At 69.3% G+C, this 113369-nt stretch carries 100 protein-coding genes, 1 rRNA gene and 2 pseudogenes (1 of these 103 running past the window's edge); 49 read left to right on the top strand and 54 right to left on the bottom strand.

The window, feature by feature from the left end; all coding sequences use genetic code 11:
- Positions 1-1103, top strand: partial view of a histidine ammonia-lyase gene (gene hutH / locus ASG62_RS03230; protein ID WP_057180273.1) — the 3' portion only. 433 nt of this gene lie to the left of the window's left edge; the window shows 1103 of its 1536 coding nt (coding positions 434-1536); its start codon lies off the left edge, out of view; its stop codon occupies positions 1101-1103.
- Between the two features lie 29 nt (positions 1104-1132).
- Here the strand turns inward: hutH and ASG62_RS03225 are convergent, their stop codons facing one another.
- Positions 1133-2041 carry a LysR family transcriptional regulator gene (locus tag ASG62_RS03225; RefSeq protein ID WP_056698102.1) on the bottom strand — a complete coding sequence of 303 codons (909 nt, stop codon included), beginning with the start codon at positions 2039-2041 and terminating at the stop codon, positions 1133-1135.
- Between the two features lie 128 nt (positions 2042-2169).
- Here ASG62_RS03225 and ASG62_RS03220 point away from each other — a divergent pair, with 128 nt between their 5' ends.
- Positions 2170-3522 carry an LLM class flavin-dependent oxidoreductase gene (locus ASG62_RS03220; RefSeq protein WP_056698099.1) on the top strand — a complete coding sequence of 451 codons (1353 nt, stop codon included), beginning with the start codon at positions 2170-2172 and terminating at the stop codon, positions 3520-3522.
- Positions 3523-3569: 47 nt separating this feature from the next.
- Entirely contained in the window at positions 3570-4109 is a 540-nt protein-coding gene (locus tag ASG62_RS03215; protein WP_056698096.1) for a flavin reductase family protein, read from the top strand.
- A 150-nt stretch (positions 4110-4259) separates the two neighbouring features.
- Here ASG62_RS03215 and ASG62_RS03210 read toward each other — a convergent pair whose 3' ends face one another.
- The 7 genes from ASG62_RS03210 to ASG62_RS03180 all read right to left on the bottom strand — a co-directional run bounded on the left by ASG62_RS03210 (position 4260) and on the right by ASG62_RS03180 (position 10652).
- On the bottom strand, positions 4260-5633 hold the full coding sequence (locus ASG62_RS03210) for an FAD-binding oxidoreductase (protein WP_056698092.1): 1374 nt from the start codon (positions 5631-5633) through the stop codon (positions 4260-4262).
- A gap of 81 nt (positions 5634-5714) precedes the next feature.
- Positions 5715-6515, bottom strand: coding sequence for a UTRA domain-containing protein (locus tag ASG62_RS03205; protein WP_056698089.1), 801 nt, complete (start codon positions 6513-6515; stop codon positions 5715-5717).
- Between the two features lie 33 nt (positions 6516-6548).
- The gene (locus ASG62_RS03200; RefSeq protein ID WP_056698086.1) at positions 6549-7355 is read right to left on the bottom strand and encodes an amino acid ABC transporter ATP-binding protein; all 807 of its coding nucleotides are present in this window, start codon (positions 7353-7355) and stop codon (positions 6549-6551) included.
- Positions 7352-8014, bottom strand: coding sequence for an amino acid ABC transporter permease (locus ASG62_RS03195; protein ID WP_056698083.1), 663 nt, complete (start codon positions 8012-8014; stop codon positions 7352-7354). The genes ASG62_RS03200 and ASG62_RS03195 overlap by 4 nt, the downstream gene beginning before the upstream one ends.
- Entirely contained in the window at positions 8011-8655 is a 645-nt protein-coding gene (locus ASG62_RS03190; protein ID WP_056698080.1) for an amino acid ABC transporter permease, read from the bottom strand. The genes ASG62_RS03195 and ASG62_RS03190 overlap by 4 nt, the downstream gene beginning before the upstream one ends.
- 99 nt (positions 8656-8754) lie before the next feature.
- Positions 8755-9585, bottom strand: a complete 831-nt coding sequence (locus tag ASG62_RS03185) for a transporter substrate-binding domain-containing protein (protein WP_056698531.1) — start codon at positions 9583-9585, stop codon at positions 8755-8757.
- Positions 9586-9728: 143 nt separating this feature from the next.
- The gene (locus ASG62_RS03180) at positions 9729-10652 is read right to left on the bottom strand and encodes a LysR family transcriptional regulator (protein ID WP_056698527.1); all 924 of its coding nucleotides are present in this window, start codon (positions 10650-10652) and stop codon (positions 9729-9731) included.
- Positions 10653-10785: 133 nt separating this feature from the next.
- Between ASG62_RS03180 and ASG62_RS03175 the strand changes: the two genes are divergently transcribed.
- Entirely contained in the window at positions 10786-12366 is a 1581-nt protein-coding gene (locus tag ASG62_RS03175) for an MFS transporter (protein ID WP_244487663.1), read from the top strand.
- Positions 12367-12432: 66 nt separating this feature from the next.
- Here the strand turns inward: ASG62_RS03175 and ASG62_RS03170 are convergent, their stop codons facing one another.
- The 10 genes from ASG62_RS03170 to ASG62_RS03125 all read right to left on the bottom strand — a co-directional run bounded on the left by ASG62_RS03170 (position 12433) and on the right by ASG62_RS03125 (position 23725).
- A complete protein-coding gene (locus ASG62_RS03170) occupies positions 12433-13608 on the bottom strand; it encodes an alpha-hydroxy acid oxidase (protein WP_056698077.1) in 1176 nt (391 codons plus the stop codon).
- Positions 13605-14336 (bottom strand): histidine utilization repressor, encoded by a 732-nt coding sequence (hutC, locus tag ASG62_RS03165; RefSeq protein WP_056698074.1) that lies wholly within the window; start codon positions 14334-14336, stop codon positions 13605-13607. Before hutC ends, ASG62_RS03170 begins: the two co-directional genes overlap by 4 nt.
- A gap of 70 nt (positions 14337-14406) precedes the next feature.
- Positions 14407-15756 (bottom strand): histidinol dehydrogenase, encoded by a 1350-nt coding sequence (hisD, locus tag ASG62_RS03160; RefSeq protein ID WP_056698071.1) that lies wholly within the window; start codon positions 15754-15756, stop codon positions 14407-14409.
- A gap of 11 nt (positions 15757-15767) precedes the next feature.
- The gene (locus ASG62_RS03155) at positions 15768-16568 is read right to left on the bottom strand and encodes an ABC transporter permease (protein ID WP_056698068.1); all 801 of its coding nucleotides are present in this window, start codon (positions 16566-16568) and stop codon (positions 15768-15770) included.
- Positions 16565-17515, bottom strand: coding sequence for an ABC transporter permease (locus ASG62_RS03150; protein WP_056698519.1), 951 nt, complete (start codon positions 17513-17515; stop codon positions 16565-16567). Before ASG62_RS03150 ends, ASG62_RS03155 begins: the two co-directional genes overlap by 4 nt.
- 220 nt (positions 17516-17735) lie before the next feature.
- Positions 17736-18848: an ABC transporter substrate-binding protein gene (locus ASG62_RS03145; protein ID WP_056698066.1), complete on the bottom strand. Its 1113-nt coding sequence runs from the start codon at positions 18846-18848 to the stop codon at positions 17736-17738.
- A gap of 29 nt (positions 18849-18877) precedes the next feature.
- Positions 18878-20053: an ABC transporter ATP-binding protein gene (locus ASG62_RS03140; protein WP_056698063.1), complete on the bottom strand. Its 1176-nt coding sequence runs from the start codon at positions 20051-20053 to the stop codon at positions 18878-18880.
- 260 nt (positions 20054-20313) lie between these two features.
- Positions 20314-21075, bottom strand: coding sequence for an SDR family NAD(P)-dependent oxidoreductase (locus ASG62_RS03135; protein ID WP_056698516.1), 762 nt, complete (start codon positions 21073-21075; stop codon positions 20314-20316).
- Between the two features lie 187 nt (positions 21076-21262).
- Entirely contained in the window at positions 21263-22960 is a 1698-nt protein-coding gene (locus ASG62_RS03130; protein ID WP_056698060.1) for a GMC family oxidoreductase, read from the bottom strand.
- Positions 22961-23020: 60 nt separating this feature from the next.
- Positions 23021-23725 carry an HAD-IA family hydrolase gene (locus ASG62_RS03125; protein ID WP_056698057.1) on the bottom strand — a complete coding sequence of 235 codons (705 nt, stop codon included), beginning with the start codon at positions 23723-23725 and terminating at the stop codon, positions 23021-23023.
- 115 nt (positions 23726-23840) lie between these two features.
- On the opposite strand from ASG62_RS03125, the gene ASG62_RS03120 reads away from it, so the two are divergent.
- Both ASG62_RS03120 and ASG62_RS03115 read left to right on the top strand, forming a co-directional pair.
- Entirely contained in the window at positions 23841-24782 is a 942-nt protein-coding gene (locus tag ASG62_RS03120; protein ID WP_056698054.1) for a LysR substrate-binding domain-containing protein, read from the top strand.
- A gap of 99 nt (positions 24783-24881) precedes the next feature.
- Positions 24882-26174, top strand: coding sequence for an NAD(P)/FAD-dependent oxidoreductase (locus ASG62_RS03115; protein WP_056698050.1), 1293 nt, complete (start codon positions 24882-24884; stop codon positions 26172-26174).
- A gap of 92 nt (positions 26175-26266) precedes the next feature.
- On the opposite strand, the gene ASG62_RS03110 is transcribed toward ASG62_RS03115, so the two are convergent.
- Positions 26267-26851, bottom strand: coding sequence for a helix-turn-helix domain-containing protein (locus ASG62_RS03110; protein ID WP_056698047.1), 585 nt, complete (start codon positions 26849-26851; stop codon positions 26267-26269).
- A gap of 196 nt (positions 26852-27047) precedes the next feature.
- Here ASG62_RS03110 and ASG62_RS03105 point away from each other — a divergent pair, with 196 nt between their 5' ends.
- From ASG62_RS03105 to ASG62_RS03080, 6 genes are all read left to right on the top strand, one after another.
- Entirely contained in the window at positions 27048-27971 is a 924-nt protein-coding gene (locus ASG62_RS03105; protein ID WP_082537423.1) for an ABC transporter permease, read from the top strand.
- A 3-nt stretch (positions 27972-27974) separates the two neighbouring features.
- Positions 27975-28781, top strand: a complete 807-nt coding sequence (locus ASG62_RS03100) for an ABC transporter permease (protein ID WP_056698042.1) — start codon at positions 27975-27977, stop codon at positions 28779-28781.
- A 43-nt stretch (positions 28782-28824) separates the two neighbouring features.
- Positions 28825-30015 (top strand): ABC transporter substrate-binding protein, encoded by a 1191-nt coding sequence (locus ASG62_RS03095; protein ID WP_056698039.1) that lies wholly within the window; start codon positions 28825-28827, stop codon positions 30013-30015.
- 67 nt (positions 30016-30082) lie between these two features.
- Complete coding sequence (locus tag ASG62_RS03090) at positions 30083-31180, top strand: ABC transporter ATP-binding protein (protein WP_056698035.1); 1098 nt, start codon at positions 30083-30085, stop codon at positions 31178-31180.
- 217 nt (positions 31181-31397) lie between these two features.
- Positions 31398-31997, top strand: a complete 600-nt coding sequence (locus ASG62_RS03085) for a YceI family protein (RefSeq protein ID WP_056698032.1) — start codon at positions 31398-31400, stop codon at positions 31995-31997.
- Between the two features lie 145 nt (positions 31998-32142).
- Complete coding sequence (locus ASG62_RS03080) at positions 32143-33372, top strand: cytochrome b/b6 domain-containing protein (protein WP_056698512.1); 1230 nt, start codon at positions 32143-32145, stop codon at positions 33370-33372.
- Between the two features lie 5 nt (positions 33373-33377).
- Here ASG62_RS03080 and ASG62_RS03075 read toward each other — a convergent pair whose 3' ends face one another.
- On the bottom strand, positions 33378-34160 hold the full coding sequence (locus ASG62_RS03075) for an SDR family NAD(P)-dependent oxidoreductase (RefSeq protein WP_056698029.1): 783 nt from the start codon (positions 34158-34160) through the stop codon (positions 33378-33380).
- 47 nt (positions 34161-34207) lie between these two features.
- On the bottom strand, positions 34208-35038 hold the full coding sequence (locus ASG62_RS03070; RefSeq protein ID WP_056698026.1) for an aldo/keto reductase: 831 nt from the start codon (positions 35036-35038) through the stop codon (positions 34208-34210).
- Between the two features lie 134 nt (positions 35039-35172).
- Here ASG62_RS03070 and ASG62_RS03065 point away from each other — a divergent pair, with 134 nt between their 5' ends.
- From ASG62_RS03065 to ugpC, 8 genes are all read left to right on the top strand, one after another.
- Positions 35173-36099, top strand: a complete 927-nt coding sequence (locus ASG62_RS03065) for a LysR family transcriptional regulator (protein WP_056698025.1) — start codon at positions 35173-35175, stop codon at positions 36097-36099.
- 219 nt (positions 36100-36318) lie between these two features.
- The gene (locus ASG62_RS03060; RefSeq protein ID WP_056698022.1) at positions 36319-37062 is read left to right on the top strand and encodes an ATP-binding cassette domain-containing protein; all 744 of its coding nucleotides are present in this window, start codon (positions 36319-36321) and stop codon (positions 37060-37062) included.
- A gap of 54 nt (positions 37063-37116) precedes the next feature.
- Positions 37117-38097: an ABC transporter permease gene (locus ASG62_RS03055; protein ID WP_056698510.1), complete on the top strand. Its 981-nt coding sequence runs from the start codon at positions 37117-37119 to the stop codon at positions 38095-38097.
- A gap of 128 nt (positions 38098-38225) precedes the next feature.
- On the top strand, positions 38226-39230 hold the full coding sequence (locus ASG62_RS03050; protein ID WP_244488587.1) for a sugar-binding protein: 1005 nt from the start codon (positions 38226-38228) through the stop codon (positions 39228-39230).
- Between the two features lie 257 nt (positions 39231-39487).
- Positions 39488-40789: a sn-glycerol-3-phosphate ABC transporter substrate-binding protein UgpB gene (gene ugpB, locus ASG62_RS03045; RefSeq protein WP_056698015.1), complete on the top strand. Its 1302-nt coding sequence runs from the start codon at positions 39488-39490 to the stop codon at positions 40787-40789.
- A 23-nt stretch (positions 40790-40812) separates the two neighbouring features.
- Complete coding sequence (ugpA, locus tag ASG62_RS03040) at positions 40813-41700, top strand: sn-glycerol-3-phosphate ABC transporter permease UgpA (protein WP_056698013.1); 888 nt, start codon at positions 40813-40815, stop codon at positions 41698-41700.
- A complete protein-coding gene (ugpE, locus tag ASG62_RS03035) occupies positions 41700-42548 on the top strand; it encodes a sn-glycerol-3-phosphate ABC transporter permease UgpE (protein WP_056698010.1) in 849 nt (282 codons plus the stop codon). Before ugpA ends, ugpE begins: the two co-directional genes overlap by 1 nt.
- A gap of 7 nt (positions 42549-42555) precedes the next feature.
- Positions 42556-43641 (top strand): sn-glycerol-3-phosphate ABC transporter ATP-binding protein UgpC, encoded by a 1086-nt coding sequence (gene ugpC, locus ASG62_RS03030; protein WP_056698007.1) that lies wholly within the window; start codon positions 42556-42558, stop codon positions 43639-43641.
- Between the two features lie 64 nt (positions 43642-43705).
- Here the strand turns inward: ugpC and ASG62_RS03025 are convergent, their stop codons facing one another.
- A complete protein-coding gene (locus ASG62_RS03025; protein WP_082537421.1) occupies positions 43706-44356 on the bottom strand; it encodes a TetR/AcrR family transcriptional regulator in 651 nt (216 codons plus the stop codon).
- 525 nt (positions 44357-44881) lie between these two features.
- Here ASG62_RS03025 and ASG62_RS26935 point away from each other — a divergent pair.
- Both ASG62_RS26935 and ASG62_RS03015 read left to right on the top strand, forming a co-directional pair.
- Positions 44882-46021 (top strand): acyl-CoA dehydrogenase family protein, encoded by a 1140-nt coding sequence (locus tag ASG62_RS26935; RefSeq protein WP_056698001.1) that lies wholly within the window; start codon positions 44882-44884, stop codon positions 46019-46021.
- Entirely contained in the window at positions 46018-47397 is a 1380-nt protein-coding gene (locus ASG62_RS03015; RefSeq protein WP_056697997.1) for a PIG-L family deacetylase, read from the top strand. The genes ASG62_RS26935 and ASG62_RS03015 overlap by 4 nt, the downstream gene beginning before the upstream one ends.
- On the opposite strand, the gene ASG62_RS03010 is transcribed toward ASG62_RS03015, so the two are convergent.
- Genes ASG62_RS03010 through ASG62_RS03000 form a run of 3 tightly spaced genes read right to left on the bottom strand, consistent with a single transcriptional unit; the run spans position 47294 to position 50230 of the window.
- A complete protein-coding gene (locus ASG62_RS03010; RefSeq protein ID WP_056697994.1) occupies positions 47294-48433 on the bottom strand; it encodes a glycosyltransferase in 1140 nt (379 codons plus the stop codon). The two genes, ASG62_RS03015 and ASG62_RS03010, sit on opposite strands and share 104 nt — an antisense overlap.
- Entirely contained in the window at positions 48420-49100 is a 681-nt protein-coding gene (locus tag ASG62_RS03005; RefSeq protein ID WP_056697991.1) for a hypothetical protein, read from the bottom strand. Before ASG62_RS03005 ends, ASG62_RS03010 begins: the two co-directional genes overlap by 14 nt.
- Positions 49097-50230, bottom strand: coding sequence for a glycosyltransferase (locus ASG62_RS03000; RefSeq protein WP_056697988.1), 1134 nt, complete (start codon positions 50228-50230; stop codon positions 49097-49099). Before ASG62_RS03000 ends, ASG62_RS03005 begins: the two co-directional genes overlap by 4 nt.
- 187 nt (positions 50231-50417) lie before the next feature.
- Between ASG62_RS03000 and ASG62_RS02995 the strand changes: the two genes are divergently transcribed.
- Together ASG62_RS02995 and ASG62_RS02990 are read left to right on the top strand one after the other, a co-directional pair.
- The gene (locus ASG62_RS02995) at positions 50418-51035 is read left to right on the top strand and encodes a glycosyltransferase family 29 protein (protein ID WP_056697986.1); all 618 of its coding nucleotides are present in this window, start codon (positions 50418-50420) and stop codon (positions 51033-51035) included.
- Positions 51032-52015, top strand: a complete 984-nt coding sequence (locus ASG62_RS02990) for a hypothetical protein (RefSeq protein WP_244487662.1) — start codon at positions 51032-51034, stop codon at positions 52013-52015. The genes ASG62_RS02995 and ASG62_RS02990 overlap by 4 nt, the downstream gene beginning before the upstream one ends.
- On the opposite strand, the gene ASG62_RS02985 is transcribed toward ASG62_RS02990, so the two are convergent.
- A complete protein-coding gene (locus ASG62_RS02985; RefSeq protein WP_056697982.1) occupies positions 52003-53202 on the bottom strand; it encodes a glycosyltransferase family 4 protein in 1200 nt (399 codons plus the stop codon). The genes ASG62_RS02990 and ASG62_RS02985 overlap by 13 nt on opposite strands.
- Entirely contained in the window at positions 53202-54275 is a 1074-nt protein-coding gene (locus ASG62_RS02980; protein WP_244487661.1) for a glycosyltransferase family 4 protein, read from the bottom strand. Before ASG62_RS02980 ends, ASG62_RS02985 begins: the two co-directional genes overlap by 1 nt.
- Before the next feature lie 51 nt (positions 54276-54326).
- Between ASG62_RS02980 and ASG62_RS02975 the strand changes: the two genes are divergently transcribed.
- Both ASG62_RS02975 and ASG62_RS02970 read left to right on the top strand, forming a co-directional pair.
- The gene (locus ASG62_RS02975; RefSeq protein WP_056697978.1) at positions 54327-56405 is read left to right on the top strand and encodes an HAD-IIB family hydrolase; all 2079 of its coding nucleotides are present in this window, start codon (positions 54327-54329) and stop codon (positions 56403-56405) included.
- Positions 56387-57250: a glycosyltransferase family 2 protein gene (locus tag ASG62_RS02970; protein WP_056697975.1), complete on the top strand. Its 864-nt coding sequence runs from the start codon at positions 56387-56389 to the stop codon at positions 57248-57250. The genes ASG62_RS02975 and ASG62_RS02970 overlap by 19 nt, the downstream gene beginning before the upstream one ends.
- A 48-nt stretch (positions 57251-57298) precedes the next feature.
- On the opposite strand, the gene ASG62_RS02965 is transcribed toward ASG62_RS02970, so the two are convergent.
- The 3 genes from ASG62_RS02965 to ASG62_RS02955 form a co-directional block, all read right to left on the bottom strand.
- Positions 57299-57592 carry a hypothetical protein gene (locus ASG62_RS02965; protein ID WP_156381942.1) on the bottom strand — a complete coding sequence of 98 codons (294 nt, stop codon included), beginning with the start codon at positions 57590-57592 and terminating at the stop codon, positions 57299-57301.
- A 107-nt stretch (positions 57593-57699) separates the two neighbouring features.
- Entirely contained in the window at positions 57700-58026 is a 327-nt protein-coding gene (locus ASG62_RS02960) for a hypothetical protein (RefSeq protein WP_056697969.1), read from the bottom strand.
- Between the two features lie 111 nt (positions 58027-58137).
- Positions 58138-59247, bottom strand: coding sequence for an NAD(P)H-dependent flavin oxidoreductase (locus tag ASG62_RS02955; protein WP_056697966.1), 1110 nt, complete (start codon positions 59245-59247; stop codon positions 58138-58140).
- Positions 59248-59513: 266 nt separating this feature from the next.
- On the opposite strand from ASG62_RS02955, the gene ASG62_RS26160 reads away from it, so the two are divergent.
- The 7 genes from ASG62_RS26160 (at position 59514) to ASG62_RS02925 (ending at position 67646) form a co-directional block, all read left to right on the top strand.
- The gene (locus tag ASG62_RS26160; protein WP_156381941.1) at positions 59514-59687 is read left to right on the top strand and encodes a hypothetical protein; all 174 of its coding nucleotides are present in this window, start codon (positions 59514-59516) and stop codon (positions 59685-59687) included.
- 98 nt (positions 59688-59785) lie between these two features.
- Entirely contained in the window at positions 59786-60742 is a 957-nt protein-coding gene (locus tag ASG62_RS02950) for a sulfonate ABC transporter substrate-binding protein (protein ID WP_056697964.1), read from the top strand.
- 161 nt (positions 60743-60903) lie between these two features.
- The gene (locus ASG62_RS02945; protein WP_056697959.1) at positions 60904-61860 is read left to right on the top strand and encodes a 1-phosphofructokinase family hexose kinase; all 957 of its coding nucleotides are present in this window, start codon (positions 60904-60906) and stop codon (positions 61858-61860) included.
- Positions 61857-62711 carry an inositol monophosphatase family protein gene (locus ASG62_RS02940; RefSeq protein WP_200944750.1) on the top strand — a complete coding sequence of 285 codons (855 nt, stop codon included), beginning with the start codon at positions 61857-61859 and terminating at the stop codon, positions 62709-62711. Before ASG62_RS02945 ends, ASG62_RS02940 begins: the two co-directional genes overlap by 4 nt.
- A gap of 149 nt (positions 62712-62860) precedes the next feature.
- Positions 62861-64612, top strand: coding sequence for a gamma-glutamyltransferase (gene ggt / locus ASG62_RS02935; protein WP_056697956.1), 1752 nt, complete (start codon positions 62861-62863; stop codon positions 64610-64612).
- A gap of 1563 nt (positions 64613-66175) precedes the next feature.
- The gene (locus ASG62_RS02930) at positions 66176-66787 is read left to right on the top strand and encodes a hypothetical protein (RefSeq protein WP_056697953.1); all 612 of its coding nucleotides are present in this window, start codon (positions 66176-66178) and stop codon (positions 66785-66787) included.
- Positions 66788-67034: 247 nt separating this feature from the next.
- Positions 67035-67646 carry a hypothetical protein gene (locus tag ASG62_RS02925; RefSeq protein WP_056697951.1) on the top strand — a complete coding sequence of 204 codons (612 nt, stop codon included), beginning with the start codon at positions 67035-67037 and terminating at the stop codon, positions 67644-67646.
- A 99-nt stretch (positions 67647-67745) separates the two neighbouring features.
- Here ASG62_RS02925 and ASG62_RS02920 read toward each other — a convergent pair whose 3' ends face one another.
- Positions 67746-68846 (bottom strand): LacI family DNA-binding transcriptional regulator, encoded by a 1101-nt coding sequence (locus tag ASG62_RS02920; protein ID WP_056697948.1) that lies wholly within the window; start codon positions 68844-68846, stop codon positions 67746-67748.
- Positions 68847-68934: 88 nt separating this feature from the next.
- Between ASG62_RS02920 and ASG62_RS02915 the strand changes: the two genes are divergently transcribed.
- Positions 68935-69243: a hypothetical protein gene (locus tag ASG62_RS02915; protein ID WP_056697944.1), complete on the top strand. Its 309-nt coding sequence runs from the start codon at positions 68935-68937 to the stop codon at positions 69241-69243.
- A gap of 98 nt (positions 69244-69341) precedes the next feature.
- On the opposite strand, the gene ASG62_RS02910 is transcribed toward ASG62_RS02915, so the two are convergent.
- The 4 genes from ASG62_RS02910 to ASG62_RS02895 all read right to left on the bottom strand — a co-directional run bounded on the left by ASG62_RS02910 (position 69342) and on the right by ASG62_RS02895 (position 74782).
- Positions 69342-70748: an HlyD family type I secretion periplasmic adaptor subunit gene (locus ASG62_RS02910; protein ID WP_056697941.1), complete on the bottom strand. Its 1407-nt coding sequence runs from the start codon at positions 70746-70748 to the stop codon at positions 69342-69344.
- Positions 70749-70791: 43 nt separating this feature from the next.
- A complete protein-coding gene (locus ASG62_RS02905) occupies positions 70792-72594 on the bottom strand; it encodes a type I secretion system permease/ATPase (protein ID WP_244487660.1) in 1803 nt (600 codons plus the stop codon).
- A 501-nt stretch (positions 72595-73095) separates the two neighbouring features.
- Positions 73096-73899, bottom strand: coding sequence for a MetQ/NlpA family ABC transporter substrate-binding protein (locus ASG62_RS02900; RefSeq protein ID WP_056697938.1), 804 nt, complete (start codon positions 73897-73899; stop codon positions 73096-73098).
- 58 nt (positions 73900-73957) lie between these two features.
- Positions 73958-74782, bottom strand: a complete 825-nt coding sequence (locus ASG62_RS02895) for a MetQ/NlpA family ABC transporter substrate-binding protein (protein ID WP_244487659.1) — start codon at positions 74780-74782, stop codon at positions 73958-73960.
- Between the two features lie 251 nt (positions 74783-75033).
- On the opposite strand from ASG62_RS02895, the gene ASG62_RS25245 reads away from it, so the two are divergent.
- Together ASG62_RS25245 and ASG62_RS02885 are read left to right on the top strand one after the other, a co-directional pair.
- Positions 75034-75345, top strand: a complete 312-nt coding sequence (locus tag ASG62_RS25245) for a WGR domain-containing protein (protein ID WP_082537438.1) — start codon at positions 75034-75036, stop codon at positions 75343-75345.
- Between the two features lie 183 nt (positions 75346-75528).
- On the top strand, positions 75529-76959 hold the full coding sequence (locus tag ASG62_RS02885) for an aldehyde dehydrogenase family protein (protein ID WP_056697935.1): 1431 nt from the start codon (positions 75529-75531) through the stop codon (positions 76957-76959).
- 163 nt (positions 76960-77122) lie between these two features.
- On the opposite strand, the gene ASG62_RS02880 is transcribed toward ASG62_RS02885, so the two are convergent.
- From ASG62_RS02880 to ASG62_RS02870, 3 genes are all read right to left on the bottom strand, one after another.
- Positions 77123-77401, bottom strand: coding sequence for a helix-turn-helix domain-containing protein (locus ASG62_RS02880; protein WP_056697932.1), 279 nt, complete (start codon positions 77399-77401; stop codon positions 77123-77125).
- Entirely contained in the window at positions 77398-77664 is a 267-nt protein-coding gene (locus ASG62_RS02875) for a BrnT family toxin (protein ID WP_244487658.1), read from the bottom strand. Before ASG62_RS02875 ends, ASG62_RS02880 begins: the two co-directional genes overlap by 4 nt.
- Positions 77665-77730: 66 nt before the next feature.
- Positions 77731-78714, bottom strand: coding sequence for a phosphoribosylaminoimidazolesuccinocarboxamide synthase (locus tag ASG62_RS02870; RefSeq protein WP_056697930.1), 984 nt, complete (start codon positions 78712-78714; stop codon positions 77731-77733).
- 212 nt (positions 78715-78926) lie between these two features.
- Here ASG62_RS02870 and ASG62_RS02865 point away from each other — a divergent pair, with 212 nt between their 5' ends.
- Positions 78927-79682 carry a pyridoxine 5'-phosphate synthase gene (locus ASG62_RS02865; protein ID WP_056697927.1) on the top strand — a complete coding sequence of 252 codons (756 nt, stop codon included), beginning with the start codon at positions 78927-78929 and terminating at the stop codon, positions 79680-79682.
- Positions 79683-80125: 443 nt separating this feature from the next.
- Here the strand turns inward: ASG62_RS02865 and ASG62_RS02860 are convergent, their stop codons facing one another.
- The 5 genes and pseudogenes from ASG62_RS02860 to ASG62_RS02845 all read right to left on the bottom strand — a co-directional run bounded on the left by ASG62_RS02860 (position 80126) and on the right by ASG62_RS02845 (position 84904).
- Positions 80126-80875 (bottom strand): ATP-binding cassette domain-containing protein, encoded by a 750-nt coding sequence (locus ASG62_RS02860; protein ID WP_056697922.1) that lies wholly within the window; start codon positions 80873-80875, stop codon positions 80126-80128.
- Positions 80868-81947, bottom strand: a complete 1080-nt coding sequence (locus ASG62_RS02855) for an ABC transporter permease subunit (protein WP_056697919.1) — start codon at positions 81945-81947, stop codon at positions 80868-80870. The genes ASG62_RS02860 and ASG62_RS02855 overlap by 8 nt, the downstream gene beginning before the upstream one ends.
- 4 nt (positions 81948-81951) lie before the next feature.
- Positions 81952-82138, bottom strand: a pseudogene (locus ASG62_RS27965) (riboflavin biosynthesis protein RibD); the annotation flags it as partial.
- Positions 82139-82296: 158 nt separating this feature from the next.
- Positions 82297-83295 carry an ABC transporter substrate-binding protein gene (locus ASG62_RS02850; protein WP_056697916.1) on the bottom strand — a complete coding sequence of 333 codons (999 nt, stop codon included), beginning with the start codon at positions 83293-83295 and terminating at the stop codon, positions 82297-82299.
- 712 nt (positions 83296-84007) lie between these two features.
- Entirely contained in the window at positions 84008-84904 is an 897-nt protein-coding gene (locus ASG62_RS02845) for a sugar-binding transcriptional regulator (RefSeq protein ID WP_056697913.1), read from the bottom strand.
- A 200-nt stretch (positions 84905-85104) separates the two neighbouring features.
- Here ASG62_RS02845 and ASG62_RS02840 point away from each other — a divergent pair, with 200 nt between their 5' ends.
- On the top strand, positions 85105-86019 hold the full coding sequence (locus ASG62_RS02840) for a tagatose-bisphosphate aldolase (RefSeq protein ID WP_056697909.1): 915 nt from the start codon (positions 85105-85107) through the stop codon (positions 86017-86019).
- Positions 86020-86174: 155 nt separating this feature from the next.
- Positions 86175-87575 (top strand): ROK family protein, encoded by a 1401-nt coding sequence (locus ASG62_RS02835; protein ID WP_244487657.1) that lies wholly within the window; start codon positions 86175-86177, stop codon positions 87573-87575.
- Positions 87576-87700: 125 nt separating this feature from the next.
- On the opposite strand, the gene ASG62_RS26155 is transcribed toward ASG62_RS02835, so the two are convergent.
- Positions 87701-88450 (bottom strand): hypothetical protein, encoded by a 750-nt coding sequence (locus ASG62_RS26155; protein ID WP_156381940.1) that lies wholly within the window; start codon positions 88448-88450, stop codon positions 87701-87703.
- Positions 88451-88691: 241 nt separating this feature from the next.
- Complete coding sequence (locus tag ASG62_RS02830) at positions 88692-89300, bottom strand: LysE/ArgO family amino acid transporter (RefSeq protein ID WP_056697902.1); 609 nt, start codon at positions 89298-89300, stop codon at positions 88692-88694.
- A 105-nt stretch (positions 89301-89405) separates the two neighbouring features.
- Between ASG62_RS02830 and ASG62_RS02825 the strand changes: the two genes are divergently transcribed.
- Positions 89406-90305: a LysR family transcriptional regulator ArgP gene (locus ASG62_RS02825; protein WP_056697899.1), complete on the top strand. Its 900-nt coding sequence runs from the start codon at positions 89406-89408 to the stop codon at positions 90303-90305.
- 147 nt (positions 90306-90452) lie between these two features.
- On the opposite strand, the gene ASG62_RS02820 is transcribed toward ASG62_RS02825, so the two are convergent.
- The 4 genes from ASG62_RS02820 to repA form a co-directional block, all read right to left on the bottom strand.
- A complete protein-coding gene (locus ASG62_RS02820; protein WP_082537416.1) occupies positions 90453-90833 on the bottom strand; it encodes a glyoxalase superfamily protein in 381 nt (126 codons plus the stop codon).
- 270 nt (positions 90834-91103) lie between these two features.
- On the bottom strand, positions 91104-92390 hold the full coding sequence (gene repC / locus ASG62_RS02815) for a plasmid replication protein RepC (RefSeq protein ID WP_082537415.1): 1287 nt from the start codon (positions 92388-92390) through the stop codon (positions 91104-91106).
- A 255-nt stretch (positions 92391-92645) separates the two neighbouring features.
- On the bottom strand, positions 92646-93734 hold the full coding sequence (repB, locus tag ASG62_RS02810; protein ID WP_056697893.1) for a plasmid partitioning protein RepB: 1089 nt from the start codon (positions 93732-93734) through the stop codon (positions 92646-92648).
- 115 nt (positions 93735-93849) lie between these two features.
- On the bottom strand, positions 93850-95094 hold the full coding sequence (gene repA, locus ASG62_RS02805; protein WP_244487656.1) for a plasmid partitioning protein RepA: 1245 nt from the start codon (positions 95092-95094) through the stop codon (positions 93850-93852).
- 304 nt (positions 95095-95398) lie between these two features.
- Between repA and ASG62_RS02800 the strand changes: the two genes are divergently transcribed.
- The 3 genes from ASG62_RS02800 to ASG62_RS02790 all read left to right on the top strand — a co-directional run bounded on the left by ASG62_RS02800 (position 95399) and on the right by ASG62_RS02790 (position 101141).
- The gene (locus ASG62_RS02800; RefSeq protein ID WP_056697887.1) at positions 95399-96667 is read left to right on the top strand and encodes a metallophosphoesterase family protein; all 1269 of its coding nucleotides are present in this window, start codon (positions 95399-95401) and stop codon (positions 96665-96667) included.
- The gene (locus ASG62_RS02795) at positions 96667-100185 is read left to right on the top strand and encodes an AAA family ATPase (protein ID WP_056697884.1); all 3519 of its coding nucleotides are present in this window, start codon (positions 96667-96669) and stop codon (positions 100183-100185) included. The genes ASG62_RS02800 and ASG62_RS02795 overlap by 1 nt, the downstream gene beginning before the upstream one ends.
- A gap of 104 nt (positions 100186-100289) precedes the next feature.
- A complete protein-coding gene (locus ASG62_RS02790; protein ID WP_056697881.1) occupies positions 100290-101141 on the top strand; it encodes a GGDEF domain-containing protein in 852 nt (283 codons plus the stop codon).
- A 41-nt stretch (positions 101142-101182) separates the two neighbouring features.
- On the opposite strand, the gene ASG62_RS02785 is transcribed toward ASG62_RS02790, so the two are convergent.
- The 4 genes from ASG62_RS02785 to ASG62_RS02770 all read right to left on the bottom strand — a co-directional run bounded on the left by ASG62_RS02785 (position 101183) and on the right by ASG62_RS02770 (position 105847).
- Positions 101183-102232: a LacI family DNA-binding transcriptional regulator gene (locus ASG62_RS02785; protein WP_056698486.1), complete on the bottom strand. Its 1050-nt coding sequence runs from the start codon at positions 102230-102232 to the stop codon at positions 101183-101185.
- Positions 102233-102368: 136 nt separating this feature from the next.
- Positions 102369-103379 carry a zinc-dependent alcohol dehydrogenase family protein gene (locus ASG62_RS02780; protein ID WP_056697877.1) on the bottom strand — a complete coding sequence of 337 codons (1011 nt, stop codon included), beginning with the start codon at positions 103377-103379 and terminating at the stop codon, positions 102369-102371.
- 132 nt (positions 103380-103511) lie between these two features.
- Entirely contained in the window at positions 103512-104282 is a 771-nt protein-coding gene (locus ASG62_RS02775; RefSeq protein ID WP_056697875.1) for an L-iditol 2-dehydrogenase, read from the bottom strand.
- Positions 104283-104533: 251 nt separating this feature from the next.
- Positions 104534-105847: an ABC transporter substrate-binding protein gene (locus ASG62_RS02770; protein WP_056697871.1), complete on the bottom strand. Its 1314-nt coding sequence runs from the start codon at positions 105845-105847 to the stop codon at positions 104534-104536.
- Positions 105848-106195: 348 nt separating this feature from the next.
- On the opposite strand from ASG62_RS02770, the gene ASG62_RS02765 reads away from it, so the two are divergent.
- The 6 genes and pseudogenes from ASG62_RS02765 to ASG62_RS02740 form a co-directional block, all read left to right on the top strand.
- Positions 106196-107185, top strand: coding sequence for a sugar kinase (locus ASG62_RS02765; protein WP_056697867.1), 990 nt, complete (start codon positions 106196-106198; stop codon positions 107183-107185).
- Positions 107182-108459, top strand: a complete 1278-nt coding sequence (locus ASG62_RS02760; RefSeq protein WP_056697864.1) for a D-tagatose-bisphosphate aldolase, class II, non-catalytic subunit — start codon at positions 107182-107184, stop codon at positions 108457-108459. Before ASG62_RS02765 ends, ASG62_RS02760 begins: the two co-directional genes overlap by 4 nt.
- A 72-nt stretch (positions 108460-108531) precedes the next feature.
- On the top strand, positions 108532-109404 hold the full coding sequence (locus tag ASG62_RS02755) for a carbohydrate ABC transporter permease (protein WP_056697860.1): 873 nt from the start codon (positions 108532-108534) through the stop codon (positions 109402-109404).
- 14 nt (positions 109405-109418) lie between these two features.
- A complete protein-coding gene (locus ASG62_RS02750; RefSeq protein ID WP_056697858.1) occupies positions 109419-110243 on the top strand; it encodes a carbohydrate ABC transporter permease in 825 nt (274 codons plus the stop codon).
- A 23-nt stretch (positions 110244-110266) separates the two neighbouring features.
- Positions 110267-111268, top strand: coding sequence for an ABC transporter ATP-binding protein (locus tag ASG62_RS02745; RefSeq protein WP_056697855.1), 1002 nt, complete (start codon positions 110267-110269; stop codon positions 111266-111268).
- A gap of 150 nt (positions 111269-111418) precedes the next feature.
- Positions 111419-112864: pseudogene (locus ASG62_RS02740) on the top strand (mannitol dehydrogenase family protein); the annotation flags it as partial.
- Positions 112865-113284: 420 nt separating this feature from the next.
- On the opposite strand, the gene rrf reads toward ASG62_RS02740, so the two are convergent.
- A 5S ribosomal RNA gene (rrf, locus tag ASG62_RS02735) occupies positions 113285-113369 on the bottom strand; the annotation flags it as partial.

Below are 113369 nucleotides of genomic sequence, written 5' to 3'. Positions count from 1 at the left end.
ATCTGGCGCCGCTGGCGCACATGGCCGCGGTGATGATGGGCGCAGGCGAGGCGGTCTTCGCCGGCGAGCGCATGCCCGGCGCCGAAGCCCTCTCGCGTGCCGGGCTGGAGCCGGTCGTCCTCGCGGCCAAGGAGGGGCTCGCGCTGATCAACGGCACGCAGGTCTCCACCGCGCTGGCGCTGGCGGGCCTCTTGCGCGCCCACCGCGCTCTCAAGGCCGCGCTCGTCACCGGCGCCCTGTCCACCGACGCCGCCATGGGCTCCTCCGCGCCCTTCCATGCCGAGATCCACACGCTTCGCGGCCATCGCGGGCAGATCGACGCGGGCGCCGCGCTGCGCGGGCTCCTCGAAGGCTCGGCGATCCGCGCGAGCCATCTCGACGGCGACGAGCGCGTGCAGGACCCCTATTGCATCCGCTGCCAGCCGCAGGTGGACGGGGCCTGCCTCGATCTCCTGCGCCAGGCCGCGCAGACGCTGACGATCGAGGCCAATGCCGTCACCGACAATCCGCTCGTCCTCTCGGACGGCTCGGTCGTCTCCGGCGGCAATTTCCACGCCGAGCCGGTGGCCTTCGCCGCCGACCAGATCGCGCTCGCCATCTGCGAGATCGGCGCCATCGCCCAGCGCCGCATCGCGCTTCTCGTCGATCCGACGCTCTCCTTCGGCCTGCCCGCCTTCCTCGCCAGGAAGCCGGGGCTGAACTCCGGCCTGATGATCGCCGAGGTCACGTCCGCCGCCCTGATGAGCGAAAACAAGCAGATGGCCCATCCCGCCTCGGTCGATTCGACGCCGACCTCGGCCAACCAGGAGGACCACGTCTCCATGGCCTGCCACGGCGCGCGGCGTCTCCTGCCGATGACCGAGAACCTCTTCGGCATCGTCGGCATCGAGGCCGTGACCGCCGGCCAGGGGATCGAGCTGCGCGGGCCGCTCGCGACGAGCCCGGACCTCGCCAAGGCGCTGGCCGCGCTCCGCGCCATCGTGCCTTCTCTCGAGGAGGACCGCTATCTGGCGGACGACCTGCGCGCCGCCGCAGCCCTCGTGGCCGACGGATCGCTCGAGGCGAGCGTGTCGAAGGGGCTTCTGCCCGAACTTCATCCCTGACTGATCCAAACACCGCGCATTCCTGTCTGTCACGGCGGGCGGGAGACGAGGCCCTGCGCGCGGCCTTCCCCGAGCAGCCAGCGGTGGAAGGCCCGCGCGCCCGGCTTTTCCAGCGATGCCGGCGTCCAGGCGAGCTGATAGGGCAGCGGCAGCGGCAGGCGCAGGTCGTGGGGAACGACGAGGCGGCCGGCCTCCAGCTCCGGGCCGATGAAGGCCATCTGGGCGAGGACGAAGCCCTGGCCGGCGATCGCGGCGTCGATCGCCCCGCCGGACTGGCTGTAGGTGAGGTCCGGCTCCGGCACGGTGCGGCCGATCAGGCGCCCCCAGTCCGCCCAGCCCGGCCCCTCGACAAAGCGGGGGTTCCAGGCGATGTGGAGCAGCGGAAAGCGCAGGATGTCGTCCGGCGCGGAGAGGCTCCGCCCTTCGATCAGCTGGGGCGCGCAGGCCGGCACGACCTGATCGGTGAAGAGCTCGGCGCGGTGGGGCGGATGGGCCCGGTCGCCGTAATAGATGCGAAGGTCCGCCTCCCCGCGCGCGAGGTCCGGCTCCTCGTCGCTGCCGATCAGCGCGATGCGGGCATGGGAGCCGAGATCCGTCCAGTCGCGCATCCGGCGGCCGATCCACTTGCCGAGCACCGTCGTCAGGCAGGAGACGACGATCACGTCGGCGGCGGCGGCGCGCAGAAGCGTGCCGGCCTCGGCGAAGGCGGCGAAACCCTCGCGGATCTTGGCGTGATAGGTCCGGCCGAGCGGCGTCAGGCCGAGGCCCCGTCCGTCGTGCTCCACGAGCGCGACGCCCAGCGCCTCCTCGAGCTTGCGCAGCTGCTGCCCGACCGCCCCCGGCGTCACGCCGAGATCGCGCGCGGCAAGGCCGACGCTGCCGGTGCGCGCCAGCGCGTCGAAGGCCTGGAGGGCTTTGAGGGGCGGCAGTCGGGGCATGGCCGGCATCGAGGAGAAAGAGGCAGATTTTCTGCAGGATAGGACAGAAAAACTGCGCTTCCTGCAAGCCCCGGCCGGGCCATACTGAGCCCGTCGCACCGCCCCGCCTCCCGCTGCAGGACCCCCGCATGACCCGAACGGACAAGCTCAAGCTCGGCACCTTCGTCTATACGTTCGGCTTCCATCCGGCGGCCTGGCTGCATCCGGGCAGCGACGTGCGCGGCGCCAACGATCTTCGACATCTCATCGACTGCGCGAAGATCTCCGAGGCGGCCAAGCTCGACTTCATGTTCTTCGCCGACAGCCCGGCCTCGGCGATCGGCGACCCCGCCGCCCTCTGCCGCAACCCGACCAAGATGAACCGCTTCGAGCCGATCACGGCCATCACGGCGCTCTCCCAGCACACGAGCCGGATCGGCTTCGTGGCGACCGCCTCGACCAGCTATTACGAGCCCTACAACATCGCCCGGCTCTACGCCTCGGCGGACCATATGTCGGGCGGGCGGATGTGCTGGAACGTCGTGACGTCAGACCACGACGAGACCGGCTACAACTACAATCGCGAAGGCCTCGCCCCCCATGCCGAGCGCTACGAGCGCGGCGAGGAGTTCATCGACACGGTCTTCGGCCTTTGGGACAGTTTCGAGGACGACGCGCTGCTGCTCGACCGCGAGAGCGGCCTCTACTACGACAAGGACAAGCTCCACACGCTCGACCACAAGGGCAAGCATTTCCAGGTGCGCGGGCCGCTGAACATCGCCCGCACGCCGCAGGGGCGCCCGGTGATCGCGCAGGCCGGCGGCTCGGAACAGGGCATGGAGCTGGCCGCCCGCACCGCCGAAATGGTCTTCTCGCTCGCTTCGAACGTGGAGAAGAACCGCGCCTTCTACGCCAACGTGAAGGGGCGGATGGCGAAATACGGGCGGAGCGTCGACGACCTCAAGATCATGCCCGGCATCGTCATCAATGTCGGCGATACGCGCGCGGAGGCCGAGGCCAAGGCGAGCCGGCTCGTCGACCTCATGCATCCCGATGTCGGGCTTCTCATGCTGCAGGAGTTCCTGGAGGCGGACCTTCGCGGCGTCGATCTCGACGCGCCCTTCCCGATGGAGCGCATGCCCGAAAAGGCCAAGGGCTCCAAGGCCATGTTCGACGAGCTGAAGGCCTTCGTCACGCAGGGGCACACGATGCGCGAGCTGATCACCCATTACGCCCGCCAGCACACCGGCAACGGCCTGACCGGCACGCCGGCCGAGATCGCCGACTTCATGCAGGAATGGTTCGAGACCCGCGCGGCCGACGGCTTCATCCTCATGTGCCCGACGCTTCCTTCGAGCCTGGAAGACTTCACCCGCCTCGTCGTGCCCGAGCTCACCCGTCGCGGCCTGTTCCGCGAGGAATACGAGGGCACGACGCTGCGCGCCAATCTCGGCATCTCCACCCCGCCGAACCGCTACACGGTCGCGCGGCGGACCGCTTGAGCCGGGCCGTCGAACCCGCCGATTCCCGCAGAGAAGGACCTCGGACGATGAGTGGAGACGCCCTGCCCCGCCCGGTTCTTCGGCCGGGCGACGCCGAGACCTTCCGCCAGCTCTGGCGGGGCATCGGCTCGACGGTGACGCTGATCGCGACGGAACACGAAGGCGAGCGCCATGCGATGGTCGCCACCGCCGTCAACTCCGTCTCGATGGACCCGCCCTCGCTTCTCGTCTGCGTCAACCGCTCCGCCTCCTCGCACGACGTCCTGGGCGAGCGGGGCGCCTTCTCGCTGCAGATCCTCGGCCGGGAGGCCCACGAACTGGCGACGACGATCGCCGGCGCGCCCGCCCATGCGCGCCTGTCGCATGGCGGCTGGCACCGGCTGGACGCGCCGGGCGAGGCGATCGACGGCCTGCCCTGGCTGGAGGAGGCGCAGGCGAGGCTCTTCTGCGTCATCGACGCCCGCATGGCCTACGGCACCCATTCCGTTCTGATCGCCCGGATCGCCGGCGTGTCCGGGGCCGAGGCGGCCGATCCGCTTCTCTACTGCGACGGCAGCTACGGCCGCTTCGAGGCCCTCGCCGGCTGACCGGCCCTCGGGCGCCGGGCGGCTTCATACCAACGGCCGAAGATGCCGACGCATCCGGCCGTTGAAGACATTGCGAATGTCTCAATTTCGTCCGAGGCTTGAGACATTCGCAAGCGGAATACCAAGAGTCATTTCCAATGTCTCTCGGTATCAGAGATCGAAGATCTTGCCGGGATTGAGGATGTTCTTCGGGTCCAGCGCCCGCTTGATCTCCCGCATCACGTCCAGCGCCCCGCCATGCTCGGCCTCCATGTAGGGCTTCTTGCCGAGCCCGACGCCGTGCTCGCCGGTGATCGTGCCGTCGAAGGCGATCGCCATCTCGATCAGCTCGGCATGGAGGGCGCGGATCGTCTCGAGCTCACCGGGCTCGGCGGGATCGAAGAGCATGACGAGGTGGAAGTTGCCGTCGCCGACATGCCCGTGCAGCGGCGCCACGACGCCGGCGGCCTCGATCCGGTCCTTGATCGCGCGGATGACGGCGGGCAGGTTCGTGACGGGCACGCAGACGTCGGTCGAGAGGCTGCTGCAGCCCGGCTTCAGGGCGCGGGCCGCGTAGAGCGCGCTGTGCCGAAGCTTCCAGAGCGCGTTGTAGGCCTCCGGCGTCTCGGCGAGGCGGATCGTGGCGCCGTGGCCGGTGGCGAGGTCGCCGAAGAGGTCCATGTCGGCCGCAACCTGCAGCTCGGTTCCCGCCATGTCGACCATGAGGCTCGGCCGTTCCGGCAGGTCGGTCCGGTTGTAGAGGTTGATCGCGCGGACCTGCAGCGCGTCGAGAAGCTCGATCCGGTTGAGGCCGAGGCCGCACTGCATCGCCTCCACCACCGTCTGCGTGGCCGCCTCGATCGTCTCGAAGCCGTAGAGCCCGCCGATGGAGCGCTCGGGCACGCCGTGGAGGCGCAGGGTCAGCTCCGTGATGATGCCGAGCGTTCCCTCCGCGCCGATCAGGAGCCGCGTCAGGTCGTATCCCGAGGAGGACTTTCGCGCCCGCCCGCCCGTTTTCACGATGCGGCCGTCCGCCAGAACCACCGTCAGCCCCATGACGAGGTTGCGCATCGTGCCGTAGCGCACGGTGATCGTGCCGGACGCGTTGTTGGAGGCGAGCCCGCCGAGCGTGGCATGGGTGCCGACGTCGATCGGGAAGAAGAGGCCGGTGGCGCGCAGCTCCTCGTTCAGCGCCTGCCGCGTGACGCCCGCTTCCACCGTGCAGTCCATGTCGCCCTGGCCGATGCGCAGGATGCGGGTCATCCCGGAGAGATCGAGCGACAGCCCGCCCCGCACCGCCTGCACCTGGCCCTCGATGCTGGACCCCGCGCCGAAGGGCACGACCGGCAGGGCGTGGCGATGGCAGACCGCCATGACGGACGCGACCTCCTCGGTCGTCCGCGCCATGAACACCGCCTCGGGCGGCATGGCGGGATGCCAGCTGTCGCCGAGGCCGTGCTGCTCGCGCAGCGCCTGCCCGCGCTCGATGCGGCCGGGAAACAGGGCGTCGAGTTCGGCCCAGCCCGCGGAGATGTCGAGGCCCATGCCTGTCGTCCTTCTCGTCTCTATGACCTCGGGCGGCACGGCGTCGCGCATGCGCCCGCAGGGTTTCGCGGGGCGGCCCCCTTAGGCGCGCTCGTCCGACGCGGTCTCGTCGGACTGCGGACCGAACCGCGCCACGAGCTGGTGGCCGCTGCCGGGATAGAGCAGCCGGACCCAGGTGACCCAGTCGTTCGAGACATGGGTGCACCGCACGATTTCCAGGCACGCCTCGCTGACCGCCACGTCCAGGATGCGCGCCTCGCCGACCGTCGCGTTGACCGCCCGCACGCGGTGGCTGGCGACGCTCCAGGGAACGGTCTTGAAGAGCCAGGCGCCGGGCGCCAGATCGGTGAAGTCCTGGCTGGCCGCCTCGGCCGCGACGGCGGGATTGATGAGGCGCCGCTCCAGGCAGAACGGGGCGCCGTCCGCCAGATGCAGCCCTTCCAGCCGGACGATCGGCGCGCCCTCCACGACCTCGCCGAGAAGGCCGACATCCTCGCCCGAGGCGGGGCGGGAGACGTGCTCGCGCAGGGCGAACCGGTGCTGGCGGCCCGACGCGCGCACCTCGTCGCCGATGTCGGCGATGGCCATGACCACCGACTGCGCGCGCGGCTGGGCGACCTGCGTGCCGATCTTCTTGCGCCGGATCAGGAAGCCCTCCCGGGCGAGCTGCGCGAGCGCCTTGTTCATGGTCATGCGCGACACGCCGTAGCTCTCGGCCAGCTCGGTCTCCACCGGCAGCTTGAAGCCGGACGGCCAGCGTCCCTCCACGATCCGCGCGCGGATGTCGCCGACGATCCGGGCATGGCGCGTCGTGCCCGAGCGGGCGCGGGGCTCGGCGATGCCCGGCGCCCAGGGAAGCTCGTCGTCGCCGAGCCTATGCAAGCGACCGGTCCGCCGGGATCACGTCCACCCGGATCATGAGGGCTTCACCAGCATGGCCGCGCCGCGGTCGAGATAGGTTTCGAGGAACTGCGTGAGGCGGGGATGGCGCGGGCCGTCGAAGACCTCCTGGGGCGTTCCGTCGAGGAGGATGCGGCCGTGGTCGAGAAAGGCGATGCGGTGGCCCACCGTCGCGGCGAAGCCGATCTCGTGCGTGACGACGACCATGGTCATCCCTTCCGCGCCGAGATCGCGCATGACGTTCAGCACCTCGCCGGTCAGCTCGGGGTCGAGCGAGGCCGTCGGCTCGTCGAAGAGGAGAAGCTCGGGCTCCAGCGCGAGGGCCCGCGCGATCGCCACGCGCTGCTGCTGGCCGCCGGAGAGCTCGGACGGGTAGTGGTGCGAGCGCTCGGCCAGCCCGACATGGCGAAGCTGCGCCATGCCGCGCTCCTCCGCCTCCGCGCGGGACAGGCGCCGCACGGTGACGAGCGCCTCGGTGACGTTGCCGAGCGCGGTCATGTGGGGCCAGAGGTTGAACTGCTGGAACACCATGCCGATCCCCGAGCGGACCTGCCGGATGCGCTGGGCGGGGAGGCGCACGCGCCTGCCGTCCGGCTGCTCCTCGAAGCCGAGCGGCTGGCCGTTGACGAGAATCGTGCCCGTCGTCGCCTCTTCCAGAAAGGCGATGCAGCGCAGGAGCGTGGACTTGCCGGAGCCGGAGGGGCCGATCAGCGACGTCGTGCGGCCGCGCGGGATCTCCAGCGAAATGCCGTGCAGGACCTCCGTCTTGCCGAAGGTCTTGGACAGGTTGCGGATGGAGACGGCGGAGGGAGCGGTTGTCATGCGAACCTGAATTTCGAGAGCCGGCGCTCCGCCGCCCGTCCCGCCCAGCCGCAGGCCTCGACCAGCAGCCAGTAGACCAGAGCGAGCAGGAAGAGCGATTCGACGAAGGCATATTGCTGGGAGCCGAGCGCGCTGATGACGGCCGTCATTTCCGGCACGGCGATGATCGAGAGGACGGCGGTCTCCTTGAGGAGCACGACCGCCATGTTCACGCATTGCGGCAGGACGAGCAGCGTCATCTCGGGCACGAGGATGCGGCGCAGGATCTGCGCGCGGCTGAAGCCGGCGCATTCGGCCGCCTCGATATGGCCCTTCGGCACCGCCTGGAAGCCGGCGCGGAAGATCTCGGAGAAATAGGCGGCCGCATAGAGGGTGAGGCCCAAGAGACCGGCGGGGACGGGATCGAGCCGCAGGCCGACGAACGGGCCGCCGAAGTAGAGAAGGAAGATCTGGACGAGGAAGGGCGTGCCGCGCAGGACCTCCACCACGAAGCGAAGGCCGAGATCGAGCGGCCACCGCCCGGAATGGCGCAGGGCCGCGACGACGAAGCCGAGGGCGGCGCCGGCGACCATCGCCGCCAGCCAGATGCCCAGCGTGACCTTGAGGCCGGAAAGGACGGCGGGCAGTGCCGCGACGATGACGGAAGCGTCGAAGCTCATGCGAGCGAGCCCTTGCGCATCCGGCGCTCGGCGAACCAGCCGCCGCCCGCCACGATCCAGTTGATGGCGAGATAGATGCCGCCCGCGACCGAGTAGAAGAGGAGCGGCCGATAGGTCGAGGCCGAGAGGTTCTGCGCCATGCGCGTCAGCTCGACGACGCCGACGACCGAGATCAGCGAGGAGGCCTTGAGGATGAGGATGGCCTCGTTGACGAGCGCGGGAATGGTGAGGCGCAGGGCGATCGGCGCGCGGATGCGGCGGAACTGCTGCCAGGGTGTGAGGCCGCTCATGTCGGCGGCCTCCAGGAGACCGCGCGGAACGCTCTGGAACCCGCCGCGCAGGTTCTCGGCCTGATAGGCCGCCGTGCAGAGCGACAGGCCGATCAGCGCGGCGACGACGCTGGGAACGCTGAGGCCGAGCGTGGGAAGCAGGTTGTAGATGAGGAGGAGCTGGACGAGGAGCGGCACGCCCCGGAAGAAGCTGACGAAGACATCGGCCGGCCAGCGCAGGAGGCGCCGGGGCGAGAGCTTGGCCGCGCAGACGACGAGGCCGATCACGAGCCCGATCGCGATCGAGGCGAAGCTGAGAACGACGGTGTAGCCCGCCGCCGCCAGCATCAGCTCGAACAGTCGCATCGACATGGCGAGTTCCCGTTGGGTTATGATCACGCGAAGCCGCAGCCGCCGGCCCGCCTGATCGGAGGCCGGGGCTGCGGCTGCGGCATCGCTTCGTTCGAAGCTTTAGAAGGCGGGTTCCGGCGCGACGTCGGGCGTGTCGAAGGACGTGCCGAACCACTTCTCCTGAAGCGTCTTCATCCGGCCGTCGCCCTTGATCTTGACGAGCGCCGCCTGGACGGCGTCGAGCAGGGGCTGGTCGTCGGCCTTCTTGGTGCCGATGAAGCCGAAATAGCTCTTCTGGCCGAAGGCGGGCTCGACCACGGCGAACGTGTCGGGCTGCTTGGAGGCGACATAGGCGATGTTCGGCAGCGAGTTCGCCACCGCCGCGATGCGCCCGGTCGCCAGATCCGCATAGGCCTCGTTGAAGCCGGGATATTCGCGCGTCTCGACGGGCTGGGGCAGCGTCTTGCCGAAGGCCTGGACCTGGGCGAGCTGGGAGGTCGCCTTGCCGGCGCCCACGACCTTGCCGGCGATGTCCTCGGGCTTCTGGATCGTCTCGTCCTTGGCGCCCTTCAGGATCGCGACCGTCGCCTCGGCGACCGGCGAGAGGAAGCGGTAGCGCTCGGTGCGCGCCTTGGTGATGGTCGCAGGTCCCGCCACGATGTCGAACTGGCCGGCCTCGAGCGCCGGGAAGACGCCGTCCCAGGGCAGCTCGGTCCATTCGATCTTGACGCCGAGCTCCTTGCCGATCTCCTCGAAGGCGTCGACGTTGAGCCCGACATGCTCGCCCGCCTCGTCGATGAAGTCGAAGGGCGCGAAGGCCGTCTCGGTGCCCACCTTCAGGACGCCCGCCGCCTTCACGCGCGCCAGCGCATCCTCGGCATGGGCCGCCTGCGGCAGGGACAGCATGAGCGCCAGACCGAGCGTGGCCTGCAAGAGAGTGCGTTTCTTCATTCTGATCTCCACGGGGCCGGAACCGACCGAAACAGCGTCGTCTTTCGTCATATGCATAGACATATCATGACGATTCCGGCCGAATGTCAATTCGAGGGCATTATCGAACCTGAGTAAAAGATGGGCAAGCGCGGGCGGATTCCTCAACCCCGCGCGATCTCCCCCGGCGGGGGACATTCGGTGGAGAAGAGGCGCTCGACGACGAAGTCGACGAAGACGCGCACCTTCGGCGAGAGGTGACGGCTCGACGGCCAGATGAGGTTGAACTGGCCGGGCGCGTCGAGATGATCGACGAGGAGCGGCACCAGCGCGCCGGAGGCGAAGGAGGCCTCCGCCAGGAAATCGGGCATGCAGCCGATGCCGAGCCCCCGCCGCACCGCGCCGTTGAGCGCCTCCATGTTGTTGCAGGAGAGCACGCGGCCGATGGGCGGTTCGGGCTCGCCCTCCGGCAGGCGCAGCGGCCAGGGCTGGACCTTGCCGCTGTTGGGATGGCGAAAGCCGATGCAGCGATGGCGCGCCAGATCGCGCGGGCTTTCGGGCCGGCCGTGGATTTCCACATAGGCCGGCGAGGCGCAGAGCAGAAGCTGGAACGGGCGCAGCGCCCGCACCATGAGGCGGCTGTCGGGCAGAAGCCCGCTGCGGATGGCGACGTCGACGCCCTCCTCGACGAGATCGACGATGCGATCGGTGAACTCCAGCTCGAGCTCGATCTCTGGGTAGCGCGCCATGAAGTCCGGCAGGACCGGCAGGAGGAGATGATAGGCGACGACCGGGCTGGACACCTTGATGCGCCCGCGCGGCGCCTCGCGGGTCCGCATCAGGCTTTCCTGCGCGTCGTCGAGATCGTCGAGAATGCGCCGGCAGCGCTCGTGGAAGGCGCGCCCCTCCTCCGTCAGCCGCAGGCTGCGGGTCGAGCGCTGCACGAGCCGCACGCCCAGCTGGTTCTCCAGCCGCGTCACCGCCTTGCCGACGGCCGAGGGCGACAGGCCGAGCACGCGGCCCGCCGCGACGAAGCTTCCCAGATCCGCCGTGCGGACGAAGGCGGAAAGGCCGGTCAGTCGATCCACGATCGCCTCATTCGAGCGCATCTTTCCATAATGATCGGACCTGCCGTCGTCTTATCGGGAATTCGAGCCGGAATAAACTGCTGGTCGATCGGGGAGGCCTCTCCCCGCCCTCCAGCAGATCGGACCCGTCTCCATGTCCACCGATATGTCGATCGATCGCATCGCGACGCCGGACGGCGCCTTGCCGCGGCTCGCGCTCCTGGCGGTCTGCCTCGCCGCCGCTGCCATGCCGCTGACCTTCACCGGCACCGCCGTCGCCCTGCCCGCCATCGGCCGCGCGCTCGGCGGCACGCCGGTCGCGCTGGCCTGGGCGACGAACGCCTTCATGCTGACCTTCGGCTCCGGGCTGATGGTCATGGGCGCGCTGGCCGACAGCCACGGGCGCAAGCGCGTCTTCCTCTCCGGCACGCTCGCCTTCGCGCTGGTCTCGCTGGCGCTCGCCTTCGCGCCGAACATGCTCGTCTTCGATCTCCTGCGCGGCGGACAGGGCCTCGCGGCGGCGGCGGCCTATGCCGGCGGCTCGGCGGCGCTCGCCCAAGTCTTCGAGGGGCGCGCGCGCCTTCGCGCCTTCAGCCTCGTCGGCACGAGCTTCGGCGTCGGCCTGTCGCTCGGCCCGATCGCCTCCGGCCTGATGATCGAGGCCTTCGGCTGGCGCAGCATCTTCCTCGCCGTGGTCGCCTTGACCGCCCTCGCCTTCGGGCTGGGATCGTCGGCGCTGACGGAAAGCCGCGATGCCGCCTCGCGCGGTCTCGACAGGCCGGGCGCGGCGAGCTTCACCGCCATGCTCGCCCTCTTCACCTACGGCATGCTGCTCGTTCCCGAGCGCGGCTGGAGCGACGCGGCGGTGCTCGGCCTTCTCGCCGGGTCCGTCCTCGTCCTCGCGCTCTTCGTCGCGATCGAGCGGCGGGCCCTGCGGCCCCTCCTCGATCTCACGCTCTTTCGCTATCCGCGCTTCGTCGGCGTCCAGCTTCTCGCCGCCGCCCCGGCCTATGCCTTCGTGGTTCTCCTCATCCTCCTGCCCGTGCGCTTCATCGGCATCGAGGGCATGAGCGAGGTCGCGGCCGGCAGCCTGATGATCGCGCTCTCCGCGCCGCTCCTCGTCCTGCCCGTCGCGGCGGGGCTGCTGACGCGCTGGTTCCGCGCCGCCACGATCTGCGGCGCGGGGCTTCTCGCCTCGGCGGCCGGCCTGTTCTGGCTGGCCATGACGCCGGTCGGCTCGCCCGCCGCCGTCACCGCGCTGCCCCTCCTCCTCGTCGGGACGGGCATCAGCCTGCCCTGGGGGCTGATGGACGGGCTGGCCGTCAGCGTCGTGCCGAAGGAGCGCGCGGGCATGGCGACCGGCATCTTCTCCACCGTGCGCGTCGCGGGCGAGGGCGTGGCGCTCGCCATCGTCGGCGCGATCCTCGCGATGCTCCTGGCGGGACGGCTCGGCGCGGCCGGACATGCTGGCGACATCCCCGCCTCGGCGCAGCATCTGGCGGCCGGCGATCTCGCATCCGCCCTCGCCCTCCTCCCCGGCACCGATGCCGCTGGCCTCCTCGCCCTCTACGGAGAGGCCTTCGCCTGGCTCCTCTTCCTCCTCTCCGCCATCACCACCGTCACCGCCCTCGTCGTCTTCCTGTTCCTGCGCGAGGAGGAAGCCGCCGAGGAGGACGCCCCGAACGAGGGGCCGGCCCCTTGCGATCCCTCGCACGGCACGACGAGGCCGGCCTGACGGCGGAAGGCCGTCATAGGCTGCCGGCGAACGCCGCCCGGCCGGCAGCCTCGATCCGGCTTCGGCTCAACGCGGGGCGAAAGCCGGGTCGTCGGCCGGGACCAGCGCATCGCGGCCGAGCCGTTTCAGCGCGTCGATCGACGACAGGCCCATCAGCGCCAGCGTGACGTGGATCTCCTCCTTCAGAAGCGCGATGACGCGGGCGGCGCCCGCCTCGCCGCCGGCGGCGATGCCCCAGGCATAGGCGCGGCCGAGGAGGACGCCGGAGGCGCCGAGGGCGAGCGCCTTGACGATGTCCGTTCCGCGCCGGACGCCGCCGTCGAGGAGAACCTCCAGGCCCTCCCCCGCCTCCACGATGCCGGGAAGCGCGCCGATGGTGGAGGGCGCGCCGTCGAGCTGGCGGCCGCCATGGTTGGACACGACGATCGCATCGACGCCGGCGCGCTTCGCCAGCCGTGCGTCCTGCGGATGCAGGATGCCCTTGATCGTCAGCCGCCCGGTCCAGCGCTCGCGCAGCCAGTCGACATCGGCCCAGGAGAGCGCGGGATCGATGAGGCGCGACAGCGTGCCGGCCTGCGCGAGGATGTTGGCGCCGAACTCGGTCCGCCCGCGCACCGCGCCGACGCCGGGTTTTCCCGCCCGCAGCATGTCGAGCGCCCAGGCCGGCCGGAGGGCGAAGCCGAGACCCATTCGCGGCCCGATGCGGGTCGCGGCGCGAAAGCCGTTGCGGGCGTCGCGCTCGCGGATGCCGGTGACGGCGGTGTCGACCGTCAGATGCAGCGTCTCGACGCCCGCATGCTCGGCCGCCGCGAGAAACGCCTCGGCAAGGCCCCGGTCCTTCAGGACGTAGAGCTGGAAGTGCAGGGGCCCAGCGCATCCGGCGCGCCTGACATCGTCGAGCGAGGCGATCGAGAAGTTGGAGAGGCAGGAGGGAATGCCCGCCGCATGGGCCGCGCGCGCGGCGAGGATCTCGCCGCCGCCGGCGAAGAGGCCGAGAAAGCCGACCGGCCCCAGCATGAAGGGCAAGGGATGGCGCTGCCCGAGGAATTGGCTGGAGAGATCGCGGGGCTCGAGGCCGGCGAGAACGCGCTGGTGCAGCCGGAGGCGCGAGAAATCGCCGGTATTGGCCCGAAGCGTCGTCTCGGCCGACGAGCCGCCGTCGATATAGTCGAAGAAGATCGTCGGCAGCCGGCGGCGCGCGATGCGGCGGGCATCCTCGACATTGGCGAAGGTCGGGCTCATGGCGCGCTCGTCGGCTTGTAGCGGCTGCCGAGCGAATGGCGGCTGCCCGCATAGAGAAGGCGGTTGACGGTGGCGACGCGCGGGCCGGTCCAGGTCCGCCGGTGGAGGAGAAGGCAGGGCTCGCCGAGCTCGACGCCGAGATGGCGCCCGGTCTCGGCATCCGCCGCGATCGCGGAGACGACGTGCTCGATCTCGGTCAGCGCCGTCACGCTCTGGAGATAGTCGAGCGTCGAGATGCGGGAGAAGTCCTGCCGGTCGTAGTGGGGCGCGAGGTCGGCATTGACGTAGCGCTCCTCGAACTGCACGGGCACCTCGTCCTCGTAATGCACGATCTGCGAATGGAAGACCTCGCGCGGCCGCTCGAACTCGAAGGAGGCGAGGATCTCCGCGGGCGGCACGACGCGCTCCAGCGTCAGGACGAGCGCGCGGTGGCGGTGTCCCCGCGCCCCGATCTCGGCCGGGATGTTCGCCACCTCGACGAGGGCCGAGCGCGGCCGCGGCGCGGCGACGAAGGTGCCGACGCCCTGGACCCGCTTCAGCACGCCCTCGCGCGTCAGCTCCGTCATCGCCCGGTTGACCGTCATGCGCGAGACGCCGAGCGCCTGGACGAGATCGTTCTCGGAGGGCAGGCGCTGGTCGCGCGCCCAGCGGCCGGCCTCGATATGGCCGAGGATGTAGTGCTTGACCCGCTCGTAGAGCGGGGAAGCCGCCTCCGGCAGCGCCGTCATGCGCCACCCCCGTCCGTCCCCGTGACGGGATCGAGCCTTTCGGCCCCGCCCCGCGCGAGCCGCGCGGATCTCATCGGCGGGGCCGTGCGAGAATCTCGTCGCGAACCTCCGACACCGCGTTCTCGTGCGAGGAGAAGCCCTCGTAGCGCGCGAGGCGCCGGGCATGGAGGGCGAGCTCGGGATAGCCGGTCGAGGTGACGTAGCCGATCGAGGAGCGCTTCAGGAAATCGGTCACCGACAGCGGCCCGTAGGTGCGCGCCCAGCGGCTCGTCGGCAGGACGGCGTTCGGGCCGAGCACGAAATTGCCGAGCGTCACGGGCGTGTGCGGCCCCATCAGGATCTCGGCCGCCTCGGTGATCCGCCCGAGATGGCGGAAGGGCTCGGTGGAGAGGATCTCCAGATGCTCCGGCGCGTAGTCGTTGATGAAGCGGTAGCTCTCCTCCAGCGAAGCGGTGAGGACGATGCCGCCATAGGCGCCGGTCAGCACCGCCTTCGAGAAGGCGGTGCGCTGCTCGGTCATGCGGGCCCAGTGTCCGGGAAGCGCGGCCATCGCCTCCTCCGCGACGCGCCGGTCGTGGGTGACGAGATAGGCGGAACTGTCCGGCCCGTGCTCGGCCTCGATCAGGAGGTCGAGCGCGGCGAGCGCGCCGTCGACCGTCTCGTCCGCGAAGATGACCGCCTCGGACGGGCCGGCGGGAAGCCCGGTGTCGAGCACGCCTGAGAGGAGGCTCTTCGCCGCGACGACGAAGGGCGAGCCGGGGCCGACGATCTTGATCTTCCGCCCGATGGTCTCGGTGCCGTAGGCGGCCGCCGCCACGGCCTGCGCGCCGCCGACCTTGTAGACCGTCTCGACGCCGGCGATGCGCGCGGCGACGAGCGTCGCGGCATCGACCGAGCCGTCGGCGGTGGGCGGCGTCAGGATGCAGAGGTCGGGCACGCCCGCGACGACGGCCGGCACGCTCGTCATCATCGTGACGGAGGGAAAGGCGCCCTTGCCGCGCGGCACGTAGAGCGCGGCGGACTGGATCGGCGTCCAGCGGTCGCCCGCGAAGGCGCCGGGCCGCATCTCCTTGAACCACATGGGCTCGGGCTTCTGCTCCTCGTGGAAGCGGCGGATGTTGTCGATGCCGAAGCGGATGGACTCCACCACCTCCGGCTCGACGGCGGCGAAGGCGGCGTCGAACTCGGCCTCGCTCGCCCGGAGCCCGCCGGGCGGAACGGCCGCGCCGTCGAACGCGCGCGCAAAGCGCAGGAGCGCCGCGTCGCCCTCGGTGCGCACGGCCTCGATGATCGGCCGGACCTTCTCGACGAAGGCGGAAAGGTCCGTCTCCGACCGGCGCAGCAGGCGCGCGCGGCCCGCGGCGTCGAGGTCGGCGAGATCGTGGAAGGAGCAGGTCTGAGAGGACGTCTGAGGGGACATGGGAGGAGCCGTCACTTCGATTTCAGGAAGATGTCGAGGCCGACGAGGCGATCGAGGGCGAGGATGGCGAGCGCCGCGCAGGCGATGAAGACGACCGAGATCGCGGCGAGGTCGGGCGTGATGATGGAGCGGATGGAATTGTAGATCTGGACCGGCAGCGTCACCGTGCGCGCGTCGACGAGGAGGAGGCTGACCAGGAACTCGTTCAGCGCCAGGATGAACATGAGGAGCGAGCCCGTGATGATGCCGGGCGCGACGGCCGGCACGGTGACGAGAAGGAAGGCCTGGAGCGGCGGCGCGCCGCAGCTTGCAGCGGCCAGTTCCAAGTCCGGGTCGAGCGAGCCCGCGCTCGCCGTCACCGCCCAGATCATGAAGGGCAGGTTGATCACGCAGGCCGCCAGACCCACCGGCCAGAGCGAGCCGAGAACGCCCGCCTCCCCGAAGACGAGCATCAGCCCGATGCCCGAGCCGATCAGCGGAATGGTGAAGGGCAGGAGCAGGTAGACCTGCAGCGCGCTCGAAAAGCGCACGCGGTGCTTGGCGAGCGCAAGGCCCGCGAGCGTGCCCGCCGGGACGGCGATGGCGGTGCAGATCAGCGCGACCTGGAGCGAGCGCCAGAAGGCCTGGCGCAGATCGCTCGCGCCCGCGACCTTGGCGTACCATTTCAGGGAGAGCCCGTCCGGCGGGAAGGCGATGATGTTGCCGGCCGTGAAGGAGGCGCCGAGGACGACGAGCGTCGGAGCCGAAAGGATCAGGAGCGAGACGGCGACGAGCGTCCCGATCGTCAGCCGCTTGCCGCGCGATTCCCTCATTTGCCCGGCCCCCGCAGCGCGAGCGTTCCGGCGCCGAAGAGGGCGAAGACGAGGCCGACCAGCGTCGAGCCGACGAGAACGAGAAGGAGGGTCAGCGTCGCGCCCATGCCCTGGTCGGAGGTGCGGAAGAATTGGTCGTAGATGGCGTTCGCGATGAAGTCCTGCCCGCCGCCGCCGAGAATGGCGGGGATGGCGAAGTCCGTCAGCGTCAGCGTCAGCACGACGAGACCGGCGCCGACGAAGCCGGGCCTCGCCATGGGAAACACGACATGGAGGAAGGTGCGCCCCCAGTTGGCGCCGAGCGATCCCGCGGCGGCCTCGACCTCTTCGGGAATGGCCGAGAGCGCGGGCGCCAGCATGAGCACGGCGAAGGGCAGCATGTATTGCGTCAGGCCGAAGAGCACGGCCCAGTAGTTGAAGAGCAGCCGGTAGGGCCCGAGGCCGACGAGGCCGAGCATCTCGTTGGCGAGGCCCTGGTTGCCGAGAAGGATGAGCCAGCCATAGGCGCGCACGACCTGCCCGATGAAGAAGGGCAGGAACAGCGCGATCAGAAGCGTCTTGCGCCAGGCGGCCGACGGGGTCCGCACCATGGCATAGGCATAGGGAAAGGCGAGGATCAGCGTCGCGAGGGTGACGAGAAGCGCCCCGCCGAAGCTGCGCAGGCCCACCGCCAGCACGACCGGCTCGGAAAAGGCCCTCGCATAGTTCGCGAGCGACCGGTCCGCGGAAGGCAGGAAGGTCGCCGTGTCGAGCGTGCGAAGGCTCGCATCGGCGATCTCGGCAAGGCTGGCGACGAGCAGCCCGACGAGGAGGATCGCGGGCGCCAGCATGAGCCAGGGCACCCCCCTGGCGAACCGCGCCGGCCAGACCGCCCGCCCGCCCGCCTCCAGCGCGTCGAGGATGCGCCAGGACAGGGGATAGGCGGAGCGGGAGGGCCGAAGGGGCATGATGCTTTTCATCCAAGGGAATGGGCGGTGGCGGCAGGCCGCCATTTTTCTCCCCCGCGGGGAGAAGGTGGATGGCGCGAAGCGCCAGCCGGATGAGGGGCGGATGAAGGTCGCGGCGGCAGCGACGCCGCGCCGAGGCGGCTGTGCCGCCCCCCTCATCCCGCTGCCGCGACCTTCTCCCCGCAGGGGAGAAGAAGGCGCGTCGCCGTCGCGGCTGGTCTCACCCCTGCATGATGGCCTTGAACTTGCCGAACCACTCGGCCTCGTTCTCGACCTGCACCTTGGAGGAGATGCGGATGAGGTGCTGGAAGTCCTCGGGCTTGGTCGGATAGGACGGGTCGCCCGCAAGGTCGGCGGGCGGGGTCAGGCCCGGCACGACGCCGGGCAGGCCGAGGCCGTCCAGCCAGACCTGCTGGCCGTCCTTGGTGATGGCCATGTCGATGTATTTCTTGGCCCAGTAGAGCTCGTTCTCGGGCAGGCCCTTGGGAATCCAGAGCCCGTCCGTGTCGAACTTCGCGCCCTCTTCCGGCACGGTCCAGGCGACGTCGATGCCGTTCTTCTTGGCCTCGCGCGCATTGGTCGAGATGGTGCAGGCGAGGTCGATCTCGCCGTTCTGGAACCAGGTCGTGAAATCCGGGTCCTCGCCGAGCAGCGGCTGCTGCTCCTTGACCTTGGCGATGAAGTCCCAGGCCGGCTGCATGTTGCCCGGAATGTCCTCCAGCTTGCCGCCGCCGGCGACCTGGGCCGGGAAGTGGAAGCCGATCCCGTCGTTGTAGAGCGCGATGCGGCCCTTGAACTTCGGGTCGAGCAGCGCCTTCCAGGAGGTCGGCGCGCCCTCGGGGAAGGCGGAGGGGCGGTAGGCGAGGACGTAGACGTAGCCGTAGGTGTTGACGATCGGATAGCCGTCGAGCCCGACGGGCTTGGCGAGATCGGTGACGGCGGCAAGGTTCGGCAGGTCCGAGAGATCCTCGGTGACGCCGCGAAGGGCGGACTTCGTCGCGTTGGTCGTCGTGTCCCAGTTGATGTGGATCGGCGGCACGCGCTTCTGGGCGACGGCGGCCCAGACCTTCGGCTGGATCTCGTTGTCTTCGGTCAGATCGTGGCGCACCGCGATGCCGGTCGCCTTGGTGAAGGGATCGGACACGCCGGCCTTCAGCGCCTCGACCCAGGACCCGCCCCAGGCGCGCACGATGATCTCCGCCGGCTTTTCCGGCTCCTCTGCGAAAGCCGCGCGCAGTCCCAGCGCGGAGGCCGCCCCGAAGGAGCCCGCGGCGGCGGCCCCCTGCAGGAAGCTGCGGCGGGAGAGTTCGAGGAAGGATGTCGTGTCCGGCATGGGGCGTGGCTCCTCTTCGGGGATGGCGGTCAGTCGTTCGGAAAGACGATGAGGTCCCGGCGATTCCAGCCGAGCCGCACGGCGGCGCCGACGGGCTGGACGGCATGGCCGACGGGATCGTGGTCGAAGACGCGCAGGATCGTGTCGGCCCCGCCGGCGAGCCGCGCCTCGTAGACGACGCGCTCGCCCTCGAAGATGACGTCGACGATCTCGGCGAGGCACTGCGTATCGAGCCCGGCGGTCTGGAGCCCCGCCGGCCCCTCGGCGCCCGGCGCCGCGACGCGGATCTGTTCGGCGCGGAGCATGCCGGTGACGGCCTCGCCCGCGCGCGGGGGCCGGCCGGCCGAGCCCGACCAGCGGCCTCGGCAGGGGCCGAAGACCGCCTCGATCGTCACCGCCTCGCCGGCGGCCTCCGACAGCGTTCCTCCGATCCGGTTCGTGACGCCGATGAAGCCGGCGACGAAGGCATTGGCCGGCTCGCGATAGGCCGACATCGGATCGGCCATCTGCTGGATGCGCCCGCCCTCCATCACGATCACCTCGTCGGACACGACGAGCGCTTCCCGCTGGTCGTGCGTGACGTTGATCGTGGTGATGCCGAGTTCCTTCTGGATGCGCCGAAACTCCAGCTGCATCTCCTCGCGCAGCTTGCGGTCGAGGGCGGCGAGCGGCTCGTCGAGGAGAAGGAGATCGGGCTCGAAGACGAGCGCCCGCGCGATCGCCACGCGCTGCTGCTGGCCGCCGGACAGTTCGTGAATGCGACGGTCGGCGAAGGGGCCGAGATGGACGAGGTCGAGATAGCGCCGGACGCGCGCCGGGATCTCCCGCGCATCGAAGCGCCGCATCTTCAACGGAAAGGCGACGTTCTCGGCCGCCGTCATGTGCGGAAAGAGGGCGAGCTTCTGGAAGACCATGCCGACCCGGCGCTTGTGCGGCGGCACGGCCGAGACGGGGCGCCCGTTGATCGCGATCTCGCCGCGCGTCGGCTGCTGGAACCCTGCGATCATGCGGAGCAGCGTCGTCTTGCCGGAGCCGGACGGGCCGAGGATCGTCAGGAACCGGCCGGGCGCCAGATCGAAGGACGCATCCGCGACGGCGGCCTGACCGGAAAACACCATCGCGACATCGCGAACGGACACGGCGGGCTCGGCGCGAGGTGCCGCCTGCCCGGCCGTCGCCGCGATCGGCCGCCCCGCCGCGCTCATCGGCGCGGCCCCCTGCAGGAGGCGGAGGCCTCGGTCATCATGTCAGGCTCATACAAGTCCATACAACATGCTTGATCGAGCTGCACCCGGAGCGCAAGCCTCAATTTCAGGCAGTGGGGCGAACGCTCGAGAGCGGGGGTGGCCCCGACCTCGACTTGTCGAAGGTCATGGCAGGACGGCGGCATCGGCCGCCGCAGCGCCTCCCGAGCCTGTCGAGGCGCGGCGCGGGATATCAGCGGCCTTGGCCACGGTGGCGGGCATCAGATGGAGGCGAGAAATCCGCCGTCGATCGCGATGCACTGTCCTGTCATGTAGGCGGAGGCATCGCTCGCCAGAAACTGCGCGGCGCCCGCCAGATCGTCCAGCTCGCCGAAGCGGTTCATGGGAATGCGCCCCAGCATGCGCTCCTGCCAGTCCCCGCTCTCGTAGAAGGTATCGGTCATGGACGTGCGGAAATAGCCGGGCGCGATGGCGTTCACCCGGATGCCGAAGGGCGCCCATTCCGCCGCCAGCGCCCGCGTCATGCCGAGAAGGCCCGACTTCGACGAGCCGTAGGGGACCGCGGTCGGCACGCCGACCATCGAGGTCAGCGAAGCGATGTTGACGATGCTGCCGCCGCCGCCCGCCCGCATGGCCCTTCCCGCCGCCTGCGCCGCGAAGAAGGCCCCCTTCAGATTGGTGTCGAGGATGCGGTCCCAAAGCTCTTCGTCGACGTCGAAGCTCGGGCGGACCTCCTCGATGCCGGCATTGTTGACGAGCACGTCGAGGCGCCCGAAACGCTCCGTGGCCCGGCGAACGGAGCCTTCGATGCTCGCCGTCTTCGTGACGTCGAGGGCGACCGGCAGGACCGCCGCACCGGCCGCGGCGACCGCTCGCGCCGTCTCGTCGAGATCCTCGATCCTGCGGGCCCCCAGAACGAGCGACGCCCCGCCTCGCGCCAGCGCGACGGCGAGCGCGGCCCCGATCCCCCGGCTGGCCCCCGTGACCCAGACGACCCTGCCGGACAGATCGAACCGCCGCATCCCCTCGCTCGCCTGCATCCTGCCCCCGAACCCCGCACGGGCACCCGCCCCGCTTCGCCCAGCTTCTGCCACGGCGCGCCGACGCCGACAAACCAGACGCTTTCGAGAAGGTCCGGCAGGCACGGGCGGATCGATCCGCGGATGCCCGGCGCGGACGAGCCGGAGAGGCATGCGACGGCCCCTCCGATCAGGACCGCATGACGTCCGCGATGCGTTCGGCGATCATGATCGTCGGCACGTTGGTGTTGGCGCGGGGGATCGTGGGCATCAGCGAGGCGTCGCAGACCCGCAGCGCCTGCGTTCCGTGAACGCGGCCTTGCGCGTCCGTCACCGCGAGACGGTCGGTCGCGCGGCCCATCCGGCAGGTCCCGGAGGGATGCCAGGTTCCACCCACGGAGCGCATGACGAAGTCGTCGAGCGCGGCGTCGTCGTCGAGCAGAGCGCCCAGCGTTAGCCCTTGCGTGACGACCGACGTTATCAGCGCTCCGACGAGCGGGCCGGACAGATCGAGCGAGGCGCTGAGGGCGCCGCGCTGCAAAGCGTTCCATCGGCCGGACACGGCGACGCGGGCGACGCGCGGCGAATAGCTGGTCGGGAAGACGTGACGGCAGAGATCGGCCATGGCCGGGTCGAGCAGCACCTCCGCGCCGCGCCGCACGGCGAGCTTCAAGCGCTCGCGGTCGCGCGGGTCGGACAGCATGCGGAAGTCGATGGCGGGTTCGGCGCGCGGATCGGGCGTGGCCAACGCCAGCTCGCCGCGCGAATGGGACTTGTTCACCCAGAAGAAGATCGTGCCGAGCCGCAGGCCGACCGAGTGCCAGCCCGAGCGCGACAGGATCGCCCCGTGCATGTCGCCGGACGGCGTTCCGGCGAGACCGGAGGAGAAGCGCCAGATCGCCTGTTCGTGGTGCTCGTCCGGACAGGGCGTGCGCCCGGCCTTGGAGAGCACGGCCGAGACGGCGATCGAGGGATGCTCCATGAGATTGCGCCCGACGCCCGGCCGCTCCGCGACGAGGGGAATGCCGAGACAGGCAAGGTCCGCGCCGGGGCCGACGCCGCTGCGCAAAAGCAGCGCCGGGGAGTGGATCGCGCCAGAGGCGACGACGATCTCGCCGGCGAGGATCGTCTCGGCGGGCCCTCCGTCCGTCGGCGCGATCCGCGCGCCGACCGCCCGGTTCCCCGCGAAGAGGATGCGCTCGACGAGATGGTCCGTGCGGATGGAAAGGTTCGGCCGGGCGCGCACGGCCGACGTCAGATAGGCGACCGATGTCGGAATCCGGGTGCCGTCGTCGCTGGCCGCGATGGCGCCGACATAGGTGCCGTCCTCCCAGTCGCCGTTCTGGTCGGGCCGGATGGGGTGGCCGCGCGCATCGAGCACCTGCATGACGCGCTGCACGAAGGGCGACAGACGCTCCGGCGGCGCCCGGCGCACGAGGATCGGCCCGTCCGTTCCATGGAGAGGACCCGCAAAGTCGCGGTCGCTCTCGAGCTTGCGGAAATAGGGGAGGCAGTCCTCCCAGGCCCAGCCATCGGCGCCGAGCGCCTCCCACTCGTCGTAGTCGGCGGGCGCGCCGCGATTGGCCATCAGCGCATTGATCGCCGAGCCGCCGCCCAGAAGCCGCGCCTGCTCGTAGCGCCGGGGCATCCGGTCGTCGCGATTGCCGGGAGAGGCGCCCATGCGGGCGGTCAGCCCGGCCCAGATGTTGCGGACGTCGAGATAGGCGCGCCCGGGATAACGGCTGCGGATCTCCGGCGGCATGGTCTCGGACGAGATGTCGCGCCCGGCCTCGACGAGAACGACGCGTCGGTCGGGATCTTCCGACAGGCGCGCGGCGAGAACGCAGCCCGCCGAACCGCCGCCGAGAATGAGGATGTCCGGTCGCATGTCCTCGTCACACTTCCTGGGGCTTGAGCTCGGGCAAGGGCGCGGGCTCGGCTTCCTTCGTCAACGGGGGCCGAGATCGGCGTCGATCGCATCGGCGAGTTCGGCCAGGGTGGCGAAGTGGAAGTCCGGCTTCGTCACCGTCTTCGGCACGGGCGATCCGCCGAAGCCGTCCTGGCCCATGCGGCGCTGAATCCAGCAGACGGAGTAGCCGAGGTCCCGGGCGACGCCGATGTCGTGATACTGGCTCTGGGCGACATGGAGGATTTCCTCCTGGCGGAAACCATGGGCCGACTGGCGGCCGAGATTGTAGAAGAAGAAGCTCGGATCGGGCTTGGGCACGCCCGTCTCGTCGGCCGTCACGCTATCGTGGAAGGGCGAGCCGAGCGTGTGCGCGTAGCTCGAAAAGGCCACGCGGTCGGCATTGGTCATCGCGACGAGGCGAAAGCGCGCCCGCAGCCGCTTCAGGGCCTCCACCGAGTCGGAGAAGGCGGGGTGGCGGAGCATCTTCCCCTGGAAGGCCGCGGCCGCACCCTCGCCGGCATCGAGCCCGAGCTTTTCCGCGAGGTGCTTGTAGACGTCCCCCATCGCCTCGGACGAGCGGCCGGGATAGAGGTCGCGGCCCTCGACATAGGGGCCGAAGATGGCGTCGTCGGTCAGCGACGCGCCGGGATTGAGGCCGCGCACGCTGTCGAGCACCCCCTTCTCGAAATCGATCAGCGTGCCGACGACGTCGAAGGTGAGAACCTTGAAACGCTCGAATGCCATGACCTTGCTCCTTAGCTTCGGCGGCACCCTCGCGCGCCTGTCGAGGAGAGAGGATGACGCGGGTCCGTGCCCGACCGCAATTGCGCAATTGTCGGCGAGGTCGTTACAAAAGGTCATGTCCTCGCTCCGCCGCCTCGTGCCCTCGATGAACGCGCTTCTCGCCTTCGAGGCGAGCGTACGGCTGAAGAGCTTTGCGGGTGCGGCGCGCGAGCTGAACGTGACGCCGGCCGCCGTCAGCCGGATGGTGGCGCGGCTGGAGGCCCATGTCGGACTGCGTCTCCTCCTGCGCTCGGCGACGGGGAGTTCGCCGACCGACAGCGGGGCGCTGCTTTTTGCGGGCCTGACCAAGAGTTTCGCCGGCATCGAGGCCGCCCTGACGGAGATCGAAGCCCGGCGGAGCGGCCAGCGCAGCGTGACGCTGTCGGTCTCCACCGCCTTCACCACCCATTGGCTGATGCCGCGCATGGGGCGGTTCCAGGCCGAGCTGCCGGAGATCGATCTCCACTTCCGCCTCCTGCCCGGCCCCGCCCGGGGACCGGTCGACGACGTGGATCTCGGCATGCGCTTCGACGCCTTCGACATGGCGCACGAGGTGACGCTGCTGGCGCCGGAGGTCGTGCTGCCGGTCTGCAGTCCCGCCTATCGCGATGCCCACGGCCCGGAGGTCGGCGGCGGCGCGATGATCGATCTCTCCGGCGAGGCCGGCCTGTCGGACCTTCTCGGCGATCTCGCGGGAACGATCCGCCCGGCGCAGTCCCTCGCCTTTTCCGATTACGCGATCGTGGTGCAGGCGGCGCTTCTCGGGCAGGGCGTCGCGCTCGGCTGGCTGAACGTCGTCGCCCACTGGCTGCGCGAAGGCGCCCTCGTGCCGGCTGCCCCACGCCTTCGCGTCACCGGCCGGCCGTGCCAGCTCGTGCGCTTGAAGGCCCGGCCGGCGAGCCCCGCGGTCGAGGCCGTCCGCGATTGGATCGCCGCGGAAATGGCGGCCGAGATCGCGGCGATCGACACACGGCACCCGGCTCTCGGGCTCGCCCGGTCCATCCGGGCGCGCCGGTGAAAAAACTTGCGCCGATTTTCATTTGAGACATGATGGCGACGGCGCTTCTCCCGGCGCCGTCCTGCCCGCCGCGACGGCGGGCGCCTTGCAGAGCTCCCCATGACGCCCGACGCGACCACCGTTACGCGGAACCTCTATCTCGAATCCGCGACGGCGCCGCCGCCGACCGAACCGCTGTCGGGCGAGGCGCGGGCCGAGGTCGCGATCGTCGGCGGGGGCTATACGGGCCTCTCCACGGCGCTGCATCTGGCCGAAGCGGGCGTCCGGGCCGTGCTGGTGGAGGCGGAGGCGCTCGGCCACGGCTGTTCGGGCCGCAACGGCGGACAGGTCAATCCCGGCCTGAAACCCGATCCCGACGAGGTGGAAGCCGATTGGGGCCGCGATCTCGGCCGGCGCATGGTGGCTTTGTCCTACGCGGCGCCGGACGAGGTCTTCGCCCTCGTCGAGCGTCTCGGCATCGACTGCGCGGCGAGCCGCACGGGCACCGTGCGCGCCGCCGTGACGGCACCGGCCGAGGCGGCGGTCGCCAAGCTCTACGAGCAGTGCCGCGCGCGCGGCATGCCGGTGGACCTCCTTGGCGCCGAGGCCGCGCGCGCGCGCACCGGCACGGACCGCTACCGCTCCGCCCTCCTCGACCGGCGCGGCGGCCATCTCAATCCGCTCTCCTATGCCAGAGGCCTCGCAAAGGCGGCGATCGAAGCCGGCGCGAAGCTCCACGATCGCTCGCCGGCCCTCGCCGTCGAGCGGAGCGGCGGCGGCTGGCTGGTGCGCACCAAGGGCGGATCGGTCGCGGCCGAGACCGTCGTCATCGGCACCAACGGCTATACGGGCGATCTCTGGCCGGGCCTTGCGCAGACGATCGTTCCCGTCTTCAGCGCGATCGCCGCGACCGGGCCGCTGCCGCCGGCGCTCCGGGCGGCGATCATGCCGGGCAGGTCCTCGCTCTACGAGATCGGCTGGGACACGGTCTACTACCGGCTCGACGATGCCGGCCGCCTCCTGATGGGCGGGCGCGGGCCCCAGCGGCCGGAAACGAGCCCGGCCGATTTCGACCATCTCCTGCGCTATGCCGAGCGGCTGTTTCCGGCGCTTCGGGGCCAGGACTGGCCCTATCGCTGGTCGGGGCGCGTGGCGGTGACGACCGATCACTATCCCCATCTGAACGAGCCCGAACCCGGCCTCTACACCATGCTCGGCTATAACGGGCGCGGCGTCGCCATGGCGACCGTCGCGGGACGGCTGATCGCCCGGCGCATCGCCTCAAAGGGCCGCGAGCCGATCGACCTGCCGGTCGGCCAGGGCCTGAAGCCGATCCCCTTCCATGCGTTCCGCCGGGTCGGCATCGAGGCGCGCATCGTCTACGGCCGGGTGCGCGACCGGCTCGGGGTCTAGAGGCTGTAAATTTGAGGCAGGCCGCTCTCGGCGGCTTCAAGTCCAAACCGGGGCGAGAGCGCTTGAAGCGTCTCTGCCGCCGGGCCGGCCTTTCAATAGATCGCGGGCGCGACCACGATCAGCACGGTCACGGGCCGGTCGCCCTCGCACCAGAAGCGATGCTGCGCGCCATCGGGAAAGGCGAAGGAGTCGCCGGTCTCGATGACATGCCGCCGTCCCTGGATCTGGAAGCCGAGGCGGCCGGAGAGAACCGTGCCGCATTCGGCGGCGTCGAGGCCGTATTCCTCCTCGCCCGTGCTGGAGCCCGGCTGGATCGTCAGCTGCATCATCTGAATGCCGGGCACCGTGTCGGGCGACAGGAGCTCCTTCATCATGCCGCGCTGGCTGAGATCGATGCGCCGCCGCTGGGACTGACGCACGATGTGGGGCGTGTCCGCGACCGCGCCTTCGAAGAACCAGGCCGGCGGCACGTCGAGCGCCTCGCAGATCAGCTTCAGGGAGCGGATCGACGGCGCGTTGATGTCGCGCTCCACCTGGCTGAGCAGGCCGGTCGAAAGCCCGGTCTTCTCGGCCAGCCGCTCCAGCGACATGCGCTGGATACGCCGGCGCATGCGCAGCTTGGCTCCCAGCGTCGGAGCCTCGGGAAGGCCGGCATCCGCGGTCGTCATGTCGTCCATCGGGCGCTTTCACCGGGCGGTTCGATCGAGGCCGATCGAGACAGGCTCGATCCCTCCGACATTTTCGCGAGCAAGGACTGAAATTTCAAACTGCGAATTTCAGTCCTTGCAAAAATCGAACCCCCATGTATCACTTTGACTACGAGATGGGCAGAGGGTGCCGAAGGCCGTTTTTCCAGCAGAACGAGGACGATCGATGCTACCAGGACATCGCCTGGACGTCCAAGACGGGTCGGCCCTTCCGGCCGCGATCGCCTCCGACCCGCCCGGAGCCGCGAGCGCTCGAGCCCTGCCCCGCGAGCCTTGGGACTTCACCGCCGTCCTGGCCCTGCCGCTCCTCGCCTTCCTCGCGATCTTCTACGCCTTTCCCGTGCTCGGCATGCTGTCGCGCTCCTTCTCGGGGCCGGAGGGCTGGCTGTCGGCCTACGAGTCCGTGCTCTTCACCGGGAGCTTCTGGCGCGTCCTCGGCATCACGGCTTCGGTCAGCCTCGTCACCACGTCGCTTTGTCTCGTCCTCGCCTATCCTCTCGCCTATTTCATGGCCCGGCTCGGCGAGGGAACGGCGAACATCCTCTTCGTCCTGGTGCTCGTGCCGTTCTGGACCAGCATTCTCGTGCGCACCTATGCCTGGATGGTGCTGCTCGGCCGGCGCGGCCTCGTCAACGACGCGCTGATCGCCCTCGGTTTCGTCGACCGGCCGCTGCAGCTTCTGAACACGCGCATCGCCGTCACGATCGCGATGGTCCACGTCCTCCTGCCCTTCATGGTCCTGCCGCTCTATTCGACGCTGCGCTCGCTCGACTGGCGGCTGATGGACGCCGCCAAGGGCCTCGGCGCCAGCCCCCTCTCGGCCTTCCGGCAGGTGATCCTGCCGCTGTCAGGTCCCGGCATCGCGGCCGGCACCGTTCTCGTCTTCACTCTCGCGATCGGCTTCTACATCACGCCCGCGCTCGTCGGCGGCCCGTCCGACATGATGATCTCCATGCTGATCGAGAACCGGGTGCGCCAGTTCGACTGGCCGGCCGCCGCCGCCATGGCCGCCATCCTGCTCTCCATCGTCCTCGCCGTCTGCGCCGTCTTCGCCCGCTTCGTGCCGCTCAATCCCGTCGTGAGGCGATAGAGCATGGTGCCACGTCTCTCGACCCTCGCCCTCGGCCTCTTCTCCGCCCTGGTGATCGCCTTCCTGCTCGTGCCGGTCGCGATCGTGCTCGTCCTCTCCTTCGCCTCCACGAAGTTCCTGACCTTCCCGCCGCCCGGCTTCTCCCTGCAATGGTACGAGGCCTTCTTCGCCAGCGCGCCCTGGACGAACTCGGCGCTGACCTCGCTCGGCATCGGCTTCAGCGTGATGCTGGCCTCGCTGGTTCTCGGCGTGCCGGCGGCCGTCGGCCTGACGCGCTCGCGCTTCGTCGGGCGTCGCCTCGCGGCGGGGCTGATCCTGTCGCCGGTGATCGTGCCCGGCATCATCGTCGCGGTCGGCCTCTACTATGCCTATGCGCAGTACCAGATGGTCGGCAGCCCGATCGCGCTCTTCGTCGCGCACACCTGCCTCTCCGTCCCATTCGTCGTCATCACCGTCGGCACCGCGCTGTCGGGCGTCGATCCGCGGCTCGAACAAGCCGCGCGCAATCTCGGCGCCTCGCCGCTCGGCGCCTTCCGGCAGGTGACGCTGCCGCTGATCCGGCCCGGCATCTTCGCGGGCGCGGTCTTCGCCTTCGTCACCTCCTTCGACGAGCTGATCGTCGCCCTCTTCATGTCGGGCTCGACGGCCGTCACGCTGCCGCGCCGGATGTGGGACCAGATCCGCTTCCAGATCGAGCCGACGATCGCCGCCGCCTCCAGCCTTCTCATCCTCCTCACCGTCACTCTCATGCTCGTCGCCGAGATCCTGCGCCGCCGCGCCCAGCGCCTGCGAACCCGGCCGGTCGCATGACTCCTTCCGATCGTCTTCCCCCTCGAGCCCAAGGACAACGCAGATGACCCGTCGCCCCCCCCATCCCTTCGAGGGTCTTCTGTCCCTCCTCTCCTCGCAGCCGCCGCATGTGGCCGATCTCACGCGCCGCCGCTTCATCGCGGCCGCGGGCAAGTTCGGCCTCACCGCCCTCGCCGCGACGCAGATGACGAGCCTCTTCGCCTTTCCCGCTCTCGCCGCCGATGCCGAGCTGCCGGAGATCACCGCCGTTCCCGACGCGCTGAAGGGGTCGGGCAGCGTGCGGTTCTGCGGCTATGGCGGCACGTTCCAGGAGGCGCAGCGCAAGGCCTATCTCGAGCCGTTCACGCGCCTCACCGGCATCGAGGTGATCGAGAGCGAGGGGCCGGACACGACCAAGATCAAGGCGATGGTCGATACCGGCAACTACGAGTACGACATGTGCGAGAACGAACCGGGCTCGGTTCTCAGCCTTCAGAGCAAGGGCGACTACTTCGAGGCGATGGACTATTCCCAGTTCGACAGGGAGAACATCGACGCCGGCGATCTTACCGAACATTACTACCGCATGCTGCCCTATGCGCAGATCTACGCCTATCGCAAGGACGCCTTCGACACCGCGCCGAAGGACAATGCCGACCTCTGGAACCGGGAGGCCTTTCCCGGGCCCCGCGCCATGCAGTCGGGCAGCGGCGGCCTGACGCCCGATCTCGAGATCGCCTTGATGGCGGACGGCGTCGCCCCGAAGGACGTCTACCCAATGGATCTCGACCGGGCCTTCAAGAGCCTCGGAACGCTGAAGCCGGACGTCGTGAAATGGTGGGAGGCCGGCGCCATGCCCGCCCAGATGCTCGCCGACGACGAGGTGGTCATGGCCACCGCCTGGAACGGCCGCATCGACAGCGCGGTGAAGGCCGGCGCGCCCCTGGAGATCGTCTGGCAGGACCAGATGCTGCGCAACGACTGCTGGTGCGTGCTGAAGGGCGCGCCCAATCGCGAGAACGCCATGAAGCTCTGCGCCTTCATGAGCATGCCCGTGCAGCAGGCGCGCCTTTCGATGCTGATCCCCTACGGCTTCATCAACAGGAAGGCCGAGCCGCTCGTCCCCGCCGACATCCTGAAGACCCTGCCCTCCTATAGCGAGAACAAGGCCAAGATGATCGTCTACGACGATCGGGACTGGGCGACCAAGCGCGACGAGGTCCTAAAGCGCTGGGAGGCCTTCGTCCTCGGATGAACGTCTCGTTCGTCCTCGGATGAACGGAACGTTCGTCACCGGTTGAACGGAACGGAAGACCCGACCCATGCAGATCCCGACCAAGGGCCCGACTGGCGCGACCATCGCTCTGTCGGGCATCCGCCGCCAGTACATGAAGCTCGTCGCCATCGAGAAGATCGATCTCGACATCCGGGGCGGCGAGTTCATCAGCCTGCTGGGGCCTTCGGGCTCCGGCAAGTCCACCCTCCTGATGATGATCGCCGGCTTCGACCGCCCGACGCGCGGGCGCATCTCGATCGGCGGGCGGGACGTGACCGACCTGCCGCCGGAGCGGCGCGGCGTCGGCATGGTGTTCCAGAACTACGCGCTGTTCCCGCATATGACGATCGCGGAGAATGTCGGCTTCTCCTTGAAGCAGCGGGGCGTCGGCCGGGCCGAGCGGGAGGAGCGCGTCCGCCGCACGCTCGATCTCGTGCAGCTTTCCGGCTACGAGACCCGCTTCCCCCAGCAGCTCTCCGGCGGACAGCAGCAGCGCGTCGCCATCGCCCGGGCCGTCATCTTCGGCCCGCCGGTGCTCCTGATGGACGAGCCGCTTTCGGCGCTCGACAAGCAGCTGCGCGAGCAGATGCAGCTGGAAATCAAGGGTCTGCACGACCGGCTCGGCATCACCTTCGTCTATGTCACGCACGACCAGAGGGAGGCGCTGACCATGTCCGACCGCATCGCCGTCCTCAATCACGGCCGGATCGAGCAGATCGGCCCGCCGACGACGCTCTACGACGAACCCGGCAACCGCTTCGTCGCCTCCTTCATCGGCGAGGCCAACTGGTTGTCCGGCCGCGCCGATGGCCGTCGGGAAAACGGCCTTCAGAGGGTCGCCGTCGGGGACGAGACGATCGTCGCGCGCGTCGGCGACGCGCCGGCCTCCGACGAGGCGCTCTGCATGATCCGGCCGGAGAAGCTGCGCATCGAGCCATCGGGCGGCCTCGTCGAGCCCGGCATCAACCGCCTGAACGGCCTCGTCCGCGAGGCGATCTTCATGGGCGAGCTGACGCGCTACGGAATCGAGGTCGGCGGGCAGATGCTGCATGTGAAGCAGCCTCATCGTGCCGACATGCCGGTGTTCCGAACCGGCGAGCGGGCATCGGTCGAATGGGCCGTGGCCGATACGCGGCTCCTGTAAAACGCCTGCCCATCGCGCTCGAGCGATCCCGGCCGTCCGCCGAAAGCGGGGCCGTCGCAGCCCCTGCGTTCGACCTCGCCCGCCCGCCCCGAGGCACGCTCCGCATTCCCGTCCGATTTCGTTGAACAGTGCGTCGCAGCAGGGAATGCTGTATCGCGGCGGCGAAATCGCCTAACTCTCCGCCACGACCAACGGTTCGCAAAAAGAGAGACACTTCATGCGCATGACACTTGCCGCCGCCATCCTTCTCGCCAGCGCCTCGCTGTCGCAGGCCCAGTCGATCGACGTGCCCGCCGGCACCTATGCCGCCGACAAGGCGCATACGAACGTGCTCTGGTCGGTGAAGCATTTCGGCCTGTCCAACTATATCGGCCGCTTCGACGGGATCGACGCGACGCTCGTGCTCGACCCCGCCGACCCGACGAAGTCGAAGCTGACGGCGACGATCGACCCGAAGTCGGTCGACACGAACGACGGCGCGGCCGGCAAGGACTTCAACGCCGAGATCGCCAGCGACATGTTCTTCGATGCCGCGAAGTTCGACACGATCACCTTCGTCTCCACCAAAATCGAGACGACCGGTGCCGACACCGGCACGGTGACGGGCGACCTGACCTTCCACGGCGTGACCAAGCCCGTCACGCTCGACGTCAAGCTGAACGCCGCCCTCAACCCGCATCCGATGAGCAAGAAGCCGACCGTCGGCTTCTCCGCGACGGGCACGATCAAGCGCTCCGAGTTCGGCGTCGCGACGCTGGTCGGCCCGGTGGCGGACGACGTCCTCGTCACCATCGAGACCGAGTTCGTCGCTCAGTAAGCGCACAGAAGACACCGCCGGTCTCCCGCAAGGCTCGGGACGACGGCGGCGAAGGACAAGGGGGCCGGCCGAGCGAGGCCGGCCCTTTTTCGATCGTGGACCCTGCGGGCGAGACGCCGCGGATGAGATTCAAGGGATGGCAGCGATGACGTCGAGTGCATCCGCCCGGCACGGCCGGGTCGAAGGCTACAATGCCGGCGCCATGGCGCTGCATTGGGCGATCGCGGCCGCGATCCTCTTCCAGCTCGTGCTGGGCTTTGCGATGAGCCGCCTCGACGTGATGCCGGACGCGCTGCGCTTCGCGGTCTTCCAGTGGCACAAGACGGTCGGCATCTCGGTCCTGGCGCTGACGCTGGCGCGCATCGCCTGGCGCCTCTTCAATCCCGCGCCCGCCGCGCCCCCTTCGGCCCCGGCCGAACGGCTCCTCGCCGGCCTCGTGCACGTTCTTTTCTATGCGCTGATGGTGCTCGTGCCGCTGTCGGGCTGGCTTCTCGTCTCGGCCTCGCCGACGAAGATCCCGACGCTTCTCATGCTCTCGGACAGCCTGCCCTGGCCGAACCTGCCTTTGCCCGTAGCGCTCGCCGGCCCCGGCGGGGCGGATCTTGCCGAGACCACCCATATCTGGCTCGCCTATTCCTTCGTCGTCCTGATCGCGCTTCATGTGGCGGGAGCGCTGAAGCATTCGCTGATCGACGACGCGCCGTCCTTCTCGCGCATGATGCCGGTCGGCCGGCTGCCCCGCACCTCCACCGCGCTCGTCGCGCTGCCGATCGCGGCGACGGCGGTCGCCCTGTTTCTGGGCGGCGGCGTCTTGATCGGGCGGGGCGAGGCCGGCGGCGCGCCGGCGGATGCGGCCAAGCTCGAACAGGCCGGCGCCGCATCCGGCTGGACGATCGACCCGGCGGCCTCCAAGCTCTTCTATGCCGTCACCTTTTCCGGCAAGACCATCGCGGGCGCTGTCGGCAACTGGAACGCGGCCGTCGTCTTCGATCCCGCCGATCTCAGCGCCGCGCGGGCCGACATCGTCGTCGAGACCGCCTCCGTCTCGATCGAGGACAGCTTCATCCGCTCCAATCTCGCGGGGCCGGACGGGCTGGACACGGCGGCGTTTCCGCGCGCCGAGATCCATCTGAACGCCTTCTCCAAGACGCCCGAAGGCTATCTTGCCAAGGGCATGCTGCGGATCAAGGCGGTGGAGGCGCCGATCGAAGTGCCCTTCACCTTTGCCGAGGATGCGGCCGGCATCGCCACCGTGTCCGGCCGGGCCGCGATCGACCGCCTGTCCTACAAGCTCGGGATCGAGAACGACGCCAAGGGCGAATGGCTCGCCCCCGCCATCGCCATCGACTTCACCCTGAGCGCCAAGCGGACCTGACCGCTTCAAACAATCGTCGGCGTGATGCCGCCGTCGACGCGCAGGGCCGCGCCGTTGGTCGCGGCCGAAAGCGGGCTCGCCACATAGGCGACGAGGCTTGCGATCTCCTCTGGCTCGATCATGCGCTGGAGAAGCGAGGTCGCGCGGTCCTTGGCGAAGAAGCCGGCCTCGATCTCGGCCATGGGCGCGGCCGGATCGGTGGCGACGCTCTTCAGGAAGGCCTCGATCCCCTCCGAGCGCGTGGTGCCGGGAAGGACGGAGTTGACCGTGACGCGCGTGCCCTTGGTGAGGCCCGCCAATCCCCGCGCGATGGCGAGTTGCGCGGTCTTCGTCATGCCGTAATGGATCATGTCGGGCGGCACCATCAGGCCGGATTCGCTGGCGATGAAGATGATCCGCCCGGCGTCGCGCGCCAGCATGCCGGGGAAGTAGGACCGCGCGAGGCGCGCGCCGCTGAGCACGTTCACCTCGAAGAAGCGGCGCCAGTCGGCATCGGTGATCTCGGCGAAGGGCTTGGATTCGTAGATGCCGAGATTGTTGACGAGGATGTCGACCTCGGGCAGCTCGCGCACGAGGTCGGCGGCACCTTCCTCCGTCGCGGGATCGGCGGCGATGCCGCGTGCGGTGGGAACGCCGATGTCGGCGAGCGCGGCGTCGATCTTCTCCCGCGAACGCCCGGTGAGGACGACGCTCGCCCCCTCCTCCGCCAGCCGCCTGGCGATGGCGAGGCCGATGCCGGCGGTGGAGCCGGTGACGAGGGCGGTCTTTCCGTGAAGCTGCAGGTCCATGGGTCGGTTCTTTCGGTGAAAGGGCTTGGTGCGGCGCGTCTTGTTCGTCAGGCGGCGACGTCCCAGACGGGCGCGAGGCCCTCCGGGCTGACGATGCGCCCCTTCGGCTCGACGAGCGCGGAGATGGCGGCCATCTCGTCCGGCGAGAGCGCGAAGTCGAAGATCGCCGCGTTCTCGGCGACGCGCGCTTCGCTGACGGTCTTCGACAGGACGATCATCCCGCGCTGGACGATCCAGCGCAGCACGACCTGCGCGACGCTCCGCCCCTTGGCGGCGGCGATGTTGGAGAGGACGGGATCGGCGAAGACGCGCCCGTCCGCCATGGCGAAATAGGCCGTGATCGCAAGGCCGAGCTCGGCAGCGGCCGAGACGACAGGCGACTGGTCGATATAGGGATGGACCTCGACCTGGTTGACGACCAGCGGGCGCTCGCTGGCGGCGACGGCCGCGCGCATCAGCGTGGTGTTGAAGTTGGAGACGCCGATATGGCGGGCCTTTCCGGCCCGGGCGACCTCGTTCAGCGCGCCGATCTGCTCGGCCAGCGGCACGGCCGCGCTCGGCCAGTGCAGAAGGAGGAGATCGACGCGATCGGTCCGAAGCTTGGCGAGGCTCTCGTCCACCGAGGCGAGGAAGTCCGCGTGCCGGTAGTTGTCGACCCAGACCTTCGTCGTCAGGAAGATCTCGTTCCGCGGGATGCCGGACCCCGCGATCGCCTCGCCGACCTCGGCCTCGTTGCCGTAGATCTGCGCGGTGTCGACATGGCGAAAGCCGATCTGGAGGGCCTGGGGGACGATCCGCAGGACATCGGGTCCCGGCATGCGGAACGTGCCGAAGCCAAGCGCCGGGATGGTCGCGTCCTTTGCGGTGACGGTCTGCATGGGAAGGTCCTCTCGGGCTGGGGCGCGGCGATCCGCTCGTCTCGTCATCTCCATATCGGCCCTTTCCACTTGCGCCGGAACCCGTGCAGCGAGACAAGCATCTTGGACTGCAGTTCCCAAGTGAGAGGCGCAAGATGGACAACCGAGCGGGCGAGATGGACGTGTTCGTGGCCAGTCTCGAACATGGCAGCTTCTCGGCGGCCGGCCGGCGCTTGGGGCTGACGCCCTCGGCCGTCGCCAAGCTCTTGACGCGGATCGAGCAGCGGCTGGGCACGCGGCTTCTGATGCGCAGCACGCGAAAGCTCAAGGCCACGCCAGAGGGCGAGCTGTATCTGGCGCGGGCGCGGCAGATCCTCGCCGATATCGACGACGCCGAACGGGCGGTCGCGAACGGGGCGAGCGCGGCGCCGCGCGGGCGGCTGAAGGTGACGTCGAGCGCGGGCTTCGGCGAGAGCCTGCTTCTGCCGCTCGTGCCGAGCTTCCTCGATCGCTATCCGCAGGTGGACCTCGACCTCTCCATCCACGACCGCGTCGTCGATCTCTTCGACGAGCGGGCCGACGTCGCGCTGCGCGCGGGGCCGCTCGCCGATTCCAGCCTCAACGCGCGCAAGATCGTCGAGGCCGGGCGGGTCGTCGTCGCCGCCCCCGCCTATCTGGCACGGCACGGAACGCCCGCCCATCCCAGCGAGCTCGAGCGCCACAACTGCCTCGGCTTCAACTTCCGGCGCAGCGTCGCGGGCTGGCCCTTCCGCGATCCGGCGACGGGGCGCGAATGGGAAATGGCCGTCTCCGGCAATGCGCTGCTCGACGCCGGCCCCGCCCTGCGGCGCCTCTGCGCCTCCGGCCTCGGCATCGCGCGCGTCGGGCGGCTCTACGTGCAGCGCGAGATCGAGGAGGGCCGGCTCGTGCCGATCCTCGAAGCCTTCAACCCCGGCGAGATGGAGACCGTCCACGCGCTCTTCGTGCGGCACGAGCACATGGCCGCCCGCATCCGCGCCTTCGTGGACTTCCTCGCGGCCTCCCTTCGTCCGGATGGCCCGGTGCCAGGGGCGGGCGTCTGAGCGCCTGAACCCGCCCCCTTCGGCAGCGCGTTCCGCGCCGGTCTGTCCGAATGCTTTGCCAAGTAACGTTTCCGAGGCGGCAAGATATGGCCGCAGGCGGCGCCGCAGCTCGAAATCGCGATGCAATATATCTATTGCGATGCAAAACTTACCAATTGCGTTGACGGGCCTTTTGCGCCGTGTTTGTTGCTGGATGTCACAATGTGTTGAAGGCGGGCGATGGCGGTTCTTGCGCGACTGGACGGCATCGTGAAGGATTTCGGTGCGATCCGCGCGCTGAACGAGGTGAGCCTCGACATTCACGCGGGCGAAGTCCTGGGGCTGATGGGCGACAACGGCGCGGGCAAGTCGACGCTGGTCAAGACAATCGCCGGCAACTTCCTGCCGACCGCCGGAACCTACACGCTGGAGGGCAAGGCGCTTCAGCTGACCGGCCCCTCCGATGCCCGGCGCCACGGGATCGAGGTCGTCTACCAGGACCTGGCGCTCTGCAACAACCTGACGGCGGCGGCGAACGTCTTTCTCGGGCGGGAGCTGATGCGCCGCTGGGGACCGTTCAGCATCGTCGACAAGAAGCGGATGAACGCGCGGGCGGACGAGCTCTTCCGCGAGCTGAAGTCGGAGACGCGCCCGGCCGATCTCGTGGCGCGCATGTCGGGCGGGCAGCGCCAGGCCGTCGCCATCGCCCGCACGCGGCTCGCCAAGTCCAAAATCGTGCTCATGGACGAGCCGACGGCCGCGATCAGCGTGCGGCAGGTCGCCGAGGTGCTCGCGCTGATCCGGCGCATGCGCGACCAGGGGCTCGCGGTCATCCTGATCAGCCACCGCATGCCCGACGTCTTCGACGTCTGCGACCGCGTCGTCGTCATGCGCCGCGGGCGGAAAGTGGCCGACAAGCCCATCGGCCAGTCCAGCCCGGAGGAGGTCACCGGCCTCATCACGGGCGCCATCGCCTCGGCCTGAAGGATCGACCGCCCGATGTCACCCGCCTCCGATCCCGCCTCCGATCCTCATGGCATGGCCATCGATCTCACCAGCACGCCCCGCCGCTCGCTCTTCGGGCGGCTGGGGGCGACGCAGGAGGCCTGGATCGCGGTCGCGATCCTCGTGCTCGGCCTTCTCGTCACGCTGGTCTCGCCGAAATTCGCGACCTCCGGCAATCTCCTCAACGTTCTCCAGAACGCCTGCTTCATCGGCATCATGGCGCTCGGCATGACGCCGGTCATCATCAGCGGCGGCATCGACATCTCGGTCGGCTCGATCCTGGGCCTCTGCGGCATCGCGCTCGGCATCGTGCTCGTCGCCGGCTGGCCCCTGCCGGTCGCCATCCCCGCCATCCTCCTTCTCGGCGCGCTCTGCGGCGCCTTCAACGGCGCGGTGATCGCCTATCTGAAGCTGCCGCCCTTCGTGGTGACGCTCGCCACGCTCTCCATGGGGCGCAGCCTCGCCCTCGTCATCAGCCAGAACACGGTCTTCTACGAGTTCGGCACCTGGACCGAGCAGCTTCTTTCGCTCGGCGGCGGCAAGACCTTCGGCCTGCCCAACGTCATCTTCGCGCTGATCGCGGGCATCGTCGTCCTGCATCTCCTGCTCACCACGACGCGATGGGGCCGCTACGTCTACGCCGTCGGCGGCAACGAGCACGCCGCGCGGCTCTGCGGCATTCCGGTGGAGCTGATCAAGGTCTCGACCTATGCCTTCAGCGGCCTCATGGCGGCGGTGGCGGCCATCTTCCTCGTCGGCTGGCTCGGCGCCGTCACCAATGCGATCGGCACCGGCTACGAGCTTCAGGTGATCGCCGCCACCGTCATCGGCGGCGCCAGCCTCGTCGGCGGCTTCGGCACGGCCATCGGCGCGGCGATCGGCGCCGTGCTCGTCGAGGTCATCCGCAATTCGCTTCTCATCGCCGGCGTGAACCCGTTCTGGCAGGGCTTCTTCGTCGGCAGCTTCATCCTCGGCGCCGTGCTTCTGGAGCGGGTGCGTTCGTCGAAGGTGTGAGACATGCAGCTTTTCAGGGACTTGCCGCCGCCCGGGCCTGACATCGGTGGGCGGCGGCGGTGAAACCGTCCGGGGCATTCGAACGACCCCGCGGATCACGAACCACAACGGGAGAAACGACCATGCCGATGAAACACCGCCTGATGACCGCCGCCGCCGCATGCCTTGCCGGCGGCCTCCTCGCCGCGCCCGTACAGGCCGCCGACCGCGAGTTCGCCCTCGTCTTCAAGGTCCTGAACAATGCCTTCAGCCCGCCGATCGACGCCGGCTGCAAGGCCGCCGCCGCCAAGCTCGGCGACGTCACCTGCACCTATATCGGCCCGACCGAATACGACGAGGCGAAGCAAGTGCAGCTCGCCCAGGACGTCATCACGCGCGGCGTCGACGGGATCGGCATCTCCGCCGGAAACCCCAAGGCCATGGCGCGCATCCTGAAGATGGCGAACGATGCGGGCATTCCCGTCGTCACCTTCGACACCGACGTCCTGCCCGAGGACGCCAAGCTGCGCGCCACCTATATCGGCACCGACAATTACGAGTTCGGCAAGGTCCTGGCCGAGAAGGTTCTGGAGGCCGGGAAGAAGGGCGGCTCGGTCTGCATCCAGTCGGGCGCCCCGGCCTCGGAAAACCTCAACGGCCGCATCCAGGGCATTCGCGACACGCTGGCGGGAACGACCAAGGACAAGCCGGCGGGCGCGCTGAATGACACGAACGGCTGGACCGAGCCCGCCGGCTGCCCGGTCTACAACAATGACGACATCGCGCTCGCCGCCCAGCAGGTCCGCGACGTCATGACCAGCAATCCCGAGCTCGACGCGCTCGTCGCCGTCGGCGGCTGGGCGCAATATGCCCCGCAGGCCTATACGCAGGCCATGGAGCCCTTCCGGGCGCGGCTCGACGCCAAAGAGCTCGTCGTCGTCTTCGGCGACAATTTCGGGCCGCAGCTGCCGCTGCTCGCCAAGGGCCTCAGCCATTTCAACGTCGGCCAGCGGCCCTACGACATGGGCTACGAGACGATCATGGCGCTGGACAAGCTGACGAAGAAGGAGACCCTGCCGCCGATGATCATCACCGGCACCGAGGTCTGCACCCCGGAAAACGCCGAGACGACCTGCGGCAAGTCCGCCAACTGAGCCGGCCATAGCCAGGCAGCGGCGGTGGGGCGGGAGGCCCTGCCGCCGCCTGTCCGGCCGCAGAGCCTGGCGCAGACGATGCCGGCTCTAATGCTAAGGTATCCCATCGAAACGGTTGACGCCGGCCCGTTCGGATGGCTCCCTGCGGCCGGCAGCAGGCGGCGAAGACCGTCGTGAAATTGATATGAGCATCGGCTAGAGGCGCAAGCCCACGGAAGGGAAAGACCCCTTCGCCGACGCCTTCGGGAGGAACACCCATGTCCGCACGCTCGATCCTTTGCGCCCTCGCTTTCGGCACGGCCTTCGCCGGCTCCGCCCATGCCGCGACCGAGCTTCAGTGGTGGCATGCCATGAACGGCGCCAACAACGACGTGGTCGAGGAGCTCGCCAAGGAGTTCAACGCCGGCCAGGGCGACTACGTCGTCAAGCCGGTCTACAAGGGCACCTATCCCGAGACGCTGAACGCCGGCATCGCCGCCTTCCGCGCCAAGCAGACGCCGGCCATCATCCAGGTCTTCGACGTCGGCACCGGCGTGATGATGGGCGCGGAGGGCGCGATCAAGCCCGTGGCCGAGATCCTGGAACAGGGCGGCTACACGTTCGACAAGTCGAAATACCTGCCGGGCATCGTCAACTACTATTCCAAGCCGGACGGCACGATGCTGTCCTTCCCCTACAACTCCTCCTCGCCGATCCTCTACTACAACAAGGACGCCTTCCAGAAGGCGGGGCTCGACGCGAACCAGCCGCCCAAGACCTGGGACGAGGTCTTCGCCGCCGCGCGCAAGATCAAGGAGAGCGGGGCGGCGCCCTGCGGCTACACCTCCACCTGGCTGACCTGGATTCACCTCGAGAACTTCGCGGCCTGGAACAACGTCTCCTATGCCAGCGGCGAGAACGGCCTTGCCGGCGGCAAGGTGGAGCTGGCGATCGACCAGCCGATCTATGTCGAGCATTTCCAGGCGATCGCCGATCTCGCCAAGGAGGGCGTCTTCCGCTACGGCGGCCGCACGGCCGAGGCCAAGCAGCTCTTCCTCTCCGGCGAATGCGCGATCCTCACCGAATCCTCCGGCGGTCTCGGCGACGTCGTGAAGTCCGGCATGAACTACGGCATCGGCCAGCTGCCCTACGACACGAAGGGCAACGGCGCGCCGCAGAACACGATCCCCGGCGGCGCCAGCCTCTGGGTCTTCGGCGGCAAGACGGACGCGGAGTACAAGGGCGTCGCGGAGTTCTTCAACTTCCTGTCCAAGCCCGAGATCCAGTCGCGCCTGCACCAGAAGTCCGGCTATCTGCCGGTCACGCTGGAGGCCTACGAGGCCACCAAGGCGAGCGGCTTCTACGAGAAGAATCCCGGCCGCGAGACGCCGATCACCCAGATGACGGGCAAGGCGCCGACCGAGAACTCCAAGGGCGTGCGCCTCGTCAACCTGCCGCAGGTGCGCGACATCGAGAACGAGGAGTTCGAGGCCATGCTGAACGGCAGCCAGGACGCCAAGACCGCGCTTTCCAAGGCCAAGGAACGCGCCGACGCCGCCATCGCCGCCGCCGTGCGCTGAAGGCGGATCACCGCTAGACCCCGATGGCCTCTCCCCGCGTCGTCTTTCCCGGCAAGGTCCTGCCCTATCTGCTGCTCGCGCCCCAGATCGCGGTGACGCTCGTCTTCTTCTACTGGCCGAGCGCCCAGGCCCTCTATCAGTCGACGCTGCGCGAGGACGCCTTCGGGCTCTCCACCGAGTTCGTCGGCCTCGCCAATTTCCAGGCGGTGCTGGCGGACCCGAACTATCTCCACGCGCTGAAGGTGACGCTGGTCTTCTCCTTCGCCACCGCCGCGCTCGCCATGAGCCTGTCGCTCTTCCTCGCCTCGGCGGCGGAGACGGTCACGCGCGGCAAGGGCTTCTACCGCACGCTCCTCATCTGGCCCTATGCGGTGGCGCCGGCGGTGGCGGGCCTGCTCTGGCTCTTCATGTTCTCGCCCACCATGGGCACCTTCGCCTATATGCTGCGCGCCACCGGCTACAACTGGGACCCGCTGCTCGACGGGGACCAGGCCATGGTCCTCGTCGTGATGGCGGCGGCCTGGAAGCAGATCAGCTACAATTTCCTCTTCTTCGTCGCGGCGCTCCAGTCGGTGCCGCGCTCGCTGATCGAGGCGGCCGCCATCGACGGCGCGCGGGGGCCCAAGCGCTTCTGGACGATCGTCTTCCCGCTGATCGCGCCGACGAGCTTCTTCCTCCTCGTCGTGAACTGCGTCTACGCCTTCTTCGACACGTTCGGCATCATCCACGCGGTGACGGGCGGCGGGCCCGCCAAGGCGACGGAGACGCTGGTCTACAAGGTGTTCAACGACGGTTTCGTCAATCTCGACCTCGGCTCCTCGGCCGCCCAGTCGGTGATCCTGATGGCGATCGTGATCGCGCTCACCGCCGTCCAGTTCCGCTTCGTCGAGCGCAAGGTGCATTACAGCTGATGGTCGAGCATCGCCCCTTCGCCCGGCCGCTCGCCCATCTCGTGCTCGTGCTCGGCATCCTGATCGTCGCCTTCCCGATCTACTACACGTTCGTCGCCTCCACGCAGACGCTGCGCACCATCCTCTCCCCGCCCTTGCCGCTGACGCCCGGCGGCGAGTTCCTGGAGAACTACGGAACGGCCCTCTTCTCCGGCGCCTCGCAGATCGGCGGCGTCTCGATCGCGCGGCTCCTGTGGAACACGGCGATCGTCGCCACCGCCATCGCGGTCGGCAAGATCGCGATCTCGATCCTCTCGGCCTTTGCCATCGTCTATTTCCGCTTTCCCGGCCGGATGGTCGCCTTCTGGATCATCTTCGTCACGCTGATGCTGCCGGTCGAGGTGCGCATCCTGCCGACCTACAAGGTGATGGTCGATCTCGGCCTCATCGACACCTATACGGGCCTGACCCTGCCGCTGATGGCCTCCGCCACGGCGACCTTCCTCTTCCGCCAGTTCTTCATGACGATTCCGGCCGAGCTGGTGGAGGCCGCGCGGATCGACGCGGCGGGGCCGATGCGCTTCCTGCGCGACATCCTGATCCCGCTCTCCAAGACCAACATCGCCGCGCTCTTCGTCATCCTCTTCATCTACGGCTGGACGCAGTATCTCTGGCCGCTCCTCATCACCAACGACAACCAGATGAACACGATCGTCATCGCGCTGCGCAAGATGGTCTCCTTCGCCGATGCCGAGACGCCCTGGCCGCTCGTGATGGTGACGGCGATCTTCGCGATCCTGCCGCCGGTGCTGGTCGTGGTCCTGATGCAGCGATGGTTCGTGAAGGGCCTCGTCGAGTCGGAAAAGTAAGAGAGACATGGCCTCCATCACCCTCAAGGACGTCCGCAAGCGCTACGGCGAGACCGAGGCCGTGCGCGGCATCTCGCTGGAGATCGCCGATGGCGAGCTTCTCGTGCTCGTCGGCCCGTCCGGCTGCGGAAAGTCGACCCTGCTGCGCATGATCGCGGGGCTGGAGACCGTCACCTCCGGCACGATCGAGATCGGCGGGCGCGTCGTCAACGACCTCGAGCCGGCCGACCGGGACATCGCCATGGTGTTCCAGAACTATGCGCTCTATCCCCACATGACGGTGCGCCAGAACCTCTCCTACGGGCTGAAGAACCGCGGCATGAAGGGCGCCGAGATCGAGCGGCGCGTGGCGCAGGCGGCCGCCTCGCTGGAGATCGCGGGCTTTCTCGACCGCAGGCCGGGCCAGCTCTCCGGCGGCCAGCGCCAGCGCGTCGCCATGGGCCGCGCCATCGTGCGCGAGCCCGCCGCCTTCCTCTTCGACGAGCCGCTCTCCAATCTCGACGCCAAGCTGCGCGTCCAGATGCGCATCGAGATCCGCCGCCTGCAGAGGGCGCTCGCGACGACGAGCGTCTACGTCACGCACGACCAGATGGAGGCCATGACCCTCGCCGACCGGCTCGTCGTCCTCAATGCGGGCCTCGTGGAGCAGGTGGGGCGGCCGATCGATCTCTACGAGAAGCCCGCCAGCCTCTTCGTCGCCGGCTTCATCGGCTCGCCCGGCATGAACCTTCTTCCCGCCGCGCGCGGCGGCTCGGCGCTTCCCGGCGGCGGGCGGCTCGCCGGTTTCGCGCCGGCGGGCGACGGGCCCTTCACGCTCGGCGTACGCCCCGAGGCCTTCTCGCTCGGCGAGGGGCCCGAGGCCTTCACGCTCGGCGACGGAAGGGAAGGCTTTTCGGCTGACGTGACCGTCGGCGCGATCGAGCTGGCGGGCGCGGAGAGCTACGTGCACGGAACGCCGGAGGGCGGCGCGAGCCCGCTCGTCTTCCGCGTTCCCGGCCGGACGGCGCTGGAGATCGGCCAGCGCGCGCGCATCTTCGCGCCGTCGGCCGCCCTTCACGCCTTCGGAGCCGACGGCCGGCGCATCGCCGCCTGAGAGCCCGGCCCGAACGACCCGCGCCTCCGCGTCCCCGGCCGTTCGCCGGGGAAGGGCGCCGATATCAGCGAAGGGGCAGCGGGTTCGACGACCAGGGCGAGAGGCTGCCGAACTCCTGGAAATGCCCGGCGGAGCTGAGAAGCGCCGCCGTCAGGCGCTCCGGGACGTTCGTCTCGCCGTAGAGAAGGCACTGGAGCCCGCGGAAGAAGAGCCCGTCGAGAACGACATAGGCTAGTTCGAGATGAGGGCCGACGTCGCGCTCGGGGTCGATCAGGACGAGGAGAGCGGCCGTCATCTCCTTCAGCTCGCGCTCGATCTCGGCAACGACGCTGCGATATTTCGGCTCGAACAGGGCCTGATTGCGCAGATCGTACCAGAACCGGTGCATTTCCGGCGCTTCGGTGAGCCTCTGGACCAGCGTCTGGACACCGGCTTCGAGCGATCGCTGCTTGTCGATGCCGCCGGAGAGATCGGCCACGAAGGTCTGCTTGAAGTGCTTGACCGCGTAGATGATGAGGTCGGTCTTGTCGTCGAAGTAGTAATGCAGGCGACCTATGTTGATGTCGGCGGCGGCCGCTATATCGCGAAGCGACGTCTGCGCATAGCTCTGCAATGCAAGGCTGTGCACGGCCTGATCGGCCAATTCCGTCTTTCGCTGCAGACCCTTGGGCGTCGTGCCGCCCACTCGGGTCGAAACTGTCTTCGTCGGTGCCATTTCTCTTCTTTAGGATACTCGACGACATCTGTCGAGGCGCCCGGGACGATTGTGACCGCAAAGTTTCGGGCCTCGTGAGATGCTATCGATGCGCACGCCTCGCGCGATGGAAGAAATCCCCCGCGATATCGCGCCGCACACAGCATCGTCTCCCGCGAACACCGCAGGCCATAGTTCAGTCGGCATGTCCGATGTATTGCCATTTATTTTCCGGGTTTTTCAAAGCAATCAGACAATCTAATGCTTTCAGTTGAAAAACTGATGCGTGCAGTCGTCGCAAGATCAGAAAATCTCCGCGGAACGCGAACAAAATCCAAGACGTCTATCGCTTCTATATTCTATCGCCCTGGATGGCCGGAGCCGGCTCCCGGTCTCGATCGCATCTTACGTCCGGGAACGGCGCGCCGCGACGTCGTCGCGCCGCCGGATCGCACGGGTTTGTCGCCCGGCGGATCGCCATTTCGCTCGTCGGTCATATGTCAGGCTTTCGATGCCTTCGTGAACGGCATCCGGAGACCGTCCGTCATGAGCCTTGCCCCGCCCTCCCTCCGATCCCTCCGCGAGCCCGCCGAGGCCGAACTCCTGCCGGATGCCGTGAGGGCCGACCTGCTGGCCGTGCGCGAGCGCGAGGCGGGGCGGGACGACCCGGCGCCCTTCGTCGAGGTGCTCGCCCGGCACGGGCTCCTCTCGGCCTTCGCGACGCCCGCAGCGGACGGCGGCTATCGCTTCGAGCCCGGCTGGCGCGCGGTCTTCGACGCACTGGTGACGCTCGGCGGGATCGAGCTCAGCCTCGCGCGCCTCTTCGAGGGCCATGTCAACGCGCTCCAGCTGATCGCCCTCTACGGCACGGCAGCGCAACAGGCGCGCGTTCTCCGCGTGCTCGGCGAAGGCGGCCTTCTCGGCGTCTGGGGCGCGGAGGGGCCTGAGCCCGTGCGCCTCGTCGAGGACGCGCGCGGCGGCGTCACGCTGTCCGGCGCCAAGCGCTACGCCTCGGGCGCCGGGCTTCTCCACACCGCGCTGGTGCCGATCACGGAGGCCGAGACCGGGCGGATGCACCTCCTCCTTCTCGACGTGCGCGAGAAGGCCCGCGTCGATCTGTCGAGCTTCGACATGCGGGGCATGCGGCGCTCGATCTCCGGCACCTACACGTTCGACGGCGTTCCGGTGACGCCAGCCGACCGGATCGGCGCGCCCGACGACTACCGGCGCGAGCCCTTCTTCGTCGGCGGCATATGGCGCTGCGCGGCGGCCCAGCTGGGCGCGATCGAGGCGATCGTCGGGGGGCTCGCCGGCGAGCTCGGCCGAACCGGACGCGACGGCCACCCGCTCCAGATGGCGCGGATCGGACAGGCGATCCTCTCCGCCCGCACGGCGCGGCTCTGGATCGAGGACACGGCCGCGCGCATCGAGACGGGAGCCGCGATCGGCGACGCCCCCGCCATCGCCAAGGCCGTGGCGCTCTCGGCCTATGGGCGGCTCGTGACGGAGGAGGCGGCGATGACGGTGATCGATCTTTCCGAGCGCGGCCTCGGCCTCGGCTCGTTTGCCCGGAGCCATCCGCTGGAGGCGCTGACGCGCGATCTCTCGGTCTATATCCGGCAGGCCAATCCCGACGCGGTTCTCCTCCAGCACGGGCGCGTTCTCGCCGCGGACATGGCCCGATGAGCGAGGGCACGCTGGGCCTCTGGAACGGGATGATGGCGGCCGCCCCCGTCGCGCCCGCAGAGCGGCTGATCGGCGACGGGGGCCTCGTCGTCCTCTCGCCCCATCCCGACGACGAGACGCTCGGCGCCTCCGCGCTTCTCCTCGCCGCCGGGCGCCTCGGCCGGCGGATCGGCCTCGTCGCCCTCACCGATGGCGAGGGCTCGCACCGCGCCTCCCGGCAGATGCCGCCGCCATCCCTCGCCGCGCTTCGGGTGGAGGAGCAGCGCGCGGCCATGGCGGCGCTCGGCTGCGCGGGGGCGGAGGAGCTTCGCCTCTCGCTGCCGGACGGCGCCTCCGGCCGCAGCCCCGGCTTCGAGGAGGCCGCCGCGCGCATCGCCGCACTCTGCGACCGGATCGGCGCCACCGCGCTCGCCGCGCCCCATCCCGACGATCCCCATCCCGACCATCATGCGGCGGCCGAGCTGGCCCGCCGCGTCCGCGCGCTTCGCCCGGCTTTGCGGCTTCTCCATTACGAGGTCTGGTCGCGTCGCCTGCCGCCGGACGCGCCCTTCCGCTCGGAGGGGCTGGTCGCCTTCAAGGTCGCGACGGACATCGCGCGCAAGCGAGGCGCCATCGCCTGCCATCGCAGCCAGCTCGGCCTCGTCGTGTCGGACGATCCCGAAGGCTTCGTTCTGCCCGGCTGGTTTCTCGCGGCGCAGGAGGACCCGCTGGAGCGCTACGGCTGGGAGGCCATGCCGGGCCATGTGCCCGGCCCCGAGCATTTCGCGCGCCTCTATGCCGGCGACGGCGATCCCTGGCATGTCCGCTCCTCCGCCTACGAGGCCGACAAGCGCGCCGCCAGCCTCGCGATGCTGGAGGGCCGGCGCTATGCGAGCGCGCTGGAGGCCGGCTGCGGCGAGGGTTTCCTGTCGCGCGGCCTCGTGGAAGCCGGCATCGCGGGGGCCATCCTCGGCGTCGACCGCGAGCCCGCCATCGTGGAGCGCGCGCGGGCGCGGACGACGTCGCCCGATGTGCGCTTCGCGGTGGGCGCCATGCCGGACGCCCTGCCCGAAGGGGCCTTCGACCTCGTCCTTCTCTCGGAGGTCCTCTACTTCCTGAACGAGGCGGGCCTTGCCGCGCTGGCGGGAGCCCTCTCGGCGCGGATGGTGCCGGGCGCCCATCTCCTCCTCGTCTCCTATCTCGGCCCCACCGACACGCCGCTCGGCGGGCGCGAGGCCGCCGACGTCTTCGCCGCCTGCCTCGGCGCGGGCGCGAAGACGGTCCGGGTCTCGTCTACGCCGGACTACCGGATCGAGCTTCTCGAATGGCGTCCCGCGCCGCCTGCAGCCCCGGCAGAAGGCGGCGGAGATCGGAGAGGCGAAGCCGCGTCCGCCTGAGCGCGGGGCTCGCCTCCTCCGCCGCGTGCCAGCCGAGCCCCCCGACGGTCTCGGCCAGCCGCGCGGCCTCCCCGGCGGCAAGGCCGAGCCTCGTCAGGATGCGGGCGCGGTCCTCGGCCAGCGGCGCGGCGAGGAACGCCGCCTCGGCCCGCAAGCGCAGAAGAAGCGTCTCCGCGGGCTCCAGAAGCTCGTCCACCAGCGGATCGGTTTGCGTCCGGTTGCGCCGCAGCTCCTCCGACAGGCCGCCGGCGGCGCGCCCCTCCAGCCGGCAGGAGGTCTCGACCCGTGCCCCGTCGCAATAGCGGATGCGACGGCCATGGGCCTCGAACCTGCGACGCAGGGCCCGGTCCTCGCCCGAGGGCAGGATCGGCAGCGGGCCGGCGATCCGGTAGGCCGCCGCCCGCATCGCAAAATTGGCGCCGCCGATATTGCCGTGATGGGGCCAGGGATTGTCGGGATCGGGGCGGAGCAGCGCGGCGATCTCGCGCGTCGTCTCGCGATAGTCGCGAATGACGGCCTCGCTGCCGGGATCGGCGTGCGGCAGGAGGGCCGCCTCCTCCGGCAGGAAGCCGATCCGCCCACAGACGAGATCGAAGCCGCGCTCGAACTCGGCCGCATAGGCCGCGCGCAGCCCGGGCAGGACCACCGTGTCGCCGTCGATGGAAAGGATCAGCGCATCCGGCGCGAGGGCCTCGGCCATGTCGAAGGTGATCCGCCGGGCGAGCGGCGCGCTGCCCTCGCCCGGCCGCCAGCGGCAGTCGACGAGGAGAAAGGGCCGCGTCCAGCCGGCGGTCACGGCGCGCGCGATGGCGATGGTCGCGTCCGTGCACCCGTTGGCGAGAAGGAGAACGCCCTCGCCCGGCCAAAGCTCCGCATCGAGCGCGGCGAGGCAGCGGGCGATCCAGCCCTCCTCGTTCTGCGCGGGAACGCAGGCGACGAGGGCGCATGCGGCGAGACGCGACGGCTCGCCGGAGATGTCGATCGCCTCGACCTCCGGCAGGCCGAGAACATTCGGCCCGGTCTCAGAAGGCGGCATCGGCCGGCATCCCCGTCCAGAGCGAGCGGATGGGCTCGCCGGCCCCGTCCGGCTTGGCGTCGCCGATGAAGATCACGACCGGGCCATAGGACCGTTTGGCCGGATCGTAGAAGTCGAGAAGGCCGGGATGAAGGCGCTGGACGAAGCCGGGCACGACGCCCCGTTGGCGCAGGAGATGGTCGATCACGACCTGATCGCCATGGACCGCGTTCGGCACGGGGCCGCAGGAGCCGGGCTGCATGAAGCGCTCGGGCTCGGCGGCGAAGGCCTCGTAGAGGAAGGCGAGCTCGTCGCCCTGCCAGCGCAGGATCGCGCTGGACAGGCGCCCGGCGTGGAAATGATCCTCCATCGCGGCAAGGCCGGGCGTCGCCAGCGCCGAGGCGTCGGCGGCGAACACCGTGTCGAGATCGAGAAGCACGATCGGGCCGGCCGCGAGGCCCGGCCGGAAGGCCTCCATCTTCGACCACCAGCCCGGCCAGCCGTGGCGCAGCGGCGCCGTCTCGACGCCGGCGATCTTCAGGTCGAGATCGGTGAGGCAGAGAATGCGCGAGAAGGCCGGCGCGAAGGCGCGCGCGCCCCGCGCCAGCCGCTCCACCCAGAGCCCGTCATAGCGCCCGCCGCCCTTCAGAACGGTCAGGAGCGTGGCATCCGACGTTTGAGCCCTCACCCGACCACCTTCAGCGCCGGCGCGGCGTGGCCGGCGCCCGCCCACATCTCGTCGGTCAGCGCCTCCAGCCAGGCCGCGCCCCGCCGGGCGGCCTCGGGCTCGAAGAGGGTGCGCACGATCTCGACGTCGAGCGCGCGGGCCTCTGCGAGGAGCGACTGCCAGCCGGCGAGATCGCCGGGCCAAGCGGGCGCGCCGACGGCGGCGCCGAGCCGGACCAGCGCCTCGGCCTTGCGCGTCTGCTCGCCGAAATAGCGCCATTCCGGCATGACGATCAGCTTCTGCCCGATCCGGGCGACCTCGTGGATCGTGTTGTCGCCGGCCGAGGCGACGACGATGTCGGCGGCGGCGAGATGATCGGTGACGTTCGGCACCCAGCCGAGTTCGATAAGGTTGGAGAAGTCGGTCTCGTGGCCCTCGCGATGGGTCGGCCCGAGCGTCAGCCAGAGCGCCTCGGGCGCCGCGCGCGCGGCCACCGTCAGGGGCGCATAGGGCGTGCCGCTGCCGCCCCCGCCGGTGATGGCGACGACGATCTCGCGCGCCGGATCGAGCCCCAGCCGGGCGCGCGCCTCCGCCTTCGTCGGCACGGCGTCCCGCGTCGTGCAGAGGCCGCCGGTGTAGAAGGTCTTCGCCCGCAGATGGGCGGGATAGTCGTCCTGCTCGAGGCGCTCGTCGAAGGGGGCGAGCATGCCGACGGAGGATTCGTAGGAGCCGATATGGCCGATGTCGGACCGGTCGCCATGCATGCGGATCTGGACGGCGGGCGTGCTCGCGATGCGCGCCATCAGCGAGATTTCCGAGGAGACGTCGACGACGAAGAGGCCGACCTGCCGGTCGTCGAGATGATCGAGAATGGTGCGCATCGTCTTTCGCATCTCGGCAAGGCCGAGCGGCACGCAGTGCATGACCTGCGGCGTCGGCTCGGCATAGAGGCGGGGCGTCGGCACGCTCGCGCCGATCATGTTCGGCAGGGTGACGATCTCGATGTCGCGCTGGAAGCCGTCGAAGAGATGCGGCCCGGCCGTGAGCACGGAGACCGGACGGTCGGCGGAAAACTGCGAGGCGAGCGCCATCGTCCGGTTGGCATGGCCGCGTCCCTGGTGGTGGACGAAAAAGGCGATCGGCTTTTGCACGGACGGTCCTTCCGGAACAGGCCGGGCGCGGGGCTGCACGGCGGGGTGAGACGGTCGATCTAAGGCCATCTGACGAGTTTTCATCCCGCAGCGACGAAATCGCCCGCCGCCCCTCCCTGGCCGCCGTGCCCGCACGCGGCATGTAGGGGACCTCCATGAAACGGGCGGACGGCGATTGCGGAGCAACATGACAGAGAGATTGACGCCGCGATCCATCGCGATCGTCGGCAACGCGCCCGACATGGCGGATCAGGGCGGGCGGATCGATGCGGCGGATTGGGTCGTGCGCTTCAACAATGCGAGCGGCTTCGGCGCGCATGCCGGGCGCCGCGTGACGCATCTCGCCCTCGTCAATCATGGCGGCCAGATGCGCGAATGGCTGGACGATCCCGGCTTCATCAGCCGGCCCGTCGTCCGCGCCGCCGGAAGCATCCTGTTTCCCTTCGCCCGCAAGGCGGGACCTCTCGAAGACCCGGACGCGGACGGGCGCTGCTGGACCGCGGAGGCCGAGGCGCGGCTGGGGCCGCTCGGGAGCAGCATGACGATCCTGCCGTTCGACGTGCATCGCAAGGCCGAGGCGATCCTGCGGACGCGGGACCGGCCCTATGCCGTGCCGAGCACGGGCTTTCTCGTCGCGCTCCATGTCCTGTCCGCCCTCCCCGCCTCCACGCGGGTCGGCCTCTACGGCTTCGGCTTCGCCGGCTGGAGCGGCCACCACTGGCAGGGCGAGCGGGCCCATTTCGAGGCCCTCCGCAAGGCCGGGCGTCTCGATCTCCATCCGCTCGACGAGCCGTTGTCCGCTTGAGCGGGCCGTCCGCCATCCGCTGCCCGCTCTGCGAGGCGCGCGCGATCGGGCCGAGCGGGCGGCATCTCGTCTATCCGTCCGGCCGCGCGCGCCGCTTTCCGCTCGCCTGCGCCTTCTGCGGCTTGGCTCTGGCGGAGGAGGCCGAGCCTGGGTCCGTGCGGACCCATCTCCTCGGCTCGCTCGACGACGACGGCTTCACCCTCGACGAGGACGCGCTCTATGGGCTCGACATCTACACGCTGCGCACCGCCGCGACGCTGAAGCGGCGCGGCGTCGAGCCGGAGGGCGAGGCGCAGGCGCGGGCGCTGCGCCAGCCGCACGCGCCGCTGGCCGCCTCCGCCCGCCTCTTCGATCTGGCGCAGGGGCCGGCGCCGGTCTCGCTCGGCATTCTCTGCCGCCCGGAGGAGATCGACCGCGTGCTTGCGACCCTCGCCCCCCATGCGGCCTGGACCGACGATATCGTGGTTCTCGCCGACGCCGATCTCGCCGCCCCGCAGGTGGTGGAGAGCTTCGGCGCCCCGCCCGTGCGGCTGGCAGCACGGCCGCTGGCCGGAGATTTCGCGGGCCAGCGCAACGCGCTGCGGGATCTGGCCCGCCACGGCTGGATGCTCCAGCTCGATGCCGACGAGACGCTGGCGCCGGAGACGGGCCGGCTCTTCGGCGCGCTCGTCGAGCTGGCGGAAGCCTCGGGCGTGCGCTCCATCGGCCTGCCCCGGCGCAATCTCGTGGATGGCGTCCTCTCCGATCTCTTCCCAGACACGCAATACCGGCTGAACCATCGATCGGTCCGCTATGCCGGCCGCGTCCACGAGCGGCCGGAGCGCCCCTGGCAGGAGAGCCTCGTCGCCGGCCACGGCGCGATCCTCCACCATCTCGGCCGCGCCCATGTCGAGGCGCGCTCGCAGCGCTACGAGGCGATGGCGCCCGGCGGCGGGCGCCTGGAGGAAGCCGAGCTTCTCCTGCGGCCCTATCGCTGCTGATACCTCTCGATCGCGGCCTCGTAGAGCGCGAGCGTCTCCTGCCCCAGCGTCTGCCGCGTGAAGCGACCGGCGGCAAGCCCGGCCCGTTCGCGCAGCCGGGCCCGAACGGCGGGGTCGAGAAGGACCGGCCGAAGCGCCTCGGCCAGCGCCGCGCCGGTGGTCTTCGCGGCGAGAAGCCCCGCGCCGGTATCCCCCACGAAGGCCCGCGCGCTCGCATCCTCGGCGGAGGCGACGATCGGCCGGCCATAGGCGATGGCTTCCTGATAGACGAGCCCGAAGCTTTCGTAGCGCGAGGGCGCGACGACGGCATGGGCGCCGGCATATTCGGCGGCGAGATCCGCATCGGAAACCGCCCCGAGCGGCCGGAGCCGCCGCCGCGCTGCAGCACACAGATCGTCCGGCAGGGCGGCCTCGTCGACGCCGGCGAGGCGGAGTTCGAAGGGCGGAAGGCGCCCGGCATCGGCCTCCGCCGAGAGGATCGCCATCGCCGCCATCAGCGCATCGAAGCCCTTGCGGTGCTCGGCCCGCCCGACGAAGAGCAGGCGAAGGCCCGCGCCGCCGGCCGGATAGGCCGCCTCGCGCCCGCGCCGGATCACCTCGGGCGGCAGGCTGAGGCCGATGATCGCGTGGGGCACGGAATCGGGCTGGCCGCCTTCGGCAAGGCCGTATTCGGCGGCGATGCGGCGGGCGTGGTCGGCCGTGTTGGAGATCAGCCCGTCGCTCGCCCGCGCCTGGGCGCGCTCCAGCCGGTCGGCGGCGGCCTGGTCGAGCCGGTCCCGGAGCGTGGTGGCGGGGTCGCGCGAGAAGGCGGCGGGGGTCGAGTTGCGCGTGACCAGCGCCATCGGCGCGCGAAAGGCGAGGGCCGAGGCGGGCGCATACCAGTTGGTCGCCTCCACCACGGCGAAGGGCCGGCGGCGATGCTCGGCCAGGACCGCGTTTCGAAAGGCGATGGGCGCGGCGAGATGGCCGACGCTGCCCCATCGGCGCAAGGCGGCAAGGCGCCCGGCCGGTGCCGGCGCGCAGCCGAGGATCGCGATCGGCCCTTCCGTCTCCTGCCTCCGATGGCCGAGCGTGAAGACGGTGACGTCCGCGCCGGCTTCGGTCAGCCCTTCCGCGATCTCGCGGGCGGCGGTGGAGAGGCCGCTCGGCCAGGGCGGGTAGTCGTAGGTGAGGAGCGCCGTGCGCATCAGGCCTCCAGAAGCCGGCGGTAGAGCGCGAGATAGTCCCGCGCCATGCGCTCGGAGGTGAAGCGCTCCTCGAAGCGGCGGCGCACGCCCGCCCGGTCGATCGAGCCGAGCCGGCCGATCGCCTCCACCGCCTCGGCCTCCGAGCGCACGACGAAGCCGGTGACGCCGTTCTCCACCACCTCGGACACCGACCCGCGGTCCCAGGCGATGACCGGCGTGCCCGAGGCCATGGCCTCGATCATCACGAGGCCGAAGGGCTCCGGCCAGTCCACGGGAAAGAGCAGGGCCTCGGCGCCGGCCAGAAGCTCGCCCTTGGCGCGGTCGCCGAGCGGGCCGACATAGACCGCGCTCTCCGACAGGAGCGGGCGCACCTCGCGCTCGAAGTAGAGGGGGTTGCCGACGTCGATCGTGCCGGCGAGGCGGATCTCGCGGCCCGCCGCCGCCGCGACGCGGATCGCGGTGTCCGGCCGCTTCTGGTCGGTCATCCGGCCGATGAAGGCGAGATGGGTGCAGGGCCCCGCCGAGAAGCGGTAGCGGTCGCGCTCGATCCCGTGATGCACCATGCCGGCCAGATTGGAGGCGGGCAGCTGCGCGCCCTGCGAGGCCGAGATCGCCGCCACCGGCAGGTCGGGGAAGGTCCGAAAGAACAGCTCGCGGTCGAGCTCGTCGACGCGCCAGTGGATCGTCGTCAGGCTGTGGCGCCGCCGCTCGCCGAGAAGCGCCGCGTGGAAGAACTCGCCGTGGCAGTGGACGATGTCGAAGGCGGGAAGGTTCCGGCGCAGGTCCTCCATGCGCGCGGCCTCCAGCACGGCCGGAATCGACGGCGGCACACGGCCATAGATCTTTTCCAGCCCAACCAAACTCGGCAGCGATCCGATGCGTGTTACATCTGTCGCACTGTCAGACGGCGCGAAGAGCGTTACCTGGACTCCCAGGTTTAAGAGAGCGACCGACAGGTCGTGAATGACTCTTTCCGTGCCGCCGTGATCTTCGGGCGGGACGGGAAAGATTGTAGGCGCGACCTGAGCGACGCGAACAATACTGCCGTCCGGCGGCGTAAAGCTGCCGGTCATGGCCGATGTTCCGCCGCAAAGGTGCCGCGTCGAGCCGTGTCAGGAGTCTGCATGTTCGTGCTCCATATCGCTCTTCAGGGCTGTCTTCGTGCCAGGAACGTCGAGTACGGCGTCACCGCCGATACGGGTGGTCATATCCGATACCTGCTCGATCTGGTCGAGGCTTCGGCGCGCGACGCGGCAACGCGGCGCATCGTCATCGCGACCCGCCGCTTTTCAGGGCGCCTGGGCAGCGACTATGCCGAGCCCTTCGAAAGGGTGGGCGAGAAGATCGAGATCGTCCGGCTGGACACGCGCTCGGCCTCCTACCTGGAGAAGGAGGAGATGCACGGCGAGGTTCCCAGCTTCGCCGAGGCGCTGATCGCCTTCATAAAGGCCGAGGACCGGCGCCCCGACGTCATCCACGCCCATTATGCCGATGCCGCCGTCGTCGCGGCGATGGTGGAGGACCGGCTCGGCATTCCCTTCGTCTTCACCGCCCATTCGCTCGGCCGGGTGAAGCGCGAGGCGCTCGGCGCCGATGCGGCCGGTGTCGCCGGGCTCGACGAGCGGATCGCCAGCGAGGAGACGGCCCTGTCGCGCGCCTCGCTCGTCATCGCCTCCTCGCGCGACGAGGCGGAGGTGCAGTGGGCGGGCTACGAGGCCTATGAGCCCGGCCATATCCGCATTCTGCCGCCGGGCAGCGACCTCCAGCGCTTCGCCGGCGCGCGGACCTGCCCGAACGTTGACGCCTCGATCGACCGTTTCCTGACCGACTCGTCCAAGCCGACGCTCCTGGCGCTCGCCCGACCCGTGCGCAAGAAGAACCTCGCCGCCCTCGTCACGGCCTTCGGCACCTCGCCGGACCTGCGCCGCGCCGCCAATCTCGTGATCGTGGCCGGCACGCGCGAGGACTATGCCGATCTCGACGGCGACATGGCCGAGACGGTGGGCGAGCTTCTCCATCTCATCGACCGCTACGATCTCTACGGCTCCGTCGCCTATCCGAAGACCCATCGCCCGGAAGAGGTGCCGGCGATCTACGCCTATGCGCGCGAGCGCCGGGGCGTCTTCGTCAACACGGCGCTGAACGAGCCCTTCGGCCTGACGCTGCTGGAGGCCGCCGCCGTCGGCCTGCCGCTGATCGCCACCGATTCCGGCGGGCCCAACGACATTATCGAGATGTGCGGCAACGGCATTCTCGTCGATCCGCGTTCGCCCGACGCGCTCGTGGCGGCGGCCTTGCGCATTCTCGGCGATCCCGCGCTCTGGGATCGCTACGCCAAGGCCGGCGCGAAGGCCGCCGGGGCCTACGACTGGACGCGCCATGCCGGGCGCTATCACGGCCTTCTCGGCCAGCTTCTCGACCGCGTGCCGCCGGCGGCGGACCCGAAGCAGCTTCTCATCAGCGACATCGACAACACGCTGGTCGGCTGTTCCGACGCGATCCGCACCTTCGGCGAATGGCGCAAGGAACAGGACGGGCTCGCCTTCGGCGTCGCGACCGGGCGCTCCTTCCACAGCGCGATGGCGATCCTGGAGCAGCAGGACGCGCCGCGCCCGCAGGTCATGATCACCTCCGTCGGCTCGGAAATCTACCATCTCGACGCCAACGGCACGACCTACAGCCAGGACCGCGACTGGCGCGCCGTCGTCTCGCGCAACTGGAACCGGGAGGCCGCGCGCGAGGCTCTGGCGACGGTGGCCGGCATCCTGCCGCAGGCGCCGCTGGAGCAGCGCTCGCACAAGCTGAGCTATTTCAGCGACGGCAGCCCCGGCACCGTGCGCCGCATCCAGGCGGCGCTGGAGCTGGCGGGCCTGCGCTGCTCGGTGATCCACAGCCACGGGCGCTATCTCGACATCCTGCCCCTGCGCGCCTCCAAGGGCACCGCCGTCGCCTTCGTGCGGAAGCATTACGGGCTCGGCGAGGACGCGGTCTTCGTCGCCGGAGACAGCGGCAACGACATCGAGATGCTGCGCACCATTCCCCAGGCGATCATCGTCGCCAATTTCTCCGACGATCTGGCGGGTCTGCCCGCGCTCTCGCATTCCTACGTCGCGCGCCGCACCCATGCGCTCGGCATCATCGAGGGCGTGCACCACTTTCGCGAACGGGCTCTGGCGGCGGCGGCATGCAAGCCAGTGTCCTGACGCTCGTCCGGGGCCGCGGCGACCATCTGCGCCATCTCATGCTCGGCCTCTCCCGGCAGACCCGGCGCCCGGCCGAACTCGTGATCGCCTGGATGCAGGAGACGCGCGAGGAAGCGCTGCCCGATCCCGGCTGCCCCGTGCGCCACATCCACGTGGCGGGCGAGCCGATGCCGCTCGCGGCCGCCCGAAACCGCGCGGCGGAGGCGGCGCAAAGCGATCTTCTCGTCTTCCTCGACGTCGACTGCATCGCCTCGCCGAGCCTCGTCGAGGCCTATGCGGGAGCCGCCGCCGAGCGCGAGGGGCTCTTCCTCGGCGAGGTTCTCTACCTGCCGGAAGGCGCGGTCGGACCGGTGCTCGACTATGACAGGCTCGACCGGCTCGGCCGGGTCCATCCGTCCAAGCCCGCCGTGCCGGATCGGGGCGTCCGGCGCGAGATGGATGCGGGCGAACTCTGGGGCCTCTCCTTCGCCCTGCCGAAGCGGCGCTATCTGGGCATCGGCGGCATGGACGAGGCCTTCGCCGGCTATGGTGGCGAGGAGACCGATTTCGCCGTACGCCTCTCCGCCTCCGGCCTGCCCTTCTTCTGGACGGCGCACGCGCGCAGCTACCACCAGCACCACGCCGTCTCCATCCCGCCGCTGCACCAGTTCGACGCGATCCTTCGCAACGCCGCTCTGTTTCACGAGCGCCACGGCCGCTGGTGCATGACCTACTGGCTCGGCCAGTTCCGCGATGCCGGCCTGATCGGCTGGAACGAGGACAGCCGCGCCATCGCGGTCCGCCGAAGGCCCGACGCCGCCGAGATCGCGGCCTGCCGCCGGGGCGGCGAGACGCTCTTCAGCTAAGCATGACGAGGTTTGGTATGGTCATGCCCCGGAGGGGCAGGCCGTCCGTCAGAGCGTCTTGATCTCGCCGGAGGCGACCTCGTCGGTGATGTCGATGAGGCAGGTGGGGCCGCCGGTCACGGGATCGCCGCCCCAGCGCATGGCGTCCTCGGCGGGAAGCTCCAGCTTGTAGCGCTTCTTGCCCCGCTCGAAGCCCGCCCGCCCCAGCGTCTCCTTCCAGGCGACCGTGCCGAGATAGCGGTCGGGCGGCAGCGTGATCTTGCCGCCGATCGTCGTTTCGGCCGCGACGAGAAAGCCCATCGGGCCGCCCGCCATCCGTGAGCCGCTGCGCAGTCTCGTCATGTCCGTCCCCGTCTCTTCGTCTCGGCGAGACGCTGCGTCCATCCGCGCGCCGAACGCAAGGTGCGGCTCGGGCCCCTGCCCGGTCTCGGCGCGAGCCGCCCCGGCCTCTAGCGCCCCGCCTTCGTCGCGGAGTGGAAGTCGGCGGGCTTGCCGGAGACCCATTTCACGAAGCGCGCGACGGTCTCGTTGTCGGTGAGGGGAATGTCGTTCTGCGCGTGGCGCACGAGTTCGCTCGCCGAGAAATTGGCGTCGATCGTCTCGCGGCAGATGGGATGGACGGGAACGGTGTCGCGCCCGCCCCGGCTTTTCGGGATCGGATGGAACCGGTCGACGGTCTTGCCGAGCGGCCGCCCGCAAAGCCAGCAGGGCTCGGCCGGCGCCGCCTCCGCCGTCTCCTCCGTCAGCCAGCTGGCATCCCTGATCTTGCGCGCCATTCCCGCAACTCCTCGCCCGCCCGGCCCGCCCATATACGGTTCCGTCGGTTCTCTCTTCGCTCTTGCCGCGACTGATGCGGCGAAGGCGCGGCGCGGGTCAAGCCGTGCGGCCTATGGAAAGCTCGCCGCCACCGGGTCCGGCGCCTCGCCGTCCCGCCGGCCGCGGCAGGCGAGAAGCTCCGCGCGCAGCGTCTCCACGAGGGCCGCCGCCGGCATGGCGCGGGCGAGCGGCGCGCCCTGGCCCGCCCATTGCGCGCCGAAACCGGGCTCGCCCTTCGCCTTGGCCACCGCATGGAGCGCCTTGCCGGCATCGTAGGCGCGCGGATAGTCCGGCGTCGCGTAGCCCGCGAGCATCGGGGCCAGCGCGGTGAAGCGGTTGGCGAGCGAGCGGGCGAGCCGCCCGGAGACGAGCGGCGTCAGAACCGTGTGATGGGCGCCGGGGCCGGCGAGTGCCGACCGGTAGGCCGCGTCCGCCGAGGATTCGGGGCAGGCGATGAAGGCGGTGCCGAGCTGGGCTGCGGCCGCGCCGAGATCGAGCGCCGCCGCGATGCCCGCCCCGTCCATGATGCCGCCGGCCGCGACGACCGGAAGGCCGGTGCTGCGCACGAGAAGGCGCGTCAGGGCCATCGTGCCCAGCGCGTCGTCGGGTGCCTGCGGATCGAACATGCCGCGATGGCCGCCGGCCTCGATCCCCTGCGCCACGACGGCGTCGATCCCGGCGGCCTCGATCGCCCGCGCCTCCGCAAGGCTCGTCGCGGTCGCCATGAGACAGACGCCCCGCGCCTTCAGCGCCGCGATCGCCTCCTGCGGGGGCAGGCCGAAATGGAAGCTGACGACGGGCGGCGCGAGCTCCAGGAGGAGCGCCAGCATCTCGGCATCCTCGGCGAAGCTGCGATAGATCGTGCGGAGCGCCGGGGGCGGCTCGGCCTCGAACTCCGCGAAAACCGGCGCCAGCGCGCCGAGCCAGGCCGCCTCCCGCGCCGGGTCGGCCTCGGCACGCGCGTGGACGAAGAGATTGACCTGGAAGGCGCGATCGGTGCGCGAGCGCAGGTCCTCGATCATCGCCCGCGCCCCCGCCGCATCGCTCGCCCCGATGCCGAGCGAGCCGAGAGCGCCGGCATTCGACACGGCCGCCGCCAGCGCCGGCGTCGAGACCCCGGCCATCGGCGCCTGGATCAGGGGAAGCGACAGGCCGAGCCGGCCGAGGAGGGAGGAGGGCATCGGGGCATCCCGTGAGCAAGCGATGGCCCGACCGTAGACCGTGCGCCGGCCGCTGTGAATGTCGCTCGGAGCGGGCATGATCCCGGCCGAACTTGCGAGGGGTCTCGGGCGCGGAGGCCGACGAAAAATCCTCTCAAGGCCCCTCGGGAGGAAGATCGTTCCCGCATCGGCGCCAAATCAGGTCGCGGGATCACTCTACAGCGGCGGTAGATTGATCGTAGGATGGGCCATCAGCCTCAGACCATCCGACCGGAAAGGCCAAGGCCATGCTCGAACTCCTCCGCCGCCCGGCGCGCTTCCTGCGTCTCCTGCGTCTCGACGCGATCGAGGCTCTCGTCGGCGCCAGGGCGAAAGCCCGTGATCCAAAGCCCGCCGTGTCCGGCGACCGTCTCTTCGCCGAGGCCCTGTCGGGCTTCGGCCATGCCTCCGGCGCCGGCTGACGGCACCGCCCGCCGCCCTTTTTCTGAAAACCGACCCGATCCCAACCCGAAGCCGCCGCTCCGCCCGAGCGGACCGGCGAAGCCATGAGGACATTTCGATGTCGTTCCGATTCCGTCTCGCCGCCGCAACCGCGGTCTTCGCGCTCGCCCTCTCGCTCGGCGCGCCGGCCAAGGCTGAGCCGCTGAAGGAGTTCAATGTCGGCTTCCAGAAGAACGGCGTCCTCGTCGTCGCCCGGCAGCAGCAGCTGATCGAGAAGGCGCTCGCCGACGAGGGCATCAAGGTCAACTGGATCGAGTTCCAGGCGGGGCCGCCGCTGCTCGAGGCGCTGAACGTCGGCTCGATCGACTTCGGCACGACCGGCGACAGCCCGCCGATCTTCGCCCAGGCCGCCGGCGCCGATCTCCTCTACGTCGCCGCCCTCCCCTCCAAGGGCCGCAACAGCGCGATCCTCGTCCAGAAGGACAGCGAGCTGAAGACGCTGGCCGATCTGAAGGGCCACAAGCTCGCCTTCACCAAGGGCTCCAGCGCCCACAATGTCGCGATCGCCGCCCTGGAAAAGGTCGGCCTCTCTTATGACGACGTGACGCCGGTCTATCTCAGCCCCGCCGATGCGGGCGCCGCCTTCTCCACCGGCGCGGTCGACGCCTGGTCGATCTGGGACCCGTTCTATGCGGGAGCGGAGCTGAACTGGGGGGCGCGCATCCTCGCGACCGGGCCGGAGATCCTCGACAAGACCGGCTCCTACTTCCTCGCCAACGGCACCTTCACCAAGGCCCATCCCGAGATCGTCACCCAGGCGATCGGCGCGCTCGGGCAAGCCGGCGCCTGGGCGGAGGCGAACCGCGACAAGGTGGCCGAGGCTTTGTCGGAGGCGACCGGCGTGCCCGTGGCCGTGCAGGAGCGGACGGCCGAGCGCGGCGAGTTCACGGTGACGCCCGTGACGCCCGATCTCGTCGCCAGCCAGCAGAAGGTCGCCGACCGCTTCGCCAAGCTCGGCCTCATCCCGGCGCCGATCAAGGTCTCCGACGTCGTCTGGACCGCACCCGCCAGCTGAAGGCCCGCCCCGAAAGGCCCCGCGGATGCGCGGGGCCTTTCGGGTGATCCCTCCCGGGGCGCGACGCCGCTCCCCGAGGAAAGGCGGTCCCGCCGGGAGCGGAGGCGGGGATCGAAACGTTAGGCTCGCGAACCATCGATCCGATGAACCGTGGAAGCCTCATGTCGCCACCGATCCACCTTCCCTCCTCCCCGCCGCAGGACGGCGGCATCTGCGTCTTCGCGCCCTGGCCGCTCCTCACCGTCACGATCGAGCGGCACACGAACGGCGCCGACGACATGTATTTCCACGCGGGCGGCCAGGCCATCTGGGTGGCGCGCATGATCCTCGGCCTCGGCGGCCGGGCGAGACTCGTCGGCCCCTTCGGCGGCGAGGCGCGGACGGTTCTGGAGGCGCTGGTGGCGGCCGAGGGGATCGAGCTTCGCGCCGTCGCGGTCCGGGGCGCCAACGGCTCCTATGTCGACGACCGCCGCGAGGGCACGCGCGAACGCATCGCGACCGTCCCGCCGCACAGTCTCGACCGCCACGAGACCGACGATCTCTACAACGCCATCCTCGCCGAATCCCTGCGCTGCGGCACGGTGGTCCTGACCGGCCTGCCGCCGGAGCAGGTGGTGCCCTTCGACTTCTACACGCGCATTGCCAAGGATCTCGGCGCCAATTCGGTGAAGGTCGTCGCCGATATCGCCGGCCCGCTCCTCGAAGCGGTCGAAGGCGGGCTGACCGTGCTGAAGGTCAGCCACGAGGAGCTGCAGGAAGCCGGGATCGCGGAGGACGACAGCCGCGAGGAAATCCTGAAAGCCATGGAGCGGCTGCGCGGCCGGGCGGACAATATCGTGGTCTCGCGCGCCGGGGCCGGCTCGCTCGCGCGATACGGCGACCGCTTCTTCGAGGCACGCGGTCCGCAGGTCCATCCCCGCGACCACACGGGCGCCGGCGATTCCATGACGGCGGCGCTGGCGGTCGCGACCTCGCTTGGTCTGGACGGGCCCGACGCCCTGCGCCTCGCCACGGCCGCCGGCGCGATGAACGTCACGCGGGCCGGTCGCGGCACGGGACGGCTGGAGGATATCGAGGTTCTCGCCGGTCTCGTCGAGATCGAGGAGGTGACGCCGTGATCCTTCCCCATATCGAGCCCGCCGAGCTGGAAGCCCTCGACCTCGCCGCCATCGAGGCCCTTGCGGTGGAGATGGCGCAGCTCGCGGGCGCGCAGATCGCCGCCTCGCTCGGCCGCACGCTCGCCGTGCGCTACAAGATGCTGGATGCCGCCGAGGAGGCGGTCTATCGCGACCCCGTCTCGGAGATCGACCAGTCCGTCGAGCGTCTCATCCGCGACCAGCTTTCCGAGCGGTTTCCGGACCACGGCATCATCGGCGAGGAGGACGAGCCGGTGCGCGTCGGCGCGTCCGACTTCGTCTGGATCATCGATCCCGTCGACGGCACGACGAACTTCGTCAACGGCTATCCGCTCTTCGCCGCCTCGATCGGCGTCGCCTACCGGGGGCGGCCGGTCGTGGGGGCCGTCTGGTGCTCGACCAGCCATGCGCTCCGCTCCGGCGTCTATCACGCCCGGTCCGGCGGCCTCCTCGCCTTCGATCAGCAGCCGATCGCCGGCGTCGACCGCAAGGCGGTGCGGCGCCGCATCGTCGGCCTGCCCCGCGTTCCCGCCGGCGCCGAGATCGGCTTCGAGGCGCGCCAGAGCGGCTCGGCGGCCATCGAATGCGCCTTCGTCGCGGCGGGGCTTCTGGCCGGCGCCCGCTTCGACGCGCCGAACGCCTGGGACGTCGCGGGCGGCATCCCGCTTCTCGAAGCCGCCAAGGCGACGGTCCTGACCAAGGCGCCGGACGGCGAATGGGCCGATTTCGCCGGGTTCGGGCCGGTCGACGCCCCCGGCCCCGCCTGGCGCCGGCCGCTCGCCATCGGCGACCGGACCGTGGCGGAGGCGCTCTCCCGGCTGACGCTCGCCTGACGCCATGCGCGCGAATCCCGCGGGGCCGGGCGGGACGACGGATGGCGCCTGCGAGCAAAATGGATCACCCTTGCCGATGATTCGGATCGGCAAGGGCCCCAGCGCCGGGAGGGCCGATCGGACGGAAGCATCCTCGGGGGAGAACCGCCATGCAGCCGAAAGCGCGTCCGGGACTTGCGCTGGTCCTGATCCTGTCACTGGCGCTGGGCAGCCTGCCGCTCCGGCCCGCCTTCGCCGCCTCCCCGGCGCCGGCCGAGGGCGAGCACGGCATGGTCGTCACCGCGCAGCATCTGGCCTCCGACGTCGGTATCGAGGTGCTGAAAAGCGGCGGCAACGCGGTGGATGCGGCGGTGGCGGTCGGCTACGCGCTGGCGGTGGTCTATCCGACCGCCGGCAATCTCGGCGGCGGCGGCTTCATGACCATCCGCCTGAAGGACGGGCGCACGACCTTCCTCGACTTCCGCGAGCGCGCCCCGCTCGCCGCGACGAAGACGATGTATCTGGACAAGGATGGCAATCCGCTGCCCGACGCCAGCACCGAGGGCTATCTGGCGGTCGGCGTGCCCGGCTCCGTCGCGGGGTTCGAGGCCGCGCGCGAGGCCTATGGCACGCGCCCGCGCGAGGCGCTTCTGGCGCCCGCCATCCGTCTGGCGACGGAGGGCTTCGCGCTCGAACCCGGCGACGTCGCCTCCTTCGCGGACGGAAACGAAAGGCTCGCCAAGGACGAGGCGGCCGCCGCGATCTTTCTGAAGGACGGCCAGCCCCTGGCGCTCGGAACGGTGCTGAAGCAGCCCGATCTCGCCGCCTCGCTCCGTGCCATCGCCGAGACCGGGGTGGACGCCTTCTACAGAGGCGACATCGCGGACAGGATCGTCGCGGCGAGCGCGGCCAAGGGCGGCATCCTGGCGAAGGCCGATTTCGAGCAGTACAAGGTCCGCGAGCTGAAGCCCGTCGAGTGCGACTATCGCGGCTTCGCCATCGTCTCCTCGCCGCCGCCCTCTTCCGGCGGCGTGATCATCTGCGAGATCCTGAACATTCTCGAAGCCTATCCGCTCGCCTATCTCGGCCACGGCTCGGCCGAGACGACGCGGCTGATGGTCGAGGCCATGCGCCATGCCTTCGTCGACCGCAACGCCTCGCTCGGCGATCCCGACTTCGTCGCCAACCCGACCGAGAAGCTGCTGAGCAAAGAGTACGCGAAGGAAATCCGCGCCCGGATCGATCCCTACAAAGCGGGCGTCAGCCAGGCTCTGATGCCCAAGGGCTTCGGCGAATCCACGGAGACGACGCATTATTCGATCGTCGACGACGAGGGCAACGCGGTCGCCGTCACCTACACGCTGAACGGCTCCTTCGGCGCCGCCGTCGTCGCGCCCGGCACGGGCATCCTTCTCAACAACGAGATGGACGACTTCACCATCAAGCCCGGCGTGCCCAATCTCTACGGGCTCGTGCAGGGCGAAGCGAACGCGGTGGAGCCGAGGAAGTCGCCGCTCTCCTCGATGAGCCCGACCATCGTCTCGCGAAACGGCAAGCCCTTCATGGTCATCGGCAGTCCCGGCGGCTCGCGCATCATCACCATCACGCTCGAAGCCATCCTCAACGTGATCGACCACGGCATGAACCTGCAGGAGGCGATCGACGCGCCGCGCATCCACCACCAATGGCTGCCCGACAAGGTCTTCATGGAGCCCTACGCCCTCTCGCCCGATACGCTGAAGATCCTCGCCGGCATGGGCTACGACATCGGCATCGATCCCGACTGGACGATCTGGGGCGAAGCCGCCGGCATCCTCGTCGGCGGCCGGAGCCTTGCCGAGATCGACGCCGGCACGGCCCCCGCGCGCTACTACGGCGCCATCGACAGCCGCGCCACCGCCGGCAAGGCCCTCGGCTATTGAGCGCAAGGTGAGTGCGGCTTCGTAGGGGGAAGCGGCCTGTCTGGCGGTTGGGGCTGAGGAGGCGGGGGGTTCGAGGGCGGCGCGAGGCACCCCCCTCTGCCTGCCGGCATCTCCCCCGCAAGGGGAGAGATCAGTCTCGTTGCCGGCATTTCCAGATTCTGATCCGTCCGCAGAGCTGCCGATCTCCCTCCTTGCGGGGGAGATGTCCGGCAGGACAGAGGGGGGTGCCTCCCGCGAAGGTCAGCCCGGAAAACCGCCGAACCAAGCGATCCAACCTCTCCGAACATGGCTTCTTCTCCCCTGCGGGGAGAAGTGGCCGGCAGGCCGATGAGGGGCATGCCATCCCTTACAGGACGCCGCGCCGCCTCGGGCGCCGCCCCCTCATCCCGCTGCCGCGACCTTCTCCCCGCAGGGGAGAAGAACCCCTTTTTGATCAGCCGAGACCACCGTCATCCCCGCCCGAACGGCCGATCTCCCTCCTCGCGGGGGAGATGCCCGCCCCTCGACAAAGGCTCGGGAGAACAGAGGGAGGTGCCTCCCGCGAAGGTCAGCCCGGCAAACCGCCCGACCAAGCGAGCCAACCTCTCAGAACGTGGCTTCTTCTCCCCTGCGGGGAGAAGTGGCCGGCAGGCCGATGAGGGGCATGCCATCCCTTACAGGACGCCGCGCCGCCCTCGGGCGCCGTCCCCTCATCCCGCTGCCGCGACCTTCTCCCCGCAGGGGAGAAGAATCCCTTTTTGATCGGCCGAGACGGCCGTCATCCCCGCCCGAAACGGCCGATCTCCCTAATTGCGAGGGAGATGCCCGCCCCTCGACAAAGGCTCGGGAGGACAGAGGGGGTGCCTCCCGCAAAGGCCGGCCCGGCAAACCGCCGGACCAAGCGAGCCAACCCCTCCGAACATGGCTTCTTCTCCCCTGCGGGGAGAAGTGGCCGGCAGGCCGATGAGGGGCATGCCATCGCGGACAGGACGCCGCGCCGCCTCGGGCGCCGCCCCCTCATCCCGCTGCCGCGACCTTCTCCCCGCAGGGGAGAAGAACCCCTCTTCCGATCGGCCGAGACAACCGTCATCCCCGCCCGAAACGGCTGACACGACCATCACGTCTGGGTGAGCGAGGCGGTCGTGTCCCGAGGCGGTGCGGCACCGCGCGGCCGATACATCGCTGTGCCGTACGGCTCCACCGACAGAAACCGTTCACCCCCGTAACCCGGCACGACAGTCGTGATCCCCCGGCGATCCGACCTCGGCTGTCCCGTTGCTCCCGGCCTCCTTGATGCCCCAAGATTCCGCAGGGTTCGCCAAGTATGTCCAGCGAGTCGATCAGTCTAAAGAACGTTCTCCGAGGCGCCGAGAAAGCTCAAGCCGCCACATCTTGGAATCGTGCACTGGATCGAGCGTTTCCGCCGAGACGATCGAGAGAAGAGCCGACGATGCATGCCTGCCTTGGTATCGCCTGATCGTTCGACTATGACGTCTGGATTAAGACGACCTGTGGCCTATGCGTAACAGTCCTGTCGTTTCCCGAGCGTTAGAGACGATCTCGGTGCCGTTTCGAAAGACCATCATGACCCGACATCTCGCCTTCGCTCTCGCCGCCGCAGCGCTCCTGTCCGGTTGTTCCTCGATGAGCGATGCGGACGGTCTCTTCGGCTACTCGCCCGCGCAGACCGAAGCCGCGGCCGGTTCGTCCGATCTGTCGGCGGCCTCGCTCGCCGCGCCCGTCGCCGTCCTGCCCCTGCCGCCCGCGCCGCCGCATGCGTCGAACCGCTCGGCCCGCACGCCCGCCCTCGCCAGCGCCCCGGCGCCGATCCCGACGACCCCGCCCGTCCTGTCGGCGCAGGCGGCCCGGACGCCCGAGGCGGCGCCCGTGCCGGCGGGTGCGATCGTGGACGATGCGGATGGCGGGGCCGAGGCGATCGAGATCGCGGCGCTTCCCGAGACGGCCCCTGCCGCTGCCGCCCCTGCCGCTGGGCCGATCTCGGCCGCCACCGAGGACGGCGAGCGCGACCGCATGATTGCTTCCGCCCTCGCCCCCGCCTCCACGCGCCAGACGCTCGGCGAGCTTCAGGTCGGCTCGAACGGCACCTTGATCCTCCCGGCCGCGCGCGACCTCGAAGTCATCGACATCGCCCCCATCCGCGACAGCATGCGCGAGACCGGCGCGCCCGAGCTCTGAGCCGCGGCGCTGGCTCTTAGAGGGACCGACGTCCGGCGGCGATCGTTTCGCGGGCGCCGGCGGGGTTCACCGCTCGAGGCGAGAAGACGATTTCCATCTTACGTCGGATGACATAAGAACGACGGGTCTTCACAGCCATCGCCGCCCCGTCACGAGCACCGACACGGGGACGGCGCAGCCGGTTCGCCTTTGCGGGACGGGTGCAGTTGGGCTGACCGTCTTTCACCGCACGCCACACCAGGATGATATGAAACGCCCGCCGAAGTCGTTCGTGGTCGAACACAAGCGCCGCACCCGATCCGCAACGGACGCACCGGTCTCGATCTGGTCCGGCTCCGCCGGCCGCACGATGCGCAGCCTCGTGGAGGCGAACGACCTCGAGGAAGCCGCGCCCGAGCAACGGACGTCGCGCCCGAGCGAGCCGGCGAGCGCCGCGCCCGTCGCCAGGGCGCGCATTCTGGAAGCGCGGGCCGAGCCGATCGCGATCGCCGAGCCGGAGATCCTGGAAGTCTCCGCCCCGCCGCCCCGCCCCCGCGGCCGCCCGCGCAAGGCCGGCACCGCGGCAGCGGCCCCGAAGCCCGCACCGGCATCGACGGCGCCGCGCGACTGGTCCCGCGAGATCTGGATGCAGGACGCCGAGCCGGACACGGACGAGACGCCCGCCGCCCTCGCCGCGCACGACACCGTCGTCACTCACGAGGTCCCGGCGGCGCCCGACGACCCCATGGCAGAGACGGCGGCGGAGACCGCATCGGAGACCGGCCCCAAACGGCCCAAGCCGAGCTTTCGCGAACGTCGCCTCGAAGCGCGCAAGAAGCTGCCGCTCGGCCAGCGCTGGAAGTGGACGCTGAAGGTCTGAGCGACGGCGGATGCTTCGCGCGCGGCGACCCGATGGGCTCGCGCCGGAAAACGCACGCCGCGACGCTCACCCGCCGTGACGACGCCGGCCGCGTCGGTTTCAGTCTGCAGCGACCGGTCCCGACGAGCCGCGGACGATGAGTTCGGCGTGCAGGCGCTCCTGGCGGGCGGGCGCGTCGGGGGCGGAAGAGGTGGCGTCGAGAAGAAGGCGAACCGCGCGGCGGCCGATCTCGGCGATGGGCTGGGCCATGGTGGTCAGCGGCGGATCGCTGAGGGCGCCTTCCGGTATCCCGTCGAAGCCCGTGACGGACACCGCGCCCGGCACCGCGACGCCCTTCGCCGCCAGCCAGGAGAGGGCGATCAAGGCGATGAGGTCGGACTGCGCGACGATCGCCGTCGGACGGACGGGAGCGGAGAAGAGCGTCTCCAGCGCCGCGTGAACGCTCGCCTCGTCCCCCGTCGTCTCGAAGACGGGAACGGCCGATGCCTCGATGCCCGCCTCCGCGAGCACATGGAGCGTTCCGACCAGACGATGGCGCGCGGCATGGTACTCGACATCGCCGCCTTCCGCCGCATCCCTCGCCTCTCCCCCGCCGCCTGGCCGCGCCATCGACAGTTCCATGGCGAGAACGGCGAAGCGGCGATGGCCGAGATCGAGGAGATGGCGGGCAATGCGCCGCGCGCCGTCCCCATTGTCGATGCCGACCGCCGGCAGCGTCTCGTCGCCGTCTCCGAGATCGAGGGCGACGAAGGGCAGCCGGCGCTCGCGCGATCGCCGGATCAGGCGCCTCGCCCCGGTGATGCAGAAGAGAATGAACCCGTCCACCAGCGCGCTGTCCATCGTCCAGGCGAGGTCGTCCTCGCCGATGGCCGAGACCAGCGACAGGCCCACCCCCTCCTCCTGGCAGACCTCTGAGATCGCCGCCATCAGGCGCCGGGCGAAGGGGTCCTCGAAGAGATGGGCGAGCGGCTCCATCGTCGCGATGCCGATGGCGTTCGCCCGGCCCGCGCTCAACATGCGACCCTTGGGATCGGGCCCACGATAGCCGATCTCCCGCGCCGCCTCCAGAACGCGCACGCGCACGGCCTCGCGCACCAGCTTCGGCCGGTTGAAGACGTTGGACGCCGTTCCCTTCGAGACGCCCGCCGCCGCGGCGACGTCGCCAAGGGTCGGCGCCTTCACAAGGTCCGTTCTGCTCAAGCGCCACCGATCGCCGTTTTCGAAGACTCATCGTAGCGCAGGACTTGAACGGGTTCAAACAGCCTTGACAGACACAGCTAAGGGTGAAATGAACCGGTTCAAGTCAGGCGTGAACCGGTTCATTTATGAGGTCGATGCTGTGGTGATCTCCTCGAAGACCCGACTTCTCTTAGTCCCGCTTAAGCATTGCCTCGACCCCGTGCTCGGCCGCTGGGGGACCTGGCGCGAGCGCCGCGCGCACCGTCGCGACCTCGTCACCCTCTCGCGCATCCCGCCGCGGCTTCTACGCGACGCGGGGCTGGACCGGGAGCGGATCTATGAGGCGTTGGACGGCACGAGCGACGAGGTCGGCCCCGCCCATCTCAGCCGTCTCCTGCGCGGGAACGGGCCGGACTAAGCCGGTCCCGCCCCGGCCATAGGCTTGCTGCGAGCCGGGACGCCGGGTGGCGTCCCGCAATCGCTTTGCCCGGAACCCTTCCAGCGGCCGCCGCTCTCTCACGGCTCGTTCATGCCCCGCGCCAGCTGGTCGGTCAGCGGCTTGGTCAGGTAGTTCATCAAGGTGCGCTCGCGCGTCTGGATGAGGATTTCGGCGGGCATGCCGGCCTGGAGCTGGCGGCCGCCGAGCTTGTTCATCTCCTCCGGCGGCGTTTCCACCTGGACGCGGAAATAGGGCGCGCGGTTCGGCGATTCGATCTGGTCGCCCGAGCGCGACACGACGCGGCCCATGACGACGGGCGTGGTGCGAAGGTCGAGCGCGGAGAAGCGCACCTCGGCCGCCTGCCCGATCGAGACATTGTCGATGTCGAGTGGCGAGACCTGCGCCTCCACCAGGAAGGCGCCGCTCTTCGGCGCGATCTCCATCAGGAGCTGCCCCGCCCCGATCACGCCGCCGACCGTGGTGGCGACGAGATTCTGCACGGTGCCCGACTGCGGCGCGCGGATGTCCATGCGGCCCTGAACGTCTTTGGCCACGAGATATTGCTGCTGGAGGTCCGCGCCCTTGGATTCGGCGGTGCGCAGCTGCGCCACCACATCCTCGCGAAACTGCTGGCGCACCTGCAGCGTCTGCATCCGCGCCTCGGAAATCTGCTGCTCGGCGCGGCCGATCTGCGAGACGATGTCGCCGATGTCGCCGTCGAGCTGGGCGGCGCCCCGCTGCAGCTCCAGAACCCGCGACTTGTTCGTCAGGCCCTTGCGCAGAAGGCCCTGGAGCGAGCCCAGCTCCTCGCGGATCAGCTGGACCTGGCGCTCCTTGGAATCCTGCTGGGCCTTCAGGCCCTCGATCGTGCGCTCGAGCTGGCCGACCTTCCGGTCGAGAAGGTCCACCGTGCCGAGGATGGTCTTGCGCCGCTCGTCGAACTCCTGGGTCTGGCCGCTCATCGCCTTGTCGACCGCCTCCTCGCCGCGCCGGTCGAGAAGGTCCTTGGGAAAGGCGATCGTCTCCAGCCCCCGCTGCTCGGCGGTGAGCCTAGCCTCGGTCGCGAGCTGCACGTCGAGCTGGTTGCGGATGCGCGCGAGCGTGGCGTCGGACTGCGTCGGGTCGAGCGTCAGGAGGAGGTCGCCCTCCTTCACCTCCTGCCCTTCCAGGACATGGGGCGTGCGCACGATGCCGCCCTCCAGATGCTGCACGCTCCGCCGCTTGCCGGCATAGACGACCGTGCCCGGCGCCGTCACGGCGCTGGCGAGCGGCGCGGTCGTCGCCCAGACGCCGGCGCCGAAGAAGGTGGTGGCGACGATGGCAAGCCCGGCGAGGATCGTGCCCCGCGCCGAGACGGGCGCCGTCACCGCGTCCGAGAGCGCCTCGCGCCCCTGCGGCGCCCGGCCCTTGGTCGCGACGGGAAGGCGGCGGGCGAGATCGACCGGCCCGGGCGTCAAGGCCCCCAGCGAAAGATCGGTGCTCATGACGGGCGATGTCCCTCTTCGTCCAGGCGGCGGAGCCCCCGGCTCAGGCGCCGGCCCGGGTGATCTTCGTGACCGGCGCCACCGAGATCGTCGGCGGGGGCTGGGCCTGGGTTGCCGTCGCCGGCCTCGGCTGGGGCCGCGCCTCCGGCGGGGGCGGCGGCGGCCCGCCGTTCAGCCGCTCCATCACCGCCTGCGTCGGCCCGTAGAGCGTCAGCACCCCGCCGGAGAAGACCGCGAGCCGGTCCACCTCGTTCAGAAGCGCGGCGCGGTGGCTGATGACGAGGACCGTGCGCCCCTCCGCCTTGGCCGTGCGGAGCGCCATGGCGAGCGCCATCTCGCCCTGGCTGTCCAAGCTCGAATTGGGCTCGTCGAGAACGATGATCCGGGGATTGCCGTAGAGCGCGCGGGCGAGCCCGACGCGCTGCCGCTGGCCGCCCGAAAGCGAGCGCCCGGCCTCGCCGATCCGCGTGTTGTAGCCCTCCGGCATCTGCAGGATCATCTCGTGCACGCCGGCCTTCCGCGCGGCCTCCACGACGGCGGCGGAATCGATCTCGGAAAAGCGCGCGATGTTCTCGGCGATCGTTCCGGCGAAGAGCTCCACGTCCTGCGGCAGATAGCCCAGATGCGGCCCGAGGCGCTCCGGGTCCCAATTGTCGAGATCGGCCCCGTCGAGCCGGACATGGCCGGAGAGCGGCGGCCAGACGCCCGTCAGCGCCCGCGCGAGCGTCGACTTGCCGGCGCCGGACGGCCCGACGATGCCGACGATCGCGCCGGCCGGGATGTCGAGGTCGATGCCCTTCAGCACCGCGACGCGCGATCCCGGCGGCGCCACGACGAGCTGCTCCAGGCTGATCGCGCCGGTCGGCTCCGGCAGGTGCATGAGCGGGGCCTCGGGGGGCCGCGAGGCGAAGAGGCTCTGCAGACGCCCATAGGCGGAGCGCGCGGCGATGAAGCTCTTCCACTGCGCGACCGCGCTTTCCACCGGCTGCAGGGCGCGGCCCATGATGATGGAGGAGGCGATCATCGCGCCCGGCGTGATCTCCGCCTCCAGGACGAGATAGGCGCCGCCGCCCAGAATCGCGACCTGCAGCACGAGGCGCGTGAACTTCGACAGCGAGACGAGGACGCCCGCGCGGTCGCTGGCCTTCGCCTGAAGCCCCAGCGCCTGATCGTGGAGCACGCTCCAGCGCCCGACGATGGCGCCCATCATGCCGAGCGCATGGACGATCTCGGCATTGCGCAGCGAGGTCGAGACATATCGGTCGGCGCCGATCGAAAGGGTCGCGGCCGCCTTCAGATGCCGGCGCGTCGCCAGCTCGTTGGCGAGGGCAAGGCCGAGGATCGCGACCGCGCCGACCGTGGCGATGGCGCCGATCCAGACATGGATCATGTAGCAGACGGCGAGGAAGAGCGGCATCCAGGGCGCGTCGCAGAAGGTCACGATCGCGCCGCCCGTCAGGAAGTCGCGCAGCGTGTCGAGGTCGCGGATCGGCTGGGCGTTCTGCCCGTTCGGCGTGCGCAGATGGCCGCGAAAGGCCGCCGCGAAGATGTCGCGCCCGGCGACGCGATCGAACTTGGCGCCCGAGCGGACCAGGATGCGCGAGCGGATCGTCTCGAGCGCGGCCGAGACCGCCAGGAGCGAGACCGCCAGCAGCGTCACCATGACGAGCGTCGTCTCGTTGCGGCTCGCCAGGACCCGGTCGTAGACCTGGATCATGTAGAGCGGACTGACGAACATCAGGAGATTGATGAAGAAGCTGAAGACGACGACGAAGATGAAATTGCTACGGCAGACCGACAGATAGGCGTTCAGCGTCGCGGTCGTCTGGGCTCCCGATTGCGTCACGTCGACCTCGCCCCTCCGCGATCTTCCAAAGGCCCGCGCCCCCCGGCACCGCCCCGATCCCCGCCGGTCCCGACCGCCGCGATTCGCCGACCCTAGCGCGAACGCCCCGCCGAGGCGAACCCGTTCGCGCCCATGCCCGCGCCCGCCCCATCCGGCGAGCGCATCCGATGGCCGCTTCGCCGGGATGCGCCGTGCCGGCAGCGCGCCGGCCACCGCCGCCCCGAGCGCCGGCCTCGTTCAAGACCCTGGCGAAGCAGCATGTTCCCCGGCTGAGGACACGGCAATTGAAGCCAAACGATGACGATTCCGGCACTCTGGCCCGAGCGCCCGCCCGAGCGCCACGGCATCGAACGCCCGCGGCCGATGCCCTCGTCAGAGGACACCGGCCGCGGCATCGGCAAGGATCGAACGCGCTCGGGACCCGTCTCCGCCCCCGCGGATCGGGCCGTCGGCTTATACCGACGAGCCCTTGAATTAACCTGTTTCGTGGGCTCGTCGGTATCATTCCTTCCAGACGATCGAGTAGAGCTTGGGATTGTCGGCAAAGCCCTTGGAGATGGCTTTTCGGACGCTTGGGGAGGTCTGGTAGAGCTTCACGAAGCGATGGAGGTCCGCGTCCTCCGCCCGATCGGCGGGCGCGTAGAAGCGCACGGCATAGTCGACGTCGTCGAGGCCGGAGAAGAGCAGCGCGCTGCCGGGATCGAAGGCCTTCGACGCGATGATGAAATGCGGATAGCCGACCGCGAGATCGACGTCGCCGGTGATGCGCGCGAGCTGCGGGCCTTCCACTTCCGTGAAGACGAGCTTCTTCGGATTTTCCGTGATGTCGTCGAGCGAGCCCATGGCGCCGACGCCCTCCTTCAGCTTCAGCAGCCCGGCCTTCTGGAGGAGGACCAGCGCGCGGCCCTGGTTCACGGGATCGTTCGGCACCGCCACCGAGCCGCCCTCGGGGATCGCCTCGAAGCTCTGATGCTTCAGCGAATAGAGCCCGACATTCAGCAGCGTGCCGAGGCCGATCTCGGCGAATCTGTAGCCGCGCTGCGCGCTCGCATGTTCGGCGAAGAGCTTGTTCTGGAAGTAGTTGAGGTCGAGGTCGCCCGCCGCCAGCGCGACGTTCGGCGTCGTCCAGTCGGAGAACTCCACCACCTCCACGTCGAGCCCGAGGCCCTTGGCCTCCTCGGCCGCGGCGATGACGGAATCGGCGTAGACGCCGGGCACGACGCCGATCTTGATCGCGGCGGCGGCGGCGGGGGAGACGGTGGCGAGAAGAAGCGCGGCGAGGCCGGCGAGAAGGCGCGATGTCATGAGAACGGTCTCTGGGAGGCAAGTGGGGCGATGATGGTCGGTTCGGGAGGACGGCGGATCAGTCCTTGATCCAGGGCAGGCTGTAGAGCTTCTCGTCTTCGGCGAGCGCCGTGTGGATCGTCCGGCGGACGGCGGGCGAGGCCTGGTAGATCTCGACGAAGCGCCGCACCTCCGGCGATTGCGCATGGTCGGCGCGGGTGACGAAGCGGATGGCGAAGCGCTCGTCGTCGATGCCGGAATAGAGCAGCGCGGAACGGGCGATCTCGGGCTTGCCGGCATTGACGAAATGGCCGGGATAGCCCTGCGCCAGATCGACGTCCTCCAGGGCGCGCACGAGCTGCGGCCCTTCGATCTCGACGAGGTCGAGATGCTTGGGATTGTCGACGATGTCGTCGAGCGTGGCCTTGTAGCCGGTGCCGTCCTTCAGCTTGATGAGACCGGCCTTTTCGAGGAGCAGGAGACCGCGCCCCTGGTTCACCGGATCGCTGGCGACGGCGACGCGGGCGCCGTCCTTCACGTCGGACAGGCTCTTCAGCGTCGCGGAGTAGAGGCCGATATTGGAGAGAAGGCCGAGGCCGACATCGGCGAACGCGTAGTGCCGCTCGGCCACCGCGTTTTCGAGAAAGGCTTGATGCTGAAAATAGTTGACGTCGAGATCGCCGCTGGCGAGCGCGACGTTCGGCGTCGTCCAGTCGGAGAATTCGATGACCTCGACCTCCAGCCCCTCGGCCCTCGCCTCGGTCGCGGCGACCTCGACGGAATCGGCGAGCGAGCCCGGCGTCACGCCGATCTTGAGGCCCGCCGCCAGACCGGGCGCGGTGAGGAGGACGGCCAGCACGGAGGCGCCGGCGGCGAGGCGGAGGATGCGGCGAAAGGAGGACAAGGGCTCGGGCTCCCGAATGAGGACGGGACCGAGGCTATTGTCTACCAGCATTATGGACAAAGAATATCGTGCTAGAAACGCGGCTCTTCCGGAATGCGTTTTGCGTTGCGGCAGGGAGCCCGGCGCCGTCGGACCCTCCTGTCGGGCATCGCCCGCGGCGGGTCCGACCCATCACGGACCGGAATCCGTCGGGCCGCATCGATTCACCGAAGTCGTTGGACGGGGCCGCCGGGACCGGCGAGCCTTCCCGCATGACCATCCGTCCCCCGAACGGCGGCGCGAGCGCTCCTCCGTCGACCGACCCGAGCCCGGCCGATCCCGGCGAGCGCGGCCCTCTCTCCTTCCGGCGGATCGATCCGGCGCGGAACATGGCCCGGTTCTACCTTCTCGCCCTTCAGCCGACGCTCTTCGGCGACGTCTCGCTGGTCCGCAACTGGGGACGCATCGGCACGAAGGGGCAGGCCAAGGTCGAGACCTTCGCCGACGGGGCGGAGGCAAAGGCCGCGCTCGGGCGCATCGAGCGCGCCAAGCGGCGGCGCGGCTATGTCGAGCCGGGCGCATAGGAGGGTCCGTGGAACCCCGTTCCGTCCGTCCTGCGATGCGCCCGCGCGCATGGCCTGGCGAGCCATCGCGGGAGGCGGAGCCCCGCTGGCACGGCAGAGCCGACTCCTGCTAGGGTCGCCGCCGCCCCTCCCCGGACGACAGGGCGGGGCGACGATCCCGATCAGAGAGAGGTCTCCTCGACCATGACGAATGCGCTGAAGTTCTACATCGACGGCGAATGGGTCGATCCGGCCGTGCCCGCCACGCTTCCCGTGATCGATCCCTCCAACGAGGAGGCCTATGCCGAGATCTCGCTCGGCTCGGGCGCCGACGTCGACCGCGCCGTCGCCGCCGCGCGCCGCGCCTTCGAGACCTATTCGCAGACGACTAAGGCCGAGCGCCTCGCGCTGATGCGCCGCCTGCTCGATGTCTACACCGCCCGCATCGGCGAGATGGCCGACGCGATCAGCCGCGAGATGGGCGCGCCCCGCCCCTTCGCGAAGTCTTCGCAGGCCTTCATGGGCACGGCGCATCTTTCCAAGATGATCGAGACGCTGGAGGCCTACGAGTTCCACGAGATGCGCGGCTCCACGCTGATCGCCAAGGAGCCGATCGGCGTCGTCGGCATGATCACGCCCTGGAACTGGCCGATGAACCAGATCATGTGCAAGGTCGCGCCCGCGCTCGCCGCCGGCTGCACGATGGTTCTGAAGCCCTCCGAGATCGCGCCGATGAGCGGGCTGCTCTTCGCCGAGATGATGCACGAGGCGGGCGTTCCGAAGGGCGTCTTCAACCTCGTCAACGGCGACGGCCCCGGCGTCGGCGAGGCCATGTCGCGCCATCCCGGCATCGACATGATGTCCTTCACCGGCTCGACCCGCGCCGGCATCCTCGTCGCCAAGGCCTCCGCCGACACGATCAAGCGCGTCCACCAGGAGCTCGGCGGCAAATCGGCCAACATCCTCCTCTCCGACGTCGATCTCGAAAAGGCCGTGACGAAGGGCGTCGCCGGCTGCTTCGGCAATTCCGGCCAGTCCTGCAACGCGCCGACGCGCATGTTCGTGCCCGCCGACCGCCACGACGAGGCCGCCGAGATCGCGGCGCGCGCAGCCGCGACCTTCAAGGTCGGCCCGGCCGATGCGGAAGGCTCGCAGCTCGGCCCGGTCGTCAGCCAGGTCCAGTACGACAAGATCCAAGGGTTGATCGAGACCGGCATCAAGGAGGGCGCCCGCCTCGTCGCCGGCGGCCTCGGACGCCCGGACGGCATGAACCGCGGCTACTTCGTCCAACCCACCGTCTTTGCCGGCGTTTCGCCCGACATGACGATCGCCCGCGAGGAGATCTTCGGCCCGGTGCTCGCGATCCTGCCCTACGAGAGCGAGGAACAGGTCGTGCGCCTCGCCAACGACACGGTCTACGGCCTTGCCGCCTACGTCCAGTCCGGCGACCTCGCCCATGCCCGCAAGATCGCATCGCAGATGCGCGCCGGAAACGTCTACATCAACTACCCCGCCTGGGACGCCGGCGCGCCCTTCGGCGGCTACAAGCAGTCCGGCAACGGCCGCGAATATGCCGAGTTCGGGCTCGACGAGTTCGTCGAGATCAAGGGCGTGGTCGGCTACGAGGCCGCCTGAGAAAGACCTCGGCGGGGCGGTCCGGCAACGGCGCCCCGTCGACGGCGGCTCGCGTGGTTCCATCCGACGGATGGAGCTGCAAGCTTCTGCAACCCGCTCCACCCGATGCTTCCCTGCCGCGAAGGCGACAGCCCACCCGGTTCCGAATGAAAACCGGCAGACGTCAGGCGACGGCTTTCGCGACCATCTCCGGATGCTGCCCGATCACCCGGACGTAAGCGACGGCAAAGTCCGGCGCCGTCGCGCGCGCCTGTTCCCAATCGCGCAAGGTCCCGACCGGAACCCGGAAGCGGCTGGCGAACTCGACTTGAGACATGCCGAGCCCGGTCCTCGTCCTGCGGATCAGGCGGGCGCGCTGGCCTCGATCCATCGCCTCGGCCGTCACGTCGAAATCGTCCGCGTCGGCCGGGTCAGCAGCCAGTGCGATAGGCTCGTTCTTCACCCGTGTTGCTCCTTCTCACTGAAAGGAAGCGGGCTCACCGACATGAAGCGAGGCACGTCCCCCCGCCAGACGAAGACGCCGGTGAACAGCTTTTCGCCGACGAGGCCGACCACCTTGAACCGTTCCTCGCCGTCGATCTCGCGGATCGAGGGTACGATCAGATGGTCGTCGTCCTCGAAGATACGGTCGCCGAAGATCAGCGGTAGCTTGTGCTTCTCCCGGTTGGCCGCGTCCTTGGCCGGATCGAACCTGTCCTCGGTCATCGGCCATGATCATACGGGATTTCCGCACAACCCGCAAAGTCTTTCATTCGGGCGCCTTTGCCGATCTCACGACGCCTGCGCCATCTCCCCCGCCAGATTCCCCCGGATCCGCGCCAGCACCGTCTCCCCCGAGACGTCAGGCGAAAAGCGCTTGCCCGTGATCGTCTCGAAGGCCTCGACATAGACCAGCGCCGTGTCGAAGATCAGCTCCGCCGGGATTTCGGGGATGGCGTCCTTGTAGGGATCGCAGCGCGCGGCGACCCAGGCGCGGACGACGTCCTTGTCGAAGCTTTCCGGCCGCGTTCCCGCGGCGAGGCTGGATTCGTAGCTCGCCGCCTTCCAGTAGCGCGAGGAATCGGGCGTGTGGATCTCGTCGGCGAGGACGATGCGGCCCTCGCCGTCCGTGCCGAACTCGTATTTCGTGTCGGCGAGGATCAGCCCGCGCTCCGCGGCCATCACCTGTCCGCGCTCGAAGAGCGCCAGCGCGTAGGCGCTCGCCTCCTCCCATTGGGCCGGGGTCAGAAGGCCTTTCTCGATGATCTCCGCGGGCGTCAGCGGCTCGTCGTGGCCGCCGTCGAAGGCCTTGGAGGTCGGGGTCAGGATCGGCCGCGGCAGGCGCTCGTTGTCGCGCAGGCCATCGGGCAGGGTGATGCCGTAGACCTCTCGCGCGCCGGCCTTGTAATGGGTGAGGATCGAGGTGCTCGTCGTGCCCGCCAGATAGCCGCGCACGACGAACTCCACCGGCAGGATGTCCAGCCGCCGGCCGATCACGACGTTCGGATCGGGATAGGACAGGACGTGGTTGGCGCAGATGTCGCCGGTGCGCTCGAACCAGAAGCGCGCGGTCTGCGTCAGCACCTCGCCCTTGAAGGGCACGGCGCAGAGGATGCGGTCGAAGGCGCTCAGCCGGTCCGTCGCGATGATGACGCGGCGCCCGTCGGGCAGGTCGTAGTTCTCGCGCACCTTGCCGCTGTAGAAGTTCGGCAGCTCCGGGATCGCCGCCCCGTCGAGGACGCGGGAGGCGTTGGCGCGAAGCTCTGCAATGTCCATGGGGCGGTCCGAACGGCGGTTGGCGGGGCAGGCCGGACGTTAGCCGCTTCCCCCATCCCTGTCAGTCCCCCCCGCGCGTCCCGCGCCCGACGGTTTCCAAGAAAAGGGCGATGACCTATAGACCCTTTGGCCGCCGGGCCGCCGAAAGGCGCCGCCGGCGGGATGCCCGGATAGGGGGATGCCGGGATGTCCGGAATGAAGGAGCCGCCGCCATGACCGGTGCAACGCCGCAACTCTCCGTCAACGTCAACGCCATCGCCATGCTGCGCAACCGGCGCGACCTGCCCTGGCCGGACGTGGCGCATCTGGCGAAGATCGCGCTCGAGGCCGGCGCGCACGGGATCACCGTCCATCCCCGGCCGGACCAGCGCCACATCCGCTTTTCAGACCTGCCCATCCTCGCGCGCCTCGTCGCCGAGCATGGCAAGGGCGCGGAGTTCAACATCGAGGGCTATCCCTCGGAGGAGTTCCTCGGCCTCGTCCTCGCTAACCGGCCCCATCAGGTGACGCTCGTCCCCGACGATCCGACGCAGTCCACCTCCGACCACGGCTTCGACTTTGCCGCCGATCGCAATTTTCTCGTGGAGACCGTGGCGCGCCTGAAGGGCGAGGGCCTGCGCGTCTCGCTCTTCGCCGATCCCGTGCCGGAGGGGCTGGAGGCCGCCGCCGAGACCGGGGCGGACCGCGTGGAATTCTACACCGGGCCCTACGGCGCCACCCATTCCGACCCCGCCGCGCGCGCCGCCGAGCTGGATCGGCTCGGCCGCGCCGGCGACAAGGCCGCCGCGCTCGGCCTCGGCATCAATATCGGCCACGACCTGACGCTGGAAAACCTCCCCGCCCTCGTCGCCCGCCTCCCCTTCGCCGCCGAAGCCTCCATCGGCCACGCGCTGACGGCGGACGCGCTGGAGCTCGGCCTTGCGGGAGCGGTGCGCGCCTATTGCGCGGCGTTGGAGGGGCGGGGGTAACGCGAGTTCGACGAGGAAGCGCTCGACGCGCAGCTCCTCCGCAGCTCGAACGGTTGCCCAGCTTGGTTCTTCTCCCCTGCGGGGAGAAGGTGGCGGCAGCCGGATGAGGGGGCGGCGCCCGAGGGCGGCGCGGCGTCCTTTAACGGATGGCATGCCCCTCATCGACCTGCCGGCCACTTCTCCCCGCAGGGGAGAAGAACCCATGTTCGGAGGGGTTTGCGCTTTTGATTTGAAGGGTTTGCCGGGCCGACCTTGCGGGAGGCGCCCCCCTCTGTCCTGCCGGACATCTCCCCCGCAAGGAGGGAGATCGGCAGCTCCGGCGGTCGATCGAAATCGCAGCCGTTCGCGGTTAGCCTGATCTCTCCCCTTGCGGGGGAGATGCCGGCAGGCAGAGGGGGGTGCCTCCCGCCGCCCTCACCGAAGCTCCGCTCGACCAGCCGAAATCACCCGCCCACCATCAGCTTCACCACCTCGTCATGCGTCGTATCGGCGATACGCCGCTCGCCGGCCTCCACGCCCCGCCGCAGCACCACGATCCGGTCCGAGACGGCGAAAATGTCCTGCAGGTTGTGGGAGATGAAGATGACGCCGCGCCCCTGCGCCTTCAGCTGGTGGATCAGCGAGATCACCTTGCGCTGCTCGGGAACGCCCAGCGCCGCGGTCGGCTCGTCCATGATGAGGATGCGCGCGTTCCAGTAGACCGCGCGCCCGATCGCCACCGCCTGCCGCTGGCCGCCGGAGAAGTTGGAGACCGGGGCGTCCGTGCGCGAGACGTGGAAGTCGAGAAGCGCCATCGTGTCGCGCGCGGCGGCGGCCATCTTCTTTCGGTCGAGCACCGGCAGGAAGCCGAACTTCTTCGTCATCGGCTCGCGGCCGAGGAAGATGTTGCCGCCGATCGTCAGATTGTCGGCGAGCGCGAGGTCCTGGTAGATCGTCTCGATACCGGAGTCCCGCGCCTCCTGCGGTGTGGCGAAGGAGACGGGCCTGCCGTCGAGCTTCACCGTGCCGGAGGTCGGGCGGAAGACGCCGGAGATCGCCTTGATCAGCGTCGTCTTGCCCGCGCCGTTGTCGCCGGCCAGCGCCACGACCTCGCCGGGGCGGATGGTCATGGAGAAGTCGTTCAGCGCGCGCACCGCGCCGAAATGCTTGGACAGGTTGGAGACTTCGAGGATCGGCTGGGCGGAACTACTCATCGATGCGACCTCCGCTGAACCGGCGCTGCGCCTGGTCGATCAGAACCGAGATGATGATGACGACGCCGACGCTGATGAACTGCCAGAAGGGCTCGACGTTCACGAAGACGAGGCCGTACTGGATGACGGCGATGACGAAGGCGCCGGCCACCGTGCCGAGAATCGTGCCGGACCCGCCGAAGAGGCTGGCGCCGCCGATGACGACCGCCGCGACGCAGTCGAGCAGCAGCGGCTCGCCGGCCTGGGCCGCGCCCGCGTTGAAGCGCGCGGAATAGACGACGCCCGCCAGACCCGCGCAGGCGGCCGACAGGATGTAGAGCCGCAGAAGATGCCACTTGATGTCGATGCCCGAGCGCCGCGCCGCCTGGACGTTGGCGCCGATGGCGTAATTGTGCTGGCCGAAGCGCGTCTGGCTGAGAAGGTAGTGCATCACCAGCACGAAGATCGCGGTGATGATCACGATCGTCGGCACGCCGAGAATGCGCCCGTTGCCGATGGCGGCGAAGACCGTGTTCTTGATCGGAACGGTCGTGCCGTTGGCGAGCAGGAAGGCGACGCCGCGCGCGACGCCGAACATGCCGAGCGTTCCGATGAAGGGCGGCACGCGCAGGCGCGAGATGAGGAGCCCGTTCACCGCGCCGGGGATCGCGGCGGCCGCCACCGCGACGAGCGTTCCGAAGACGACCGCCATCGGCATTCCCATGCCGGGCGTCGCCCAGTTGATCGCATGGGCCGCGACGACGGCGGCCAGCCCCATGACGAAGCCCATCGACAGATCGATGCCGCCGGAAATGATGACGAAGGTCTGCCCGGTCGCCAGAAGCAGCGGCGCCACGGCGAAGATCGCGATGGACTGGATGTTGAAGCCGTTGAGAATGAAGGTCCCGCCGAAGGAGGCGCGCGACCAGACCTCGAAGACGACGATCAGCGCGGCGAGGAACAGCCAGGCGCGCAGGTCCGCGACGCGCTGGATGATCGTGCGTGCCGTGTCGGCGTGATCGGCCTGCGGCTTGACGTGCTGGCTCTCTGCCGGAGGACCGCCGGGGGGCGCGTCCAGGAGGGATGCGGTCATGGGTTCACCTGCCCGGCGGGATGGCCGCCTTTTCTGTCGTGTCGGGAATGCGGTCTTGGGGGTGGTGCGAGGCGCCCCCCTCTGCCTTGCCAGGCATCTCCCCCTCAAGGGGGGAGATCAGGCTCATCGCTAAGGCCGAAGCTGCCGATCTCCCCCCTTGAGGGGGAGATGTCCGGCAGGACAGAGGGGGGCGCGGCACCCGCCAACCTCTATCGGATCGTCCGCGCAAAGGGGTCGAGGGTCTCCGACCGAAGCTTGGTCTCCTCCCGCCCTCCGGCGGCACGCCTTTATCGGCCTGCCGGCCACGTCTCCCCGTCGGGGAGAAGAAGCGTCTTCAAAAACGCCCCGCTCACTCCGAGTAGACGTATTTCGCCACGTTCGGATCGGTCACGTTGGTCTTGTCGATGACCGTGAAGCCCGTGCCGATCGAGACCGGGATGGACTGGCCGGTGAGGTGGGCATAGGCGGAGACGACGCCGTAATAGCCGATCTCGGCGGGATGCTGGGCGATGGCCGCGTCGACGAGGCCCGACGTGATGTTGTCGACGATCGAGCCGGGCGCGTCGAAGGCGACGACCTTGACGTTGCCGGTCTGGCCCGCCTGCTGCACGCCGTTGCCGGCGCCGATGGCCGAGAAGAGGTTCGCGCCGAAGACGCCCTTCAGGTCGGAATTGCGGGCATAGACGGCCTGCAGCTGGCTCGCCGCCTTGTTGGCGTCGTTCTCGTTGAACTGCGTGTCGAGCACGGTGATCTTCGGGAAGTTCTCGGAGATCTCGGCCTTGAAGCCGGCTTCGCGCTGGTCGGTCGTGGAAATGCCGGGCTTGACGTTGGAGACGTAGACCTTGCCGCCCTCCTCGCCGATCGCCTTGGCGAGCGCCCGGGCCGCCATGCGGCCGCCCAGAACGTTGTCGGAGGCGATGTAGGCGAGCGGGAAGTCGGCCTCGCCGGCGCCGGTCTGGTATTTTCCGGTGCCGATGAACGTATCGACCGTGATGACCGCGATGCCGGCGTCCTGCGCCTTGCGCAGCGGCTCGACGAGCTGCGTCACGTCGGTCGGCGCGATCAGGATCGCGTCGGGCTTGCGGGCGATCGTGGCGTCGAGAACCGGCACCTGCACGACCGGGTTGAACTCCGGCCCGCCCTGGAACACCAGCTCCACGCCGAGCGCGTCGGCGGCGGCCTGCGCGCCCTTGCGCATGGTGATGTAGAAGGCGTCGGTCGTCAGGCCCGGAATGAGCGCGACCGTGAATTTCTTGGCGTCCTGCGCGTGGCTGGGCAAGGTGCCGAGCCCGATGGACGCTGCGACGGCCAGACCGGCGGCCGCCTTCAGAATGGAACGACGCTCCATGACTTCCTCCCCTTAGACGAGCGGCCCCCACATGCGCTCCCACACATGCTGAAAGAGGCGGCCTGCGTTGTCGCAAATCCTCTCGCTCGGTGACGCATGATCGGCAGGAACGTCGGCCAGCGTCAAGTGCAAATATTTGCAGGAAGCAATTTCACATTTTCGGCAAGGGGATGGCGGGGTGCGGGCGGGCGGGCGTCGGAGACGGCGGGCCGAGGTCGTGTGACCTGCGCGCACGATCCGCGTCGTCGAGGGACCGGTGCACCGCTGCGACCGTCATTCCGTTTCCCTGCAACCGTCGTCTCCCCAGCAGCCGTCATTCCACCCCTGCGACCGTCATTCCACCTCCGCAGCCGCCATCGCCCCCGCAACCGTCGTCTCCCGCAACCGTCACCCCCACTCGCAACCGCCATTCCACCCCCCGCAACCGTCATTCTCGGGCCCCGTCCCGAGAATCCAGGTGAGCCCCTCGACGGTGGCGAGGCACCGGCTGGATTCTCGGGACGGGGCCCGAGAATGACGGTCGCGGGCGACAGGGCCGGAGGGCGGCAGGGTGATAGAGCGGGAGGGCGGCAAGCGCGGCAGGCGAGAAGGCGGCAGGCGGCGGGCGGCAGGCGGCAGGGCGGGCGGAAGCCAAGGGACCGCATGGGCGAGCCGCCCCGCCCGGCTCCATCTAGCCCGTCCCCGGTCCACTCCCCTCCCCGCCCCGCGCCTCTCACGCCGCGTCGAGCACCGCCTCCGCCGTCCGCGTGTCCGTGACGAGCGCCGAGACGAGGCCGGCTCTGGCGGCGCCGAGGATGGCGGCCGCCTTGTTCTCCCCGGTCGCGACGCCGACGACGAGGGGTGCGCGGCGCAGCTGCTCGGCGGACATGGCGATCATCCGCCGCTCGCCCTCCCAGTCGGTGATCTGCCCCCTGGCGTCGAAGTAGTGGCGCAAGACGTCGCCCACGGCGTCGGCCAGCGCCTGCTCGTCGGGCGTCGCGGCGCTCGCGTCCGGCGAGTTCTGCGAATGCGGCAGGCCGATGCCGACGACGGCGGCATCCACCCGGTCCCAGAGCGCCACCGTGTCGGCGATGGCGGGATCGGCGAGGAGCACCCCGCGCGTCGCCGCCGAGGGCAGATAGGGCGCATGGACGAACTGCGGCACGCCGCCGATCGCCCGCGCCGCCCGCCGCACGAACTCGTTCACCTGGAAATGGGGCGCGTGCTGCTGCATCCCGCCCGTCGCGGGCACGGTGAGAACGCCCGGCAGATCGGGCAGGCTGCCCTCCACCACCGCGCGCACCGCCCGCCCCCAGCCGATCGCCAGAACCGAGCCCGCCTTCAGCCCCGCCTGACGCAGAAGCTCGCCGACGGGCGCGGCGATGGCGTCGAGCCGCCCGCCGCCGGCGGTCTCCACCACGGCCGCCGTCTTCAGCTTCAGCGTTTCGCAGAGCGCGCGCACGAGATCGTCGGGCGCGGCGAGATCGCGCACCTCGATCCGCACGATCCCCTCCGCCCGCGCCCGCTGCAGCAGGCGCGAGATCGTCGCGGCGGAGAGCCCCAGACGCTTGGCGATCTCCACCTGGCTCATCTCCGCCTCGTAATGGAGCTTGGCGACGGTGTGCAGCATCGTGCGGGACGTCGGGTCGACGGGAGGGGATGGGGGCGGGGTCCGAGCCAGCTTGCAATTCCTTTCAGCAATATGTTACGTCATATCCAAGCCGACGTTATCACACAAATCTCCCGCTCCGATCCTCGCCGCGACGCGAAATTCGAAGGGCGGGCAATCCCCGAGGAACGGGCGGCAGACCGGGGGCGGAGGAACGATCCATGGCACGCATGACCACGGCAGAGCTGCGCGGATATCATCAGATCTGCGGCCAGGACGGAGCGATGATGGTCATCGCCTGCGACCAGCGCGGCGGCATGCGCACGCTGCTCGCCTCCGATCCCGCCGAACAGGCCGCGATCGGCAACGACGTTCTCGGCCACACCAAGGCCGACATCACGCGCCACCTCGCCTCCAAGGCGAGCTGCGTGCTCGTCGATCCGATCTGCGCGGTGCCCCATCTCGTCGACGACGGCGTCATCGCCCGCGACACCGCGCTTCTCATCGGCCTCGACGCGTCGGGCTGGGACGTCTCGCCGGAAGGCTACCGCCTCTCCAAGCTCGTGGAGGGCATCGACGCGCGGCGGGTGCGCGCGCTCGGCGGCACGGGCGGCAAGATCATGGTCTACCTGCGCTCCGACACGCCGGCGGCCAACACGCACAACATCGCGATCCTGAAGGCGGCGATCGAGGATTTCGCCCGCGAGGACATTCTCCTCGTCGTGGAGTTCCTGACCTATGCTTTGGAGGGCGAGAGCCCGGAGGCCTACAAGGCGAAGATCCCCGAGCTGATCCAGGGCGGCACGCGCATCTGCCTCGATCTCGGCTCCAAGGTCCTGAAGCTGCCCTATCCCGGCTCGCCGGAAAGCTGCGCGGCCGTCACCGACATGTCCGGAGACGTGCCCTGGGCGGTCCTTTCCGCCGGCGTCGACCACGAGACCTTCCTCGGCCAGGTCGAGATCGCCATGCGGAACGGCGCCTCCGGCGTCATCGCCGGGCGCTCGCTCTGGAAGGACTGCATCTCGCTCGACCGGGAGGTGACGCGCCAGCGGCTGGAGACCGTCGCCGTCCCCCGCCTTCGCGAGATCCAGGCCGTGATCGGCCGCTACCGCACCCCCGCCGCCAAGGTCGCCTGACCTCGGACCTGCGGCCGGTCTCCCCGACCGTTCGGGCGCCTTCCACCATCGGGAGAGCGCCCGAACGGGTCGGACGGGACCGCCGCATCGCCTTCGACGGCCGGATGCTGAGGGCAGTCCGGCCGTCCGTCTTCAACGGTCGGAGGGAGCCGCCCGTGAGCGCCATCGGCATCGACATCGGGGGCACCCATCTGCGCGCCGCGCGCATCGGGGCGGACGGGGCGATCCTCGCCCGCGCGCGCGCCGCGAGCTCGCCCGATCCCGAGACCGTTTTCTCGCGCATCGAGGCGCTGATCGAGGAGATCCTCGACGAGACGGTGACGGGCATCGGCATCGGCGTGCCCGGACGGGTGGATTTCGAGGCGCGCCGCGTCCTCTCCGGCGGCTATGTCGATCTCTCCCGCACCGATCTCGCCGGGCGGCTGGAGGCGCGCTTCCGGCGCCCCGTCGCGATCGACAACGACTGCAGCATGGCGCTCGTCGGCGAGGCCGCCGTCGGCGCCGCGAAGGGCATGCGCCATGTCGTCATGCTGACGATCGGCACGGGCATCGGCGGGGCGATCCTCGAAGGCGGGCGCCTTCTTCGCGCGCGCGGCACGGCCGGGCAGCTCGGCCACATCTCCATCGATCCGGCGGGGCTGCGCTGCGTCTGCGGCAAGCGCGGCTGCGTGGAGACGACGAGTTCGGGCACCGCGCTCGGCCGCCACATCAGAGAGGCCGGCCTGCCCCCGGAGACGACCGCCGCCGAGCTTCTCGCCCGCCGGCAGACCGGCGACCCCCTGGCCTCGGCCGTTCTCTCCGCCTGGGCCGGCCCCTTGCGCATCGCCATCGACGGCCTCGTCGCCTCGCTCGATCCCGAGATCGTCGTCCTCGGCGGCGGGCTCGGGGGGGCTGCGGCCGCGGCCCTCGCCGGCATCGAGGGCGATGTTTCCTGGTACGGCGCGCCCGTCGCCGCCGCCCGCCTCGGCGACGATGCCGGCGTGATCGGCGCAGGCCTCGCCGCGCTTCCGCAGGCCTCCGCGCAAAAGCGCGTCGTCTTCGTCAACGGCGTTCCCGCCAGCGGCAAGAGCGGCGTCGCCGCAGGCCTCGGCGCGGCCATGGGCTGGCCGGTCCTCTCGCTCGACACGGTCAAGAACCCGTTCCTGGAGGAGATCGGCCCGGTCGACCGGCCCTTCAACCGAAGGCTCGGCCGCGCCAGCCTCGCCGCGCTCTTCGCCATCGTGCGCGAGGCCCCCGCCGGCACGACCTTCATCCTCGACGCCTGGTTCGGCTTCCAGCCGCGCGATTATCTCGACGCGCTCGTGGCGGAAGCCGGCATCGACGCCTCGGTCGAACTCTGGTGCACCGCCCCGCCCGAGACGATCGGCGAGCGCTACGCCCACCGCGCCGCCACCCGCCCCCCCGGCCACCCCGGCGCCGACTACGTCCCCGAACTCATAGCCCTCGCCGAACGCGCCGAGCCCCTGCACCTCCCCGCCCTGCTGCGGATCGACACGACGGCAAGGCCGGATATCGCGGCGGTGCGGGATTGGCTGGCGGGGCAGTGGCGGCTTTGAAGGGCGGGAGGCACAAGCTAGGAAAGAACTCCCTCATCCTTTGAGAATTTAAGCCGTGCTAGCGGCCGCCCTCTCAATCTCAATGACGGTGATCATCACACTATTCAGGAGTATTCAGACGACACTTACCGGTTGAACGCGATTTTATAGAGCAAAAGTTTTCTTCTATTTGTCATCAGCCAAGCCAGAAGTGCGCCTGTCATAGAGACGACGACGAAGTAGGACTTGGAATAAGGCGCCAGCAACCAGAGATGTGCCGTTACGGGCATCATAAGAGTACCGACAAATAGACGCAGCATAACCGAAACTGGCCCCAGCCGTCGCCCTCGACCAAATAATCGTCCCAAAACAGGAAGAATTAAAAGCCAGAAGGTCGTCCACCAGACAATTGCTATAGCCGTCGAGGGCCAGCGCTGAATGGCTCCTGCGAACTCGGCGCTTGCAGTTTCCGCGATCGTTGCCTTGCGCTGAATGAACCCCCTCTCCTCCATCTCATATTCTGGGTATTCAATCGGCCGACCATCCTCTTCGATGACACCCACATTTCGCCATAAGCTTGGTTTCGTCTCATAAATCATGCGCGGAAGCTCGTCATAGACAACGCATGTCCGTTGGTGACCGACACTTCTACATAAAAGAGTCAGCGCCACCGACAGCGGAGAGGCAGCGAGCAAGGTACCATGCTGATCGATCACCACTGCACGCATCGGATCTGCGAAAAAGATACCGTCGCCGTTCAATAGTTTTAGGGAAACGCTTTCTCGACCATCGACCGATATGGTATCGACGGCCGTATAGTATGGCGAATGAGCTTGCGCGGAATGCACTCGCGCCACTACAAACAGGCTTAGAGCAAGCAACATCGCTTTTTTCATTTAAATCCGGTCATTCGCTGCAGGGCACCGAGCCCTCCCCGAGGGCTGTCGCAAAAACCATGTCACAACGAAAAAGATGGTGGGATGGAAAACGTTGGCATGAGCGAGACCCAGCTTTCATCTGGGAGCGATCATACGTCCGCCTCGGGGCAAATGCATAGCTGACGTCGAGTCGCCAACTTACGTCGAAAACCCCAAACCCCTCCTCACCGGTTGCCAGGTGTCAACGCGCCTTCCCCCCTCACGCCCCGCTCGCCAGCTTCACCGCGATGGCGGCCATGACGAGCGCGATCACGCCGTCGAGCACGCGCCAGGCGGCGGGTCTGGCGAAGATCGGGCGGAGCCAGCGGGCGCCGTAGCCGAGCGAGACGAAGAAGGCGAAGGAGGCCGTCGTCGCGCCCGCCGCGAAGGAGGCCTCCCCGCCCGGAAACTGCGTGGAGATCGTGCCGAGCAGCACGACCGTGTCGAGATAGACATGCGGGTTCAGCCAGGTCAGCGCGAGGGCGGTGAGGAGCGTGCGCGACAGCGGCGCCGGCTCGAGCGCGGCCGCTTCCAGCGCGCCTTGCGAGCGCAGGGCCGAGAGAAGGCTGCGCAGCGCGTACCAGCCGAGGAAGGCCGCGCCCGCCAGCCGCATGACCGGATCGAGCCAGGGCAGGACGGCGGCGATGGCGCTAAAGCTCGTGACGCCGAGCGCGATCAGCACGGCGTCCGACAGCGCGCAGGCGAGGACGACCGCCAGGACATGCTCGCCGCGCAGGCCCTGCCGCAGCACGAAGGCATTCTGCGCCCCGATCGCCACGATGAGGCCGAGCCCCATCGTGAAGCCCGTCGCATAGACCGATAGTTCCATGACCGTTTTCCCGAGCGTTCCGAACCCCGCCGGCCCTTCCGCTACCCCGCCCTTCGGCATAAGGGGAGTTAAACCGTCTTACGCGGATGAAGCGGAGCTAATGCGATGATCGACTATCCCGCCCTTCGCGCCCTCGCCTCCGTCGTTCGCACGGGGAGTTTCGAGAAGGCGGCAAGCCGTCTGGGCGTCACGCCTTCCGCCGTGTCCCAGCGCGTCAAGCAGCTGGAGGAGCGGCTCGGCACGGTTCTCGTCGCGCGCGGCCAGCCCTGCACGGCGACCGAGGCCGGCGAATGGCTCTGCCGCCATGCCGAACAGGTGGGGCTTCTGGAGGAGGCGCTCTTCCGCCATCTGCCGGCTCTCGGCGAAGGGGCGGGGGCCGGTCGCGTAACGGTCCCGATCGCGACGAGCGCGGACAGTCTCGGCACCTGGTTCCTGCCTGCCATCGCGCCGTTTCTGGCGAGGTCCGACCTTCTTCTCGACATCGCCGTGGACGACCAGGACCACACGGCGGACTGGCTGCGGCGCGGCCAGGTGCTCGCCGCCGTCACCGGCCTCGGCCGCCCCGTCCAGGGCTGCCGCACCGTCGCGCTCGGCGCGCTGCGCTATCGCGCGACAGCGAGCCCCGCCTTCGCGGCCCGCCATTTCACCGGCGGCGTCACGCCGGAGGCCCTCGCCCGCGCGCCGACGCTCACCTACAATCAGAAGGACCTGCTCCAGACCCGCTGGATCGAGCGCACCTTCGGCATGTCGATCGCCGCGCCGACCCATTGGCTGCCCTCCACGCAAGGCTTCGTCGAAGCCTGCCGGCTCGGCCTCGGCTGGGCGCTGAACCCGGTCGCCCTCGCCGATCCGCTGATCGCTTCGGGCGCGCTCGTGGAGCTTGTGCCGGATAGCGGTGTAGACGTGCCGCTCTATTGGCAGGTCAACCGCCTCGCCGCGGACCGGCTGGAGGGCCTGACGCGCGGCATCGTCTCGGCCGCGCGGGACAGCCTCGTCCCGGCATAGCGCCCCGCGCATGAACTTGTGCGCCATCCGGATCGACGCTTATCCTGCGTCAGATGGCATGGCGGGGAGAGGCTCGATGGCGCTCCTGTATTCCTCGCTAAGTTCGAAGGATCACCCGGAAACGATCCTCTCCTATGGAGGGACGTATCAATCGATATCTTCGCCGATATCGATCCGATTTCCGTCGGGGTCCGCAAGCACGAAAGCTCGCTGGCCGTAGGTCTTGTCCACGAGGGATTTGATGATCCTCACCCCTTCGGCCTCGCAAACGGCATAAGTCGCGTCAACATCATCGACGAACATGTGCATGACGTTCACCGTCGAAGCCTTGTGGTCAAGCTTCTGGCTCAAGTGGATTTCAGCCCGATCCTTCTGCAAAACCATGAAGCCGACAGGATTGCCGTTTTCGAAGATCTTCCTGAATCCCAGCACGCGTGAATAGAAGTCGTGCGCAGCATGAATGTCTCTGACGCAAATTCCCGGTGCGACGCGCCCAAATACAACCGCGGCAATAGCAGAGTTCGCCAACGTCTCTTCCTTTCGAGGGCAGAGGCGGCGGTGCGCATGCCTATGACGGAGCGGTGTCCAGGATCGATTTCTTGAACTCACCTTCCAATGGTGTCAACGGCAACCAACAACGATGATCGGCGCTAAGCCGACACGCAGCAGATCGACTGTTCCGGTATCGGCGTTTCTCAAGACGACGCCCTAACGCCGAAATTGCGTCCGTCGCCGAGCTCTTTATCCGCATCGACAAGCCGAGCGCCGAGACAAGACGACTCCTCACCCCACACCCCCTCACGCCAGCGCCCGCAGCATCGGCTCCACGCGGAACTGCCCCTTGGCGGCCCGGGCCGTGAGGCTGCGCAGGTAGCCGCCGGGGGAGGCGATGCGGTCGGAGCGTTGGAGCATGGCGGCGATGACGGTGGCAGCCTGGATCTCGCCCATGGCCTCGCAGGCGCGGTGCCAGGCGTCGGGCGAGATGCCGAGGAAGCCGCGGACGAGATGGGCGACGGTGACGAAGGATCTCCAGTCCCGCATCGGCTGGAGGGCGTAGGCCGTGATGTCCGGGCAGAGCGACAGGACGGTGGCAAGATCGAAGCTCATCCCCCGCACCTCCGGCGCCCGTTCCGGAACCGCTTCCGCCTCCGGCGTTTCCGCTTCGCCTTCCCCGCTCCAGCGGCTCACCGCGTTTCCTTCTGCTTTTGCTCCTGGCTTGGAATCAATAGGGAGGTCTGGCTTTGAATTCTGATAGTGGCGCTCAGAACGATCGTCATTGGCGCTCATTTCTTGGTCCGTCATGGCATCGAGATAGGCGGTCTCGACCTCCGCCCGCAGCCGCACGAGGTCGGCCTCCATCGCCTCGAGCGCGTCGATCGGCGCGCGCGCGGTGCGCTGGAGCGTGAGGGCGGCGAGACGCGCGGCATAGGCCATCCAGTCGCCCGGACGCGCTTCGACGAGCGCGGCCTCGACGACCTTGCGGATGTCGCGGCGATGCAGCGAGAGGGCGGCGCGCAGGCGCCGGGCGATGCGATCCTCGCGGCGCGCGATCTCGGCGGCCTCGAAAATGTCGCCGGCGCGAAAGGCGAGCGCGGAGAGATCGAAGCCGAAGGCCTCCTCGCCCCCCTCCCCGCTCTCGTCGCGGCGGCGATAGCGCTTGCCGTTGGGGCTGTCGCGGCGGAGCAGCAGGCCGGCCTGGATCAGCGCCGCGATGTGACGGCGCAGCGTCGCGGGCGCCATGCCCCGCGTGCGCAGCGACAGCTCGCGATTGGACGGGAAGACGATGATGGGCTGCGCGCCGTCGATCGCCTTGCCCGGCTGGAAGGAGAGCAGCGCCTCCAGCACCGAGATCGTGCGATCGGACACCCCGAAGCGCTCGCGCGCCTCCGACAGGGCGCGCAGGAGCTGCCATTTGTCGGCGACGCGGCCGTCGTCGTTGCCGCCCCCTCCCCCACCATTGGTCCCATCGGTTTCGCGGGCGCGCGCGATCGCGCTCTGGCGCTCGCGAAGGCGAATTTCGGCCGTCATCACGGCAGCCGAAATCGGCCTCGCGCCAAAGGGCGAGCTCCATTGTGCTCCAAGCATGGTTCACACTCGAACCCGAAGGCAAAGCAAAGCCGTTGCCCGAACGCGCCGGACTCTTGACAGAGACGACCGGAGATGATTCTTTCAGATTGCTACATCGAGAAAGAGGCTTCCGGGCGGTGACGTTCTGGGGGCCTTTTTTTTGTCCTCGATTCCGTTCCTTTCCTGGTTCGTTGCGGGTCTTTCGGCCCCGATGCCCCCTCGAGAAGCATCTTGCGCTTCATGGGAGGCGGCCGGGGCCGTGTTCGGGAAGCGTCAGCCGCTCTCGTCCGGTCCCTCGCGCGCGGCGCGATAGGCCGCGTGGAGCGCGGGAAGTTCGGCGGCGACGTAATCGGCGAAGTCGCGCTCGCCGAACTCGATGGCGGTGCCGCGACGCGTGCGCTTGATCTGCGCCAGACGCTCGCCGCCGGGAAGCGACAGCGCCTCGGTCTCGGCCCTGCCCGAAGGCTTGGCGGTCATGCGCGAGAGCATCAGCGTGAAGCGCTCGTCCGAGGAGGCTTTGCGAAACCGCTCCAGCCCCATCTCGTCCTGCGCCTTCACCTGGTTCGCCTCGCTCGCCTGAAGCTGCTCGGCCAGATCCATCCAGCGCGGACGGCCCGCGCGGGGCGCGGGGCCGATGGCCTGGGCGATGTGGAGCGGGATCATCTCGGCCACCTGCAGAAGCCGCGTCATCTCCGCCTTGTGCAGGCCGAGCGCGGCCTGGGCGACGCGCCGCTCGAAGCCGCGCTCCACCATGGCGCGGCAGAAGAGCGCGCGCTCGATGAAGGAGAGGTCGCGGCGCTCGGAATTCTCCTTGCCCTGCGCCAGAACCAGCGCCTCGTCGGTGAGGCTGCGCACGACGGCGCGGACCTTCAGGCCGAGCGCGCGGGTCGCAGCGATGCGCCGGTGGCCGTAGGCCGCCTGGAAATAGCCGGCCTTGGCCTTGGCGGCGTCGGGATGGGGCCGCACGAGGACCGGCACCTCCTGCCCGCCCTCCGCGATCGAGGCCTTCAGCGCCTCGAAGCTCTCGTCGCCCTCCCCCGCCGGGCTCAGGCGATCGGCGAGAAAGGCCGGCTCGATCAGAGCGGGGTCGAGCTCCACGACATGCTCGCCGCGGGCGAGATTCTCGCGGAGGGCCTTGGCCTCCTCCGCGCCGCTGCGCAGGCTGCCGAGCGCAAGGCCCATGGCCCGCACGGCGCCCGAGGTCGCGCGCTCGGGCGCCGGTGCCTTCGCCGGCGTTGCCGAGGGCTCCGCGACGCCCTCGGCCGCTTTCGGATCTTCGACCTTCGGCGCCTCGCCGGCCGGAGCCTCCGGCACGGCGCCGCCCATCAGCAGCGCGCGCAGCTCGTCCTTGCGCTTGCTCATGTCCGCCCTCCCCGTCTGCATCCCGTCATCTCGTCGATGCGAGGAGAATGACGCGGTTCACCCGTCCGGGGATAAGTCGACATCCTGCGGCTCGAAGCCGTTCCGGCCGCGCCGCTCATGCCGCGCGCCCCCAGGCGTCCAGCATCAGCGCTTCGATCTCGTCGTTGACAGCTGTCAACGCCTCCATGGCGCGGTCGTAGGTCAGGCGCGAGAAGTTCTCGCGGCCGACCTCGTAGAGCGTCTGCTTGGTCAGGCCGGCATCGGAGACGGCCGTCGATTTCAGCATGGGGTTGGTGAGAACGCGGGAGCCGAACTGCGTGCGCAGGAACCCCGCGATCTGCGCTTGCGGCCCGTCATGCGGCTCGTAGCGCGTCACGAGATAGCGCAGGAAATCGAAGTTCAGCGTGCCGCCGGCATCGCGCACCACGCCGAGAAGATCGGAGGTCATGAAGAGGAACTGGCTCATCGAGGCGACGTCGAGCATCTGAGGATGCACGGTCACGAGAACGGAAGTGGCCGCGCACAGAGCGCCGAGGGTCAGGAAGCCGAGCTGCGGCGGGCAGTCGAGCACCACCACGTCGTAGCGATCGGCGACGGAGGCGATCGCCTCCTGCACCCGCGCGAAGAAGGGCATGCCGTCGGCATCCTCCGCCCCCGCCAGATGGCGCGGCGTCGCGTGCTCGAACTCCTGAAGCTCCAGATTGCCGGGCACGAGATCGAGCCCGTCGAAATAGGTGGGCTTGATGATGTCGCTCATCGCGACCCGCGTCTCGTCGTAGCGGATGGCGCCGTAGAGCGTGTCGTTGCCGTGGAGATCGAGTTCGGGCTGATAGCCGAGCAGCGCGGAGAAGGAGGCCTGCGGATCGAGATCGATGCCGAGCGTGCGATAGCCCTTCAGCGCCAGATGCTGGCTGAGATGGGTGGCCGTCGTCGTCTTGCCGGAGCCGCCCTTGAAATTGGTGACGGCGATGACCTGCAGGTGCTCGCCCGCCGCCTCGTCCCGCCATTTCAAATATTGCCGCGCCTTGGGGCTGCCCGGCTCGTGCTGGGCGGCGAGGAAGCGGCGGAGCGCGTTGATATCGGCGAGCGTGTAGGAGCGCCGGCCCGCCGCATTGGTCTCGGGCTGCGGCCCTTCGCCGGAAATGGAGAGCTGGCGCAGATAGCCGTCGGAGACGCCGATCAGCTTGGCCGCCTCGCCCGAGGTGAAGGAGCGCAGCGTCTTGAAGGCCGAGGGCGGAAAGAGCCGCTGGCGCATGGCGGAGAGCTGGCTCGACAGGAGCCGTGCGTCCTCCGCGATCTGCTGGTCGGCCGGGAGCTTCTCGCTCGCCGCACCGGCCTTGCCCGTTTTGTCAGCCTTCAAAGCCACGTCCTCGTCTGTTCCGTGCGAGCATGCCGTCCGCCAGACCGAGTCGGCGCCGAAAACCGGCTTACCATCGCGGACTTGCGCTTGGCTCACGCGGTTACGGCACTCTTCGCTCCCACGCTGCATATGCGTAAATAAAGCGTTGCGGGCGAATCTGATTCGAGTCAAGCGGGCGGATGACTCTAGGAAAGCTCGCCGCCGGAGTTGACAGCTGTCAACTCGACGGCGCTTCGAGCCCGACTCGGGGAGCGCGGCGCGCAGCGCCCTTCCGGTTGCGGGTGATGCGATGATAAGAGGCGGCATGGCTTTTCGCTTCGTCCACACCGCCGATCTCCATCTCGATTCGCCCCTGCGCTCGCTCTCGCTGCGAAATCCGGATCTGGCCGCGCTCGTCGGCAACGCCACCCGCGCGGCCTTCACGGCGATCATCGACCTCTGCCTCGACGAGCGGGTCGATGCGCTCCTGATCGCCGGCGATCTCTACGACGGCGACCAGACCTCGATGAAGACCGCGCGGTTTCTGGCCGAGGAAATGGGGCGCCTCGCCGAGGCCGGCATTCTCGTCTTCAAGATCCGCGGCAATCACGACGCGCTGTCGCGCATCACCAAGCAGCTCGTCCTGCCCGATACGGTCACGGTCTTCGGCGACAAGCCGGGGCGCCGGACGATTCCGCGGCCGGGCGTCGATATCGCGATCCACGGCATTTCCTTCGCCAAGCCGCAGGCGCCCGAAAGCCTCCTCTCCCGCTTCGAGCCGCCCGTGCCGGGCGCGGTGAACATCGGCCTTCTCCACACCAGCCTCGGCGGCGCGCCGGGCCACGACGTCTATGCGCCCTGCAGCCCCGCCGATCTCCACGCGACCGGCTTTCGCTATTGGGGCCTCGGCCACATCCACCAGCGCTCCCAGCACGACGGCGCCGCGACCATCGTCATGCCCGGCATCCCGCAGGGGCGCGACATCAACGAGGCCGGGCCGAAAAGCGTCTCGCTCGTCACGGTGGCCGACGACGGCGCGATCACCGTCGAGGAGCGCCGCACCAGCATCGCCGAATTCGGGCGGATCGAGGTCGATCTCTCCGGCGCCGTCACCTGGGAAAGCGCGATCGGCGCGATCGAGGCCGAACTCGCCGCGGCCCGCGCAGTGGCGGGCTCGCCCCATCTCGTCGCGCGGCTGCGGCTCGTCGGCGAGACCCCGCTCGCCTTCCGCCTGCGCCGCGATGCCGATCTCCTCCAGACGGAGGCCGCCCTTCGCGGCGAGCGGATCGGCGGGGTCTGGATCGAGAAGATCGCGATCGAGGCGCAGGATGCGGGCGGACGGGACATCCGGCCGAGCGGCGATCCGGTTCTGGAGCTCGGCCAGCTCATGCGCGGGGAGATCGCCAGGAGCCACGGCGTGCGTGAGGAGGTCGTTCGCATCGCGCGCGAGATGCTGGACGAGCTGCCGCAGGAGGCGCGCGGGATCGGCGGGGACGACGAGGCGGCTTTCGCGGCTTTCGTCGATACGCTGATCGAGGAGGGCACCGACGAGATCCTCGCCCGGCTCGTGGCCGGCGGGGCGGAGGCCGCCTGATGCGCCTTCGCCGCCTCGACCTCACCCGCTACGGCAAGTTCACCGGCGCCACGCTCGATTTCGGCGTGAAGCCGGAGGGCGCACCCGATCTCCACATCGTTTACGGCCTCAACGAAGCCGGCAAGTCGACGGCGCTCTCGGCGACGCTCGACCTTCTCTTCGGCATCGAACATGCCTCGCGCTACAATTTCCTCCATCCCTATCCGACGATGGAGGTCGGCGCGGCGATCGAGGTCGACGGCGCGAGCCACGAGCTGATCCGCCTGAAGCGCGGCTCGGGCCAGCCGACGCTGTTTCATCCCGACCAGAGGCAGGCGAGCGAAGCGCTTCTCGTCGGCGCCCTGTCCGGGCTCGGTCGCGACGCCTATCGCACCATGTTCTCGCTCGACGACGAGACGCTGGAAAACGGCGGCAATGCCATTCTTCAGAGCCGGGGCGATCTCGGCGAACTCCTGTTCTCGGCGAGCGCCGGCCTTGCCGAGATCGGGGCGACGCTGGCGAAGACCGCCGGCGAAGCCGACGCGATCCACAAGAAACGGTCCAAATCCTCCGAAATGGCGGGGCTGAAGCAGCGCCTCGCCGAGCTAAAGCTGCGGCGCGAGACGCTGGACACGGCGGCCTCCGCCTATGCCGCGCTCGCCCAGACCGCCGATCGCGCGAGCAAGGCCTACGAGGCCGGCATGGCCGAGCGCGGCGAGAACAAGGTGGCGCTCGACCGCGCCGCGCGGCTCCTGAAGGCCGCTCCCGACGCCGACCGCTATCGCGCGACGCTGGAGGAGTTGGCCGCCTACGAAGGCCTGCCGCGCGCGCCGGAGGCCTGGGGTCGCGAGCTGCCGGCTTTGCGCGATGCCGAGACGCGGATCGCGGCGCTGGTCGAGACCGCGCGGGAGAGGGCGGCGCATCTGTCGGCCGAGATCGACCGGCTCGCGCCGGACGAGGCGATCCTTGCCGTCGGCGACGAGATCCGGGCGCTGCGCGAGGCGATGAGCCGCTATGCCACGGCCGAGGAGGATCTGCCGCGCCGGCGCATCCAGCTGGCCGAGCGGGACGCGGGCCTTGCCGGCATTCTGGAGCGGCTGGGGCAGGGGGGCCACGAGACCCCCGCCGCGCTGATCCTGCCCGCCACCGTGACGGGGCTCCTGCGCGAGCTGATCGAGGCGCGCTCGGGCGTCGAGGCGCGGCTGCGCACGGCGGAGGAGGAGCTGGCGCGGGCGAGCGAGGCTTTCGAGGCGGCCGAGCGCGAGGCCGAGCGGCCGGACGCGGGCGAAGCCGCGGAGGGCGTTCGGACCGATGGGGACGAGCGGACCCTGCGCCGGCTCGCCGAGGTCCTGCGCCTCGTGCGCGCCAGCGACGCGCCCGTTCGGCTGAAGCTCGCGGGCCGCGAGCGGCCGCAGGTGCAGCGCCGGCTGGCCGAGGCGATGACGGCGCTCGGCGCCTTCGAGGGCGATGCAAAGGCCCTCGCCGCGCTCGTGCCGCCCGATGCCAAGCGCGTCGAGGCCTGGCGCGCGAGCCTGGCCGATCTCGAACGGCGCGGCCTGCGCCATCGCGAGCGGCGGCAGGAACAGGCGGCTGAGGCCGCCGCGGCGGGCGCCCGGCTGGAGACGATCCGCCGCGCGGCGGGCGCGATCGACGATGCCGAAGCACTGCGCCTGCGCGAGGCGCGCGCGGCGGCCTGGGCGCGGCATAGGACGCGGCTCGACGCGGAGAGCGCGGAGGCCTTCGAGGCGGCGCTGGCGGCGGACGACCGCATCGTCGAGGCGCGCGTCTTGCGCGCGCAGGATCTCGCCGATCTCCGGCAATACGGCGCGGCGCTCGGCGTCGCGGAGGCCGGCCTCTCCAGCGAGGACGCGGCCCTCGCAGCGATCGAAGCGGAAACGGCGCGTCTGAGGGCCGAGATCACCGATGCCGTGCCGGCCCATCTCGCGCCGCGCGGCGAGGGCCGCCTCGGCGGAGCGCTCGACCGGATCGAGGCCTTCGCCCTCCGGCGCGCGGAAGCGCTCGCGGCCGCTGCGGCGCTTGCCGATCTCGATGCCAAGGAAGCGGACGCGCGCTGCGAGGCGGAGGCCGAGCGCGAGGCGCTGACCGAGGCCTACCGGCGCGCCGGCGCGCTCACAGAGCCCCTGGCGGGGGAGGGCGCATTTTCGATCGCGGACCTCGCCTCGATGGCGGAGGATCTTATCGAGCGCTGCCGCCTGCAAGGCTCCGAACGGGCCGCCGCGCAGAAGGTGCTGGCCGAGCGCGAGGCGCAGCTCCAGCGCCGCCGCCAGTCGCGGCACGAGGCGGTGGAGGCGCTGAAGCGCTGGCAGGCGGACTGGACGGAGGCGCTCGGCCGGAGCTGGATCGACCGGCAGGCCGGCGTCGGCGCGGTGCGCGAAGTGCTGGAAACGCTGGCCGCCCTTTCGCCGGCCCTTCGCGAGCGCGACGAGATGCGCCACCGCGTGGAGACGATGGTCGCCGATCAGGACGCGCTGTCCGATGAGCTCGCCCGGCTGGTTCGCCACCTGGGGGAGGGGGCGGGCGACGCCGCGCCGCCGCGCATCCTCCACGATCTCGGCGCCCGGCTGGACGAGGCCGAGCGCATCCGGGCGCTGGCGGGAGACCGAACGATCGCCTTGGAAGCCGAGACGGCCAAGATGGCGGCGCTCGGCGAGGAGCTGCGCATCGCCGCCGCGCGCAAGACGGAAATGACGCTCCTCTTCGGCGTCGAGACGCTGGCCGAGGTCGGCGAGGCGCTGGAGCGCGTCGCCGAGCGGGCCCGGGCGGAAAAGCGGCTGGCCGAACTCGGCCGGTCCCTGGCCGCCGACCTTCGCACCGCGACCGCCGAAGAGGCGCTCGCCGCGCTCGCCGCCGAGGATCTCGCGCAGGCCGAACGGCTGGCGGGCGAGCTGGAGGCGCGGCAGGACGATCTCGACGCGCGCCTGCGCGAGCTCTTCGCGGAGAAGACCAAAGCCGCCGACGCGCTGGCGGCCATCGGCGGGGGCGACGAGGTCGCGCGCATCCAGACGGAGCGGCAGACCGTGCTCATCGAGATGGAGGAGGCGGCGCGCCGCAATCTCAGATTGCGGGCGGGCGCGCTCGTGGCGGAGGAGGCGCTGCGCACCTTCCGCGACCGCCATCGCTCCACCATGATGGGCCGCGCCTCGCAGGCCTTCGCCGCCATGACGCGCGGCGACTATACCGGCCTTTCCGCCCGGCCGGAAAAGGACCGCGAGACGCTGATCGGCCTGTCGCGCGAGGGCGGGTCGAAGCTCGCCACCGATATGTCGAAGGGCACGCGCTTCCAGCTCTATCTGGCGCTGCGCCTCGCCGGCTACGAGGAGTTCGCGCGCGCGCGGCGGCCCGTTCCGTTCCTTGCCGACGACATCATGGAGACCTTCGACGAGCCGCGCTCGGAGGAGGTGCTGCGGCTTCTCTCCGGCATGGCCGGGATCGGGCAGGTCGTCTATTTCACCCATCACCGCCATCTCTGCGACATCGCCGAAGCGGTCGAGCCGGGCGTTCGCATTCACCGGCTGTAGGCGGCTCAATAACTGGGGGGCTTGCGGATGTCCCTCGGCATTTTTTAACCTTCCGCTCATCGGCGTACGTTAGCGTACGGCTCTGAACAGAAACCGGGACCGATATGCTCGACGTCGAAAATCTCGGTGTGCCCGGCTTCATGCTCGACGTCTCCCGTGACGGCGTGATCCGCTTCAGCGCGCTCAGCCGGGTGCACGAGCGTCTCACCGGACTTCGCGCGGCCGAGATGGTCGGCAAGACGCCGGCCGAGTGTCTGCCGCCGCCTGTGGCGGAGCTGGTCGAGGCGCAGTATCGGCGATGCGCCGAGAGCGCGGAGCTTCACGAATACGAGGAAGAGCTGGAACTGCCTTCCGGCGTGTTCTGGTGGCGAACGTCGCTCCTGCCGATCTTCGACGAGAGCGACGGCCGCGTCCGCGCCATCTTCGGCCTCGGCATCGACATCACCGCGCGCAAGCTGGCCGAGCAGGAACTGCGCTCGGCCGCCTATATCGACGTTCTGACGGGCGTGGCGAACCGGCGCCGCTTCGAGCGCGACCTCGGCCACGCCATCGCCATCGCCACCGAGACGGGCCGCTCCTTCTCCATCATCCTCGCCGACGTCGACCGCTTCAAGACCGTGAACGACAGCCATGGCCATGCCGCGGGAGACGCGGTGCTGAGGGAGGTCGCGTCAAGGTTGAAAGGCGGCATCCGCGCCTTCGACAAGGTCGCGCGGATCGGCGGCGACGAGTTCGTGGCCATTCTCTCGGCCTCGACCGAAAGCGCGGTTTCGGCCGCGCTCGGCCGCATCCGCAAGCGCATGCGCAATCCCTTCCGCGCCGCCGACATCGATCTCGACGTCGGCGTCAGCTTCGGCGCGGCGCTCTGGGTTCCCGGCATGACGGCGCTCGACCTCACCAAGGCCGCCGATCTCAAGATGTACCGGGAAAAGAAGCGCCTGTCGGACGCGGCCTGACGCGCAAGCCCGGCAGGGGCTCGGCGATCCGTCGCGAGCGCTCAGGCCGAGCGGCGGAGCATCAGTTCGGATTTGAGGAGGATGCGCTCCTTTAAGGGGCCCGCTGCCGTGCTGCCGGCGCTGATGCCCGGGCGGGGCTCGGCGGCGAGCGCCTCGCCGAGCTTCTGCAGGAGAAGCTCCGTCGCGAGGCGGCCGATCTCGTTGTAGTTCTGCGCGACCGTGGTCAGCGGCGGGCAGGCATATTGCGAGAGCGGGTGGTCGTCGTGGCCGGCGACGCGCAGGTCGCAATCGGCGCCATGCCCGACCTTCAGGCCGCGCTGATAGGCGGCGGCGATGACGCCGAAGGCGATGCGGTCGTTGCCGCAGAGAATGGTGCGCGAGGGGAGGGCGCCCGGCCGCTCGAAGAGGCGCGCGGCCTCCTCGAAGGCGAAGCGCTCGAAATCCCAGGTCCAGACCGAGGGCAGCGGCAGGACCTTCGGCTCGGCGCCCAGCCCCTCCATCGCGCCGAGATAGATGCCGAGCCGCGTGCGGGCATTGGTGTTGACGTCGGGCATGCCGAGATAGGCGGGCGGCTCGCCGGAGCGGCAGAGATAGTCGATGATGAGGCCGAAGCTCTGGCGATGGTCCGTGCCGACGAAGGCGACGCCGTCGTTCGGCGGGGAATCCACGTAGACGAGCGGAATGCTGCGGTTGAACTGTTCGAGCTGGGAGGGGCGGGCGAGAAGGCCGAGCGGCGCGATGATGGCGCCCGCGACGTTCATCGACTGGAAGGTGCGGATGGCCCGCTCCTCGCGCTCCGGCTGCCCGTCGGAGGAGAGCACGAAGGCGAGAAAGCCGGCCTCCGCCGCCACGATCTCGATGCGCCGCGTCAGCGCCATGTAGAACGGATCGGCCGAGTTCGGGATGATGATCCCGATGATGTTGGAGCGGCGGCGGTTGAGATTGACCGCGAAGATGTTGGGCTGGAAGCCGGACTTCTTCAAAGCTTCCTCGATCGTGTCGCGCGTGCGCTTGCGAACCGAGCTCGGGTCGTTGAAATACTTGGAGACGGTGGGGCGCGACAGGCCGACGAACTCCGAGAACTCCTCCATCGTCCGTATCGTCTTGGCCACGATCATTCACTCCCGTCGGGGCGATGCGCCCCTGGTCGATCGCACGCGGCCGGAACGACCCGCCATCTCGTCCAGCCCATACGGTAGCCGGCTTACGAAGCGGCGGGCCCTCCCGTCAATCCGCCACGTACTGCACTTTCATCGTCGCGGGATCGCCCGGCTTCTTCAGGAAGAAGGGCAGCATCTCGGAGAGGGGCAGGCGGTGCGAGATGAGGCGCGCCATCGGACCCGTGTCGCGCGACAGGATATCCAGCGCCTGCGGAATGTTGCGGTTCAGCGAGTGGGAGCCGACGAGCTTCAGCTGGCGGCGGAAGATCTCGAAGGGCGAGAGCTGCACGCGCGCATCGGGCGCGGCGACGCCGAAGACGAGCGCCGTGCCGCCGTCGGCGACGAGCGGGATCATGCCCTCCACGACGGCCGGAATGCCCGTCGCCTCCGCCACGAGGTCGAACCCCTTGCGCCGTCCCGCTAGATCGTCGGAGCCGGACACCGCCGCGCCGAGCCCGAGGCTCTCGGCGAAGGCGAGGCGGCTCTCGTTGAGGTCGGCGACGACGACCTCCGCAACCCCGTGCGACTTCAAGGACAGCGCCAGGAGCAGGCCGATCGGCCCGGCGCCGAAGACGAGCGCGGTTCCCGGCAGCGGCGCGCCGGCGCCGAGCCCGGCGCTGGTGAGACCGTTGAGAACGCAGGCCAGCGGTTCGGCGAGGGCAGCAACGGGATAGGCGAGATCGCCGATCGGATGGCAATGGTCGGCGGCCACCAGGCTCGCCTCGGCGAAACCGCCATTGGTGGAGACGCCGTAGGCACCCAGCGTCTCGCAGAGATTGGTGAGGCCCCGCGCGCAGGACCGGCAGGTGCCGCAGGGCAGGTTCGGATCGACGGCCACGCGGTCGCCGATCTTCAGCCGCGTCACGCCCTCGCCGATCGCCTCGACCTCGCCGGCATATTCATGGCCGGGCGTGACCGGAAAGCGGCCGGCGCCATAGCGCGCGTGCAGCACGTCGATATCGGTGTGGCAGAGGCCGGCCGCCTTGACGCGCAGGAGCACATGGCCGGGGGCCGGGGGCGGCAGATCGAGCGCGCCCAGCTCGGCGCGGCCTTTTTCGACGAAACGGATCGCCTGCATCAGACTTGCTTTCCTATCGAAGGCGCGCGGGCGCCGGACTGCTGGACATGCGGGGCGAGCGGCCCGCCGCCCGAAGGATCGGGCCGCTCTTGGAACGTAAGAAACCGTAGCCCTTCGAAGGGCCTGACGGCTTCAGCTCATCCAGTTTCCGCCGTCGACATTGTAGGTCTGGGCGAGAATGTAGTCGCTGTCGGCGGAGGCGAGGAAGACCGCGAGGCCCTTCAGGTCGTCGGGCTTGCCGAAGCGGCCGGCCGGAACGGTCTTGGCGACGGCGGCGCGCTTCTCGCCGGGCTGGAGGCCCTCCCACTTGGCGAAGGCGGCGTCGACCACGTCCCACATCTCGCTGTCGATCACGCCGGGCGAGATGCCGTTGACCTGGATATTGTGCTTGGCGAGCGCCAGCGCCGCCGACTGCGTGGCCGAGATGATGGCGGCCTTGGAGGCGCAGTAGAGCGCGACGAGCGACTCGCCGCGACGGCCCGCCTGGCTCGCCATGTTGATGATCTTGCCGCCGCGGCCGCGCGCGATCATGCCGTTGGCGACCGCCTTCATGGTGAAGAGCGAGCCCTTGAGGTTCACGTCGAAGACGCGGTCGTAGCTCTCCTCGGTAATGTCGGTGATCGGCGCCATTTCGAAGATGCCGGCATTGTTGACGAGAATGTCGATGCCGCCATGGGCAGCATTGATCTCGGCGACGACGCGCTCGATGTCCGCGATGTCGGTGACGTCGAGGCGCACGGCGGAGGCGGCGGAGCCGAGAGCTGCGGCCGAGGCGGTGGCGCGATCGAGGTTGATGTCGGCGATGACGACCTTGGCGCCCTCGGCGACGAAGGCCTCGGCGAAGCCGTAGCCGATGCCGCGGGCACCGCCGGTGATCAGGGCGACCTTATCCTTCAGTCTCATCGCGGGCACTCCTTCGTCTGGGCGCACGGGGTCGTCGACCGCCGGGGCGCGTCTCTCGTCTGTTTCGGTCTGTCGGGTCGGTTCCGCGGGGCATCGCGGACGGCTCGCGGTCGGGCGGTATCGGCGCCGCGCAGCGACGCTCGAACGGTTCTTCGCGGGCGGGACGCATCCCGCCGGCAGGTCCGGGGACCGGAAGGGGAGGGGGCCCGGCCGACCCTGGCCGGCCGGACCCTGCTGGCTAGCCTTCCGGCTTACTTCGGATAGCCCGCGCGCATCATGTCGCGCTCGACCTGGGACTGGGCGGCCTCGAGGGCGGCGTCCGCGGTCTGCTGGCCCGCAAGCGCGGCGCCGATCTGCTGCCCGACCACGGTTCCGATCGACTGGAACTCGGGGATCGCCACGAACTGGACGCCCGTATAGGGCACCGGGTCCTTGGTGGGCTTGGACGGATCGGCCGACATGATGGCGTCGAGCACGGTTGCGGCGAAAGGCGCGGCCTTCTGGTACTCGGGCAGCGCGTAGGTGGACTTGCGCGTGCCCGGGGGCAGGGCGACCCAGCCTTGCGTCTCGCCGACGAGCTTGACGTACTCCTTCGACGTCGCCCATTTCAGGAACGACTTCGCCGCTTCCGCCTTCTGCGAGGTCGCCGGGATGGCGAGGCTCCAGGACCAGGACCAGCTCGACCCGTTCGGCGTCACCTGGGTGGGCGCGCGGGCGAAGCCGACCTTGTCGGCGACCTGGCTCTCCTTCGGATCGAAGACGCGGCCGGCGGCCGAGGTCGCGTCGATCCACATGGCGCAATGGCCGGTGGAGAAGAGCGACTGGTTCTCGTTGAAGCCGTTGGCCGTCGCGCCGGGAGGACCGTTCTCGGTCATCAGCTTGACGTAGTCGCCGATGGCGGCCTTCCAGGCGTCGGAGGTGAGCTGCGGCTTCCAGTCCATGTCGAACCACTGGCCGCCATAGGTGTTCACCATGGTGCCGAGGAAGGCCATGTTCTCGCCCCAGCCCGGCTTGCCGCGCAGGCAGATGCCGTATTGCTGCTTGGACTTGTCGGTGAGCTTGGCCGCGTATTCCTTGATCTGGTCGTAGGTCGGGTTCTCCGGCATGGTGAGGCCGGCCGCCTCGAAGAGATCCTTGCGGTAGAGCGTGAACGAGCTCTCCGAATAGAAGGGCACCGCGTAGAGCTTGCCGTCGACGGTCAGGCCCGCCTTGATGGGCTCCAGAAGATCGGCATAGTCGTAGTCGTCGCCGAGATCGTCGACGGGCATGAGCCAGCCGGACTTGCCCCAGATCGGGGTCTCGTAGGCGCCGATCGTCATGATGTCGAACTGGCCGCCCTTGGTGGCGACGTCGGTCGTGACGCGCTCGCGCAGGACGTTCTCTTCCAGAACGATCCAGTTGATCTTGTTGCCGGTTTCCTTTTCCCAGGCCGGCGAGAGCTTCTGCATGGTGATCATGTCGCCGTTGTTCACGGTGGCGACCGTGATCTCTTCGGCCTGTGCCATGCCGGCCAGAAGGCCGAGGCCGACGATCGACGCCGACAGTTTGGACATCAGATGTTTCATGGGAAATCCGCCTCCTCCAACGGACACTCACGCACAAAGCTACATGCGTAAAGTTTTTATCGGCCGATCGCGGTCGGCCTGTCAAGTCGGTGTTTTCATCACAGCAACCGACTGACCCGTAAATCGAACTTATCGCCATGTTCGGATTGACGTTTCCGATAATTCGTCATTGCAATGCACAAATTACCATGCTGCGGCGCGTCATTCGCACCAAAGTTTCTGTTGTTGACGCACGTAAAGAACCGTGCTGATCTGCGGGCAAGACAGGGCGGCCGGAGGGTGCCCGAAGGAGGAGAGTCGCACGGGGACGATACCGGGCGGCCGAAGCAGGCGAGGGGGAGGGGACGGATGGCGCCGAGGAGAGGAATCGCGCCGGAAGCTCTGGGGCCGACGATCACCGTCGGCGAGATTCTGGTGGAGATCATGGCGACGACGGTCGGGGAGGGGTTCCTCGGCCCCCAGCCGCTCGTCGGCCCGTTCGCGAGCGGCGCTCCCGCGATCTTCATCGACCAGGTCGCCAGGACCGGCGGCGCGGCGGGCATCGTGGCGGCGGTCGGCGACGACGATTTCGGCCGGCTGAACGTCACGCGCCTCGCCCGCGACGGCGTCGACGTCTCGGCCATATCAGTCATTCCCGGCAAGCCGACGGGCAGCGCCTTCGTGCGCTACCGCGCCGACGGCAGCCGCGACTTCGTCTTCAACCTCGTCCATTCCGCCGCCGGCGACACGGCGATGACCGCCGAGGCCGAAGCCCTGATCGCCCGCGCGGGCCATGTCCATGTCATGGGCTCGGCCTTCGGCATCGCAGGGATCGGCGAGATTCTCCTCGCCGCCGTGTCCAGCGTGAAGGCGCGGGGCGGCTCGGTCTCCTTCGACCCAAACATCCGCAAGGAGCTCGCGGGCGGGGAGACGCGAAAGCGCATCGACGAGATGCTCGCCGTCGCCGACCTTCTCCTGCCGTCCGGCGAGGAGCTCTTCGTGGCATCCGGCAAAACCGACGAGGCGGAGGCGGTCGAAGCCCTGCTCGCCCTCGGCATTTCCGAGGTCGTGCTGAAGCGCGGCGCTCAGGGCTCCAGCCATTTCAGCCGCGAGGCCGGCCGCATCGACGCGCCCGCCTACAAGGTGGACGAGATCGATCCGACCGGGGCGGGGGACTGTTTCGGCGCGACCTATCTCACCTGCCGCCGGCTGGGGCACCGGCCGGACCAGGCGCTCGCCTATGCAAATGCGGCCGGGGCGCGCAACGTGACGCGGCAGGGGCCGATGGAAGGCGTCTCGACGCTTGCCGAACTCGACGCCTTCATCGCAGCCGACGCAGACCGAAAGATCCTGGCATGAGCGACATCCTGACCGGCCTTGCGAAGGCCCGCCGCGCGGGCGCCCCGACCGGCATCACCTCCGTCTGTTCGGCCCATCCGACCGTCATCCGCGCCGCGCTCCGCCGCGCGGCGCGCGACGGCGGCCCCGTCCTCATCGAGGCCACCTGCAACCAGGTGAACCACGAGGGCGGCTATACCGGCATGAAGCCGGCCGATTTCGTGCGCTTCGTCGAGGGCATCGCGGACGAGGAGGGCCTGGCGCGCGACCACATCCTCTTCGGCGGCGACCATCTCGGCCCCAATCCCTGGCGCAAGGAACCCGCGGAGATCGCGCTGGAAAAGGCGGCGGCCATGGTCGAGGCCTATGTGACGGCGGGCTTTTCCAAGATCCATCTCGACGCCTCGATGGGCTGCGCCGGCGAGCCCGCCGCGCTCGACGACCGCACCGTTGCGAACCGGGCGGCCAAGCTAGCCGCGGTCGCGGAAGCCGCGGCGAAGGCGGCGGGCCGTCCCGCGCCCCACTATATTCTCGGCACCGAGGTGCCGGTGCCCGGCGGCGCCGACCATGTGCTCGACACGGTGGAGCCGACGGCGCCGGGCGCCGCGCGCGCCACGATCGCCGTGCATCGCGAGGTCTTCACGGCCGCAGGCCTCGACGAGGCCTTCGACCGCGTCACCGCCTTCGTCGTGCAGCCCGGCGTGGAGTTCGGCTCCGACAACGTCATCGCCTACGATCCGCCCCGCGCGGCCGATCTCAGCGCCCTGCTCGGCGAAGAGCCGGACCTCGTCTTCGAGGCCCATTCCACCGACTATCAGAGCGAGGAGGCGCTGGCCGCCCTCGTTCGGGACGGCTATCCGATCCTGAAGGTCGGGCCGGGCCTCACCTTCGCCTATCGCGAGGCGCTCTACGGGCTCGACCTCGTCGCCAGCGACCTCGTGCCCGGCTACGGGACGCGCCCGCTCGCCGCGGCGATGGAAGCGCTGATGAGCGCCGAGCCCGCGGACTGGCAGGGCCATTATCACGGAAGCGAAGAGGCCCTGCGGCTGCAGCGCCATTTCAGCTATAGCGACCGCATCCGCTACTACTGGAACCGCCCGGAGGCCGAGGCGGCGGTGGCGCGCCTCCTCTCCGCGCTCGACGGGATCGCGATACCCGAAACGCTGCTGCGGCAATATGTCGGGGGAGTTCCCCTCTCCCGCATCGCATCCGCCTCGGCAGCCGATATTCTCGTGGCGGCCGTGGACGAGGTGCTCGGCACCTATTTTCGCGCGACGCATCCGCCGGCTGCCTGACACGGCGGCCGCACGCGGCGGCTCCTTGAGGAGGGAGCCGGTTCACCAACACTCGAAGGGAGGAACAGGAGCATGGCGACAAAACAGACGCGAGGTTTGTCACGCCTGATGATGGCGCCCTCGGTGGGGCTGCTTCTCGTCTGGATGATCGTGCCGCTGGCGATGACGCTGTGGTTCTCCTTCCAGAACTACAACCTGCTCAATCCCGCCAGCGTCGGCTTCGCCGGCTTCCTGAACTACCGCTTCTTCTACACCGACCCCGCCTTCTTCCAGTCGCTCTGGAACACGCTGGCCATCGTCGGCGGCGTCCTCCTCATCACGATCATCGGCGGCATCGCCATCGCGCTTCTGGTCGACCAGGACATCTGGGGCCAGGGGATCGTGCGCATCATGATCATCTCGCCCTTCTTCGTGATGCCGCCGGTGGCCGCGCTCGTCTGGAAGAACATGATCATGCATCCGAGCTACGGCGTTCTCGCCGACGGCTCGCGGTTTCTCGGGCTTCAGCCGGTCGACTGGTTCGCGCAATATCCGCTCTTCTCGATCATCATCATCGTCGCGTGGCAGTGGCTGCCCTTCTCCGCGCTGATCCTCCTCACCGCCCTGCAGTCGCTGGACGGCGAGCAGAAGGAAGCCGCCGAGATGGACGGCGCGGGCTTCCTCGCCCGCTTCCGCTACCTGACGCTGCCGCACATGGCGCGCGCCATCACCATGGTCATCCTGATCCAGACCATCTTCCTGCTCGGCGTCTATGCCGAGATCCTGGTGACGACCAATGGCGGGCCGGGCTACGCCTCGACCAATCTCGCCTTCCTGATCTACCGCACCGCGCTCCTCGGCTACGATGTCGGCGGCGCCTCCGCCGGCGGCATCATCGCCGTCATCCTCGCCAATGTCGTCGCCTTCTTCCTGATGCGCGCCGTCGGCAAGAACCTCGATCGCTGAAGGAGGCGAGAACCATGGCCAGAGCCGTTTCCACCCGCCGCAAGGTCGCCTTCACCATCGCCGCCTGGGCCGTCGCGCTCCTCCTCTTCTTCCCGATCCTCTATACGATCATCACCTCGATGAAGACGGAGGTCGAGGCGATCGGCGGCTTCAACCTCATCCCGTCCTTCACCTTCGAGAACTATGTCGAGGTTCAGACGCAGCGCGACTACTGGAAGCCCTTCACCAATTCGGTGATCCTGTCGCTTCTCTCCACCTTCCTGGCGCTGCTCGTCGCGGTGCCGGCGGCCTGGGCCATGGCCTTCTCGCCGACCAAGCGCACGAAGGACGTGCTCATGTGGATGCTCTCGACGAAGATGATGCCCTCCGTCGCGGTGCTCGTGCCGATCTATCTCCTCTTCCGCGACTTCGGCCTTCTCGACTCGCGGATCGGCCTCACCGTCATGCTGACGCTGATCAACCTGCCGATCGTCGTCTGGATGCTCTACACCTACTTCCGCGAGATTCCGGGCGAGATCCTGGAGGCCGCGCGCATGGACGGCGCCACGCTCTGGGGCGAAATCTGGCATGTGCTGACGCCGATGGCGCTCCCGGGCATCGCCTCGACCATGCTTCTCAACATCATCCTCGCCTGGAACGAGTCCTTCTGGACGATCCGCCTGACCACGACGAACGCCGCGCCGCTCACCGCCTTCATCGCCTCCTTCTCGAGCCCGCAGGGTCTCTTCTGGGCGAAGCTCTCGGCGGCCTCCACGCTTGCCATCGCGCCCATCCTCATCATGGGCTGGTTCAGCCAGAAGCAGCTCGTGCGCGGGTTGACCTTCGGCGCCGTGAAATAAGAACAAGAAGGGAAAAGAACGACATGGGCACGATCCAGCTCCGCCAGGTCTCCAAATCCTTCGGCGCCTCGCACGTCATCCCCGGCATCGACCTCTCCATCGAGGACGGCGAGTTCGTCGTCTTCGTCGGCCCGTCCGGCTGCGGAAAGTCGACGCTGCTCCGCCTCATCGCGGGCCTCGAGGACACGACGAGCGGCACCATCGCCATCGACGGGCGCGACGTCACGGGCGAAGCGCCCGCCCGGCGCGGCCTCGCCATGGTCTTCCAGTCCTACGCGCTCTATCCGCATATGAGCGTCTACGACAACATCGCCTTCCCGCTGAAGATGGCCAAGCTCGACAAGGCCGTCATCGAGAAGAAGGTTCAGGACGCCGCGCGCATCCTCAACCTTGCGCCCTATCTGGAGCGCAAGCCCGGCCAGCTCTCCGGCGGCCAGCGCCAGCGCGTCGCGATCGGCCGCGCCATCGTGCGCGCGCCCTCCGCCTTCCTCTTCGACGAGCCGCTCTCCAATCTCGACGCCGCGCTGCGCGGCACGATGCGGCTCGAGATCTCCGAGCTCCACCAGCAGCTCGGCACGACCATGATCTACGTGACGCACGACCAGGTGGAGGCCATGACCATGGCCGACAAGATCGTCGTGCTGCAGGCCGGGCGCATCGAGCAGGTCGGCTCGCCGATGGACCTCTACAACCGGCCGGACAATCTCTTCGTCGCGCAGTTCATCGGCAGCCCCCGCATGAACATCGCGACGGGCGCCGCCGCCGCCAAATGGAACGCCCACACGGTCGGCATCCGTCCGGAACACCTGAAGGTCTCGACGACCGAGGGCGTCTGGAAGGGGACGGTCGGCGTGACCGAGCATCTGGGCTCCGACACGTTCCTGCACGTTCAGACCGAGGGCATCGGCGCCGTGACGCTGCGCGCGGACGGCGACACGAAGCTCCGCCACGGCGACACGGTCTATCTCACCCCCGACGAGCAGCGGCTGCACCGCTTCGACGCCGAGGGACGCGCGATCCGCTGATCGCGGCGGCCTGAAAAGCGCCCTTGCGGCGAACGGGATCGATCGGTTTTCGCCGGTCGATCCCAGTTTCACTCGACGATTCATGACGATAGAGCGTTCCATCGCGGCCTGTCGGACGCGCGGCGCTCCGGCTCCAGACGAGGACGACCCATGACGACGCCTCTTTCGCTCGCGACGCTCTCCGAAATTTCCAGGACGGCTTCGGTCCCGGCCTACGACCGGGCCGACCTCACCGCCGGAATCGTCCATTTCGGCATCGGCAACTTCCACCGCGCCCATCAGGCCGTCTATCTCGACGCCCTCTTCAACGCCGGGAAGGACCGCGACTGGGCGATCGTCGGCGCCGGCGTCACCGCTCATGACGGCGCGATGCGCGACAAGCTGGCTTCGCAGGACTATCTGACGACCGTCGTCGAGCAAGATGTCGGCACGTCCAACGCCCGCATCACCGGCGCGATGATCGACATCCTCGATCCGACCGACCGCGCAGCCATCGCGAAGAAGCTCGCCGATCCCGCGATCCGCATCGTTTCCATGACGATCACCGAGGGCGGCTACTTCATCGATCCCGCGACCGGCGCCTTCGACCCCGCCCATCCCGCCATCGCCGCCGACGGCGCAAATCCCGACGATCCGAAGACGGTCTTCGGCCTCATCGCCAAGGGGTTGAAGCTCCGGCGGGAGGCGGGCATCCAACCCTTCACCGTCATGTCCTGCGACAACATTCCCGGCAACGGCCATGTCGCCGAGAACGCCGTCGCCGGCCTTGCCCGCCTCTCCGACCCCGCTTTCGCCGACTGGATCGGCGCGAACGTCGCCTTTCCCAACGGGATGGTCGACCGGATCACGCCCGCCACGAGCGAGCGCGAGATTCGCCATTGTGCCGACACGTTCGGCATTGCCGATGCCTGGCCCGTCTATTGCGAAGAGTTCAAGCAATGGGTCCTGGAGGACAAGTTTCCGGCGGGCCGCCCGGATTTCGCGAGCGTCGGCGTCGAGATCGTCGAGGACGTCGCGCCGTTCGAGCTGATGAAGATCCGCATCCTCAACGGGGGCCATGCGGCGATCGCCTATCCCGGCGAGCTCCTCGACATCCACTTCGTGCACGAGGCGATGGAGGACGAGACGATTCGCGCCTTCCTTCTGAAGCTGGAGCGCGAGGAGATCGTGCCCTGCGTGCCGCCCGTGCCGAACACGGATCTCGGCGACTACGTCGCTTTGATCGAACGGCGATTCGCCAACCCGAAGATCGGCGACACGATCTCGCGCCTTGCCCAGGACGGCTCGAATCGCCAGCCGAAGTTCATCCTCCCCTCGACGGCCGACCGCCTCGCGAAGGGCGAGGACGTCGAAGGCCTCGCCCTCGTCTCCGCGCTCTGGTGCCGCTATTTCGAAGGTGTTTCGGACAGCGGCCGGGAGATCGTTTTCAACGACGTGAACGCGGACCGTCTGCACGCGGCGGCTTTGCGCTCGCGCGACGAACCGCTGTCGTTTCTGGAGGAGCGCGACATATTCGGCACGGTCGCCGACAGCGCCGTTTTCCGGGATCGGTTCGTCGAAGCATTGACGTCGCTTCGCGATGTCGGGACGCGTTCGNGAGGAGCGCGACATATTCGGCACGGTCGCCGACAGCGCCGTTTTCCGGGATCGGTTCGTCGAAGCATTGACGTCGCTTCGCGATGTCGGGACGCGTTCGACGCTTTTGGCTTACGTGGGGTAGGAGCGGATCGACTGAACGATCTTGGAACAAGCAAAAGCCCCGGCGTGGCGAGCGTCCGGGGCTTTTTGATAACGGGGCTGGAGACGATCGCGGCAGGATTGCCGGCGGCCTGAACCTGTCCGATCGTTCGGGCTCACCAACGCTGCCCGCCTTGCCGACCCTGACGGCTCTCATCGCCATGTTCACTGACGTTTAGACGCACGAAAGCCCCGCGCTTTGTGGGCACGGGGCTTTGGGTATGTGGTGCTGGATTGTGATGTTGAGCGTGTGTGAAGAGAGCAACTTGCGATTTGCAGACCTGGCGGCGACCGACTTTCCCGCGTCTTGAGACGAAGTATCATAGGCGCTGGAGCGTTTCACGGCCGAGTTCGGGATGGGATC

The sequence above is a fragment of the Aureimonas sp. Leaf427 genome (assembly GCF_001425485.1).
Taxonomy (GTDB): domain Bacteria; phylum Pseudomonadota; class Alphaproteobacteria; order Rhizobiales; family Rhizobiaceae; genus Plantimonas.
This window is presented reverse-complemented; position numbering and strand designations above follow the sequence as displayed.

Coding starts and splice junctions, on each gene's coding strand:
- ASG62_RS03225 (WP_056698102.1), bottom strand. CDS start 2,041: ATGCCCCGACTGCCGCCCCTCAAAGCCCTCCAGGCCTTCGACGCGCTG.
- ASG62_RS03220 (WP_056698099.1), top strand. CDS start 2,170: ATGACCCGAACGGACAAGCTCAAGCTCGGCACCTTCGTCTATACGTTC.
- ASG62_RS03215 (WP_056698096.1), top strand. CDS start 3,570: ATGAGTGGAGACGCCCTGCCCCGCCCGGTTCTTCGGCCGGGCGACGCC.
- ASG62_RS03210 (WP_056698092.1), bottom strand. CDS start 5,633: ATGGGCCTCGACATCTCCGCGGGCTGGGCCGAACTCGACGCCCTGTTT.
- ASG62_RS03200 (WP_056698086.1), bottom strand. CDS start 7,355: ATGACAACCGCTCCCTCCGCCGTCTCCATCCGCAACCTGTCCAAGACC.
- ASG62_RS03195 (WP_056698083.1), bottom strand. CDS start 8,014: ATGAGCTTCGACGCTTCCGTCATCGTCGCGGCACTGCCCGCCGTCCTT.
- ASG62_RS03190 (WP_056698080.1), bottom strand. CDS start 8,655: ATGTCGATGCGACTGTTCGAGCTGATGCTGGCGGCGGCGGGCTACACC.
- ASG62_RS03185 (WP_056698531.1), bottom strand. CDS start 9,585: ATGAAGAAACGCACTCTCTTGCAGGCCACGCTCGGTCTGGCGCTCATG.
- ASG62_RS03175 (WP_244487663.1), top strand. CDS start 10,786: ATGTCCACCGATATGTCGATCGATCGCATCGCGACGCCGGACGGCGCC.
- ASG62_RS03170 (WP_056698077.1), bottom strand. CDS start 13,608: ATGAGCCCGACCTTCGCCAATGTCGAGGATGCCCGCCGCATCGCGCGC.
- hutC (WP_056698074.1), bottom strand. CDS start 14,336: ATGACGGCGCTGCCGGAGGCGGCTTCCCCGCTCTACGAGCGGGTCAAG.
- hisD (WP_056698071.1), bottom strand. CDS start 15,756: ATGTCCCCTCAGACGTCCTCTCAGACCTGCTCCTTCCACGATCTCGCC.
- ASG62_RS03155 (WP_056698068.1), bottom strand. CDS start 16,568: ATGAGGGAATCGCGCGGCAAGCGGCTGACGATCGGGACGCTCGTCGCC.
- ASG62_RS03150 (WP_056698519.1), bottom strand. CDS start 17,515: ATGCCCCTTCGGCCCTCCCGCTCCGCCTATCCCCTGTCCTGGCGCATC.
- ASG62_RS03145 (WP_056698066.1), bottom strand. CDS start 18,848: ATGCCGGACACGACATCCTTCCTCGAACTCTCCCGCCGCAGCTTCCTG.
- ASG62_RS03140 (WP_056698063.1), bottom strand. CDS start 20,053: ATGAGCGCGGCGGGGCGGCCGATCGCGGCGACGGCCGGGCAGGCGGCA.
- ASG62_RS03135 (WP_056698516.1), bottom strand. CDS start 21,075: ATGCGGCGGTTCGATCTGTCCGGCAGGGTCGTCTGGGTCACGGGGGCC.
- ASG62_RS03130 (WP_056698060.1), bottom strand. CDS start 22,960: ATGCGACCGGACATCCTCATTCTCGGCGGCGGTTCGGCGGGCTGCGTT.
- ASG62_RS03125 (WP_056698057.1), bottom strand. CDS start 23,725: ATGGCATTCGAGCGTTTCAAGGTTCTCACCTTCGACGTCGTCGGCACG.
- ASG62_RS03120 (WP_056698054.1), top strand. CDS start 23,841: ATGTCCTCGCTCCGCCGCCTCGTGCCCTCGATGAACGCGCTTCTCGCC.
- ASG62_RS03115 (WP_056698050.1), top strand. CDS start 24,882: ATGACGCCCGACGCGACCACCGTTACGCGGAACCTCTATCTCGAATCC.
- ASG62_RS03110 (WP_056698047.1), bottom strand. CDS start 26,851: ATGGACGACATGACGACCGCGGATGCCGGCCTTCCCGAGGCTCCGACG.
- ASG62_RS03105 (WP_082537423.1), top strand. CDS start 27,048: ATGCTACCAGGACATCGCCTGGACGTCCAAGACGGGTCGGCCCTTCCG.
- ASG62_RS03100 (WP_056698042.1), top strand. CDS start 27,975: ATGGTGCCACGTCTCTCGACCCTCGCCCTCGGCCTCTTCTCCGCCCTG.
- ASG62_RS03095 (WP_056698039.1), top strand. CDS start 28,825: ATGACCCGTCGCCCCCCCCATCCCTTCGAGGGTCTTCTGTCCCTCCTC.
- ASG62_RS03090 (WP_056698035.1), top strand. CDS start 30,083: ATGCAGATCCCGACCAAGGGCCCGACTGGCGCGACCATCGCTCTGTCG.
- ASG62_RS03085 (WP_056698032.1), top strand. CDS start 31,398: ATGCGCATGACACTTGCCGCCGCCATCCTTCTCGCCAGCGCCTCGCTG.
- ASG62_RS03080 (WP_056698512.1), top strand. CDS start 32,143: ATGACGTCGAGTGCATCCGCCCGGCACGGCCGGGTCGAAGGCTACAAT.
- ASG62_RS03075 (WP_056698029.1), bottom strand. CDS start 34,160: ATGGACCTGCAGCTTCACGGAAAGACCGCCCTCGTCACCGGCTCCACC.
- ASG62_RS03070 (WP_056698026.1), bottom strand. CDS start 35,038: ATGCAGACCGTCACCGCAAAGGACGCGACCATCCCGGCGCTTGGCTTC.
- ASG62_RS03065 (WP_056698025.1), top strand. CDS start 35,173: ATGGACAACCGAGCGGGCGAGATGGACGTGTTCGTGGCCAGTCTCGAA.
- ASG62_RS03060 (WP_056698022.1), top strand. CDS start 36,319: ATGGCGGTTCTTGCGCGACTGGACGGCATCGTGAAGGATTTCGGTGCG.
- ASG62_RS03055 (WP_056698510.1), top strand. CDS start 37,117: ATGGCCATCGATCTCACCAGCACGCCCCGCCGCTCGCTCTTCGGGCGG.
- ASG62_RS03050 (WP_244488587.1), top strand. CDS start 38,226: ATGAAACACCGCCTGATGACCGCCGCCGCCGCATGCCTTGCCGGCGGC.
- ugpB (WP_056698015.1), top strand. CDS start 39,488: ATGTCCGCACGCTCGATCCTTTGCGCCCTCGCTTTCGGCACGGCCTTC.
- ugpA (WP_056698013.1), top strand. CDS start 40,813: ATGGCCTCTCCCCGCGTCGTCTTTCCCGGCAAGGTCCTGCCCTATCTG.
- ugpE (WP_056698010.1), top strand. CDS start 41,700: ATGGTCGAGCATCGCCCCTTCGCCCGGCCGCTCGCCCATCTCGTGCTC.
- ugpC (WP_056698007.1), top strand. CDS start 42,556: ATGGCCTCCATCACCCTCAAGGACGTCCGCAAGCGCTACGGCGAGACC.
- ASG62_RS03025 (WP_082537421.1), bottom strand. CDS start 44,356: ATGGCACCGACGAAGACAGTTTCGACCCGAGTGGGCGGCACGACGCCC.
- ASG62_RS26935 (WP_056698001.1), top strand. CDS start 44,882: ATGAGCCTTGCCCCGCCCTCCCTCCGATCCCTCCGCGAGCCCGCCGAG.
- ASG62_RS03015 (WP_056697997.1), top strand. CDS start 46,018: ATGAGCGAGGGCACGCTGGGCCTCTGGAACGGGATGATGGCGGCCGCC.
- ASG62_RS03010 (WP_056697994.1), bottom strand. CDS start 48,433: ATGCCGCCTTCTGAGACCGGGCCGAATGTTCTCGGCCTGCCGGAGGTC.
- ASG62_RS02995 (WP_056697986.1), top strand. CDS start 50,418: ATGACAGAGAGATTGACGCCGCGATCCATCGCGATCGTCGGCAACGCG.
- ASG62_RS02985 (WP_056697982.1), bottom strand. CDS start 53,202: ATGCGCACGGCGCTCCTCACCTACGACTACCCGCCCTGGCCGAGCGGC.
- ASG62_RS02980 (WP_244487661.1), bottom strand. CDS start 54,275: ATGACCGGCAGCTTTACGCCGCCGGACGGCAGTATTGTTCGCGTCGCT.
- ASG62_RS02975 (WP_056697978.1), top strand. CDS start 54,327: ATGTTCGTGCTCCATATCGCTCTTCAGGGCTGTCTTCGTGCCAGGAAC.
- ASG62_RS02970 (WP_056697975.1), top strand. CDS start 56,387: ATGCAAGCCAGTGTCCTGACGCTCGTCCGGGGCCGCGGCGACCATCTG.
- ASG62_RS02965 (WP_156381942.1), bottom strand. CDS start 57,592: ATGACGAGACTGCGCAGCGGCTCACGGATGGCGGGCGGCCCGATGGGC.
- ASG62_RS02960 (WP_056697969.1), bottom strand. CDS start 58,026: ATGGCGCGCAAGATCAGGGATGCCAGCTGGCTGACGGAGGAGACGGCG.
- ASG62_RS02955 (WP_056697966.1), bottom strand. CDS start 59,247: ATGCCCTCCTCCCTCCTCGGCCGGCTCGGCCTGTCGCTTCCCCTGATC.
- ASG62_RS26160 (WP_156381941.1), top strand. CDS start 59,514: ATGCTCGAACTCCTCCGCCGCCCGGCGCGCTTCCTGCGTCTCCTGCGT.
- ASG62_RS02950 (WP_056697964.1), top strand. CDS start 59,786: ATGTCGTTCCGATTCCGTCTCGCCGCCGCAACCGCGGTCTTCGCGCTC.
- ASG62_RS02945 (WP_056697959.1), top strand. CDS start 60,904: ATGTCGCCACCGATCCACCTTCCCTCCTCCCCGCCGCAGGACGGCGGC.
- ggt (WP_056697956.1), top strand. CDS start 62,861: ATGCAGCCGAAAGCGCGTCCGGGACTTGCGCTGGTCCTGATCCTGTCA.
- ASG62_RS02930 (WP_056697953.1), top strand. CDS start 66,176: ATGACCCGACATCTCGCCTTCGCTCTCGCCGCCGCAGCGCTCCTGTCC.
- ASG62_RS02925 (WP_056697951.1), top strand. CDS start 67,035: ATGAAACGCCCGCCGAAGTCGTTCGTGGTCGAACACAAGCGCCGCACC.
- ASG62_RS02915 (WP_056697944.1), top strand. CDS start 68,935: ATGAACCGGTTCAAGTCAGGCGTGAACCGGTTCATTTATGAGGTCGAT.
- ASG62_RS02910 (WP_056697941.1), bottom strand. CDS start 70,748: ATGAGCACCGATCTTTCGCTGGGGGCCTTGACGCCCGGGCCGGTCGAT.
- ASG62_RS02900 (WP_056697938.1), bottom strand. CDS start 73,899: ATGACATCGCGCCTTCTCGCCGGCCTCGCCGCGCTTCTTCTCGCCACC.
- ASG62_RS25245 (WP_082537438.1), top strand. CDS start 75,034: ATGACCATCCGTCCCCCGAACGGCGGCGCGAGCGCTCCTCCGTCGACC.
- ASG62_RS02885 (WP_056697935.1), top strand. CDS start 75,529: ATGACGAATGCGCTGAAGTTCTACATCGACGGCGAATGGGTCGATCCG.
- ASG62_RS02875 (WP_244487658.1), bottom strand. CDS start 77,664: ATGACCGAGGACAGGTTCGATCCGGCCAAGGACGCGGCCAACCGGGAG.
- ASG62_RS02870 (WP_056697930.1), bottom strand. CDS start 78,714: ATGGACATTGCAGAGCTTCGCGCCAACGCCTCCCGCGTCCTCGACGGG.
- ASG62_RS02865 (WP_056697927.1), top strand. CDS start 78,927: ATGACCGGTGCAACGCCGCAACTCTCCGTCAACGTCAACGCCATCGCC.
- ASG62_RS02860 (WP_056697922.1), bottom strand. CDS start 80,875: ATGAGTAGTTCCGCCCAGCCGATCCTCGAAGTCTCCAACCTGTCCAAG.
- ASG62_RS02855 (WP_056697919.1), bottom strand. CDS start 81,947: ATGACCGCATCCCTCCTGGACGCGCCCCCCGGCGGTCCTCCGGCAGAG.
- ASG62_RS02850 (WP_056697916.1), bottom strand. CDS start 83,295: ATGGAGCGTCGTTCCATTCTGAAGGCGGCCGCCGGTCTGGCCGTCGCA.
- ASG62_RS02845 (WP_056697913.1), bottom strand. CDS start 84,904: ATGCTGCACACCGTCGCCAAGCTCCATTACGAGGCGGAGATGAGCCAG.
- ASG62_RS02840 (WP_056697909.1), top strand. CDS start 85,105: ATGGCACGCATGACCACGGCAGAGCTGCGCGGATATCATCAGATCTGC.
- ASG62_RS26155 (WP_156381940.1), bottom strand. CDS start 88,450: ATGAAAAAAGCGATGTTGCTTGCTCTAAGCCTGTTTGTAGTGGCGCGA.
- ASG62_RS02830 (WP_056697902.1), bottom strand. CDS start 89,300: ATGGAACTATCGGTCTATGCGACGGGCTTCACGATGGGGCTCGGCCTC.
- ASG62_RS02825 (WP_056697899.1), top strand. CDS start 89,406: ATGATCGACTATCCCGCCCTTCGCGCCCTCGCCTCCGTCGTTCGCACG.
- repC (WP_082537415.1), bottom strand. CDS start 92,390: ATGCTTGGAGCACAATGGAGCTCGCCCTTTGGCGCGAGGCCGATTTCG.
- repB (WP_056697893.1), bottom strand. CDS start 93,734: ATGAGCAAGCGCAAGGACGAGCTGCGCGCGCTGCTGATGGGCGGCGCC.
- ASG62_RS02800 (WP_056697887.1), top strand. CDS start 95,399: ATGGCTTTTCGCTTCGTCCACACCGCCGATCTCCATCTCGATTCGCCC.
- ASG62_RS02795 (WP_056697884.1), top strand. CDS start 96,667: ATGCGCCTTCGCCGCCTCGACCTCACCCGCTACGGCAAGTTCACCGGC.
- ASG62_RS02790 (WP_056697881.1), top strand. CDS start 100,290: ATGCTCGACGTCGAAAATCTCGGTGTGCCCGGCTTCATGCTCGACGTC.
- ASG62_RS02785 (WP_056698486.1), bottom strand. CDS start 102,232: ATGGAGGAGTTCTCGGAGTTCGTCGGCCTGTCGCGCCCCACCGTCTCC.
- ASG62_RS02780 (WP_056697877.1), bottom strand. CDS start 103,379: ATGCAGGCGATCCGTTTCGTCGAAAAAGGCCGCGCCGAGCTGGGCGCG.
- ASG62_RS02775 (WP_056697875.1), bottom strand. CDS start 104,282: ATGAGACTGAAGGATAAGGTCGCCCTGATCACCGGCGGTGCCCGCGGC.
- ASG62_RS02770 (WP_056697871.1), bottom strand. CDS start 105,847: ATGAAACATCTGATGTCCAAACTGTCGGCGTCGATCGTCGGCCTCGGC.
- ASG62_RS02765 (WP_056697867.1), top strand. CDS start 106,196: ATGGCGCCGAGGAGAGGAATCGCGCCGGAAGCTCTGGGGCCGACGATC.
- ASG62_RS02760 (WP_056697864.1), top strand. CDS start 107,182: ATGAGCGACATCCTGACCGGCCTTGCGAAGGCCCGCCGCGCGGGCGCC.
- ASG62_RS02755 (WP_056697860.1), top strand. CDS start 108,532: ATGGCGACAAAACAGACGCGAGGTTTGTCACGCCTGATGATGGCGCCC.
- ASG62_RS02750 (WP_056697858.1), top strand. CDS start 109,419: ATGGCCAGAGCCGTTTCCACCCGCCGCAAGGTCGCCTTCACCATCGCC.
- ASG62_RS02745 (WP_056697855.1), top strand. CDS start 110,267: ATGGGCACGATCCAGCTCCGCCAGGTCTCCAAATCCTTCGGCGCCTCG.